At 72.4% G+C, this 113,946-nt stretch carries 96 protein-coding genes, 14 pseudogenes and 1 riboswitch (2 of these 111 running past the window's edge); of the genes and pseudogenes, 46 read left to right on the top strand and 64 right to left on the bottom strand.

Going from position 1 to position 113,946, the window contains the following annotated elements; translation table 11 throughout:
- A pseudogene (locus tag H0S67_RS10885) lies at positions 1–172 on the top strand (AbrB family transcriptional regulator); it begins 879 nt to the left of the window's first position.
- Here the strand turns inward: H0S67_RS10885 and H0S67_RS10880 are convergent.
- The 4 genes from H0S67_RS10880 to H0S67_RS28130 form a co-directional block, all read right to left on the bottom strand.
- Positions 129–1,412 (bottom strand): MFS transporter, encoded by a 1,284-nt coding sequence (locus H0S67_RS10880; protein ID WP_180936577.1) that lies wholly within the window; start codon positions 1,410–1,412, stop codon positions 129–131. The pseudogene H0S67_RS10885 and the gene H0S67_RS10880 sit on opposite strands and share 44 nt — an antisense overlap.
- Positions 1,409–3,535, bottom strand: a complete 2,127-nt coding sequence (gene uvrB / locus H0S67_RS10875) for an excinuclease ABC subunit UvrB (RefSeq protein ID WP_180936576.1) — start codon at positions 3,533–3,535, stop codon at positions 1,409–1,411. Before uvrB ends, H0S67_RS10880 begins: the two co-directional genes overlap by 4 nt.
- Positions 3,536–3,615: 80 nt before the next feature.
- Positions 3,616–3,822 carry an SRPBCC family protein gene (locus H0S67_RS23575; RefSeq protein ID WP_219635769.1) on the bottom strand — a complete coding sequence of 69 codons (207 nt, stop codon included), beginning with the start codon at positions 3,820–3,822 and terminating at the stop codon, positions 3,616–3,618.
- On the bottom strand, positions 3,759–4,067 hold the full coding sequence (locus H0S67_RS28130; protein ID WP_219635638.1) for an SRPBCC family protein: 309 nt from the start codon (positions 4,065–4,067) through the stop codon (positions 3,759–3,761). The genes H0S67_RS23575 and H0S67_RS28130 overlap by 64 nt, the downstream gene beginning before the upstream one ends.
- A gap of 196 nt (positions 4,068–4,263) precedes the next feature.
- Here H0S67_RS28130 and lepB (H0S67_RS26685) point away from each other — a divergent pair, with 196 nt between their 5' ends.
- Together lepB (H0S67_RS26685) and lepB (H0S67_RS26680) are read left to right on the top strand one after the other, a co-directional pair.
- Positions 4,264–4,665, top strand: coding sequence for a signal peptidase I (gene lepB / locus H0S67_RS26685; protein WP_281369012.1), 402 nt, complete (start codon positions 4,264–4,266; stop codon positions 4,663–4,665).
- Positions 4,662–5,048, top strand: coding sequence for a signal peptidase I (gene lepB, locus H0S67_RS26680; RefSeq protein WP_281369011.1), 387 nt, complete (start codon positions 4,662–4,664; stop codon positions 5,046–5,048). Before lepB (H0S67_RS26685) ends, lepB (H0S67_RS26680) begins: the two co-directional genes overlap by 4 nt.
- A 153-nt stretch (positions 5,049–5,201) precedes the next feature.
- On the opposite strand, the gene H0S67_RS25070 is transcribed toward lepB (H0S67_RS26680), so the two are convergent.
- Positions 5,202–5,408 (bottom strand): hypothetical protein, encoded by a 207-nt coding sequence (locus tag H0S67_RS25070; RefSeq protein WP_246355297.1) that lies wholly within the window; start codon positions 5,406–5,408, stop codon positions 5,202–5,204.
- Between the two features lie 482 nt (positions 5,409–5,890).
- On the opposite strand from H0S67_RS25070, the pseudogene H0S67_RS28125 reads away from it, so the two are divergent.
- From H0S67_RS28125 to H0S67_RS10840, 3 genes and pseudogenes are all read left to right on the top strand, one after another.
- Positions 5,891–6,703: pseudogene (locus H0S67_RS28125) on the top strand (DUF222 domain-containing protein); the annotation flags it as partial.
- Complete coding sequence (locus H0S67_RS28120; protein ID WP_425489932.1) at positions 6,670–7,158, top strand: HNH endonuclease; 489 nt, start codon at positions 6,670–6,672, stop codon at positions 7,156–7,158. The pseudogene H0S67_RS28125 and the gene H0S67_RS28120, both read left to right, overlap by 34 nt.
- Positions 7,159–7,205: 47 nt before the next feature.
- The gene (locus tag H0S67_RS10840; RefSeq protein WP_343050472.1) at positions 7,206–8,516 is read left to right on the top strand and encodes a phospholipase D-like domain-containing protein; all 1,311 of its coding nucleotides are present in this window, start codon (positions 7,206–7,208) and stop codon (positions 8,514–8,516) included.
- Here H0S67_RS10840 and H0S67_RS10835 read toward each other — a convergent pair.
- The 3 genes from H0S67_RS10835 to H0S67_RS25060 are packed head-to-tail and all read right to left on the bottom strand — an operon-like array spanning position 8,491 to position 10,436.
- On the bottom strand, positions 8,491–9,432 hold the full coding sequence (locus tag H0S67_RS10835) for an SCP2 sterol-binding domain-containing protein (RefSeq protein WP_180936572.1): 942 nt from the start codon (positions 9,430–9,432) through the stop codon (positions 8,491–8,493). The genes H0S67_RS10840 and H0S67_RS10835 overlap by 26 nt on opposite strands.
- Before the next feature lie 59 nt (positions 9,433–9,491).
- Positions 9,492–9,905: a DNA glycosylase family protein gene (locus tag H0S67_RS25065; protein ID WP_246355296.1), complete on the bottom strand. Its 414-nt coding sequence runs from the start codon at positions 9,903–9,905 to the stop codon at positions 9,492–9,494.
- Positions 9,906–9,926: 21 nt separating this feature from the next.
- Positions 9,927–10,436, bottom strand: a complete 510-nt coding sequence (locus tag H0S67_RS25060; RefSeq protein WP_246355295.1) for a hypothetical protein — start codon at positions 10,434–10,436, stop codon at positions 9,927–9,929.
- Between the two features lie 64 nt (positions 10,437–10,500).
- On the opposite strand from H0S67_RS25060, the gene H0S67_RS25055 reads away from it, so the two are divergent.
- From H0S67_RS25055 to H0S67_RS10815, 4 genes are all read left to right on the top strand, one after another.
- Entirely contained in the window at positions 10,501–11,142 is a 642-nt protein-coding gene (locus tag H0S67_RS25055) for a hypothetical protein (RefSeq protein WP_246355294.1), read from the top strand.
- Complete coding sequence (locus tag H0S67_RS25050; RefSeq protein WP_246355293.1) at positions 11,127–11,747, top strand: ATP-dependent DNA ligase; 621 nt, start codon at positions 11,127–11,129, stop codon at positions 11,745–11,747. The genes H0S67_RS25055 and H0S67_RS25050 overlap by 16 nt, the downstream gene beginning before the upstream one ends.
- Before the next feature lie 1,338 nt (positions 11,748–13,085).
- Positions 13,086–13,616: a hypothetical protein gene (locus H0S67_RS10820; protein ID WP_180936571.1), complete on the top strand. Its 531-nt coding sequence runs from the start codon at positions 13,086–13,088 to the stop codon at positions 13,614–13,616.
- Between the two features lie 63 nt (positions 13,617–13,679).
- On the top strand, positions 13,680–14,372 hold the full coding sequence (locus tag H0S67_RS10815; RefSeq protein ID WP_180936570.1) for a TetR/AcrR family transcriptional regulator: 693 nt from the start codon (positions 13,680–13,682) through the stop codon (positions 14,370–14,372).
- 4 nt (positions 14,373–14,376) lie between these two features.
- Here the strand turns inward: H0S67_RS10815 and H0S67_RS10810 are convergent, their stop codons facing one another.
- The 5 genes and pseudogenes from H0S67_RS10810 to H0S67_RS10795 form a co-directional block, all read right to left on the bottom strand.
- Positions 14,377–14,736 carry a PASTA domain-containing protein gene (locus H0S67_RS10810; protein WP_246355360.1) on the bottom strand — a complete coding sequence of 120 codons (360 nt, stop codon included), beginning with the start codon at positions 14,734–14,736 and terminating at the stop codon, positions 14,377–14,379.
- A gap of 32 nt (positions 14,737–14,768) precedes the next feature.
- Positions 14,769–15,440 carry a serine/threonine-protein kinase gene (locus H0S67_RS10805; RefSeq protein WP_180936569.1) on the bottom strand — a complete coding sequence of 224 codons (672 nt, stop codon included), beginning with the start codon at positions 15,438–15,440 and terminating at the stop codon, positions 14,769–14,771.
- A gap of 85 nt (positions 15,441–15,525) precedes the next feature.
- Positions 15,526–15,789 (bottom strand): annotated as a pseudogene (locus H0S67_RS28110) (protein kinase domain-containing protein); the annotation flags it as partial.
- A gap of 123 nt (positions 15,790–15,912) precedes the next feature.
- Positions 15,913–16,302, bottom strand: a complete 390-nt coding sequence (locus H0S67_RS25045; protein ID WP_246355292.1) for a hypothetical protein — start codon at positions 16,300–16,302, stop codon at positions 15,913–15,915.
- Positions 16,233–17,153 (bottom strand): thiolase family protein, encoded by a 921-nt coding sequence (locus H0S67_RS10795; protein WP_246355291.1) that lies wholly within the window; start codon positions 17,151–17,153, stop codon positions 16,233–16,235. Before H0S67_RS10795 ends, H0S67_RS25045 begins: the two co-directional genes overlap by 70 nt.
- Positions 17,154–17,283: 130 nt before the next feature.
- On the opposite strand from H0S67_RS10795, the gene H0S67_RS10790 reads away from it, so the two are divergent.
- The 3 genes from H0S67_RS10790 to H0S67_RS10785 are packed head-to-tail and all read left to right on the top strand — an operon-like array spanning position 17,284 to position 19,489.
- Positions 17,284–18,357, top strand: coding sequence for an SDR family oxidoreductase (locus H0S67_RS10790; RefSeq protein WP_281369009.1), 1,074 nt, complete (start codon positions 17,284–17,286; stop codon positions 18,355–18,357).
- Positions 18,258–18,617, top strand: a complete 360-nt coding sequence (locus H0S67_RS28105) for an SDR family oxidoreductase (protein WP_425489914.1) — start codon at positions 18,258–18,260, stop codon at positions 18,615–18,617. The genes H0S67_RS10790 and H0S67_RS28105 overlap by 100 nt, the downstream gene beginning before the upstream one ends.
- Complete coding sequence (locus H0S67_RS10785; RefSeq protein ID WP_180936568.1) at positions 18,617–19,489, top strand: MaoC/PaaZ C-terminal domain-containing protein; 873 nt, start codon at positions 18,617–18,619, stop codon at positions 19,487–19,489. The genes H0S67_RS28105 and H0S67_RS10785 overlap by 1 nt, the downstream gene beginning before the upstream one ends.
- 9 nt (positions 19,490–19,498) lie before the next feature.
- Here H0S67_RS10785 and H0S67_RS10780 read toward each other — a convergent pair whose 3' ends face one another.
- Together H0S67_RS10780 and H0S67_RS10775 are read right to left on the bottom strand one after the other, a co-directional pair.
- Positions 19,499–20,248 (bottom strand): acyl-CoA thioesterase, encoded by a 750-nt coding sequence (locus H0S67_RS10780; protein WP_343050470.1) that lies wholly within the window; start codon positions 20,246–20,248, stop codon positions 19,499–19,501.
- 166 nt (positions 20,249–20,414) lie between these two features.
- Positions 20,415–21,356: a proteasome assembly chaperone family protein gene (locus H0S67_RS10775; protein WP_180936567.1), complete on the bottom strand. Its 942-nt coding sequence runs from the start codon at positions 21,354–21,356 to the stop codon at positions 20,415–20,417.
- A gap of 222 nt (positions 21,357–21,578) precedes the next feature.
- Here H0S67_RS10775 and H0S67_RS10770 point away from each other — a divergent pair, with 222 nt between their 5' ends.
- The 3 genes from H0S67_RS10770 to H0S67_RS10760 all read left to right on the top strand — a co-directional run bounded on the left by H0S67_RS10770 (position 21,579) and on the right by H0S67_RS10760 (position 25,286).
- Positions 21,579–22,778, top strand: a complete 1,200-nt coding sequence (locus tag H0S67_RS10770) for a thiolase family protein (protein WP_180936566.1) — start codon at positions 21,579–21,581, stop codon at positions 22,776–22,778.
- A 1-nt stretch (position 22,779) separates the two neighbouring features.
- A complete protein-coding gene (locus H0S67_RS10765; protein ID WP_246355290.1) occupies positions 22,780–24,768 on the top strand; it encodes a 3-hydroxyacyl-CoA dehydrogenase NAD-binding domain-containing protein in 1,989 nt (662 codons plus the stop codon).
- Positions 24,769–24,962: 194 nt separating this feature from the next.
- Positions 24,963–25,286, top strand: a complete 324-nt coding sequence (locus H0S67_RS10760; protein WP_180936565.1) for a putative quinol monooxygenase — start codon at positions 24,963–24,965, stop codon at positions 25,284–25,286.
- Between the two features lie 37 nt (positions 25,287–25,323).
- Here the strand turns inward: H0S67_RS10760 and H0S67_RS10755 are convergent, their stop codons facing one another.
- Entirely contained in the window at positions 25,324–25,719 is a 396-nt protein-coding gene (locus tag H0S67_RS10755) for a hypothetical protein (protein WP_180936564.1), read from the bottom strand.
- 213 nt (positions 25,720–25,932) lie between these two features.
- Between H0S67_RS10755 and H0S67_RS10750 the strand changes: the two genes are divergently transcribed.
- Entirely contained in the window at positions 25,933–26,658 is a 726-nt protein-coding gene (locus H0S67_RS10750; protein ID WP_246355289.1) for a L,D-transpeptidase family protein, read from the top strand.
- On the opposite strand, the gene H0S67_RS26665 is transcribed toward H0S67_RS10750, so the two are convergent.
- The 7 genes from H0S67_RS26665 to H0S67_RS10720 all read right to left on the bottom strand — a co-directional run bounded on the left by H0S67_RS26665 (position 26,659) and on the right by H0S67_RS10720 (position 35,684).
- Positions 26,659–26,904 carry a homocysteine S-methyltransferase family protein gene (locus H0S67_RS26665; protein ID WP_281369040.1) on the bottom strand — a complete coding sequence of 82 codons (246 nt, stop codon included), beginning with the start codon at positions 26,902–26,904 and terminating at the stop codon, positions 26,659–26,661.
- Positions 26,832–27,581 (bottom strand): homocysteine S-methyltransferase family protein, encoded by a 750-nt coding sequence (locus H0S67_RS10745; RefSeq protein WP_219635636.1) that lies wholly within the window; start codon positions 27,579–27,581, stop codon positions 26,832–26,834. The genes H0S67_RS26665 and H0S67_RS10745 overlap by 73 nt, the downstream gene beginning before the upstream one ends.
- Before the next feature lie 82 nt (positions 27,582–27,663).
- On the bottom strand, positions 27,664–29,568 hold the full coding sequence (dxs, locus tag H0S67_RS10740) for a 1-deoxy-D-xylulose-5-phosphate synthase (protein WP_180936563.1): 1,905 nt from the start codon (positions 29,566–29,568) through the stop codon (positions 27,664–27,666).
- 55 nt (positions 29,569–29,623) lie between these two features.
- Positions 29,624–31,222 (bottom strand): ATP-binding cassette domain-containing protein, encoded by a 1,599-nt coding sequence (locus H0S67_RS25040; RefSeq protein ID WP_246355288.1) that lies wholly within the window; start codon positions 31,220–31,222, stop codon positions 29,624–29,626.
- Complete coding sequence (locus H0S67_RS10730; protein WP_219635634.1) at positions 31,219–32,073, bottom strand: ABC transporter ATP-binding protein; 855 nt, start codon at positions 32,071–32,073, stop codon at positions 31,219–31,221. Before H0S67_RS10730 ends, H0S67_RS25040 begins: the two co-directional genes overlap by 4 nt.
- Positions 32,070–35,183, bottom strand: coding sequence for an FtsX-like permease family protein (locus H0S67_RS10725; RefSeq protein ID WP_180936562.1), 3,114 nt, complete (start codon positions 35,181–35,183; stop codon positions 32,070–32,072). Before H0S67_RS10725 ends, H0S67_RS10730 begins: the two co-directional genes overlap by 4 nt.
- A gap of 72 nt (positions 35,184–35,255) precedes the next feature.
- Positions 35,256–35,684, bottom strand: coding sequence for an NUDIX domain-containing protein (locus tag H0S67_RS10720; RefSeq protein ID WP_219635633.1), 429 nt, complete (start codon positions 35,682–35,684; stop codon positions 35,256–35,258).
- A 40-nt stretch (positions 35,685–35,724) separates the two neighbouring features.
- On the opposite strand from H0S67_RS10720, the gene H0S67_RS10715 reads away from it, so the two are divergent.
- Positions 35,725–36,726: a glycosyl hydrolase family 18 protein gene (locus H0S67_RS10715; protein WP_180936560.1), complete on the top strand. Its 1,002-nt coding sequence runs from the start codon at positions 35,725–35,727 to the stop codon at positions 36,724–36,726.
- Between the two features lie 11 nt (positions 36,727–36,737).
- Here H0S67_RS10715 and H0S67_RS10710 read toward each other — a convergent pair whose 3' ends face one another.
- Together H0S67_RS10710 and H0S67_RS10705 are read right to left on the bottom strand one after the other, a co-directional pair.
- Entirely contained in the window at positions 36,738–38,909 is a 2,172-nt protein-coding gene (locus tag H0S67_RS10710; RefSeq protein WP_246355287.1) for an MMPL family transporter, read from the bottom strand.
- 157 nt (positions 38,910–39,066) lie between these two features.
- Positions 39,067–39,978 (bottom strand): hypothetical protein, encoded by a 912-nt coding sequence (locus tag H0S67_RS10705; RefSeq protein ID WP_180936558.1) that lies wholly within the window; start codon positions 39,976–39,978, stop codon positions 39,067–39,069.
- A gap of 755 nt (positions 39,979–40,733) precedes the next feature.
- Here H0S67_RS10705 and H0S67_RS10700 point away from each other — a divergent pair.
- Positions 40,734–41,366 (top strand): maleylpyruvate isomerase family mycothiol-dependent enzyme, encoded by a 633-nt coding sequence (locus H0S67_RS10700; protein WP_180936557.1) that lies wholly within the window; start codon positions 40,734–40,736, stop codon positions 41,364–41,366.
- Between the two features lie 3 nt (positions 41,367–41,369).
- On the opposite strand, the gene H0S67_RS10695 is transcribed toward H0S67_RS10700, so the two are convergent.
- Both H0S67_RS10695 and H0S67_RS10690 read right to left on the bottom strand, forming a co-directional pair.
- Positions 41,370–41,741 (bottom strand): hypothetical protein, encoded by a 372-nt coding sequence (locus H0S67_RS10695; protein WP_180936556.1) that lies wholly within the window; start codon positions 41,739–41,741, stop codon positions 41,370–41,372.
- Positions 41,742–41,795: 54 nt separating this feature from the next.
- The gene (locus H0S67_RS10690) at positions 41,796–42,872 is read right to left on the bottom strand and encodes a histone deacetylase family protein (protein WP_180936555.1); all 1,077 of its coding nucleotides are present in this window, start codon (positions 42,870–42,872) and stop codon (positions 41,796–41,798) included.
- Between the two features lie 63 nt (positions 42,873–42,935).
- Between H0S67_RS10690 and H0S67_RS10685 the strand changes: the two genes are divergently transcribed.
- On the top strand, positions 42,936–44,012 hold the full coding sequence (locus tag H0S67_RS10685; protein ID WP_180936554.1) for a P1 family peptidase: 1,077 nt from the start codon (positions 42,936–42,938) through the stop codon (positions 44,010–44,012).
- Positions 44,009–45,949, top strand: coding sequence for a CocE/NonD family hydrolase (locus tag H0S67_RS10680; RefSeq protein ID WP_180936553.1), 1,941 nt, complete (start codon positions 44,009–44,011; stop codon positions 45,947–45,949). The genes H0S67_RS10685 and H0S67_RS10680 overlap by 4 nt, the downstream gene beginning before the upstream one ends.
- 5 nt (positions 45,950–45,954) lie before the next feature.
- Here the strand turns inward: H0S67_RS10680 and H0S67_RS10675 are convergent, their stop codons facing one another.
- The 10 genes from H0S67_RS10675 to H0S67_RS10630 all read right to left on the bottom strand — a co-directional run bounded on the left by H0S67_RS10675 (position 45,955) and on the right by H0S67_RS10630 (position 57,872).
- Entirely contained in the window at positions 45,955–46,611 is a 657-nt protein-coding gene (locus tag H0S67_RS10675) for an SDR family oxidoreductase (RefSeq protein WP_180936552.1), read from the bottom strand.
- Between the two features lie 61 nt (positions 46,612–46,672).
- A complete protein-coding gene (locus tag H0S67_RS10670; protein ID WP_180936551.1) occupies positions 46,673–48,301 on the bottom strand; it encodes a peroxidase family protein in 1,629 nt (542 codons plus the stop codon).
- Positions 48,302–48,379: 78 nt separating this feature from the next.
- Positions 48,380–49,573: an aromatic ring-hydroxylating oxygenase subunit alpha gene (locus H0S67_RS10665; protein WP_180936550.1), complete on the bottom strand. Its 1,194-nt coding sequence runs from the start codon at positions 49,571–49,573 to the stop codon at positions 48,380–48,382.
- Between the two features lie 23 nt (positions 49,574–49,596).
- Positions 49,597–50,868 carry an FAD-dependent oxidoreductase gene (locus H0S67_RS10660; RefSeq protein ID WP_180936549.1) on the bottom strand — a complete coding sequence of 424 codons (1,272 nt, stop codon included), beginning with the start codon at positions 50,866–50,868 and terminating at the stop codon, positions 49,597–49,599.
- Positions 50,765–51,886, bottom strand: coding sequence for an aromatic ring-hydroxylating oxygenase subunit alpha (locus tag H0S67_RS10655; RefSeq protein ID WP_219635632.1), 1,122 nt, complete (start codon positions 51,884–51,886; stop codon positions 50,765–50,767). Before H0S67_RS10655 ends, H0S67_RS10660 begins: the two co-directional genes overlap by 104 nt.
- Positions 51,883–52,911, bottom strand: coding sequence for an ABC transporter ATP-binding protein (locus H0S67_RS10650; RefSeq protein ID WP_246355286.1), 1,029 nt, complete (start codon positions 52,909–52,911; stop codon positions 51,883–51,885). Before H0S67_RS10650 ends, H0S67_RS10655 begins: the two co-directional genes overlap by 4 nt.
- On the bottom strand, positions 52,908–53,876 hold the full coding sequence (locus H0S67_RS10645; RefSeq protein ID WP_219635631.1) for an ABC transporter ATP-binding protein: 969 nt from the start codon (positions 53,874–53,876) through the stop codon (positions 52,908–52,910). The genes H0S67_RS10650 and H0S67_RS10645 overlap by 4 nt, the downstream gene beginning before the upstream one ends.
- The gene (locus tag H0S67_RS10640) at positions 53,876–54,808 is read right to left on the bottom strand and encodes an ABC transporter permease (protein ID WP_219635630.1); all 933 of its coding nucleotides are present in this window, start codon (positions 54,806–54,808) and stop codon (positions 53,876–53,878) included. The genes H0S67_RS10645 and H0S67_RS10640 overlap by 1 nt, the downstream gene beginning before the upstream one ends.
- Positions 54,805–55,851, bottom strand: coding sequence for an ABC transporter permease (locus H0S67_RS10635; protein WP_180936548.1), 1,047 nt, complete (start codon positions 55,849–55,851; stop codon positions 54,805–54,807). The genes H0S67_RS10640 and H0S67_RS10635 overlap by 4 nt, the downstream gene beginning before the upstream one ends.
- Complete coding sequence (locus H0S67_RS10630; protein ID WP_246355285.1) at positions 55,848–57,872, bottom strand: ABC transporter substrate-binding protein; 2,025 nt, start codon at positions 57,870–57,872, stop codon at positions 55,848–55,850. Before H0S67_RS10630 ends, H0S67_RS10635 begins: the two co-directional genes overlap by 4 nt.
- Between H0S67_RS10630 and H0S67_RS10625 the strand changes: the two genes are divergently transcribed.
- The 4 genes from H0S67_RS10625 to H0S67_RS10610 all read left to right on the top strand — a co-directional run bounded on the left by H0S67_RS10625 (position 57,771) and on the right by H0S67_RS10610 (position 66,894).
- Positions 57,771–59,858 (top strand): prolyl oligopeptidase family serine peptidase, encoded by a 2,088-nt coding sequence (locus tag H0S67_RS10625; protein WP_246355284.1) that lies wholly within the window; start codon positions 57,771–57,773, stop codon positions 59,856–59,858. The two genes, H0S67_RS10630 and H0S67_RS10625, sit on opposite strands and share 102 nt — an antisense overlap.
- Entirely contained in the window at positions 59,855–61,186 is a 1,332-nt protein-coding gene (locus tag H0S67_RS10620) for a M20/M25/M40 family metallo-hydrolase (protein ID WP_180936545.1), read from the top strand. The genes H0S67_RS10625 and H0S67_RS10620 overlap by 4 nt, the downstream gene beginning before the upstream one ends.
- A gap of 310 nt (positions 61,187–61,496) precedes the next feature.
- Positions 61,497–66,107, top strand: coding sequence for an ATP-dependent helicase (locus tag H0S67_RS10615; RefSeq protein ID WP_180936544.1), 4,611 nt, complete (start codon positions 61,497–61,499; stop codon positions 66,105–66,107).
- Complete coding sequence (locus H0S67_RS10610; RefSeq protein ID WP_180936543.1) at positions 66,100–66,894, top strand: Fpg/Nei family DNA glycosylase; 795 nt, start codon at positions 66,100–66,102, stop codon at positions 66,892–66,894. Before H0S67_RS10615 ends, H0S67_RS10610 begins: the two co-directional genes overlap by 8 nt.
- A gap of 36 nt (positions 66,895–66,930) precedes the next feature.
- Here the strand turns inward: H0S67_RS10610 and H0S67_RS10605 are convergent, their stop codons facing one another.
- Both H0S67_RS10605 and H0S67_RS10600 read right to left on the bottom strand, forming a co-directional pair.
- Positions 66,931–67,239: a helix-turn-helix domain-containing protein gene (locus H0S67_RS10605; RefSeq protein ID WP_180936542.1), complete on the bottom strand. Its 309-nt coding sequence runs from the start codon at positions 67,237–67,239 to the stop codon at positions 66,931–66,933.
- A 46-nt stretch (positions 67,240–67,285) separates the two neighbouring features.
- A complete protein-coding gene (locus tag H0S67_RS10600; RefSeq protein WP_180936541.1) occupies positions 67,286–67,774 on the bottom strand; it encodes a CinA family protein in 489 nt (162 codons plus the stop codon).
- A 64-nt stretch (positions 67,775–67,838) separates the two neighbouring features.
- Here H0S67_RS10600 and H0S67_RS10595 point away from each other — a divergent pair, with 64 nt between their 5' ends.
- The 3 genes from H0S67_RS10595 to H0S67_RS10585 are packed head-to-tail and all read left to right on the top strand — an operon-like array spanning position 67,839 to position 71,703.
- The gene (locus H0S67_RS10595; RefSeq protein ID WP_180936540.1) at positions 67,839–68,516 is read left to right on the top strand and encodes a response regulator transcription factor; all 678 of its coding nucleotides are present in this window, start codon (positions 67,839–67,841) and stop codon (positions 68,514–68,516) included.
- Position 68,517: 1 nt separating this feature from the next.
- A complete protein-coding gene (locus H0S67_RS10590; RefSeq protein ID WP_180936539.1) occupies positions 68,518–69,876 on the top strand; it encodes a sensor histidine kinase in 1,359 nt (452 codons plus the stop codon).
- 9 nt (positions 69,877–69,885) lie between these two features.
- Positions 69,886–71,703 (top strand): glycoside hydrolase family 15 protein, encoded by a 1,818-nt coding sequence (locus H0S67_RS10585; RefSeq protein WP_180936538.1) that lies wholly within the window; start codon positions 69,886–69,888, stop codon positions 71,701–71,703.
- Positions 71,704–71,768: 65 nt separating this feature from the next.
- Here the strand turns inward: H0S67_RS10585 and H0S67_RS10580 are convergent, their stop codons facing one another.
- The 5 genes and pseudogenes from H0S67_RS10580 to H0S67_RS27310 all read right to left on the bottom strand — a co-directional run bounded on the left by H0S67_RS10580 (position 71,769) and on the right by H0S67_RS27310 (position 81,818).
- Positions 71,769–74,849, bottom strand: a complete 3,081-nt coding sequence (locus H0S67_RS10580) for an ExeM/NucH family extracellular endonuclease (protein ID WP_180936537.1) — start codon at positions 74,847–74,849, stop codon at positions 71,769–71,771.
- Between the two features lie 218 nt (positions 74,850–75,067).
- Entirely contained in the window at positions 75,068–75,673 is a 606-nt protein-coding gene (pgsA, locus tag H0S67_RS10575; RefSeq protein ID WP_180936536.1) for a CDP-diacylglycerol--glycerol-3-phosphate 3-phosphatidyltransferase, read from the bottom strand.
- Positions 75,670–77,130, bottom strand: coding sequence for a 30S ribosomal protein S12 methylthiotransferase RimO (gene rimO, locus H0S67_RS10570; RefSeq protein ID WP_219635701.1), 1,461 nt, complete (start codon positions 77,128–77,130; stop codon positions 75,670–75,672). Before rimO ends, pgsA begins: the two co-directional genes overlap by 4 nt.
- Before the next feature lie 129 nt (positions 77,131–77,259).
- A complete protein-coding gene (locus H0S67_RS23555; RefSeq protein WP_219635629.1) occupies positions 77,260–79,185 on the bottom strand; it encodes a helix-turn-helix domain-containing protein in 1,926 nt (641 codons plus the stop codon).
- Positions 79,185–81,818 (bottom strand): annotated as a pseudogene (locus H0S67_RS27310) (FtsK/SpoIIIE family DNA translocase). Before H0S67_RS27310 ends, H0S67_RS23555 begins: the two are co-directional and overlap by 1 nt.
- Before the next feature lie 106 nt (positions 81,819–81,924).
- Between H0S67_RS27310 and H0S67_RS10555 the strand changes: the two are divergent.
- Positions 81,925–82,569: a lysoplasmalogenase gene (locus H0S67_RS10555; protein ID WP_180936534.1), complete on the top strand. Its 645-nt coding sequence runs from the start codon at positions 81,925–81,927 to the stop codon at positions 82,567–82,569.
- Between the two features lie 12 nt (positions 82,570–82,581).
- On the opposite strand, the gene H0S67_RS25015 is transcribed toward H0S67_RS10555, so the two are convergent.
- From H0S67_RS25015 to dapA, 4 genes are all read right to left on the bottom strand, one after another.
- A complete protein-coding gene (locus H0S67_RS25015; protein WP_425489931.1) occupies positions 82,582–83,682 on the bottom strand; it encodes a hypothetical protein in 1,101 nt (366 codons plus the stop codon).
- Positions 83,574–83,906 (bottom strand): hypothetical protein, encoded by a 333-nt coding sequence (locus tag H0S67_RS26655; RefSeq protein ID WP_281369007.1) that lies wholly within the window; start codon positions 83,904–83,906, stop codon positions 83,574–83,576. The genes H0S67_RS25015 and H0S67_RS26655 overlap by 109 nt, the downstream gene beginning before the upstream one ends.
- 68 nt (positions 83,907–83,974) lie before the next feature.
- On the bottom strand, positions 83,975–85,660 hold the full coding sequence (locus tag H0S67_RS10540; protein WP_180936533.1) for a ribonuclease J: 1,686 nt from the start codon (positions 85,658–85,660) through the stop codon (positions 83,975–83,977).
- Positions 85,661–86,563 (bottom strand): 4-hydroxy-tetrahydrodipicolinate synthase, encoded by a 903-nt coding sequence (gene dapA, locus H0S67_RS10535; protein WP_180936532.1) that lies wholly within the window; start codon positions 86,561–86,563, stop codon positions 85,661–85,663. It abuts the gene before it with no gap.
- 128 nt (positions 86,564–86,691) lie between these two features.
- On the opposite strand from dapA, the gene H0S67_RS10530 reads away from it, so the two are divergent.
- Complete coding sequence (locus tag H0S67_RS10530) at positions 86,692–87,240, top strand: flavodoxin domain-containing protein (protein ID WP_180936531.1); 549 nt, start codon at positions 86,692–86,694, stop codon at positions 87,238–87,240.
- Positions 87,237–88,097, top strand: coding sequence for a slipin family protein (locus H0S67_RS10525; RefSeq protein ID WP_180936530.1), 861 nt, complete (start codon positions 87,237–87,239; stop codon positions 88,095–88,097). The genes H0S67_RS10530 and H0S67_RS10525 overlap by 4 nt, the downstream gene beginning before the upstream one ends.
- Positions 88,098–88,261: 164 nt before the next feature.
- Here the strand turns inward: H0S67_RS10525 and H0S67_RS25010 are convergent.
- The 8 genes and pseudogenes from H0S67_RS25010 to gcvT all read right to left on the bottom strand — a co-directional run.
- A pseudogene (locus tag H0S67_RS25010) lies at positions 88,262–88,468 on the bottom strand (dihydrofolate reductase); the annotation flags it as partial.
- Positions 88,468–88,611 (bottom strand): hypothetical protein, encoded by a 144-nt coding sequence (locus H0S67_RS25005; protein WP_246355283.1) that lies wholly within the window; start codon positions 88,609–88,611, stop codon positions 88,468–88,470. The gene H0S67_RS25005 and the pseudogene H0S67_RS25010, both read right to left, overlap by 1 nt.
- Positions 88,608–89,417: a thymidylate synthase gene (locus H0S67_RS10515; protein ID WP_180936529.1), complete on the bottom strand. Its 810-nt coding sequence runs from the start codon at positions 89,415–89,417 to the stop codon at positions 88,608–88,610. Before H0S67_RS10515 ends, H0S67_RS25005 begins: the two co-directional genes overlap by 4 nt.
- A 40-nt stretch (positions 89,418–89,457) precedes the next feature.
- Complete coding sequence (locus tag H0S67_RS10510) at positions 89,458–90,225, bottom strand: PhzF family phenazine biosynthesis protein (RefSeq protein WP_246355282.1); 768 nt, start codon at positions 90,223–90,225, stop codon at positions 89,458–89,460.
- Positions 90,226–90,310: 85 nt separating this feature from the next.
- Positions 90,311–91,459, bottom strand: coding sequence for a hypothetical protein (locus tag H0S67_RS10505; protein WP_180936528.1), 1,149 nt, complete (start codon positions 91,457–91,459; stop codon positions 90,311–90,313).
- Entirely contained in the window at positions 91,456–91,641 is a 186-nt protein-coding gene (locus tag H0S67_RS10500; protein ID WP_281369038.1) for a sigma factor-like helix-turn-helix DNA-binding protein, read from the bottom strand. The genes H0S67_RS10505 and H0S67_RS10500 overlap by 4 nt, the downstream gene beginning before the upstream one ends.
- 384 nt (positions 91,642–92,025) lie before the next feature.
- On the bottom strand, positions 92,026–92,283 hold the full coding sequence (locus H0S67_RS10495) for a hypothetical protein (RefSeq protein ID WP_180936527.1): 258 nt from the start codon (positions 92,281–92,283) through the stop codon (positions 92,026–92,028).
- Positions 92,284–92,290: 7 nt separating this feature from the next.
- Positions 92,291–93,415, bottom strand: a complete 1,125-nt coding sequence (gene gcvT, locus H0S67_RS10490; RefSeq protein ID WP_180936526.1) for a glycine cleavage system aminomethyltransferase GcvT — start codon at positions 93,413–93,415, stop codon at positions 92,291–92,293.
- On the opposite strand from gcvT, the pseudogene H0S67_RS10485 reads away from it, so the two are divergent.
- From H0S67_RS10485 to H0S67_RS10470, 5 genes and pseudogenes are all read left to right on the top strand, one after another.
- Positions 93,356–94,974 (top strand): annotated as a pseudogene (locus H0S67_RS10485) (leucyl aminopeptidase). The gene gcvT and the pseudogene H0S67_RS10485 sit on opposite strands and share 60 nt — an antisense overlap.
- Positions 94,975–95,414: 440 nt before the next feature.
- A complete protein-coding gene (locus tag H0S67_RS10480; protein WP_180936525.1) occupies positions 95,415–96,263 on the top strand; it encodes a hypothetical protein in 849 nt (282 codons plus the stop codon).
- Between the two features lie 757 nt (positions 96,264–97,020).
- Positions 97,021–97,266 (top strand): annotated as a pseudogene (locus H0S67_RS28100) (class I SAM-dependent methyltransferase); the annotation flags it as partial.
- Positions 97,267–97,378: 112 nt separating this feature from the next.
- A complete protein-coding gene (locus tag H0S67_RS25000) occupies positions 97,379–97,621 on the top strand; it encodes a hypothetical protein (protein ID WP_246355280.1) in 243 nt (80 codons plus the stop codon).
- Between the two features lie 146 nt (positions 97,622–97,767).
- Entirely contained in the window at positions 97,768–98,040 is a 273-nt protein-coding gene (locus tag H0S67_RS10470; RefSeq protein WP_180936523.1) for a PLDc N-terminal domain-containing protein, read from the top strand.
- 6 nt (positions 98,041–98,046) lie between these two features.
- Here the strand turns inward: H0S67_RS10470 and H0S67_RS10465 are convergent, their stop codons facing one another.
- Complete coding sequence (locus tag H0S67_RS10465; RefSeq protein WP_180936522.1) at positions 98,047–98,373, bottom strand: hypothetical protein; 327 nt, start codon at positions 98,371–98,373, stop codon at positions 98,047–98,049.
- Between the two features lie 158 nt (positions 98,374–98,531).
- On the opposite strand from H0S67_RS10465, the gene lpdA reads away from it, so the two are divergent.
- From lpdA to sucB, 4 genes and pseudogenes are all read left to right on the top strand, one after another.
- Complete coding sequence (gene lpdA / locus H0S67_RS10460; protein ID WP_246355279.1) at positions 98,532–99,920, top strand: dihydrolipoyl dehydrogenase; 1,389 nt, start codon at positions 98,532–98,534, stop codon at positions 99,918–99,920.
- A 49-nt stretch (positions 99,921–99,969) separates the two neighbouring features.
- Positions 99,970–100,137 (top strand): annotated as a pseudogene (locus H0S67_RS24995) (biotin/lipoyl-containing protein); the annotation flags it as partial.
- A gap of 268 nt (positions 100,138–100,405) precedes the next feature.
- Positions 100,406–100,561: pseudogene (locus tag H0S67_RS24990) on the top strand (biotin/lipoyl-containing protein); the annotation flags it as partial.
- Between the two features lie 310 nt (positions 100,562–100,871).
- Positions 100,872–101,779: pseudogene (gene sucB / locus H0S67_RS24985) on the top strand (2-oxoglutarate dehydrogenase, E2 component, dihydrolipoamide succinyltransferase).
- Between the two features lie 183 nt (positions 101,780–101,962).
- Here sucB and H0S67_RS26645 read toward each other — a convergent pair.
- The 5 genes and pseudogenes from H0S67_RS26645 to H0S67_RS28080 all read right to left on the bottom strand — a co-directional run bounded on the left by H0S67_RS26645 (position 101,963) and on the right by H0S67_RS28080 (position 105,320).
- Positions 101,963–102,421, bottom strand: coding sequence for a ribonucleotide-diphosphate reductase subunit beta (locus H0S67_RS26645; protein ID WP_281369005.1), 459 nt, complete (start codon positions 102,419–102,421; stop codon positions 101,963–101,965).
- A pseudogene (locus tag H0S67_RS28095) lies at positions 102,375–102,659 on the bottom strand (ribonucleotide-diphosphate reductase subunit beta); the annotation flags it as partial. The gene H0S67_RS26645 and the pseudogene H0S67_RS28095, both read right to left, overlap by 47 nt.
- A gap of 61 nt (positions 102,660–102,720) precedes the next feature.
- Positions 102,721–102,846 (bottom strand): annotated as a pseudogene (locus H0S67_RS28090) (ribonucleotide-diphosphate reductase subunit beta); the annotation flags it as partial.
- Between the two features lie 296 nt (positions 102,847–103,142).
- Positions 103,143–103,601, bottom strand: a pseudogene (locus tag H0S67_RS28085) (ribonucleoside-diphosphate reductase subunit alpha); the annotation flags it as partial.
- Between the two features lie 11 nt (positions 103,602–103,612).
- A pseudogene (locus H0S67_RS28080) lies at positions 103,613–105,320 on the bottom strand (ribonucleoside-diphosphate reductase subunit alpha).
- 196 nt (positions 105,321–105,516) lie between these two features.
- A riboswitch (cobalamin riboswitch) is annotated at positions 105,517–105,730 on the bottom strand.
- 91 nt (positions 105,731–105,821) lie between these two features.
- Here H0S67_RS28080 and H0S67_RS10440 point away from each other — a divergent pair.
- From H0S67_RS10440 to H0S67_RS10435, 3 genes are all read left to right on the top strand, one after another.
- Positions 105,822–106,715: a TIGR01777 family oxidoreductase gene (locus tag H0S67_RS10440; protein WP_180936520.1), complete on the top strand. Its 894-nt coding sequence runs from the start codon at positions 105,822–105,824 to the stop codon at positions 106,713–106,715.
- 68 nt (positions 106,716–106,783) lie between these two features.
- Positions 106,784–107,155, top strand: a complete 372-nt coding sequence (locus H0S67_RS24970) for a hypothetical protein (protein ID WP_246355278.1) — start codon at positions 106,784–106,786, stop codon at positions 107,153–107,155.
- On the top strand, positions 107,067–110,294 hold the full coding sequence (locus H0S67_RS10435; protein ID WP_246355277.1) for an ATP-binding cassette domain-containing protein: 3,228 nt from the start codon (positions 107,067–107,069) through the stop codon (positions 110,292–110,294). Before H0S67_RS24970 ends, H0S67_RS10435 begins: the two co-directional genes overlap by 89 nt.
- Here H0S67_RS10435 and H0S67_RS10430 read toward each other — a convergent pair.
- Positions 110,279–110,806 (bottom strand): hypothetical protein, encoded by a 528-nt coding sequence (locus H0S67_RS10430; RefSeq protein WP_180936519.1) that lies wholly within the window; start codon positions 110,804–110,806, stop codon positions 110,279–110,281. The genes H0S67_RS10435 and H0S67_RS10430 overlap by 16 nt on opposite strands.
- 303 nt (positions 110,807–111,109) lie before the next feature.
- Positions 111,110–111,304 carry a hypothetical protein gene (locus H0S67_RS10425; RefSeq protein WP_180936518.1) on the bottom strand — a complete coding sequence of 65 codons (195 nt, stop codon included), beginning with the start codon at positions 111,302–111,304 and terminating at the stop codon, positions 111,110–111,112.
- Between the two features lie 152 nt (positions 111,305–111,456).
- Here H0S67_RS10425 and H0S67_RS10420 point away from each other — a divergent pair, with 152 nt between their 5' ends.
- The 3 genes from H0S67_RS10420 to H0S67_RS10405 all read left to right on the top strand — a co-directional run.
- Positions 111,457–111,792 carry an alpha/beta hydrolase gene (locus H0S67_RS10420; protein ID WP_180936517.1) on the top strand — a complete coding sequence of 112 codons (336 nt, stop codon included), beginning with the start codon at positions 111,457–111,459 and terminating at the stop codon, positions 111,790–111,792.
- Between the two features lie 24 nt (positions 111,793–111,816).
- On the top strand, positions 111,817–113,598 hold the full coding sequence (gene lipB, locus H0S67_RS28075) for a lipoyl(octanoyl) transferase LipB (protein ID WP_425489911.1): 1,782 nt from the start codon (positions 111,817–111,819) through the stop codon (positions 113,596–113,598).
- Positions 113,599–113,832: 234 nt separating this feature from the next.
- A protein-coding gene (locus H0S67_RS10405) for an ABC transporter permease subunit (protein ID WP_180936516.1) crosses the window boundary here: on the top strand, positions 113,833–113,946 show its beginning. It continues 630 nt past the right edge of the window; the window shows 114 of its 744 coding nt (coding positions 1–114); the start codon lies at positions 113,833–113,835; its stop codon lies beyond the right edge, outside the window.

The raw sequence follows: 113,946 nt of genomic DNA, 5'->3' as shown, positions 1-113,946 counted from the left end.
CCTCACGGCCTATCTTGCGACGACGCCCGGCGGCCTCTTCGCCGTCCTGGCGACGGCCGCCGACAGCGGCTCGGACGTGACCTACGTGATGGCGGTCCAGCTCTTCCGGCTGCTGGTGATCCTGATGTTCACACCGTTGCTGGCAGCACGCCTTCGAGCTCGTCACGGCTGACCACCGCCCGGGTCCGACGGCGGTAGCGCCACACCTGCAGCAGCCCGAGCGCCCACAGGGCGTACTGGGCGCTCATCGCCCATCGGAACGCCGAGGGCGTGTATGCGGTGCTGTCACCCGGGGTGCGCCAGTCCAGGATGAGGCCGATCACCACGACCAGCACGAGGCTGGCGATGAAGCCACCCTGGTTGATGATGCCGCTGGCGCTGGCGAACCGCTCCGAGGGGTTGGAGGTGCGGCCGACGTCGAAGCCGATCATCGAGGCCGGGCCGCCGACGCCGACGACCAGGACAAGGACGACCAGCAGCCAGAGCGGCGCGTGACCCGGCCAGGCGAGCACCACGGTCCACGCCGCCACGATGGTGGAGACGATCGTGAGCACCATGGTGGAGCGGTGCCACGGGTGGGCGCCGATCAGCCAGCCCAGGACCGGGCCGCTGAACATGATCGCCACGACGATGGTGGTCAGCAGTGCGCCGGCCGCCGACGGGCTGAGCCCCTCACCGCGGACGAAGAAGGGGTAGCCCCACAGCAGGGCCAGCGTGGTGGCGCTGAACTGCGTGGAGAAGTGCATCCAGAACCCGAGCCGGGTGCCGGGGTGGGACCACGAGGCGGCCAGGCTGTCGCGCACGGCGCCGAGTGACAGGCTGGGCCCCCGGACGTGGCGGGCGCCCGGGGCGTCCTGCAGGAGGAGCAGCACCGCGACGGCCAGCACCACGCCGATCGAGGCGGCGATCAGGTAGGCCCGGGTCCAGCCGAGGTGACCCAGCGCCCAGGTCATCGGGACGGCGGCCGCCACCGCCCCGAGCTGCCCCAGGGTGCCGGTCAACTGGGTGACGAGCGGGATCCGTCGCGTCGGGAACCACGTGCTCACGAGCCGCAGCACGCAGATGAAGGTCATCGCGTCGCCCATCCCCACGAAGACGCGAGCCAGGAGGGCGAGCGGGTAGGTCTCGGCCAGGGCGAAGCCGGACTGGGCGACCGTGAGCAGCACGGTGCCGCCGAGCAGCACGCTGCGCGAGCCGAACCGGTCGACCATCAGCCCGACCGGGATCTGCATGCCGGCGTAGACCAGCAGCTGCAGCATCGTGAACGTGGCGAGCTGGGAGGCCGAGATGTCGAACCGGTCGGTGGCGGCGAGCCCCGCGACGGCGAGCGAGGAGCGGTGGAAGACGGCGAGCAGGTAGACCAGCAGGCCGACCGCCCAGACGACGTAGGCGCGCCGGGGGGTTGCCGTCACTTGGTGGCTTCCATCATCTGGCGGAGCTCCTTCTTGAGCTCCGAGATCTCGTCGCGCAGCCGCGCCGCGACCTCGAACTGCAGCTCGGCGGCGGCGTTCTTCATCTGGTCGGTGAGGTCCTGGATCAGCTGGGCGAGGTCGGCGCTCGGCATCCCGGCGAGCTCGGCGGCGTGCTTGCCGGCGTCCTTGGACGACAGCGCGGGAACGGGCTGCCTCGCCTTCACGCCACCGGCCCGGCCCTTGGCCTCGGTCCCGGCCCAGGTCTGGAGCAGCGCCTGGGTGCTCTCGTCCTCGCGGGCGAGCATCTCGGTGATGTCGGCGATCTTCTTGCGCAGCGGCTGCGGGTCGACGCCGTGGGCCTTGTTGTAGGCGACCTGCTTGGCGCGGCGACGGTTGGTCTCGTCGATCGCCGACTCCATGGACGGGGTGATCCGGTCGGCGTACATGTGCACCTGGCCGGACACGTTGCGGGCCGCGCGGCCGATCGTCTGGATCAGCGACTTGTCCGAGCGGAGGAAGCCCTCCTTGTCGGCGTCGAGGATCGCCACCAGCGACACCTCGGGGAGGTCGAGGCCCTCGCGCAGCAGGTTGATGCCGACGAGGACGTCGTACTCCCCCAGGCGCAGGTCGCGGAGCAGCTCGATCCGCTTGAGGGTGTCGACCTCGGAGTGGAGGTAGCGGGTCCGGATGCCGGCGTCGAGGAGGTAGTCGGTGAGGTCCTCGGACATCTTCTTGGTCAGCGTGGTGACCAGGACGCGCTCGCTCTTCTCGGTGCGGGTGCGGATCTCGTGGATCAGGTCGTCGATCTGGCCCTTGGTCGGCTTCACCACGACCTCGGGGTCGACCAGGCCGGTCGGCCGGATGATCTGCTCCACGGCGTCCCCGCCGACCTTGTCCAGCTCGTAGTCGCCCGGGGTCGCCGAGAGGTAGATGGTCTGGCCGATCCGGTCGAGGAACTCCTCCCAGCGCAGCGGCCGGTTGTCCATCGCGCTCGGCAGGCGGAAGCCGTGGTCGACCAGGTTGCGCTTGCGGGACATGTCGCCCTCGTACATGCCGCCGATCTGCGGCACGGCGACGTGCGACTCGTCGACGACGAGCAGGAAGTCCTCGGGGAAGTAGTCGAGCAGGCAGTTCGGCGCGGAGCCCCGGCTGCGGCCGTCGATGTGCATCGAGTAGTTCTCGATGCCCGAGCAGGAGCCGACCTGGCGCATCATCTCGACGTCGTACGTCGTGCGCATCCGCAGGCGCTGGGCCTCCAGGAGCTTGCCCTCGCGTTCGAACTTCGCCAGCTGCTCCTCGAGCTCCGCCTCGATGCCGCGGATCGCCCGCTCCATCCGCTCGGGACCGGCGACGTAGTGAGTCGCCGGGAAGACGTAGAGCTCCTGGTCCTCGGTCAGCACCTCGCCGGTGACCGCGTGGAGGGTCATCAGCCGCTCGATCTCGTCGCCGAAGAACTCGATGCGGACGGCGTGCTCCTCGTAGACCGGGAAGATCTCGAGGGTGTCGCCGCGCACGCGGAACGTGCCGCGGGTGAAGCTCATGTCGTTGCGGGTGTACTGGATCTCGACGAGCCGGCGCAGGATCGAGTCGCGGTCGTGCTCCTCCCCCACCCGCAGCCGCAGCATCCGGTCGACGTACTCCTGCGGCGTGCCCAGGCCGTAGATGCACGACACGGTGCTGACCACGATCACGTCGCGGCGGGTCAGCAGCGAGTTGGTCGCCGAGTGGCGCAGCCGCTCGACCTCCTCGTTGATCGAGGAGTCCTTCTCGATGTAGGTGTCGGTCTGCGGGACGTACGCCTCGGGCTGGTAGTAGTCGTAGTACGAGACGAAGTACTCGATCGCGTTGTCCGGGAAGAGCTGGCGCAGCTCGTTGGCGAACTGGGCGGCCAGCGTCTTGTTGGGCTGGAGCACCAGCAGCGGGCGCTGGAGCTGCTCGGCCACCCAGGCGACCGTGGCCGTCTTGCCCGTGCCGGTGGCGCCGAGGAGGACGACGTCCTGGGTGCCACCCTTGATCCGCTTGGCGATCTCCGCGATCGCGGTCGGCTGGTCACCCGACGGCTCGTAGTCGGAGACGACCTGGAGGGGCGCCACCCGGCGCTCGAGATCGGTCACTGGTCGCATACGACGAGAGTAAACGTCGCCGCCGACAGTGTTATTCCGAGCGGGTCACCACGGACACGCGATGCACACCGGGCGGGCCGTCACTCCCCGGTGCGGACCGGCACGCTCTCCAGGCGACGCTTGAGCCCGAGCCAGATCCGGTGCTCCTGGCGCCGGCCGAGGTAGCCGATCACCGGACCGGCGTACCGGAGCCTCCCGGTGCTCCGCACGTCCCAGTCCCACGTCATCCGGGTGCCGCCCGGGTGGGGTGCGAAGTCCAGCGTCCCGTCGATGATGGTGCCGTCCACCGAGGTGAGGACCCGAGGTGGTGCGGTCTGCCGTACTCGACCAGCTCGATGGTCATCGGGACCTCGCGGCCTGCGCTCCGGGCGACCGCGCGGAACCTGCTCCCCTCGCCCAGCGGCGCCGGCGTCACCATCTCGGAGCTCACCATGCCCGGGTTGTACGTCGGCTCGTTGGTCTGGTCCGCCACGACGTCGAAGACGGTCTCCACGGATGCTGCGATGTCGATGTGACCCCTCACGTGCGTCATTGCCCTGCTCCCTCCACTCTCTTGCAGTCAACGCCTCGCGACGGCGGTGTAGACAGGTCCTTAGGTCCTTGCACGCTGCATACCGAGCGTCGGTGAAACCAGCCGGTGTATGACGACTGGTCCGGCCGCCGCGGCCATACTCCGGTCAGGCTGCTGGTGCCGAGGGACGGCGCGCAGTATCTGACAGGGGCAGCGCGTGGACGAGACCACCAGCGTCGGCGAGGGCGTGCTGACGGACTCTCCGGGCGAGCCGGATCGCGCCAGCGGGCGGCCGCGTCGCCGTCCTCGCCGTCCGCTCTGGCAGCAGACGGTCGTGCTGTTCGCCGTCGCGGTCGTCCTGGCGATCGTGATCAAGGCGCTCTTCCTGCAGGCCTTCTACATCCCGTCGAGCTCGATGGAGCCCGGCCTGGTCAAGAACGACCGGATCCTGGTCGAGAAGCCGTCGTACTGGTTCGGCGGGTCACCGCAGCGCGGGGACGTCGTCGTGTTCAAGGACCCGGGTGACTGGTTGGGCGGTGCGGAGGACGCGGGTCCTCACGGCGCCCTCGCTTCGCTGATGGCCAAGGCCGGTCTCACCCCTCGGGCGGGCACCTCGTGAAGCGGGTCATCGGCGTCGCCGGTGACGTCATCACGTGCTGCGATTCGCGCGGCAGGATCATGGTGAACGGGACCCCGCTCAACGAGAGCGACTACATCTCTCCCCAGCAGACCTGCAACGGTCCGATGACCACCACCTGCGCCTGGACAGCCGGTCCGGTCCCCGACGGCCACATCTTCGTGATGGGCGACAACCGGGACAACTCGGCGGACTCCACGGTGCACATGTGCAGCGGCTCCGATCCCGCCTGCGTGCCCGGTGACGAGTACGTCGACACCGACCTGGTCGTCGGGCGCGTCTTCGCGCTCGTCTGGCCCCGGGACAGGGTCACGATCCTGCACCGCCCGGCGACCTTCTCCAGGGTGAAGGACCCCGGCGAGTAGCGCCGCGTCGCCCCGAACGGGGCGTGGTCTGCCGAGTTCGGTGCAGGCCGTCGTCCGTCATGCTTGCTCGCCGAGCCATCGGCTCAGGCTGGTTGCCAGGGCCGTCGGCTGGTCGAGCTCGAGCAGAGCGCACACCTTCACGAACGCTGGTCGTCAGGCGATCGCGGCCTTGACCAGCTCCACGACCTTCTTCTCGACCACGGGGCTCCAGTCCCGGAGCGCGTACGACACCGGCCACAGGTCCCCGTCGTCGAGGTTCGCGGAGTCCTGGAAGCCCAGGGTCGAGTAGCGGTACTTGAACTTGCCCGCATCCTGGAAGAAGACGACGACCTTGCCGTCGCCGTTGGCGTACGCCGGCATCCCGTACCAGGTCTTCGGTGCCAGTCCGGCGCGGTCGTGGTCACCGCCACGTGCACGCGCTCGGCGAGCGCGCGGTCCTCCGGCGCCATCTTCGCGATCGCCTCGAGCACCGCCTGCAGCCCGTCGGCCTTCTTGGCGCCCTTCTTGCCCTCTGCGCGCAGCTCGGCGGCGCGCTCCTTCATTGCAGCACGCTCCTCGGCGGTGAAGCCGTTGGACTCGGTCGCGGAACTGTTCGTGGGCATCGTCGTCGCCGCCTTTCGCTCTCGAGGTCCGGCGTGGTGCCGGCCTTCTGTGAAGAGGCTAGGTCCGGGGACGTCGGGGTGCTTCTCGAATCCTGATCGGTGTTGGAAGGCGGCGCTGCCGGAGGAGCAGTGGAGAAGACCTTGTGGCAGTCACTGTTCGAACGTATTGTCGAACACGTGACCGAGTCAGTGGTGGACGTCGCCGCGGTCCAGCAGCGCGCCCTGGACGGGCTCGTCGAGATGCTCGCCGACCTCGACGTGCCCGCCGACGACGCCACCTGCATCGACCACCTCGAGGCGCTGGAACGGATCAAGTCCGCCGCCGCGGCCGCCCAGGCCGCGATCACCGACCAGCTCGACCACCGCCGCCCCCACACCCCCGCCCGGGTGGCGGGGCGTCGGGACGCCGCCTTGGGCGCCGAGATCGGCCTGGCCCGCCGCGAGTCACCCCACCGGGGCCGCGCCCACCTCACCCTGGCCCGCGCCCTGCTCCACGACCTGCCCCACACCTACACCGCGCTCCGCCGCGGCGACCTGTCCGAACGCCGCGCCCAGATCATCGCCACCGAGACCAGCCACCTCACCCGCGAGCACCGCCTGACCATCGACGCCCAGATCGCCGGGGAGCCCGGTGCGCTGGACGGGCTCGGCGAGACCCGGCTCACCCAGGCCGTGCGCCGCCTCGCGCTCTCCCTCGACGAAGTCACCGCCCTGGCCCGCCGACACCGCGCCCACGCCTCCCGTCGGGTCACCGGCCGACTCCTGGGCGACGGCATGGCCCAGCTCTCCATCACCCTGGCCGACTGGCAGTACGCCGCGGTGATGACCTCCCTGACCGAGGCCACCGACCGCGACCGCGCCACCGGCGACCCCCGCACCCGCGGCCAGCACCAGACCGACACCGCCGTGGCCCGCCTCACCGGCCAGCCCACCGCCACCCGCACCCCGGTCGCCCTGAAGGTCCTCGTCTCCGCCGAGACCCTCCTCGGCCACGACCACACCCCCGCCTGGCTGCCCTGGTGCGGCCACATCCCCGCCACCATCGCCCGCGACCTGGCCGCGACCAGCCCCCAGATCCGCTCCACCATCCAGCGGTTCTTCCACTACCCCACCACCGGCGCCCTGGTCGCCCTCGAGACCGAGGCCGCGCACTTCACCGGACACCTGCGCGACCACCTCACCCTGCGCGACCAGACCTGCCGCACCCCCTGGTGCAACGCCCCATCCGGCACGCCGACCACGCCCAGCCGCGGCACCGCGGCGGCCCCACCAGCGCCCACAACGGCCAAGGCCTCTGCGAGAGCTGCAACCACGCCAAAGAGGCGCCCGGCTGGCGCCACCGACCCGTCCCCGGCGACCTCGACCAACCCCACACCATCGGCATCACCACCCCCACCGGCCACCACCACCGCAGCACCGCACCCCCACCACCCACCCCCGCAGCCCGACCACCCGGACCCCGCGTGGACATCCAGCGCCCGCGACTGGCCCTCACGCTCGCCGCCTGACACCCGCCTGCCCGGCAAAGCGTGGAGTCCGCGACTAGATTGAACCCGTGACCACATCTGCCCCATCCGTCGCCGAACGGCTGTTGCGGCTGCTGCGCCGTACCGCCCTCGCGATGGTCGGGGTGCAGTTGGCGCTGGCGATCGGGATGTCGCTGGTCGACTCCTACCGTCGGCGGGGCAAGAAGCCCAAGCCGTTCCCGGTCACCAAACCGCGCACGGTCCCGATCGGCGACGGCACCGTCACGACGTACACGTTCGGCAAGGACCTCTTCGACGACATGCTCGCGGCGATCGAGGGGGCGACCCGTCAGATCCTCTTCGAGACCTACATCTGGAAGGGCGACGAGATCGGCGAGCGCTTCAAGGAGGCGCTGGCCGCGGCCGCCGCCCGTGGCGTCGAGGTCTACTGCATCTACGACGGCTTCGCCAACATGGTGGTCTCGCCCCGGTTCAAGCGGTTCCCGCCGAGCATGAAGGTGCTCCGCTACCCCGTGTACGCCGCCGGGTGGCGGGTCTTCGACCTGCGCCGGTACGGGCGCGACCACCGCAAGATCCTCGTGGTCGACGACAGCGTCGGGTTCGTGGGCGGTTACAACATCGGCTCGGCCTACGAGACCGAGTGGCGCGACACCCACATGCGGCTGACCGGGCCCGGGGTCTGGGACCTGAAGCGAGCCTTCGCGGACTTCTGGAACCTGAACCGGCGCCGGCGGATCGGCACCAGCGAGCGTCCGCTCCTGCTGGAGACCGCCTCGACCTGGGAGCCGCGGATCCGGTTCCACCGCAACGTGCCGCGGCTCTGGATGTTCCCGATCCGCGGCATGTACCTCGAGGCCATCAACCGGGCCAGCCGCAACGTGTGGATGACCCACGCCTACTTCATCCCCGACCAGGACTTCGTCGACGCCATGAAGGCGGCGGCGCGGCGCGGCGTGGACGTGCGACTGCTGATCCCGTTGAAGTCCAACCACATCGTGGCCGACTGGATCTCCCGCGGCTACTTCAGCCAGCTCCTCGATGCAGGTGTGCGGATCCTGCGCTACAAGGACGCCATGGTGCACGCGAAGACCTCGACGATCGACGGGACCTGGACCACGGTCGGCACCGCCAACATCGACCGGCTCAGCCTGAGCGGCAACTACGAGATCAACGTCGAGCTGATCGACGAGTCGCTCGCCGCGGCGATGGAGGAGATCTTCGAGGCCGACGAGTCGAACTCGCTCGAGCTCACCATCGGTGAGTGGGAGGCGCGCGACCTGCACCGCAAGTTTCACGGAGTTCGTCCTGGCGCCGCTGCGCCCGCTGCTCTGATCGGCCCCCGGTCGAGCAGGCTCAGCGCGGCTGGGGGATGTCGATGACCGAGCTCAGCCTGAGCGCCTTGGCCTTGTCGCCGCGGACCTTGAGCTGGCCCTTGAGCACGGCCGTGACCGGGTTGAGGTGGCCGGTCGCCAGCCGCAGGTAGTCGTGGGCCTCGCAGGTGACCGTCGCATCGCGGTCCTCCCCCTGGTCGCCCACCTCGACCGTGGCCACTCCCCCGGCCACGCGGACGACGTACCGCTCGATCTCGCCCTCGGGGTTGCCGAGCAGGCGGAAGCCGATCGTCAGGTCGACGCGGGCCGCCTTGCCCGGGTTGAGGTAGTCGGGCAGGCGGCGGAAGATCTCGCCGAGCACCACCGGGCGGAAGCCCGACGTCATCACCTTCTTCAGGTGGTCGTGGCTCACCTCGCCCAGGGCGGTGGCGACCTCGACCGGGTCGAGGGCCCTCGGGTCCACCGCGACCGCGCCCGTGCCGGGCACCCGGAAGATACCGCCGACACCCAGCGCCAGCATGGCGTCGCCGTCGATGTCGAGCTTGCCGCGCAGGTACTCGAGCCCGGCGTTGCGCTCGCCGCTGACGATCCGCACGAACCGCAGCAGGCTGGTCCTCAGCGCCACGTCGGTGCGCTCGGTGCCCGACAGGTCCCGCAGCAAGGTCATGCTGCCGCCGTCGAACGCCAGTCCGTGCCGCTCGAGGAGCGTCCCGCGCCGCTCGAGGTCGAACCTCACGATTCCCTTCAGCTCGGCGAGACGCTCCGCGACGGCGTACTCGTGGAGCCGGGCGAGGATGCCTTCCACGGCTGCGGGCCGGACCTCGTCGCGGGCCATCAGGGCGAGGAGCTCCTCGTCGCTGGTCGCGCGGACCGCGGTCACCAGCGTCTCCGGATCGACCTCGGCGAAGAAGGCCGACGCCTCGTCCCGGGAGGCCGTGCGCAGCTGCTGCAGATCGGTGCTCATCCCGGTCACCGTACCGGCGGTAGGTCGATCACGGGTGGCACCCCGCCCGCGTGTGGCGGTCAGGTCCGACGGGTGACGGTGGCCGGGAAGTGGGTGCGCGGGGCCATCCGGGCGCCCCGGCGGGGACGGTGCAGCCCGGCCAGGCCGACCAGCGCCTGGACGCGACCGCGGTGCGGGCGCCACGGCTCGAGGAACTCCTCGAGCTCCGCGTCGTCGAAGGGGGTGCCGGTGAGCGCCCAGCCGATGTCCTTGGCCACGTGGTAGTCGCCGAACGACACCGCATCCGGGTCGCCGTGGGCGCGCTGGCGCACCTCGGCGCTGGTCCACACCCCGATGCCGGGGAGGCTGCGCAGCCGGCGGTCCGCCTCCTCGTGGGCAGTACGGCGGTGCGCTCCAGCGCGTCGGCGACCGCGGCAGCCCGGACCAGGGTGCGGGAGCGGGCCGGGTCGACGTGCATCCGCAGCCACTCCCACGACGGGATCGTGCGCAGCCGCTCAGGAGTGGGCTGCACCCAGAGCCTTCGACCACCGGGCCCGGGCACCGGTGCGTGCTCGCCGTACCTGTGCACGAGCATCCGGAACCCCGCGAACGCCTCCTGGCCGGTCACCTTCTGCTCCAGGATCGCCGGGACGAGGGACTCCATGACCAGGCCGCTGCGCCCGATGCGGACGGGGCCGTGCCGCCGCATGGCCTCCTCGACCCGGGTGGCGGGGCTCGAACCCGCTCGGGTCGTCGTCGGCCCCCAGCAGGCCGGGCACCGAGTCCAGCGCCCAGGTCGCACCAGGGCCCCACGCCTCGGCCAGCACCTCACCGTCGTCGGGACGCGCCCCCACGACCAGCGTCGCCGGCCCCTCGGGGGTCCGGATGCCGCGCCAGTGCCGGCCCGCCTCGTCGAGGTGGTACGTCGGGTCGCCGGCGCCGCGACGGCGATACAGCAGCATCCGGCCCACCGAGCAGGGCCAGTCGGGCCTCCACACGCGGGTCCGGCCGGCCTCGTTGCTCACGTCGCCGACGCTAACCCACTCCGACCACGGCGGCGGTGTCGGTGGCTGCGGTCAGAATGTTCCCGTGCTGCTCTCCGACCTCGTCGCCACCTCCGACGCCGTGTCGGCCACCCGGTCCCGCAAGGCCAAGGTGGCCGCGATCGCCATCCTGCTCGCCGCGGCCTCGCCCGAGGAGCTCGAGACGGTCACGGCCTACCTCGGCGGGACGCTCCGGCAGCGTCGCACCGGGCTGGGCTGGCGCGGTCTGACGGACCTGCCCGACCCGGCGGACGCGCCCACGCTGACCGTGCTGGAGGTGCACGAGGCATTCGACACCATCGCGGCGCTGGCCGGGCCCGGCTCGCAGGCCGCCCGGTCGGCGGCGGTGACCACGCTGTTCGGGCGGGCCACCGCAGCCGAGCAGGCCTGGCTGCGAGGCGTCGTCACGGGCGCTGTCCGCCAGGGCGCGCTCGACGCGCTGGTGCAGGAGGCGGTGGCCCAGGCCGCGGGCGTGCCGCTGCCCGCGGTGCGACGCGCCGCCATGCTCGCGGGATCGACGACCGCGGTGACCGTGGCGGCGATGACCGGCGGGCAGGACGCGTTGTCCGCCTTCGGGCTGGAGGTCGGCCGCCCCGTGCTGCCGATGCTCGCTTCCAGCGCGCCCGACGTCGCGGCCGCCCTCGCCAAGGCGGCCGACGCCCCGGGTGCTCCGTGTCGGTCGACGTGAAGCTCGACGGCATCCGCATCCAGGTGCACCGCGACGGCGACGACGTCCTCGTCGCGACCCGCACCCTGGAGGACATCACGGCCCGCCTGCCTGAGGTGGTCGCGGTGGCCCGCGCATTGCCGTCCTCGAAGTTCGTGCTCGACGGCGAGGCGATCGCGCTCGACGAGGCCGGTCGTCCGCGACCCTTCCAGGAGACCGCGTCACGGACCGCCCAGCAGGCCGGCGTCGCCGTCACGCCGTACTTCTTCGACGTGCTCCACCACGACGGCGCGGACCTCCTCGACGCTCCCGGCGCCGAGCGGCTCGCGCTCCTCGATCGGCTCGTCCCGGCCGAGCACCGGGTCCCGGGCTGGTCACCGGCGATCCCGCCGAGGCGCAGGTGTTTCCTCCAGGACGCCCTCGACTCGGGCCACGAGGGCGTGGTGGTCAAGAGCCTCGCCGCGTCGTACGACGCCGGCCGCCGCGGGGCCGCGTGGGTGAAGGTGAAGCCGGTGCACACCCTCGACCTCGTCGTGCTGGCGGTCGAGTGGGCAGCGGCCGGCGCGAGGGCTGGCTCTCCAACATCCACCTCGGTGCCCGCGACCCCGAGACAGGCTCCTTCGTGATGCTCGGCAAGACCTTCAAGGGGATGACCGACGAGATGCTGGCCTGGCAGACGGAGCGTTCAGCGACCTGGCAGTCGACCCCGGCTCGATCAAGGACACTACGTCGTCCCGCTGCGGCCCGAGCAGGTGGTCGAGGTCGCGTTCGACGGTGTACAGCGTCCTCCCGCTACCCCGGCGGGATGGCGCTGCGATTCGCCCGCGTGGTGCGCTACCGCGACGACAAGACAGCCGCCGAGGCGGACACGGTCGCGACCGTGAGGACCTTCCTCGGCTGACCGGACGTCACCGGGCCAGTCGGCCGCATCGCTCCACATGGCGGTGCCCACCTCGGTCCTCTGGTCTCCAGCGGGGGGCCCGTCGGCACGCGCCGTCGAACCCGTTTGCCGGACGGACGTGGCGCCCGCGCCTTACAGTCCTCCCGTCGTCGCAACCGATGAGGGGACCACATGCGAAGCACGGGTCGTACTGGTCGGCTGCTCGGCTCCGGAATCGTGTGGTCCGTGCTGGTGGGCGCCGTCTGGACGTTCGCCGGTCAGGCGCAGGCGGTGGATCCGTCACCGCCGGTCGCCGCGGACGACCACCTCGTCATCACCCCGTTGACCTACGAGGCCGAGGTCGACGTCCTCGACAACGACTCCGATCCCGCGGGCGACGCCCTCCAGGTCTGCCGCGTCGACGCACCCGACGACGCCGGCCTCGGGGTGCACATCTGGTCGCACGACGGCTGGCCGGGCATGAACGTGATCGGCCCCGCCTCCACCTACCTCACCGTCGAGCCGCGTACGACGCTGCACACCGGCAGCTACCCGGTGACCTACTACGCGTGCAACACTCACCTGCTCACCCCGGCCACGCTGACCGTGGAGGTCCGCCGGATCACCGCCCGCGCGGTGGACGGCGAGCCCGGCGTCGTGCGCTTCACCAACCCGCTCGACGAGCCCATCGACGTGCTCTACGGGCCGTGGCGCGGCCGCGAGGCCACCGGTGCATTCACCCTCGCGGCCCACGCCTCCAAGGACCGGACCGTGCGCCACGAGTCGATCGCGTGGGCGGCGTTCCGGACCGCCGACGAGGGTGGCGACGACCCCTACCCCGTCGGCTACGGCGTCATGCGCCACACGGGGGCCGCCCCCGAGCGTGGGGGCGTGGGGGCACGCGATGCCAGCGGCCGGCTCGCACCCCGCTTCGAGGGACTCGCGGAACGGTTTCCTGTCCCGGCCGCCCCGGCCCCAGGGTGCCCAGGGTGCCCAGCCCGGCCTCGTCCCCTCGGCCAGCGCGGACACACGCAGCGCCACGACCGCACTCGACAACCAGGCTCCCGTCACCGCTCCCGACCACGTGACGCTCGACTACTACGACGTCGAGCACGTGCACGTCCTGGCGAACGACACCGACGACAGCGCCGGGGACCTCGGCATCTGCTGGATCGACATCCCTGCCGACACCGACCTCAGCGCCGTCCTCGAGCCCTGGTGGGCGGACTCCGACCGCGCCCGATCCGATGATCCGGACCGCTACGTCGATCTGGGCGCGGAGTCCGCCGCGGCAGGCACCTACGAGCTCACCTACTACGCCTGCGACCGGCAGTACCTCACGCCCGGCACCCTCACCGTCACGGTTCGCGCGTTCCCGCCGCCGACCGTGCGCCGGGTGGACGGGCATCCGGGCGCGCTGCGTGTCAGCAACCATGGCTATCGCACCGTCAAGCTCACGTACTTCCGCAGCGGCCACTACAGCGAGAGGACCCGCCTCTTCGTTCCCGCACACAGCGGGCGGACCCTGCGCGTCGACTACAACTCCCTGAGCTACTTCGCCGACACCGCCATCGGCCCTCTGAGCGACGGCACGGTGCGACACGTGCTGCGATGACTCGGTCCGACATTCGCGTCACAGTCGTGCAACACCGGGTTGCACACGCTTTACGATGACCGCATGTCGTCCCCAGGAGCAGCCCCGACCGACGGCCGGCGTTCCGCGGCCGCGGCCCGGCGCCGGGCCCGCGAGAAGGAGATCCTCGGCGCCACCCGGGCCCTCTTCGACGCGCGTGGCGTCCGCGACGCGCAGATCGAGGACATCGCGCGGGCGGTCGGGATCAACCGGGCCATCGTCTACCGGCACTTCACCGGCAAGGAGGAGCTCTTCGCCCTCACCCTGGTGACCTACCTCGACGAGCTGCGGACCGCGCTGGCCGACGCGGCCGCGTCCGAGGACGAGGCGCGGGACCGGCTCGCGGCGATCGTCGGGGCCTTCGTGGACTACGGGCTGTCGCACCCCGCCTTCACCGACTGCGCGCAGGCACTGATGCGCCGCAGCGGGCCGGAGCTGCTGGAGGAGATCTCCGAGGGCGCGCTCTTCCGGCTCGGTCGCGGCATCTCCTCGTGCCTGGCCACCCTCAGCGGCGTCCTCGAGGACGGTGTGGCGTCGGGAGACTTCACGGTCGCCGACCCCACGCTGCTGGCCAACACGCTCTACGCCAGCGGGCTGGGTGCGCTGCAGCTCGCCCGGGTCGGCATCCTGGTCAAGGAGGCCGCCCCCGGCATCCCCACCGTCGGGGCGATCTCGCCCGACCAGGTCAAGGATTACCTCGTCGCGTCGGCCCTGGCGCTCGCCACCCGCCCCACCTGACCTCTCAGCGCCGCACCGTCCGCATCGGCGCCGTCGGGGCCAGGGGCGGGACAGCCACGGTCAGCGTCACCGAACTGCCGACCGGCAGCCGCCCGGTGGGCCCCACCGCCACCACGGTGCCGGCGTCCTGCGCCTGGGTCCGCGATGCTCGCACCGGCACCAGCCCGAGTGCCACCAGGTCGCGGGCTGCCTGGGTGTACCGCTCCCCCATCACCCGTTCCGCTCGGAGGCCGATCCGCCCGGACGCGACCGTCAGGGTCACCGTGGCGTTGGCGTCGGTGCGCGTGCCGGGCGCCGGGTCCTGGCCGAGGATGACACCGCGGTGGCCGCCCGGGTCGTCGACGAAGGTCTTCTCCACGACCAGCCCGCGGTCGTCCAGCTCCTGAGTCGCTGCCGTCAGGTGCTCGCCGCGCAGGTCGGGACGCCGATGCCCGGCTCCCGAGCGGCGACGAACGTCGAGCCGGCGACGGCCGCGACCAGGACCGCCGCCGCGACGTACGCCCGGCGCGACCGCAGGGCCGGCCGGCGGAGCAACGACAAGGGCGCGGACCGACGCTCGGGCACCGGCGACGGCGCCGGCACCACCTCGACCGTCGGCGACGCCAGTCCAGCGGCGCGGGCAGCGACCTCGGCCGCGGAGGCGGGCCGCGCCCCGGGATCCTTCGCGATCAGCTGCTCGACCAGGGCCCGGACCCCCTCGGGACCTCGGGCCCGCGGCGGCGCCTCCTCCCGGAGGTGTGCCAACGCGGTGGCGACGTCGTTCTCGCGGCGGAAGGGCTTGAGCCCGGTCAGGCACTCGTAGGCGACCATGCCGAGGGAGTAGAGGTCCGAGCGGCTGGTCGCCGAGCTCCCGTCGCACTGCTCGGGGCTGATGTAGTCGGCGGTGCCGACGATGGCGCCGGTGAGGGTCAGGGGGTCGGCGTCGACGGTCCGCGCGATGCCGAAGTCGACCAGCACGACACGCCCCTCGGGCGTGACCAGCATGTTTGCGGGCTTGAGGTCCCGGTGCACGATCCCTGCCCCGTGGGCCTCCTGGAGCGCCGCCGCGACCTGCGCGACGATGTCCATCACCTCGGTGGCCGGCAGCGTCCGCCGCTCCCCGCAGCACCTGCCACAGCGAGGTGCCCTCGACGTACTGCATCACGATGTACGGCGCCGGCTCGTCGCCGGACGTGTCCTCGCCGTAGTCGTAGACCTGGGCGATCCCCGGATGGTGCAGCACGCCGGCCAGCTGCGCCTCCGCTCGTATCCGGGCCCTGACCGTCTCGTCGGCGCCGCTACTGCGCAGCATCTTCACCGCGACGGGTCTGTCGAGCAGCGTGTCGTGCGCCAGCCGGACGGACCCGACGCCGCCGGACCCGACCAGCTGATGGAGCTCGTAGCGGCCGTTGCCCAGGGCGTCCGCGGCATCCACCATGCGTGACTCGTACCCCGCCCGACTCGACTGATGCCCGGACCGCCCCGGCGGCTCCGGAGAGGGTGGGAGGTCAGCTCTCCAGGATCGCGACGACGCCCTGACCGCCGGCCGCGCAGATCGAGATCAGGCCGCGGCCACCGGGACCGTCGGTGGCGGCCTTCTCGGCGAGCAGCTTGGCCAGCACGTTGACGATCCGGCCGCCGGTCCCGCGGCGAACGGGTGGCCCGCCGCCAACGAGGAGCCCTTGACGTTCAGCTTCGACCGATCGATCGAGCCCAGCGGCGTCGAGGCCGAGCCTCTCCTTGCAGAAGATCGGGTCTCCCACGCCTTGAGCGTCGAGAGCACCTGCGAGGCGAAGGCCTCGTGGATCTCGTAGTAGTCGAAGTCCTGCAGCGACAGTCCCTCGCGCTCGAGCATCCGCGCCACGGCGTACGCCGGGGCCATCAGCAGCCCCTCGCCGCCGTGCACGTAGTCGACCGCGGCCGTCTCGTAGGCGGTGAGGTAGGCCAGCACCGGCAGGCCCCGCTCCTTGGCCCACTCCTCGGAGGCCAGCAGCACCACCGAGGCCCCGTCGTCAGCGGCGTGGAGTTTCCGGCGGTCATGGTGGCGGCATCGCCCTTGCCGAAGACCGGCTTGAGCTTGCCGAGCTTCTCGACGCTGGAGTCCGGGCGGAGGTTCTGGTCGCGCTCCAGGCCACGGAACGGCGTGACCTGGTCGTCGAGGAAGCCCTCGTCGTACGCCCGGCGAGGTGCTGGTGGGAGGCGGCGGCGAGCTCGTCCTGCTCCTCGCGCCCGAACCTGCCACTCCAGCGCGGTCAGTGCGGCGTGGTCGCCCATCGAGAGGCCGGTGCGCGGCTCGCCGTTCTGAGGGATCGCGGGCACGATGTCGCCCGGGCGGACCTTGGCCAGCGCGGCCAGGCGCCCCTTGAGGTCCTTGGCGCGGTTGAGCTCGAGCAGGATCTTCCGGAGGTTCTCCCCCACCGCGATCGGCGCGTCCGACGTGGTGTCGGTGCCTCCCGCGATCCCCACCTCGATCTGGCCGAGGGCGATCTTGTTGGCGACCTGGATGGTCGCCTGCAGGCCGGTGCCGCAGGCCTGCTGGATGTCGGTGGCCGGGGTCTCCGGCGAGAGCCTGGAGCCGAGCACCGACTCGCGCGTCAGGTTGAAGTCGCGGGAGTGCTTGAGCACCGCCCCGGCGACGACCTCGCCGAGCCGCTCGCCCTCGAGCCCGAACCGGGCGACCAGCCCGTCGATGGCGGCGGTCAGCATGTCCTGGTTGGACGCGGTGGCGTAGACCGTGTTGGACCGGGCGAACGGGATGCGGTTGCCGCCGATGACGGCGACGCGGCGGGTCTCGGGGTTCATGCCCGACATCCTTGCCTTCCGATCCCGGGGAGTGAAGGTTATGAGGGCCACGTCACGAAATATGGACGCAGAGTTACACGTCCAGTTACATGGACCCGACCCGCCCCGTCATCCGGAGGATCAGACTCACATGAGCGACAAGTACCAGGGCTTCGTGCAGACGCCGATCGGCAAGCTGCTGGTGAAGAACCTCGGCCTGCCCAACCCCACCCCCCTGGAGCGGTACGCCGCCGGGGCGCCGCTCGTGGACGGCACCGTGCTGGTGGGCGGTCGTGGTCGGCTCGCGGAGTCGCTCCCCGGCGTGCTCGACCTGCTGGGCATCGCCTCGACCCAGGCGCCGGACGCGGACGCGTCGTACAAGGGCCTGGTCTTCGACGCCACCGGGATCACCACGTCCGCCGACCTGAACGCGCTGCGGGACTTCTTCACCCCGGTGCTGCGCCGCCTGGACACCTGCCCGCGCGTGGTCGTCCTCGGCACCCCGCCGGAGAGCGTCGAGGGCGGCGAGCGCGTCGCCCAGCGTGCCCTCGAGGGCTTCACCCGCAGCCTCGGCAAGGAGGTCGGCCGCGGCGGCACCGTGCAGCTCGTCTACGTCGCCGAGGGGGCGGAGGCGGCGACCGCCTCGACGCTGGCCTTCCTGCTCTCCCCCAAGTCCGCCTACGTCTCGGGCCAGGTGGTCCGGATCGGCGCCACCGGCACCACGAAGGCGGCCGAGGTCGCCGACTGGCAGCGCCCGCTGGAGGGCAAGGTCGCGCTGGTGACCGGCGCCAGCCGCGGCATCGGCGAGCAGATCGCCCGGGTGCTGCACCGCGACGGCGCCACGGTCGTCGGCGTCGACGTGCCGCAGGCCGCCAGCGAGCTCCAGGCCCTGATGACCGAGCTCGACGGCGACCACCTCACCCTCGACATCACCGGCAAGGACGCGCCCCAGCGGATCGCGCACCACCTGAAGGAGAAGCACGGCGGGGTGGACTTGGTGGTCCACAACGCCGGCATCACCCGCGACAAGAAGCTGGCCAACATGGCCGAGGACCGCTGGGACTCGGTGCTGGCGGTCAACCTGATCGCCCGGAGCGGATCACCCGCGAGCTGCTCGACCAGGGCGTGGTCAACGACAACGGGCGGATCGTGGGCGTCGCCTCGATCGCGGGCATCGCCGGCAACGTGGGCCAGACCAACTACGCCGCCTCCAAGGCCGGTGTGATCGGGCTCGTGGACTCGCTGGCCGAGGGGCTCGAGGACGGCATCACGATCAACGCCGTCGCCCCCGGCTTCATCGTCACCCAGATGACCGCCGCGGTGCCCTTCGCGACCCGCGAGGTCGGCCAGCGCCTGAACGCCATGTCCCAGGGCGGTCTCCCGGTCGACGTCGCCGAGACCATCGCCTGGTACGCCAGCCCCGGCTCCACCGCCGTCAACGGCAACGTGGTGCGGGTCTGCGGCCAGATGATGCTGGGGGCCTGATGGAGCCCCGGGTCGTCGAGGGCACCCCGCACGCGCTCCCGCTGCTGCTCAAGGCTGCGCTGCCGTCGGTGCCGGGAGTGGGCGCGCTGCCGGGCATCCGCAAGCACGGCTCCGGGCTGCCCGACCTCGTGCTCACCCGCCACGACGTACCGATCGACGTCGACCACGTGGCGGCGTACGACGAGGTGTGCGGCTTCCCCCGCAAGGACACCGTGCCCCTGACCTACCCGCACCTGCTGGCGTTCGGCCTGCACATGACGATCATGACGGACTCGGCCTTCCCGTTCCCCGCCATCGGCACCGTGCACCTGGAGAACTCCATCACCCAGCACCGACCGGTCGCCGTGACCGAGCGCCTCCAGGTGACGGCCCGGGCGACGAACCTGCGGCCGCACGCCAAGGGTCAGGTCTTCGACATGCTGACCACCGTCCACTCGGCCGGTGAGCTGGTGTGGGAGGAGACCTCGACGTTCCTGCGCCGCGGCCGCGGCGACGAGGCCGCCCCGGCGGGCGCCACCTTCCCCGAGGCACCCGCGACCGGCACCGTGTGGCGGCTGCCCGGCGACCTCGGCCGGAGGTACGCCGCGGTGTCGGGCGACCACAACCCGATCCACCTCTACCCGCTGACCGCCAAGGCGCTGGGCTTCCCGCGCCAGATCGCGCACGGGATGTGGAGCAAGGCCCGCTGCGTCGCGGCACTCGAGAACCGCCTGCCCGACGCTGTCGAGGTGTCGGTGGCGTTCAAGAAGCCGATCCTGCTCCCGGGCTCGGTGGCCTTCGGGTCCCGGCCGCTCGACGGCGGCTTCGCCTTTTCGTTGACCAGCCCCAGGAACGGCGCCCCGCACCTCGCAGGACGGACGCGCGACCTCTGAGCGTCCGTTCTAGGGCCGGTCGTCGACCGGCCGGATCAGGCCCTCCTGGGCGACGGTGGCCACGAGCCGGCCGTCGGGGGTGAACACCCGGCCGATCGCGAGGCCGCGCGCGCCCTGGGCCGAGGGCGAGAGCTGGTCGTAGAGCCACCACTCGTCGGCGCGGAAGGGGCGGTGGAACCAGATGGTGTGGTCGAGCGAGGCCATCTGGATCTCCGGCGGCCCGGCCCGGTGCGGCACCAGCGTGGCACCGAGCAGGCTCATGTCGCTGGCGTAGGTGAACGCGGCCAGGTGCCGGACCGGATCCTTGCCGAGGTCCTCGGTGACCCGGACCCACATCCGCGCCTGCGCCGGGTGCGCGGGGTCGGCCTCGAGCCCGCGCAGCGAGTTGCCGAGGTAGCGGGCGTCGAGCGAGGCGAACTCCTTGACCAGCGACTCGGCCTCGTCGACGTCGCCCCGCTTGCGCCACAGATCCGCCAGGCTGAGTCCCTGCTCGGGGCCGGGAACCTCCGGCATCACGTCCTGGTGCTCCAGGCCCTCCTCCGAGCGCTGGAAGCTCGCGGTGAGGTAGTAGATCGGCCGCCCGTGCTGGCGCGCCACGACCCGGCGGGTGGCGAAGGAGCGGCCGTCCCGGATCCGCTCGACGTCGTAGACGATCGGGACCCTGGTGTCCCCCGGCCGCAGGAAGTAGGAGTGCAGCGAGTGGATCGCCCGGTCGTCCTCCACCGTGCGGACCCCGGCGATCAGCGCCTGGGCGGCCACCTGGCCACCGAAGACCCTGCCGCTCGGTGTCGGACTGGCGGCCGCGGAACAGGTTGACGTCGATCTCCTCCAGGTCGAGCAGGTCGACGAGGTCGGAGGCGGGAACGGACAAGGGGATTCCTCGCTTCGGTTCAGGTCGGTCGGACGGGCCCGGGTCGTCCCGGGGTCAGGACTGCTCGTCGGGCCCGTCGAGCCCGGCGAGGAACTGCTCGAACTGCTGGCCGATCTCCTCGCCCGTGGGCAGCGGCTGGTCCTCGGCCAGCAGGCTGCTGCCACTCTCCTCGGCGCGCTCGAAGGCGTCGTACTGCTGCTCGAGGGCGACCACGACCTCGTTGACCTCGTCGTTGGCGGCGAGGTACCGCGCGATCTCGACCTCACGCTCCTCGGCCTCCACCAGCAGGTCGGAGAGGTCGACGGTCAGCCGCCCGGCCTTCTCGACCTGCTCCAGCAGCGCCGCGGACGCCTTGGGGTAGTCGAGCTGCGCGAGGTAGTGCGGGATGTGCGCCACGAAGCCCATGGCCGCGTGCCCCCACTCCCCCAGCCGCACCTCGAGCAGGGCCTGGGCGCTGCTGGGGATCCGCAGCTCCCCGCGCCACGCGCTCTCGCCGATGAGCAGGTCGGGGTCGTTGGCGTGGTGGGTGACGGCGATGGGGCGGGTGTGCGGGACGGCCATCGGCACCGATCCCATGCTCACGACCCGGGTCACCCCGAAGCGCTCGACGACCTCGCGGACCGCCCGGGCGAACGCCTCCCAGCGGTTGTCGGGCTCCGGCCCCTGCAGGAGGAGGTATGGCGTGCCGCCCGTGTCGTGCAGCAGCCGGACCACCAGCCGCGGGGCGTCGTAGGCCTCGTAGTGGTCGCGGACGAACGACATCGCGGGTCGGCGGGCGCGGTAGTCGTGGAACTGGTCCACGTCGAACGTCGCCACGACGGGACCCTCGCCGAGGTCGACGAGGTGCTGGGCGGCCCGGGCGGCGGCGTTGCCGGCGTCGAGGAAGCCGTCGAGTACGAGCACCATCGTCAGGTTGCGTCCCTGACCCGGCTCGGTGGCGGCTTCGAGCCCGGGCACGTCGTCGACGATGTGCACGAGACGGGGTTCCTGCGACACGGGGGTGTCCTTCCGGGGGTTGGAGCTGCGGGGCGCGGCATGCGGAGCGTCCCTGCCGACCACGATATTCCCCCGCCGCCACCCGCGTGCGGATGACGAGGCGGGGCAGCGCGGCGGGGTGACGACACCCACACCGGAGTGGGACTGCGCCCGTTGTTACCGCAGGGTAACGTTGGGCCGGCACCATCCCCTGCTTTCCCCTTCCGTGAGAGGACCCCGAGAGTGTCCCGACAGCTGCGAGAAGTCGTCTTCGTCGACGGCGTACGCACCCCGTTCGGCAAGGCCAAGGGCCAGTACGCCGAGACGCGGGCCGACGACCTGGTCATCAAGTGCATCCGCGAGCTCATGCGCCGCAACCCCTCGCTCCCGCCCGAGCGCGTGGACGAGGTGGCCGTGGCCGCCACCACTCAGATCGGTGACCAGGGCCTGACCATCGGTCGCACCGCCGCGCTGCTCTCCGGCCTGCCGCAGAGCGTCCCCGGCTTCGCCATCGACCGGATGTGCGCGGGCGCGATGACCGCTGTCACCACCACCGCCTCCGGCATCGCGTTCGGCTCCTACGACGTGGCCATCGCCGGCGGCGTCGAGCACATGGGCCGCCACCCGATGGGCGAGGGCGTGGAACCGAACCCGCGGATCCTCTCCGAGCGGATCGTGAACCCCGACGCGCTGGTGATGGGCAAGACCGCCGAGAACCTGCACGACCGCTACCCGACGATCACCAAGGAGCGCGTCGACGCCTACGCGGTCCGCTCGCAGGACAAGACCGCCGCGGCCTACGAGGCCGGCCGGATCCAGCCCGACCTGGTGCCGGTCGCGACCCGCTCCGAGGAGCTGGGCTGGGGGCTGGCCTCCACCGACGAGCCGATGCGCCCGGGCACCACGATGGAGTCGCTGGCCGCGCTGAAGACGCCGTTCCGCGCGCACGGCAAGGTGACCGCGGGCAACGCCGCGGGCATCAACGACGGCGCGACCGCCGCGCTGCTCGCCGACGAGGAGACCGCCCGCGAGCTGGGCCTTCCGGTCAAGATGCGGCTGGTCTCCTACTCGTTCGTGGGTGTCGAGCCCGAGGTGATGGGCGCCGGCCCGATCCCGGCCACCGAGAAGGCCCTGAAGCAGGCCGGCCTCACCATCGACGACATCGGGGCCTTCGAGGTCAACGAGGCGTTCGCCGTCCAGGTGCTGGCCTTCCTCGAGCACTTCGGGATCGCCGACGACGACCCGCGCGTGAACCCGTACGGCGGCGCCATCGCCATGGGTCACCCCCTCGCCTCGTCCGGGGTGCGCCTGATGACCCAGCTGGCCGCTGCGTTCGAGGAGCGACCCGAGGTCCGCTACGGGCTGACCACCATGTGCATCGGCATCGGCATGGGCGGCACCGTGATCTGGGAGAACCCGCACTACACCGGAGAGGCGGCCTGACATGACCGAGATCGCGAATCTGCTGACCCGCGCCCAGGAGATCTCCTCCGACGCCGAGCGGGTCACCGAGGCCAAGCTCCGCAAGGTCACCCTGCCCAAGGGTGCCGGGGTGATGGGCCTGATCACGCTCGACAACGGCGAGGACCACACCAAGCCCAACACGTTCGGGCCCCGCGGCCTGATCTCGCTGAACACCGCGATCGACGCTGCTCTCGCCGACGACGAGATCACCTCGCTCGGCGTCACCGGCAAGCCGTTCATCCTGGCGGCCGGTGCCGACCTCACCTCGATCGCCGGCGGCGGCCCGGACGGCGTACGCGTGATCGCCCAGCTCGGCCACGCGGTGATGCGCAAGCTGCAGGACGGCGGCAAGCCGTCGTTCGGCTTCGTCAACGGCCTCGCCCTGGGCGGCGGCCTCGAGGTCGCGCTGCACTGCACCTACCGGACCGTGATGGACAGCGCTCCCGCGCTCGGGCTGCCCGAGGTCATGCTCGGCCTGATCCCGGGCTGGGGCGGCGCCTTCCTGGTGCCCAACCTGGTCGGCCCCGAGAAGGCGGTCACGCTGATCCTCGAGAACCCGCTCAACAACGGGAAGACGCTGGGTGGCAAGGCTGCCTACGAGCTCGGCCTCGCGGACGCGTGCTTCTCCGGGGCGGACTACCTCGAGCAGTCGCTGCTGTGGGCGGCCGACGTCCTCACCGGTGCGGTGACCGTCGAGCGGGCCACGATCGACCGCGGCGAGCCGTGGGACGCGGCCGTCGCCAAGGGAGCACACGTCGCCGAGTCGAAGACCGGCGGCGCCAGCCCGGCCGCCAAGAAGGCCGTCGAGCTCATCGACGCCGCCCGGGACGGCGACCGGGACGCCGGCTTCGCCCGTGAGGACGACGCCCTCGAGGCGATGTCGCGGACGCCCGAGCTGATCGCGTCGCTCTACGCCTTCGACCTCGTGCAGAAGCGGGCCAAGCGTCCCGCGGGTGCGCCCGACAAGTCGCTGGCCCGGCCGGTCACCAAGGTCGGCATCGTGGGAGCGGGCCTGATGGCCAGCCAGCTCGCGCTGCTGTTCGTACGCCGCCTCGAGGTGCCGGTGGTCCTCACCGACCTCGACCAGGAGCGCGTCGACAAGGGCGTGGCCTACGTGCACGACGAGATCGAGAAGCTGCTTGCCAAGGGCCGGATCGGCCGCGACAAGGCCAACCGCCACAAGGCGCTCGTCTCGGGCGCGGTCGACAAGGGCGAGGTCTTCGCCGACGCCGACTTCGTGATCGAGGCGGTCTTCGAGGAGATGTCGGTCAAGAAGTCGGTCTTCGCGGACGTCGAGAAGGCGGTCTCGCCGGAGTGCATCCTGGCGACCAACACCTCGTCGCTGTCGATCACCGAGATGGCGGCCGACCTCGAGCACCCCGAGCGGGTCGTCGGCTTCCACTTCTTCAACCCGGTCGCGGTGATGCCGCTGCTGGAGATCGTCAAGGGCGAGCGGACCGACGACGCCACCCTCGCCACGGCGTTCGCCACCGGCAAGGCGCTGAAGAAGACCACGATCCTCGTCAAGGACAGCCCGTCCTTCATCGTGAACCGGCTGCTCGGCCGCTTCATGGGCGAGGTCGGCCGGATCGTCGACGAGGGCACCCCGGTGCCGGTCGCGGACCGCGCCTTCGCAGGCGTGGCCCCGATGCCGCCGTTCATGCTCCTCTCGCTCGTCGGTCCGGCGATCGCGCTGCACAACAACGAGACGCTGCACCGGGCCTTCCCGGACCGGTTCTACGTCTCCCCCGCCCTCGAGCGCGTGGTCGCGGCGAGGAAGTCGTCGTACTACGGTCCGGACGGCGGCATCGACCCCGAGGTCGAGGCACTGCAGGAGAAGCCGGAGCAGCCGGTCGTCCTGGAGCCCGCCGAGATCCGCACCCGCGTCCTCTCCGGGCTCGCTGAGGAGGCGCGGCTGATGCTCGACGAGGGCGTCGTCGCCGCCCCGAGGACCTCGACCTGGCGATGATCACCGGCGCGGGCTTCTCGTTCTGGAACGGCGGGCTCACCATGCTGCTGGACCGCGAGGGCCTCGGCGAGAAGGTCAGCGGAAAGAAGTTCCACTGATCCTCGCCGCGCGCGCGTGACGACCGGCCGGCCCGTAGCATCGGGCCGGCCGGTTGTTTCGTCCACCGTCAGTGCCAGTCGTCAGGAGGAGCCCCGATGATCTTCATCACCGCCAAGTTCCAGGTCCTTCCCGAGCACGCCGACGCGTGGCCCGAGATCTCGCGCGAGTTCACCGAGGCCTGCCGCGCCGAGGACGGCTGCCTGTGGTTCGACTGGTCGCGCAGTGTCGACGACTCCTGCGAGTACGTCCTGGTCGAGGCCTTCCGTGACGGCGACGCCGGGGCCGCGCACGTGAACAGTGACCACTTCAAGGCGGCCCAGCAGAAGCTGCCCGGCTACCTGGCCGCGACTCCGAAGATCGTGAGCCAGACGGTCGATCAGGACGGCTGGTCGGAGCTGGGCGAGATGAAGGTCGACTGACCCTCCTCCCGTCCGTGGGGTGCCCGCACTCGACGGTTCAGTGCCCGACGTGGTGGGGGCGCCCGGCACCCAGCATGAGCGCCCGCGCCGTTGCGGACACCCACAGGGCCACGATGCTCAGCGTCAGGAGCCCCACCCAGGTCGTGCTCGACATGGCGACGGCGACCACCGCGCTCACGACGGCGAACGCGAGCAGCAGTCCCATCCAGATGATGTAGGCCATCGGCCCACGGTCGTGTCCCTCCGCGCCGAGGTCGACCACCAGCCGCTCGGCGCCCAGTGCGCCGCCGACCACGCCGAGGACCAGTACGCCGATCGCTGCCGCGCGTGCGGTCCACGAGGTGAGGGCGGTGTCGGTCACCCAGAGCAGGTAACCGACCGTGGCGATCGCAATCGCCAGCGTCGCGAGACCATCCCTCCAGCTGATCCGCATGATGATGCACCTTCTCTCGCAGGTGCCCGGGATGTCTGGGCCAGCCACCTGCCGGGCTCCACGCCGACAATTGTGCTCCGCGACGGGGCGGGACCGTAGGGCTGATCGGCCTGTCCGGGGCGCCCCCTTCCGCCCGCGGCGAACGGCCGGTTGGATGGTCCGTCAGACGACGTACGCCGGGCCGCCGGCATCCCGACGAAACCGGAGGATCCGATGACCCGCCTGCTGTCCGTCGCCGTTGCACCGGTGGCCGCGCTGACGGTCGCCCTGACGATGGTGCTGACGATGGTGCTGGCCGTCTCGCCGGCCGATGCGACCGGCCAGGCGTGGGTGGAGAAGGCCCAGCGCCGCCTCAACCACCTCGGCTGCCAGGCAGGGCCGGCGAACGGCAAGCTCGGCCCGTGGACCCGGTCGGCGGTGGTCCGCTTCCAGTCGCGCACCGGCCGCGCCCAGACCGGCAAGCTCGACCAGGCGACCCGCACCCGGCTGTACGCCGAGGAGGCGCCGCACTGCGACCAGCGCCCGGTCCCACCGGGCTCCGGGACGGGCAGGCGGATCGTGGTCAGCCAGCGACAGAACTGGATCTGGCTGGTCGGCCCGAAGGGCGGGATCATCGCCCAGGGCGGCATGGTCGACAACCCGTCGGTGCTGCACCCCGGCGCCCACCGGACCGGCTCCTACTGCGGTCGCGCGGCCAGGATCAAACGCAACTCGACCGCCAGCGGTGACGTCTGGCTGTGGAACTTCGTGCGTTTCGCGCCCTGCGGCATCGGCTTCCACCGGATCCCGACCTACAAGTCCAGCGGCAGGCAGATCCACCCCGACTGGTACCTCGGCACCAACATGTCCCAGTCTCACGGGTGCATCCGCCTGAGCGAGGCGCTGTCGCTGAAGGTCTGGAACTTCACCACCCACCACACCCCGGTGCGGGTCGTGTAGCTACCTGCCCGGGGCCACACCCCACATCGCGGCCACGTGCCGTGCATCGGTGCCGCAGCAGCCACCCAGGACGGTCAGGTTGGGAAGGGCGTCGCGGAGCCGGTCGGTCGACGCGGCCAGCTCCGTGGGGTCACCGTCGTCGAGCTCCTCGGCGGCGTCGAGCTCGGCGTGGGTCATCGTCGAGGCGTTGGGCAGCACCCCGAGGACCCGCTCGCGCCAGGCGCCCTCGACGAGACCGGGCTCGATGTGGCTGGGGTGCGCGCAGTTGACCAGGAAGTAGTCCGGTCCCCGTCGGCGTCGACCTGGTCGACGGCAGCGGCCAGGGTCGTCCCGTCGGGCAGGCGACCATCGGTCTCCACGGTGAACGAGACGGCGACGGGGATTCCCGCGGCGCGTGCTGCCCGCACGACTCCGACGGCCTCCTCCGGGCCGGTCAGCGTGTACGCCGACACCAGGTCGGCACCCGCCGCGGCGAACGCCTCCACCTGCGGGGCGTGGTAGTCCGCGGCCTCGGCGGGGTCGGCCCGCTCCCCCGCCACGTAGCCGTCGCCCCGGGGACCCACCACGCCGCCGACGAGCACGTCGGGCAGGTCGCCATAGCCGGAGCGCAGATCGGCGAGCAGGGCGACGGAGTCCCGGTTGACCCGGTCGAGCGACTCCCGCCCGTAGCCGACCCGCTCGCCCCAGTCGGGGTTGGCTCGCCACGTCGGCGTCTCCAGCATCAGGGCCACGCCGGCGGCCCGGGCGATGGCGGCGTACTCGTCGTAGTAGGCGCTCAGAAGCGGGCGGCCGCGCGGGTCGTCGACCAGTGGGAACGCCGCGAACTCGGGCAGGTCGGCGCCCCGGTTGAAGATCAGGTCGGTCTCGAGGCCGCCGTCGGTGACGAACGGCCGGCCGCCGGGACGTGGGATGTCGGTTGCCATGGTGACCCTCCGGACCACACTGGCAAAGCGACCACCCGGGCGTCGTCCCCCATCCGGGCCAAAGGGTCCCGGGTTCGGACGCCTAGAGCGGCCGGTCGGAGTCGACGAGCGTCTCGCCCGAGGCGAGCGCGGAGATGTCCTCCACGATCGAGAGCGCCAGCGCCTGCGGGGTGAGCCCGATCCGCTCGAGGATGACGGCGCGCTTGGCGTGGCCCAGGAACTGCTGCGGGATCCCGTGCAGGCGGTACGGCGTGGTGACCCCGGCCTCGTTGAGCGTCTGCAGCAGCACGGCGCCGCAGCCACCGATCTTGCCGTTGTCCTCGACGCTGACCACGAGGCGGTGCTCGCGGGCCAGCTCCACGATCGCCGGGTCGACCGGCATCACCCAGCGCGGGTCGACGACGGTGACCCCGATGCCCTGCGCGACGAGCCGGTCGGCGACGTCCACGGCGGTGGTGGCCATCGAGCCGACGGCGACGATGAGGACGTCCTTGGTGCCGGTGCGGACCAGCACGTCGGCGCCTCCGGCCTTGCCCACGGGCTCCACGTCCTCGGGCGGCGGGCCCTTGGGGAAGCGCACCACGGTCGGGGCGTCGTCGACGTCGACGGCCTCGTTGAGCAGCTCGCGCAGCCGGCTGGCGTCGCGAGGAGCGGCGAGCCGCAGGCCCGGCACGACCTGGAGGATCGACATGTCCCACATGCCGTTGTGGGAGGCGCCGTCGTCGCCGGTGACACCGGCGCGGTCGAGCACGAAGGTGACGCCGCACTTGTGCAGCGCCACGTCCATCAGGACCTGGTCGAAGGCCCGGTTGAGGAAGGTCGCGTAGACCGCGACGACCGGGTGCAGCCCGCCGATCGCGAGGCCGGCCGCCGAGGTGGCGGCGTGCTGCTCGGCGATGCCGACGTCGAAGGTGCGCTCGGGGAAGCGGGCCTGGAAGTGGTGGAGCCCGACCGGGTGCATCATCGCGGCGGTGATGCCGACGACGTCCTTGCGACGCTGGCCGATGTGGACGATCTCGTCGGCGAACACGTCGGTCCAGATCCGCCCCTTGGGGACCTCCTCGCCGCTGTCGACGTCGAACGGTCCGGGCGAGTGGAACTGGTCCGCCTCGTGGCGCTCGGCGGCGTCGTACCCGAAGCCCTTGCGGGTCAGCGCGTGCACGATGACGGGGCCCTGGAAGCGCTTCGCCTGGGCCAGCGTGTGCTCCATCGCGGCACGGTCGTGGCCGTCGACCGGGCCGACGTACTTCAGGCCGAGGTCCTCGAAGAGGCCCTGCGGCGCGAGGGCGTCCTTGAGCCCCTTCTTCATCGCGTGGAGGGCGTCGTACGCCGCGGGGCCGACGCCGGGGACCGCGTTGAGGCGCTTCTTGACCATGTCGAGGACGTGCTCGTAGCGCGGGTTGGTACGCAGCCCGGTGAGGGCGGTCGCGAGGCCGCCGACGGTCGGCGTGTACGAGCGACCGTTGTCGTTGACGACGATGACCAGTTTGCTGGAGTTCGCGACCGCGATGTTGTTCAGCGCCTCCCAGGCCATGCCGCCGGTCAGCGCACCGTCGCCGATGACCGCGACCACGTGGCGGTCCTCGCCGCGGATCGCGTAGGCCTTGGCGAGCCCGTCGGCGTAGCTGAGCGCGGTGGAGGCGTGGGAGTTCTCGACGATGTCGTGGTCGGACTCGGCCTGGCTCGGGTAGCCGCTGAGGCCGCCCTCCTGGCGCAGCTTGTCGAACTCGGTGTGGCGCCCGGTGAGGAGCTTGTGCACGTAGGCCTGGTGGCCGGTGTCGAACACCACGCGGTCGCGCGGCGAGTCGAAGACGCGGTGGATCGCCATGGTCAGCTCGACCACGCCCAGGTTGGGGCCGAGGTGGCCGCCGGTGCGCGAGCAGGTGGAGACCAGCACGTCGCGGATCTCCGTGGCGAGGGTGTCGAGCTGGTCCTCGGAGAGGCCGTTCAGGTCACCCGGGGTCGAGATCGACTCCAGCACGCCCATGAATCCTCCGGTTCTCGTCGTGAATGCTGCCGACCGTTCACTGTATCCGGGAGCGTCAGAGATTCAGAACCGCGACGGCCGGCTCCTCCAGGCTGCCCATCCAGACCCGGCCCTCGTGCTCGCGCACGCCGGTGACCATGTGGTAGCCGGCGTCACGCACGTCGCAGTCGTGCACCAGCCAGCCTTGGTCGTCGTACGCCTGCACGCGCACGGTGCGCTTCGGCTTCGGCTGGAGCCGCTCGGGGATCCGGGTGACCTGGCGGCGCAGCCACGGCGGCCCGTGCTGGATGCGCTCCAGGAGCGGGTCGCGCGGTGAGGCGATCGTCACCCAGATCAGGCCGTCGCTGCCGCGTGCGATGTTGTCGGGGTAGCCCGGCAGGTCGGGGACCAGGTAGTCCCGCTGCCCGGCCCGCTCCCCCGCCAGCCAGAGGCGTACGACGGTGCGCGCGGCCGTCTCGGCGACCGCGACGAAGGCCTCGTCGCGGCTCAGCGCGACACCGTTGGCGAAGGCCAGACCGTCAAGCACCACCTCCACCTCGCCGTCGGGGCCGAGCCGGAGCAGCCGGCCGGTGCGGGTGTCCTGGACGAAGTCGTCCTTCCACTGCTCGATGCCGAAGCGGGTGGAGGAGTCGGAGAACCACACGTCGCCGCTGGAGGCGATCGCGGCGTTGTTGCAGAAGACCATCGGGCGCCCCTGCACCCGGTGCAGGACCGGCTCCACGCCCCCGGTGGCCGGGTCGATCCGCAGGATGCCGCGGTGGGCGTCGCAGACCAGCAGCCGGCCGTCGGGGTCGATCTCGATGCCGAGCGGGCGACCACCGGTGTGGGCCACCCGGTCGATGCGGCGGGCGTCGTGGCCGATCCGGAAGATGCTCCCGTCGGCGGTGCCGGTGAAGACGGCGCCCTCGTCACGTCCGTGGGTGCCGACGACGACGTCCTCGGCACCGGGTCCGGGGACGGGGATCACGGACAGGCTGCTCGCGGCGCTCACCGGACCATCACACCAGTCGGCGCCGCCAGGTGGCCACCCCTCGTCGAGGTGCAGCTCGCCGTCGGCCTCCGCGGCAGCCTCCGGGTCGTGGGTGGCCATCACCACGATCGCGCCGCGAGCCGCCTCGGTGCGCAGCGCGGCCATGGTCCGCTCCCGGTTGGCGGCGTCGAGGTCGCTGGTGGGCTCGTCGGCGAGCAGCACGTCCGCCCGCGCGGCGAAGGCGCGGGCGAGAGCCACCCGCTGCTGCTGGCCGCCGGAGAGCTCCTCGATCAGGTGCGTCCCGGACTCCTCCAGGCCGACCAGCGCGAGCGCCGCGGCGGCACGCCGGTGCGCGTCGGCGGCCGCGACTCCCGTGGACAGCAGCGGCACCACGACGTTCTCGGACGCGGTCAGTGACGAGGCCAGCCCGTTGCCCTGCGGGACGATCACGACGCCGAGCCCGGCGGCCTGCTCACGGCTGGCCAGCACCGTCTCGGCGTACCGCACCCTCCCCTCGGTGGGCGCCAGCGCCCCGGCCAGCGCCCACAGCAGCGTGGACTTCCCGGCCCCGGACGGACCGGTGACGGCGACCAGGCTGCCCGGGCCCAGGTCGAGCTCGAGGCTGCGCAGCGCGACCAGGTCGCCGTACCGGACGCTGAGGCTCTCGGCCTGCAACCCGCTCATGCGTCGGCCTCCTCGGTGGGCTCGGGAATCAGGACGTAGCTGCCGTCGACGAGGTGGAAGCGCACCAGCGTGCCGGGCGCGAGGTCCTCGCGGACGTGGACCGGCAGCGGCAGGAAGCCGTCGGGGGTGACCACGGCGTACTCCTCCCCGGACCGGCCCTCGCCGCCCACGCGGCCGTCGCGGATGGTGATCGTCCGCGGCAGGAACGTGGCGACCTCGGGGTCATGGGTGACGAGCACGATCGTGGTGCCGAGGTCCCGGTTGATGTCGGCCATGCAGCCGAGCACCCGGTCGCGCGCCGGGTGGTCGAGCTGGCTGGTGGGCTCGTCGGCGAGCAGCAGCCCCGGGCTCGGCGCGATCGCGACCGCGAGCGCCGCCAGCTGCAGGTGGCCCGGCGTCAACGTCGCGAGCGGCCGGTGCGCGTCGGCGGAGAGCCCGACCCGGGCCAGCACGTCCTCGGGGTCCGGCAGGTCCTTCCCTGCCCGGCGGGCGGCACCCTGGGCGAACCGGACGTTCTCCTGCGGGGTGAAGTAGGGCAGCAGGTTGCGGACGGCGCCCTGGAGCATCAGCGACACGTCGTTCGCGCGCATCTCGTCCAGCTCCCGGGGCGAGGCCGAGGAGAGCTCGAGGTCGCCCACGTGCACCTTGCCGGCGCTGGCGCGGAACACTCCCGCCAACAGGCTGAGCAGCGTGGACTTCCCGGCGCCGGAGGGGCCGAGGAGCCCGACCATCTCGCCGGGTGCGACCTCGAGGTCGACGCCGGAGAGCGCCGCGACCTCGTGCCCCTCCGAGCGGTAGATGTGCACCAGCCGGTGCGTGCTGACCCGGGTGCCCTTCGCCTGCCTGATCACACCGTCTCCCGCAGTCGTCGTACGTCGGAGCGCCGGGCCAGGGCCCGGCCGATGAGGACCGCCCCCAGGCCGAGCACCACTGCCGCGCCGACCGCGGCACCGGCCACGCCGCCCCAGGCGGTGGCGAGGTCGAGGGTGGAGACCTCGGGCGCGGTGGCGAACAGGGGCACGATCGGCAGCGCGAGCTGGGCGCCCACGAGCCCCGCGGCGGTGCCGGCGACGACCCCGAGCAGGACGGCCGGCAGCTGTGCCGCGACCGCCATCGTGCCGATGGCGCCGCCGGGGATCCCGCTCATGCGCAGGGCCGCGAGGTCACGGACCCGGAACCGCCAGGTGCTGACCGCGCTCACCACCAGCACCAGCAGCGCGATCAGGAGCGCGGCGATCCCGATGACGACGGCGAGCCCGAGGCTCCAGGCCGCGGTGGACTCGTCGTAGGTGCGCCGCGTGCCGGCGAGCGTCGAGGTGCTCGCCACGAAGACGTCGTGGTCGGCCAGCGCCTTCGTCGTGCGGGCCAGGAACGCGGGATCGTCGTGGGCGAACCAGAGCTGCATCCTCGCCCCCGCCGAGACGGTGCGCCCGCGCGTGACGGCGTCGAGGTTGACGACCACGGTGCCGGGTCTCGCGCCGGGCACCCGGGGCAGCGCGCCGACCCGGACCGCCGGCTGGTCCTCGGCGTCCAGGCCGACACCGGTGAACCGGCCGGTCACCAGGTCGGGCGGCAGCGGGCGCGACACGAGAGCGGGCGCCTGCGGCTGGAGCCAGGTCTGGGCCATCGAGACCAGGGACGGTCCGTTGCTGTGGACGACGAGGGTGAGCCGGTCCGGAGCGGTGGACCGGGGCCGGAAGCTGCCGTTGGCGGCGTCGACGTACGACCGCCAGCGGTCCGCCGGCCCGATCGTGGCCTCCTGTCCGCCCGGAGTGCCGACCAGGTGTCGCAGCGTCGCCTCGCCGTCGATGGTGGCACCGGGCAGGGTGCTGACCCAGACGGAAGTGACGTAGCACCCGTCGCCGCAGGACACGTCGGTGCCGAAGCGCCGGTGGTGGGTCGGTCCGCCGAGGTCGCCGAAGGTCGTGTGCAGCGTCTCGCCGCTGCGGGTCACGAGGTCGAGACCGAGCGTGACGGGGCTCGGCTTCCCGTCCTCACGTCGCGACACGAGCGTGGAGTCGTCCACGTCGAGCGAGAGGTGCGTGCCGGTCGCCTGGATCGGCTTCGTGTCCGGCACGGCGAGGCGGTCCCACACCGAGGCGGAGCCCGCCGACCCGGGGAGGATCGCGATCCGCCGGAAGGCGTCGGGCACGACCGCCAGCGTGCCCCCGCTGTCGGACCCCGGCGGCAGCATCCGGACGACAGGGGTGACCCGGCGACCGTCGGGGTCGACCTCGTGGAGCGCGGCGCGCACGGCGGCGAGGTCGTTGCCCCGGATCTCCGCGACCATCGGGGCGCCCGCCTGCTGCTCGGCCGCCGCGGCGCGGTTGCGGTCCCCGACCGCCAGGGCGTCCGCGGAGAAGACGGCCAGGGCCGCGGCCACCGTCACCATCGCGACCACACGTCGGGTCGCCGGGCTCCGGGCCGCGTCGAGGATGCTGACGCCGAACCGCACCCGCCCGCGCGCGACCAGGCGACGTCCGACCACCGCCGCCGACGGCGAGGTGAGGTGGGCGAGCACGAGGCCGACCACGATGGCCACCAGGCCGGGGGCGGCCAGGGCGACCGGGCCATCGAGCCCACCCGTCGCGAAGAGCACGACCACCGCCCCTGCGCCGGCGACCACGAGGGCGTCACCGACCCCCAGGGACCAGCCGGTACGCCGGGGCGGCACCCGGCGCAGCAGGGTCGCCACGGGCTCGCGCGCCACCCGCGAGACGGCGAGCAGCGTGACGGCTGTCAGCACCACCACCGCGAGCGCGACCGCGGCCACGAAGCGCAGCCCGAGCTCGAAGGGCGCGTGGCCCGGCAGCACCTGCGTGCGCGCCACCCAGGCCCCGAGCACCGCGACTGCCGCTCCCGGCACCACGCCCGCCAGCGCCACCGGCAACAGCTCGGCGAGCAGCAGGCCCCGCGCTCCGCGGCGGCCCCGCCCGCGCAGGCGGGCCAGGGCCACCTCGGGTCGCCGCTGCTCGGTGACCGCCAGCAGGACCAGCCACAGCACGATCACCGCGAGCAGCCCCAGCTGAGCCATCAGGAGCGGCACCGTCACCCGCGACTGCCCCGTCTGGTCGCGGATGTCCTGGACGATGGACGGCAGCCCCGAGTGCACGTCGACGAAGACGCCGGTGTCGTGGCGGGCCTCCCCGGCGAGCCTCTGGATGCCGCCTGCGAGACCGAGCACGTCGTCGACGCCCACGGCGTCGCGGTCCAGCGGCAGGTCGACCGTGGACGCCTGCCCGTTGAGCGGCGGGACCGACGAGTCGGTGAAGGTCGCGCGGTCGGTGAGCCACAGGTCGTGCTGCAGCAGGTCCGTTTCCGGATCGACGATGCCGGACAGCCCGGTGAGGCTCAGCCCGAACCAGTAGTCGCCCGGCTGCTGCCGGTAGACGCCGCTCACGTGGAGCCTGGCGCTCGGCACGGTCGCCGACGCCTGGTTGAGCGGGATGCCGGGCACCTTGAACGACTCACCGACACGCAGGCCGAAGGTCCGGGCGTCGGCCTCGCTGATCGCAACGTCGCCGGCGCTCGTCGGGCACCCGCCTTCGGTGAAGTCGACGTGGTCGCACGCGCCGTCGCGCCAGATCACGTGGCCGGTCGAGGCTGTCGGCCCCCCGGCGTCGGTGGGCGGGAGCTCGCCCTTGGGGACGCTCGCCTCGGCGGAGTAGCCGAGCACCGGTGCGAGGTAGGAGGCGCGCATGTCCTCCGGCACCTTCGCCAGCACGGCCTCCGGCTCCGGCGGGCGGGTGCGGACGTGCGAACCGAAGGTGATCCGCGGGTCCGACGCGATCGCGCGCAGCTGCAGCCCGACGACCGCGGGGGCGGTGCGCTCGATCTTGATGTCGGTGAGCGCCTGCCGCATGGCGCGGTCGTAGAGCGGCGCGAACGCGGCACAGGCCGTGACGAGTGCCGCCAGCGTGGCGATCGCAATGGCCTGGAACGGCCGGTACCTCAGTCTCATCCCCGCGCTCTCCCCCCTTGGCAGCCGCGCAACTCTGTCACCCCCGGGGCCGCTCGACAACAGATTTGTCGATCAGGGGCGCAGCCGGCGGTAGAGGGCGGAGTCGAGGAAGGCCGGGACCACGCGGATGGCCGCGGCGCTGAGGTCGAGAGTGACGGCGTGGGCTGGGTCGACGAAGACGATCTGGCGGCCCTCCCCCAGCACGATGTCCGCGTCGGTGAGGTCGGTGGCGCCGGCGAAGACCTGCATGGTGTCGTGGGAGCCGTAGGCCTCGTGGAACAGCTCGAGCTCGTCGAACAGCTCGAGGTGGTCGAGCGTCATCCGGATCCCGGTCTCCTCCTCGAGCTCGCGCAGGGCGCCGGCGTGGTAGTCCTCGCCCGGCTCGAGGTGGCCGCCGCACAGGCTCCACTTCTCGGGGTCGATCACGGGATGCTCGTCGCGCTCCTGGAGCAGCAGCCAGCCTCGGCGGTCGACCAGGATCACGGTGGCGAAGCGGTGCACGGCGGCCACGCTAGCGGCTGCCGCGTGCCACGCTGTCGCCATGACCTCCCGCGTGCTCGGACGTGCGGCCCTCGCCCTCCTCCCGCTGCTGCTGGCCCCGCTCCCTCCGGCGTCGGCGGCCCCCGCCCCGGACGGCCCCGCGGTCACCGGCTACGTGCTCGAGGCCGCCTCGCCCCGGCTCGTCACCCGTGACGCCGACGCCCTCACCACGGTGGGCGTGGCCGCGCTCCTTCTGCACGCCGACGGCCGCGACGTCACACGGCTGACCGCCGATGCGTTGCGCATGCTCGACACCGCCCACGAGCAGGGCCTCCGCGCGGAGCCGCTGCTGAGCAACTGGAGCAACCGGCTCGACGACTTCGACCCCGCGGCCGCGCGGAGGCTGTTACGCCACGAGGGGCGGGTACGCCGGGTGGCGGCCCGGCTCGCGTCGTACGCCATCGAGCAGGGCTGGGACGGGATCACCGTCGACCTCGAGCGGCTGCGCCCGGCGGACGGGCCGGGGCTGGTCCTGCTGGTGCGGGAGCTCCAGGACCGGATGCCCGCGGACCGGACGGTCTCGGTCGACGTGAGCGCCTCCACCTCGGTGCGGATCTACCACGCCAGGGGCTACCGGATCCGGGAGCTCGGCAGGGCCGCCGACGTCGTCGCGCTGATGACGTACGACCAGCACGGCCCGGGGTGGTCCGGGCCGGGTCCGATCGGGGCGCTGCCGTGGCAGCGGCGCACCCTCGCGGCCCTGACGACTGCGGTGCCGGTCTCGAAGGTCGACCTGGGCGTCGCGGGCTACGGCTACACCTGGCCCCGGCACGGCACCGGACACACGGTCACCGACCGGGGCGCCCGGCGGCTGGTCCGCGAGGACGGCACCCGCGCCGAGTGGAGGGCAGGCAAGGGCGAGTGGCGGGCGCAGCTGTCCGACGGCACCGTCCTGTGGTGGTCGGACCGCCGCTCGTACGATGTCCGCCGCTCGCTCGCCGTGCAGCAGGGTGTCCACGGGCTCGCCGTCTGGCGGCTGGGCTCCGCGGACACCCTGCGGTGACGTGTGGCAGGTCAGACGGGCTCGGTCGTCCGCTCCGGGGCGGGTGGCCCGGGCAGCGCGTCCAGCTCGTCCCAGAGGTCGGCGGAGGTCTCGGCCTCGATCCTGGGCAGCAGGCGGTCCAGCCAGCCCGGCAGCCACCAGTTCCAGCGGCCCAGCATCGCCATGGTCGCCGGGACCAGGACCAGGCGGACCACGGTGGCGTCGAGCAGGATCGCGACGGCCATCCCGAAGCCGAGCATCTTGACCACGACGTCAGCCTCGGTGGCGAAGCCGAGGAACACCGCGACCATGATCGCGGCGGCCGAGGAGATGACCCGGCCGGTGGCGGACAGTCCGCGCTCCACGCTGCGGCGAGCGTCGCCGGTGGCCAGCCACTCCTCGCGGACTCGCGAGAGCAGGAAGACCTCGTAGTCCATCGAGAGCCCGAAGAGGATCGCGAACATCAGGATCGGGATCCAGCTCGACACCGGCACCGGGTGGTCGATCCCGAGCAGCCCGCCGGCCCAGCCCCACTGGAACGCCGCCGTCAGCACGCCGTACGCCGCCCCGATGGACAGCAGGTTCATGACCGCGGCCTTGAGCGGGACGATCACCGAGCGGAACATCATCGTCAGCAGCAAGACCGAAAGCCCGACCACGAAGCCGACCACCAGCCACATCCGTCCGGTCAGCATGACGGAGATGTCGGCGAAGAGCGGCGTGGTCCCGGTGACCTCGACGCCGTCAGGGAGCACGTCGTCGCGCAGCGTCTCGATCAGAGTGGTGGTGCGCTCGTCGGTCGGGCCGTAGGCCGGCTCGGCCTCGAGCACGCTCAGCGCACCGTCGGGCGTGGTCTGCGGCGTGGTCACCCCGACGATGCCGGGCCGATCGGCAAGGCGGGCGGCGATCGCCCGCGTCTCACCGTCGCTCACGACGCTCCGGTCGACCACGACGGTCAGCGGGCCGTTCGCGCCGGCACCGTACTCCTCGGTGATCAGGTCGTAGGCGCGCCGGATAGTGGTGTCGGTGCTGTTGGTGCTGCCGTCCTGCGGCCAGGTGCGCATCGCGAGCGTGGGCGCAGCCAGGCTGAGCAGGACGACGAGGGCAGCCAGCGCGGCCGGCAGCGGGCGACGTGCCACCCGCGCGGCCCAGCGAGCCGTGAGCGGACGCTTCGTCGCGGTCTGAAGGCCGTGGCCGGCCTTGCGGGCCCGGCGGACCCTCCGCGGAAGCAGGCGGTTGCCCGCGAGACCGCACAGGGCGGGGACCAGCGTGATCGCCGTCGCCATCACCGCGAGCACGGTGATCGCGGTCGCGAAGCCGAAGCTCGAGTAGACCGGCAGTCCGGCCAGGCGCAGGCCCATCAGCGAGACGAGCACGGTGGCGGAGGCAAAGACGACCGAGCGGCCCGCCGTCGCAACCGCCCGACCGGCGGCGACGCGCTTCTCGTGTCCCTCGCTGAGGAACTCCACGTGCCGGGTGACGAGCAAGAGCGCGTAGTCGATGCCGACGCCGAGCCCCACCATGGTGGCGACGGTGGGCGCCGAGGTGCTGACATCCATCGTGCCGGCCAGCACGGTCACGCCGGCGGAGCCGACGCCCAGGCCGGTCAACGCGATGGCCAGCGGCAGGCCGGCAGCGACCACGGACCCGAAGGCCAGCACGAGCAGCACCAGCGCCACCACGATTCCGGCCATCTCGCCGGTGCCCTTCATCTCCTGGCCGCCGGTCGAGGGCAGCTCTCCCCCGAGCTCCGCCTGCAGTCCGGCGGCCCGCTCTGGCGCGAGCGCGCTCTCGAGCTGGTCGACGCCGACCGTCCCCATGATGTCGGGGTCGGTGGTCGGCACGTCGTACGCGACGGTCACCAGCGCGGTGTCGCCGTCCGCGGAGAGTCGCGGCTCGCTGACGTACGCCGTGTGCGGCAGCGCGTCGAGCCGCCGGGTGAGCGCGTCGAGGTCACCGGCGGCGAGCCGGTGGCCGTCCCGGTCGTGGACGACCACCTGCGCACTGGACCCGCCCCGACCGGGAACGTGGGCGCGCAGCTCGTCGATCCCCTTCTGGGCGCGGGCGCCGGGGACGTCCCAGTTGTCCTGCGGGGTGCCGCCGAACGCGGACGCGGCCGCGACCGCTATTCCGATGAGCAGCAACCAGGCTCCGATCGTGCGCCAGGGGTGCGCCGCAGCGCCGTTGCCGAGGCGATAGAGCATGCGTGACACGGTTCTTCTCCCGTCAGAGGTGTGATTGATGACGGAAGGCTCGCCGCGAGTGCTTGAGGTCCACTTGAAGCCCGCTTGGAGCCGACGCCCCGGCGCCCGGGCGCGCCGGTGGCCCGACAGTCCTGGTGGGTCTGCCGGGTCCGGCCGGTCAAGGGTGGAGCTCAGTTGCTGGTGAGCTGGATGGTGCCGTGGGGTGTGACCAGGTAGCGCGGCCGTGGGGTCCGTGCCACTCATAGGTGCTGTCGGGTCGGCGTCGGTAGCGCCATCGTCGGCTGGTCTTGGCGCGGTGATGTCGCCGGCACAACGGGGCGAGATTGCCCGGATGGGTTGGCCGGGTGGTCCGCCCTCGTCGATGGGACGTAGGGGTCGATGTGGTCGAGGTCGGCTGATCGGGCGTCGTGGTGGCACCAGGGGAAGACGCAGTGGCCGTCGCGGAGGATGACCAGCTCGCGCATCCACGCGGGTGGTTCGTGCCCGTCGACCGCATCTGCGGCCAGGTCGAGGACCGGCTGGACGGTGACCTGGGAGTGGCCGACCCACTCCTTGATCCGGGTGATGGTGGCGGCGCCGAGCCGCTCGACCGTCCCGCGGCCATCTCGGAGGCCCCGCCGCAGTGCCGTGGGTGGCGAGGTCGGCGAGGTTCAGGTGGAGGTAGAACCGGGTCTTCGGCTTCCGCGGGGTCGCGCTTGGGGCTGTCGCCGTCTGCGGAGCCGAGGAGCGTGGTGAGGTCGAGCTGGGCCTGCTGGGAGGCGATGACGCCCAGCGCCTTGGCCTTGCGGACCTCCAGCTCGTCGGTGTCCCGAGCGCCTTCAACGGCGGCCTGGTCGCAGACGAGGTCGTGGAACGCGGTCAGGTCGAGGGTGTCGCCGGTGATGTCGAGCCAGGAGGTGCCGGCGTACTCGCTGGGGCGGGTGGCGCAGCGTGACGTGCCAGGACTGCTTCCCGTGCTTCTCCGTTGTTCGAGGAGCTCGGGGTGGTGCTTGGCGATGGCGTGGGCGACGGCGGTCTCGATCGCCTTCCAGCTGCACGAGGCGAGCCTGGGCGAGCTGCTCGTCCACATCCGCGCGGCGCCTCGCAGAGGTGGGTGGCCTGGGCGACGTGCGGGCCTTGTACGGCTCCACCGCGAGCGATTCGACCAGTCGCCAGATGCGGGGAGCCGGTGCTGCAGGTCCAGGGCGTCGGCGATCAGCTTCATCCCCGTGATGGTGGCCACCCCCAGCACGGCGGAGCGGTTCGGGGCGAACGCGGACCGCCGGGGTGCCCTCGCCGCCGAGCGACTCGTCCCCGTCCAGGTCGCCGCCCAACATCGACGCGCCACCCCAGGTCGCGGTGCCGGTGTCGGTGGTGGCGGGGTGCAGCACGCACCACTGGCGGCGGCCCGGAGCTTGTCGCGTTCGGCGATCCGGGCGTCGAGCTTGCGCTGGTCGAGGAACGTGAGCAGGCCGGCGCGTCGAGGTCGGCGACCTCGACGGGCTCTCCTGCTGCATCGGTTTCGAACATGTGTCCATGATCGCATCGACCACCGACAGTCAGGGCCCGGAATCGTCCCGGTCCGGGGGTTCTGGGGACAAGCGAAGGTAAAGCTTTCGCGTGGGCTGATCTTCGGGTCGTCGCCCTGCCTGGGCTGCGGGGTTTCGAGGCTCGCTGACGCTCGCACCTCAACCACCGGTGCACCTCAACCAGCGGCGGCGGTGAGCCGGTAAGCGGCCGTAACCCCAGCGGACCGCTCCCCATAGCTGCCATCACCGCGACCACCCACCTGCGACCGCCTTCACGAGCGCAGGACCCCACTGCCAGACTCGGCGAATGGACGAGATGTCCGAAACCATCCGATCCGAACGACTGGCGCTCATCGACCTGCTGGAGACGCTGACCCCGGAGGAGTGGTCGACCCCGTCACTGTGCACGGGCTGGACGGTGCAGGACGTCGCGGCGCACATCGCCTGGGCTCCGGCCGCCGGGATCGGCGAGACGGCGCTGGGGTTCGTGCGCAGCGGGCTGCGCATCAACAAGTTCGTCGCCGACAGCGCGCGGCGCTGGTCGCGGCGGGGACCGGAGGCCATCGTCGGTCAGCTGCGGGCCAACGCGGCGACCGGCGCCAAGCCGATCGGCCTGCCGCAGGTCGCGGCACTCACCGACGCCATCGTCCACGGCCTCGACATCCGTCGCCCCCTGCACCGCGAGCGCCCGATCTCGCTGCGGGCCTTCACCCCGGTGGCGGACTACCTCGTGGGGACCCGCTGGCCCGGGAGCACCGTCGTGGGCGGCAGCGCCAGGCGGCGCATCGAGGGCGTCAGCCTCGTGGCCGACGACATCGGCTGGACCCACGGTGGCGGGCCGGAGGTCCACGCCACCGCGGAGGCGCTGATGCTCGTCCTGGCCGGCCGGCCGGTGGGAGAAGCGGAGCTCAGCGGCCCCGGCGCCGACCTGCTGAGCGCCCGACTCTGACCCTCACAGACGCGCGACGAACCTCCGTCCCCGCAGCGCCTCCTCGACCAGACCGACAGCCCGGCGCACGCCCGAGAGCCGGGCCTCCTCGGCGAGCCAGGTCTGCACCGCCGCCTCCACGACGTCGAGCTGCGCGACGTCGCGCAGCGCAGAACGGGACTCGCTCAGCCCACGGCGTGCAGCCGCCTGGCTGGCCTCGACGTGCAGCACCGCGAAGCGCGCCAGCACCACCGGGTGTCGGCGCAGCGCGGGATAGGAGCGGTACTCCGGCGGGCAGATGTCCAGCAGCCAGTTCTGTGCGGTCCGCTCCCAGTCCGGGGCGTCCGGCGGGCGGACGGGGGCCGGCCAGCCGGGCGGGGCGACGTACGTGGGCATGCCCCCATCGTACGCCGTCGTCGAACACCTGTTCGACCAAACCGGTCGGAAGGATCAGGCGCCGGCGTGCCCCTCGAGGTACGACGCGACCAGGCCACCGAGGCTCGGCAGGTGGTAGCCACCCTCCTGCACCACCACCGAGGGCAGCCCGAGCCCGCCCAGCACACGCCCGGCCCGGCGGTAGCCGTCCTCCGTCACCAGCAACGGGCTCTCGGGGTCGTCGGCCGCGGCGTCCACACCGAGCGAGACGACGAGCGCCGAGCAGCCCGCCGCCCGCACCCAGTCGGCCAGCGCCTCGACCGCCTCGACCCAGCGGTCGTCGCCGGTCCCCTCGGGCAGCGGCTCGTTGCGCGTCGCGCCGGCCCCGGGCCCGGCGCCGGTCTCCCCCGCGTGCCCGAACAGGTGCGGGAACCAGCCCGCACCGGGGTCGACGTGCACCGAGCCGTAGACCACGTCGGCGCGCTCCCAGAAGATCGCCTGGGTGCCGTTGCCGTGGTGCGCGTCGACGTCGACGACCGCCACCCGCTCGTGACCACGGGAGCGCAGCCCCTCAGCGGCGACGGCGGCGTTGTTGAGGTAGCACGACCCGCCGTACCCCGCCCGCGTCGCGTGGTGCCCCGGCGGCCGGCACAGCGCGTAGGCCGTCCGCTCCCCCGCGGCGACGAGGTCCACGGCGGTGAGGGCGACGTCGACGGCCGACCGGGCGGCCGTCCAGGTGCCGGGGCCGACCAGGGTCATCGTGTCGTAGCACCACAGCCCGGTCCGGGCGTGCAGCGCCACCGGCGGCGTCGGCGTCATCCCCTGGGTCAGCGCCTGGGTCGGGAAGAAGTACGGCACCACACGGTCCTGGCCGACCAGCTCGGCGTACGGGCCGGCGGCCCAGGCCTCGGCGGCGCCGGCGAGGAACTCGAGGAGCCCGGCATCGTGCACCGCGGCCAGCAGGGTGTCGTCGTGGCGGGTCGCGTCGTGGAGCGGCAGGCCCTCGAGCGCCGCGAGGATGGCGTCGACCCGCGCCGGGACCTCGACGGCCGGGGTCGCGGCCCCCACCCAGATCTCGTGCTTCGGCTCGTGCAGCCGGGTGTCCGCGGACCAGACCACCGGGACCGTGCTCGACGTCGACAGGCGGGTCATCGCGTCAGCATCGCATCCGCGCGGCCCGGGCTGCACCGGACCGCGCTGGGGCAGGATGTCCCCATGCCGCGCGCACGTGACCTGGGCATCCGCATCGGGACCCTGCCCACCGGGCCGACCAACTCCGTGCTCGACGTGCGCGGCGTCGGCGTCGGGCACGCGACGGTCCACCGCGACGAGCCGCCGCCGCCCGCCGGCCGCGGGGCAGCCCGGACCGGCGTCACCGCCATGGTGCTCGCCGAGGACGCCTACCACCGTCCGGTGCCCGCCGGTGGAGCCGTGCTCAACGGCGCCGGCGAGTGCACGGGGTTCCTCACCGCCGCCGAGTGGGGCTCGGCCGAGACGCCGGTCTACCTGACCTCCACGATGCAGCTGGGGCGGGTCTACGACGCGGCCTGCGAGATCGAGCTCGAGCAGCACGCCGAGGTCGCCGACGACGTGGTCATCCCGATCGTCGGCGAGTGCGACGACTCCCACCTCAACGACTGCCGCCGGATGCAGGTGACCGCCGACGACGTGCGCGCCGCACGGCTCGCCGCCCTCGCCAGCCGAGGATCGACCACCGCTCCCGACGAGGGCGCCGTGGGTGCCGGCACGGGCATGTCCTGCCTGGGCTTCAAGGGCGGCATCGGTACGTCGTCCCGGGTCACCGCCGAGGGCCACACCGTCGCCGTGCTCCTGCTCACCAACTTCGGCACCCGCGACCAGCTCGTCGTGGCCGGCGAGCCCGTCGGGCGGCGGCTGGTCCCACCGCCATCGGGCCCGGAGGCGCCGGCGGGCTCCTGCCTGGGCATCGTGGTCACCGACGCCGCGGTGGACAGCGCCGCGTGCGCCCGCCTGGCCCGTCGGATCGGGCTCGGCCTCGCCCGCACCGGGTCGGTCGCCCACCACGGCAGCGGCGAGATCTTCCTCGGCTTCGGCACCGGGCTGCGGGTCGACCGCGACGGCCGCCCGAACGGCACCGTCGCCGTCGCCGGCCGCGCCCTCGACCCGCTCTTCGCCGCGGTCGTCGAGGCCGCCGAGGAGGCCGTCCTCAACTCGATGTTCACCGCCCCCACCACCGTCGGCCGCGACGGGCGCAGCAGCGACTCCCTACACTCCCCCGAGGTCCTCGCCCTGCTGGACGGCGTCCGCGCATGACCGGGAAGCAGGTCGAGGTGCGGATCCCGGTCGGCGACGGCGTCGAGCTCGCCGCCACCCTCTTCCTCCCCGACCCGGCCACCGGTCCGCAGCCGTGCCTGCTGGAAGCGCTGCCCTACCGCAAGGATGACCTCACCTCGTCCTACGCACCCGGCTACGAGGTGCTCCGCGACTCCTACGGGTACGCCGTGTGCCGGGTCGACGTGCGCGGCACCGGGTCGTCGTCCGGCGACGCGATCGACGAGTACCCGCCCGAGGAGCAGCGCGACCTGGCCGAGGTGATCGCCTGGCTGGCGGCGCAGGAGTGGTGCGACGGGGGCGTCGGCATGTTCGGCACGTCGTACTCCGGCTTCAACTCCCTGCAGCTCGCCTGCGAGCGGCCCCCCGCGCTGAAGGCGGTGTGCGCGATCTACTCCAGCGACGACCGCTGGACCGACGACGTGCACTGGCGCGGGGGTGCCCTGAGGCTGGTCGACCTCGTCGACTACTGCCACTACATGACGCCGATGTGCGTGCTGCCGCCCGTGCCGGCGGTCTGGCGCGACGCGAACGGCAGCACGTGGGAGGAGGAGTGGCGGCGTCGGCTGGTGACCAACGAGCCGTGGGTGCTGACCTGGCTCCGGGAGAGCATGCACGGCGACTACTGGCGCGGCGGGTCGGTACGGCTGGGCGCCGACGGGAGCGGCTACGAGCGCATCGAGATACCGGTGATGCTCATCGCCGGGTGGGCCGACGGCTACCGCAACAACTCCTTCCGCACGATGGCCGCGCTCGGCGCCAACGGCGTCCCGCACCGGCTGCTCGCCGGACCCTGGGCGCACGCCGACCCGACCCACGCCATGCCGGGCCCGCGCCTCGACCTCGACGTCGAGATGGCAGCGTGGTTCGACCGCTGGCTGCGCCCCACCTCCGACGAGCCCTTCGACTCCCACTGCGACGTCTTCGTCCGCTCCTCCACGAGGCCGGAGCCCGACCTCGACCTGCACGCGGGGACGTGGCTGCGACTGCCCACGGTCCCGCCGACCGAGGCCGTCGGCGTCGAGCTCGCCGGACCGCGGTCGCTGCCCGTGGTGCCCGACGTCGGCACGGCCGCCTGGATCGACTGTGCCGGGCACCTGCCCTGGGGCCTGTCCGGCGACCAGCGCCTGGACGACGCCCGGTCGCTGACGTGGGACGTCGACGCCCCCGACGGAGCCGTCGTGGGCCAGCCCCGGACCCGGCTGCGGGTCAGCGCCGACGCCCCGGCGGCGTCGCTGTCGGTCAAGCTCTGCGACGTCTTCCCGGACGGCACCTCCGCCCTCGTGGCCCGCGGCACCCTCGACCTCGCGTACCGCGACGGCGTCCACGGCACGCCCACCCCGCTGGTCCCCGGCGAGGAGTACGACGTGGTGCTCGACCTCGACGCCTGCGCCTACACCTGGGCCCCCGGCAACCGCCTGCGCGTCAGCGTCGCCGGCTCCGACTGGCCCAACACCGTCGCGCCCCCGGCACCCGTCAAGCTCACGGTCCACGGCGGCACGCTCGACCTGCCGGTGCTCGTCGGCGACTACCCGACCCCGGTCTTCGCCCCCGGCGCCGAGCACTCCGCGGAGAGCGTCGACGGGGTCACCTGGGAGATCCGCGACGACGTGCTGCGCCGCACCACCCACGCCCGCACCCACGTGGTCGCCGAGTACTCCACGCCGTACGACGGCCACGCCCGCGAGGACTACTTCGGCGAGGTCGGCGTCGACCGCCGCAGCCACACCCAGACGGCCCACGCCCAGACCACCTTCGAGCTCGAGTGGCCCGGGGTCGCCGTGCACGTCCGCTCGGTGATGGACGTGACCGTCACCGCGACCGGGCTCGACGTCGCCATCGAGACCTGGGCGAGGCTGGGCGACGACCAGGTCTCGCACCGCGCCTGGCACGAGCGGATCCCCGCACGGACCACGTAGCGACCTCAGCCGGCGTACGGCACCTCGGTGCGCCAGTCGTCCTCGTCCTGGAAGGCCGCCGCGTGGATGGCCTCCGCGACCCGGTCGGGCGTGAACGCGCCCTCCCGCGAGAGCGTCCCGCGCACGGTGACCGACACCGCCCGGATGCCGTCGGGGGCGAGGGTCGTGTCGAGGCTGCGCACCAGGTTGCGCACGCCCGCCTTCTGCACCCCCAGCGACGCCGCCTGGTTCCACGGCTTGTCGGCGGCCATGCTGCCGGTCACCGTGACGCGGCCACCGCCGTCCATGAACGGGCGCGCGGCCTGCACGGCGGTCAGCAGCGCCCCGACACCCAGGGCGACGTCCTCGAGCAGCTCGTGCACGCTGAGCTGCAGCGGGTCCTTCTGGCGGAAGGCACTAGGGTTGAAGTGCAGCACGTCGACGTGCCCGAAGTGCTCGCCGACGCCGGTGATGGCCGCGGTGCAGGCCTCGACGTCGGTGATGTCCACGACGGCCGACTGCACGTCGGCGCCACCCTCGCGCAGCTCGCGGCCCAGCTCGCCCAGCTCCGTCTGGTCGATGCCCAGCAGTCCGACGTCGTAGCCGTCGCGCGCGAACCGCCGCGCCACCGAGCCGCTGACTCCGGGACCTGCACCGACCACGACGACCACGGGGTTGCTCATGTCGCCACCCTAGGACGGGGCCCATTCACGGGCCGGGTCTCGGGCCGGGTCACGGGCCGGGTCACGGGCCGCCGAGCGGGTTCAGCCCCGTCTTCTTGCCGGCGAACGCGAAGAACAGCAGGTCGGTCATCTCGAACGTCGCCGCGTCCCGGCCGTGCGTGGGGTGGAACTCCGGGTGGCGCAGGATCGAGAACCGGCTGCCCTCGATCGCCCGGTGGAAGGTCTCCGCGACGATCCTGGCCCCGACGCCGTCGAGCCGCCCGCCGTTCAGCTCGGCCTCGCGCAGCACGTAGAACCACAGCGGCGTCCGCTCGGCCACGGCGTCCTTCTCCGACGCGCTGAGGCCGCTGAGGTCGGCCCCGCCGTTGCCGTTCAGGACCTGCGACCGGGTCAGCGGGGTGACCGCCACACCGGCCGCCGCGAGCTTGTCGACCATCTGCTGACCGCTGGCGAGCTTCAGCATCGCGCCGCGGGTCAGGTTGCGGAAGGCGAGGTTGCGGCGGTGGTCGTCGACGGGGATGTTGGCCGGCCCCCCGAACGTGCTCGGCGGCAGGTTCTTGAGCGGGTCGGTCAGCCGGGTGTCGATCCGCATCGCGAGGTTCACGTCGTCGCCCGGGGCCGCGAGCGCCGGCCTCCCACCGGCGGGGAAGTCGTACATCCGGCGCCAGTCCGCGAGCCAGTTGCTCAGCAGCCGGACCTCGCCGCCCAGGTCACCGCCGAGCCCGGAGAACTGGAACATGTAGTCGAGGAACCCGTTGGGGCCGGGGAAGCGACGGTTCCAGTTGTAGGCGTCGCGCACCATGCTGTGCCCCAGCCGGAACGCCGCCACCGAGAACTCGACCGGCATCGTCGGGATGGAGGTGACGGCGGCCCCGGGCGCCACCAGCCGGCGGCCGTTGGTGAAGACGTCGTCGAGCACGCTCGGCTCGACGATGCGCGGCAGGTAGTCGTGCCGGACCAGCCACTGGTAGTGCAGCGTCACACTCTTGCGGGCCTTGCGGAAGAGCTGCGCCGGCGGCACCGACATCGCCTGCTTGTCGACGACCCGGTTGTGGAAGTGGATCATCGCCAGGTGCGTCTGGGCGACGATGAGGTTCTCGTCGTTGCGAGGGTCGGGGATGAGCGCCTTGCGCTTGGCTGCCTTGCCGGCGCCGGTCCCCACCCGGGGCAGGTCGTGCCCGACCTTCGCCTTGTCCGGGCCGATCGCGATCGTGTCACCGGTCCGCAGGTGCAGCCCGTCGGCCTCGTAGAAGGCCGCCGACTCGCTGTCGTCCGGCCCCGCGCCGTAGAGCGAGTCGAGGTCCAGCGCGGGCGAGCGGGCCTGCAGCAGGTCCACCACCGAGACGTCCTCACCCAGCGCCACGTCCGTGCGGTCCATCGTCAGGTCGTGGTCGACGAACTGGCCGAAGTAGGTGTAGCCCGCCGGCACGTGCCCGTGCCCGCCGCCCCCGACCACCATCGCCTCGGCCAGCTTGGCGATCAGCAGCGGTCGCAGCGGCTTGCCCTTCGGCCCGACCCGGCTGAAGCGGAACGGCGGCACGGCATCGGCCGCCAGTGTGGGGGCCGACGGCGGCGCCGCCCCGGGATCAGTGATGGGATCGGGCTGGTCTCCGTGCCGCCCGCCGACCTGGGTGTTCACCAGGCCCTCGCCCTCGATGAAGAAGCTCTCCGAGCCGTGCCTCGTCGTCATCACCCCACGTTAGGTGGGTCAACGCCGTACGAGGACGGCCCGGACGGGCCATTTGGCACCACCCGTCTGGGGTACGCGTCAGGCCGTGCGCAGGTCGACGTGCAGCGGCAGCCCGACGTACGCCCGCGACACCAGGGCCACGAAACGCTCCACCGCGTCCTCGCTCGGCGACAGCGGGCCCGGCGCGAAGTGCGGGCTCTGCAGGCCGCGCTGGACGGACTCGCAGGCGGCCCAGTCCTGGCGGTTGGTGAGGTCCCAGAACTCCACCGCGTACGTCGGGTCCGGCAGCGTGCCGTCGGCGCCGGGCAGGAGGTACCAGGAGCACTCGATCCAGGTGCGGTCGGGCGCCAGCGGCACCAGCCGGTGGGTCATCACGTAGTCGGGATGGGCGGAGACGAGGAGGTTCGGCAGCAGGTGGACGTACTCCACCGCGGTCGGCGAGACCCCCGGGATCGGGTGGCCGTCCGACTCCCCCGTCAGCGACATCGTGGCCATGCCGTCCCGCAGCACCATCGAGCCGCCGACCCAGGCGCCGGGCAGGTCGTAGTTGTCGCCGGAGGTCGGCGGGGTGACCTGGCACAGCTCGGGGTGGATCAGCGGGCAGTGGTAGCACTCGTGGTAGTTCTCCGCGACGATCTTCCAGTTCGCGGCGATCTCGTAGGTGTGCCGGGCGGCGAGCGGCAGCCCGGCCGGCCGGTACGGCGCCAGGACGACCTCGAGCTCGCCCACGTGGTCGGCGAACGGCACCACGTCGGGGTGGCCGAGCGGGTGCAGGGCATGGCCGAAGACCCAGCCCTGCCAGGTCTCGACGGGCAGCTCCACCAGCGAGTACGCCGCGGAGTCGAAGCCGGGCTCGTCGCGGTAGCCGGGCGCGGCCACCAGGTCGCCGGCCAGGTCGTAGGACCACGCGTGGTAGGGGCAGATCACCGAGTGCCGCGCGGACGCGTCGTCCTCGGGCAGCAGCTCGTGGGCCCGGTGCCGGCAGGTGTTGGCGAACATCCGCAGCCGCTCCCCGGCACCGTCACGGTCCCGGGTCAGCAGCGCCGAGACGTCACCGACCATCACCGCGCGCTGCGTCGCCGGCCTGCCCTCGAGGTCGTCGGGAAGCAGCTCTTCGAGCCGGCCGAGGCAGGTCCAGGTGCCGGCGTAGAGGTGCCGGCGCTCCCAGGCCAGCACCTCGTCGGAGGTGTACGCCGCAGCGGGCAGCATGGCGGGGACCGTGCCGTTGCGGGCGCGGACCTCCTCCTGCAGGCGGTCCAGGTCTCCGGTCATGCCATCCCTCCTCACGTCGGCCCTCAGACCAACCAGTGTGGCGCGTAGGCGGGGTCGGTGAGCGCCGGCCGGTCCAGCCGGAAGGCCGGCAGCTCGTGGGCCCGGTCCCCCGTCGCGAGGTCCGCGAGCAGCCGTCCGAAGGTGGGCGCGAACTTGAAGCCGTGGGCCGCGCCCAGCCCGACGACCACCGACTCGTGACCGGGGACCCGGTCGAGCACGAAGTCGCGGTCGGGCGTGAGGGTGTAGTGGCAGCGCAGCGACCGCACCGGACGGCCGGAGCCGGGCAGCGTCGTGGCCAGGTGGTCGGCCAGCAGCGCGAGCCGGGCCCGGTCCACCTCGTCGGTGCGGTGGTCGGGGTCGGCCTCGGGGCCGCCGCAGTCCTGCGCCGCCTTGATCGTGGGCTCGCCGTAGCAGGGGAAGCCGTAGAACGACGGCTCGTCCATCCAGATCCACAGCGGCAGCCGGCGCGGCTCGAAGCGCGACGGGTCCTCGGGTGCGAAGTAGGTCGCCTGCTCCAGCGTCACGGTCAGCGGGACGGTCTGGCCGAGCCCGGCCAGCACGTCGTTGGTCCAGGCGTCGGCACACAGCACGACGCCCCGGCACCGGTACGTCGCGCCACCGGCCTCGACCTCGACCCCGGCCGCGCCCAGGTCACGCAGCCCGCTCACCGGGGACCGGTCGCGCAGGACGGCACCGTGGCGAGTGGCCAGCTGCTGCATCACGCGGGTGCCCCGGCCCGCAGGCACGATCGCACCACGGTCCTGGAAGAGCCCGACGGTCCCGGGCGGCAGGCGGAACTGCGGCCACCGGTCCGCGATCGCGTCCACCGTGAGCAGCTCGAACGGGATGCCGACCTCGTCGAGGCTGGTGACGTAGTCGTCCATCGGGATCGCCGGGTCCGGCGGGAAGAGGTCCAGCCCGCCGACGACGGTCACCAGCGACTCCCCGCTGGCCGCCTCGAGCCGCGCCCAGTCGTGGTACGCCTCCTGCGTGAGCCGGACGTAGTCGGGGTGTGGTAGCTGTGCCGGAGGATCCGGCTGGTGTCGTGGCTGGCGCCGCGGTGGTGGCCGAGCTCGAAGCGCTCGAGCCCGACGACGGAGTGCCCTCGGCGCGCCAGCTCGTGGGCCGCGGCGCTGCCCAGCGCACCCAGCCCGATCACCACGTAGTCGCAGCGCTCGACCATGACGGGGGTCAGCCGTCGTCCCGATCCGGGGCCGCCAGGCGCGGCAGCAGCCACCGCCGGATGTCCGCGCTGTCGTCCTCCATCGGCGCGAACCAGCCGTGGGTGTAGGCACGCGAGGACATGCCGCGCTGCACGGACTCGCAGATCGCCCAGTCCTGCTTGTTGACGAGGTCCCACAGGTCGGCGGCGTCGGAGGGGTCGAAGGCCGGGTCGGCGACGGCGTCGGCCGCGAAGAGCAGGTGGCAGTCGATGCGGGTGCGGTCGACGTCCTGCGGCAGCAGCACGAACGCCGCGACGTGGTCGGCCGAGCAGGACAGCATCAGGTTGGGGTGGACCAGCTCGCCCTTGTGCCGGGTCCGCTCGGCCTCGCTGAGCCCGGGCAGCGGCGCGCGCGTGGTGGTGCCGGTCGTGGTGAAGGTCCAGGCGCCCTCGCGGTGCGGGATGCCGTCCTCCCAGGCCAGGCCCGACCCGCCGCTCCCGAAGGCCGGGACCAGCCGGGTGAGCTCGGGGTGGACCGGGCCGCAGTGGTAGCACTCGTTGTAGTTCTCGGCGACGACCTTGTAGTTGGCGGCCACCTCGTAGGTGAGGGTGCGCCCGGTGACCAGGTCGCCCATGGCGTAGTTGGCGAGGTTGGCAGCGGCCCGCGCCAGCACGTCGGCCACCGGGGCCGCCGAGGCGGGCGTCAGGTGCACCAGCACGAAGCCGGCCCACTCGGCGACGCCCACGGGATGCAGGGAGAAGTCCGCCGGGTCGATGTCTTCCTCGAGGTCGGTGTGCGGGGCACGGAGCAGCTCTCCGGCCAGCGAGTAGGTCCACGAGTGGTACGGGCAGCGCAGGGCCCCCGCCGCCGTACAGCTCGGCGGTGCCCCGGGCGGTGTCGGGACGAGCTGGGAGCCCCGGTGCCGGCAGACGTTGTACGCCGCGTGCAGGGCGCCGTCCCCGTCGCGGGTCACCAGCACCGACTCGCCCGCCACGTCGACCACGGCGAGCCGGCCACCGTCCACCAGCCCGAGGTCGCGGGTGCGGCCCACGCAGAACCACTCGCCGTACAGCACCCGGTCGCGCTCGCGCAGCCACGCCTCGCGGTCGACGTACATCTCCCGCGGCAGGGCGGCCTGCAGCGGGCTCACACGATGCTCCCCGTCCTCGGGCCGGTCGAGGACCGCAGCGCGGCGAGGTGGCAGGCCGTGTGGTGGCCCTGCGGGTCGGCCGGGAGGACCTCGAGCGGTTGTGTGCGGCAGGACCGCTCGACACCGTCCGCGGCCGCCGAACCGTCGGCGACCGCAGGGCAGCGCGGGTGGAAGCGGCACCCGCCGGGGATCCGGGTCGGGTCGGGGATCTCGCCGGTCAGCACGACCGGCCGCAGCTCCTCGATCTCCGGCACCACCGAGAGCAGGGCCTGCGTGTAGGGGTGCTGCGGCGCCTGGAGCACCTCCTCGGTCGGACCGGCCTCGACGACGCGGCCGAGGTACATCACCGCGATCCGGTCCGCGATGTTCCAGGCCAGGCCGAGGTCGTGGGTCACGACGAGGACCCCGAGCCCGAGCTCGTCGCGCAGCTTGAGGAGCAGCGCCAGGATCTCGCCACGGATCGACGCATCCAGGCTGGACACCGGCTCGTCGGCGATCAGCAGCTCCGGGCCCAGGGCGAGGGCGCCGGCGATCAGGACCCGTTGGCGCTGGCCACCGGACAGCTCGTGGGGGTAGCGCAGGAAGAGCCGCTCCGGGGGCCGCAGCCCGGCCGAGGCCATCGCGGCGGCGACCATCTCGGTCTCCGTGCGTCCTGCCGGGTCCTTGGCCGCCAGGCCGTGCAGGCGCATCCCCTCGGCCACCGACTCGTAGACGGTCTGGCGCGGGTTGAGGGCCCCGGCCGGGTCCTGGAGCACCATCTGCACGCGGCGCCGCAGCTCACGCAGCCGCCGACCCGAGTAGCCCAGTGGCTCGCCGTCGAAGGCCACCTCCCCCGCGACCGGCCGCTCGAGGCCGAGCATGGTGCGGGCCACCGTGGTCTTGCCGGAGCCGGACTCCCCCACCAGCGCGACGACCTCGCCTGCACCGACCTGCAGGTTGACGCCGTCCAGCGCGCGGGCGACGTGACCGCTGCGGGTGACGAACTCGACGCTGACGTTCCGCGCCTCGAGCAGCCGGCCCGTCACGGCTGCCCCACCCGGATGCAGGAGGCCTGCCGGTCGCCCCCGAAGGACCGCAGCTCGGGCACGGCGCGGGTGCAGTCGTCGATCACCCGCGGGCAGCGCGGCGCGAAGGAGCAGCCGGGGGGCAGCGCGGCCGGGTCCGGCGGATCGCCGGGCAGCCCCGACGGGGCGTAGCGCGCAGCCGGGTCCCCCACCCGCGGGAACGCCGCGGACAGCGCCTCGGCATAGGGGTGCAGGGCCTCCCCGAAGACCAGCTTGGACGGGCCCTGCTCGACCACGCGACCGCCGTACATCACCACGATCCGGTCGCAGAGGTCGGCGAGCACCGACAGGTCGTGGCTGATCATCAGCATCCCCACGCCCAGCTCGTGCACCAGGCCGGAGAGCACGTGCAGGACCTGCGCCTGCACCATCACGTCGAGCGCGGTGGTGGGCTCGTCGGCCACGATCAGCCGGGGCCGGCACGCGAGCGCCATCGCGATCATGATCCGCTGCTTCTGGCCCCCGGAGAGCTGGTGCGGGTAGGCGCGCGCCCGCGCGGCTGGCAGCCCGACCTGCTCGAGGAGCTCGCCGACGCGGAGGTGCGCCTGCTTGTCCGAGGTCTCCGGGTCGTGGAGGTGGATCGGCTCGGCGATCTGGTCCCCCACCCGCTGGACCGGGTTGAGCGAGTGCAGCGCCCCCTGGAAGACCATCGACGCCCCCGCCCAGCGCAGCGCCCGCAGGTGGCCCCAACTCATGGTGAGCACGTCCTGGCCCTCGAAGAGAACCTCGCCGGTCACCCGGGCGGTCGGGGGCTGGAGGCGCAGGATGGTGCTGGCGAGCGTGGACTTGCCGCACCCCGACTCCCCCGCGATCCCGACGATCTCGCCGCGGTCGAGGTCGAGGTCGACGTTGCGCACCGCGGGTACGTCGCCGCCCTCGGACCGGTAGGTGAGCGACACGTCGCGCATCCTGAGCAGGTCGGACATCAACGTCCCTTCAGCCGCGGGTTGAGGACCTCCTCGAGCGCCTGCCCGATGAGGGTGAACGCGAGCACCACCAGGACCACGCACACGCCGGGCGGGACGATGAACCACCACGCTCCGGTGGTGATCGCGCCGACCTGGAAGGCGTCGTCGAGCATCGAGCCCCACGAGACCCGGGTCGGGTCGCCGAGGCCGAGGAAGCTCAGCGTCGTCTCGGCGAGGATCGCGATCGCGACGGTCAACGTGGTGTTGGCGAAGACCATGGGCATCACGTTGGGCAGCACGTGCCGGCTCATCTGGTGCCAGCGTCCCGCGCCCAGCACCCGAGCCCGCTCGATGTAGGCGCGCTCCTTGATGGACAGCGTCTGGCTGCGGATCAGCAGGGCCGTCCCGGGCCACGACGTGACCCCGATGACCAGGACGATGTTGAACAGGGAGCGGCCCAGCACCGTCGCCAGCACGATCGCCAGCGGCAGGAACGGGATGACCAGGAACCACTCCGTCAGCCGGAAGAGGACTGCCCCGGCCCAGCCGCCCGAGAAGCCCGAGATCAACCCGATCAGGGTGCCGATAACCATGGAGATCACGGTGGCGGCCAGCCCGACGAAGAGCGAGATCCGGGCTCCCCAGATCAGCAGCGTCAGCACCGAGCGTCCCTGGTCGTCGGTGCCGAGCCAGTACTGCGACGACGGCGGCTCCAGCACGCCGCCGGTGGCCTGGGTGACCTCGAGCCCCTGCGACGAGGCCAGCAGCGGCGCGGCCAGCGCGATGAACGCGAAGACGGCCAGGATGACGAGTCCGAGCATCCCCGAGCGGTTGCGGCGGAAGATCCGCCAGCTCCGCAGGAACGACTCGCGGCGGCGCCGACGAGCCAGCTGGCGCGCCGAGAGGGTGGCGGGGACGCCGGTGCTGCCGTCGCCCTCGACGGCACTCACGTGCGCACCCGCGGGTCGAGGAGGCCGTAGAGCAGGTTGGCCACCAGGTTGGCCGCGATGACGCCGGCCGAGGCGACCATGAAGGTCCCCTGCAGCACCCAGAAGTCGGGGGTCTCCAGCGCGTCGACCCCCAGCAGTCCTAGGCCGGGGATCGAGAACACCGTCTCGATGGTGATCGCCCCGGACACCACGAAGCCGATGCTCAGGGCGATCACCGTCGTGGTCGGCAGCAGCGCGTTCGGCACGGCGTGCCGGTTGCGCACCACGATGTCACGCAGCCCCTTGGCCCTGGCGGTCGTCAGGTAGTCCTCTCCGAGCTCGTCGAGCAGCGAGCTGCGCATGATCAGCGAGTAGTCGGCGAGGTAGGCAAGCGTCAGCGTGATGACCGGCAGCGTCAGGTGCCAGGCGGTGTCGAGGACCCCGGACAGGGTGCCCGGTTGCGCGTCGACCGAGTGCAACCCGCCGGTCGGGAAGATCCCGGGGATCGGGCCCCAGCCGACAGCGAAGACCGCGATCAGCAGCAGCCCCAGCCACCACTCCGGCATCGAGTAGAGCGTCAGAGACGTGCCGGTGGAGGCCTTGTCGAACGCCCCTCCCCGCTTCCACGCGCCCCGGATGCCGAGCCAGACCCCGATGATCGCCGCCAGGATCGTGGAGGTGCCGACCAGCAGCAGCGTCGGCCACAGCCGGTCCAGGATGAGCTGCGAGACCGGGACGCGGTACTTGATCGAGATGCCCAGGTCGCCGTGAAGAGTGTTGTTGAGGTAGGTCAGGAACTGCTGGGGCACCGACTGGTCGAGCCCGTAGGTCTTGTTGAACGCCGCCAACTGCCCCTTGCTGACGAACCGCCCCCGCGACAGGTTGCGTGCCGGGTCACCCGGCAGCACCCGGAACAGGAAGAAGTTCACCACGAGGACGAACGCCAGGCTGGCCAGGGAACCGAGCACCTTGCCGAGGACGTACCGGCCGTAGCTGCGGTGCCGCCGACTGGTCTCGACCTCCTCGGCGGCCTCGGCGACGGACGGGTTGGTGGCCAGGGTCATTCGCGCTCGCCGACCGTGGAGCGGCGGCGGATCAGGACGAAACCTCCGGCTGCGATGAGCACGACGACGGCGATGCCTGCCCCGATCCAGAAGCCGCTGCTCGCTCCGCCGCTGTCCGCCGCCTTGGTGGCTCCGATGGCGCTGGCGACACCGTCGCAGTTGCCGGCCTGGTCGGCCGGGCGGGCATTGATGTAGTTGTGCGCGCCGTACTGGACGAGCCAGACGCCCCCGGGGTCCGGCTGGGGCTGGAAGCAGGCGAACTTGTCGCTGCGCACGGCCTCACCGGTGGTGGGATACACGGTGACCAGGTACGGCGAGTCCGTGTAGAGGATCTGCTGCATCTGCTTGACCTCGGCCTCGCGCTTCGCGAGGTCCTGCTCGCTGTGCTGCTTGGCGTAGAGGGCGTCGTACTTCTTGTTGCAGTACCACGAGTCCGACGAGCCCCCGCGCTGCCCGCAGGTCATGATGTTCAGCATGCCGTCCGGGTCCGGCTCGACGTACCAGTCCCACTGGAAGGCGTCGAAGTTGCCGTCGAGGATCACCTCGGTGAGCCGGCCCGAGGTGTAGGTCACCACCTCGGCCTTGATGCCGAGGTCGGCGAGCCACTCCTTGAAGTAGTCCATGGTGTTGACCGAGGTGTCCGCGGAGGAGTCGCTGCGCGCAGCGAGCCGGATGGTGCCGATCGGGGAGCCGTCCGGCATCGTCCGCAGCCCGTCCGACCCCTTCTTGTAGCCCGCCGCGTCGAGCAGCTGCCCCGCCTTCTCCAGATCGAAGCTGAACGCCTGGTCCGGGGGCGGGTTCCACTTCCAGTTGGGATAGGAGGGCGGGATGATCGTGTCCCCCGGGAGTCCCGCACCCTGGTAGACCTTCCGGACGAGCTGGTCGTGGTCGATCGCGTACCCGAGGGCCTGGCGGAACTTCGGGTCCAGCACCGCGGGGTTGGGGTCCCCGATCGGCTTGCCGGTCTTGGTGTCGACGGAGCCGGTGTTGAACGCGATCTCGTCGAACAGGACCCCGTTGCCGTTGTGGGCCGTGATGCCCGGCTGGCCCTGCAGCGACTTGACCTGGAGGGGCGAGATGTCCTCGGCGAAGTCGATCTCGCCCTTGATCAGCGCCTGCACCATCGGGTCCGCGCTCTTGTAGATCCGGAAGACGACCTCGTCGATGTGGGGGGTGCCGCCCCAGTAGTCGGGGTTCTTCTCGAAGCGGTACGTCGAGCCGCCCGCGGTCCCCTCGACGAAGCGGAACGGGCCCGAGCCCACCACCGGCTGGCCGTTCTTGGGCTCGGCGGAGTAGGACTTGGCCTCTGAGTCGCTGACGTTCTTCCAGATGTGCTCGGGCACGATCGGGATCGGGAGCAGCGGGAGGACGCTGTTGGGCTTGTTCAGCTTCAGCACCACGTGCGTGGCGTCCGGCGCGGTCACGGACGTCACGCCCTTGAGGTAGGACGCCCAGTTGGTGGACCAGGGCGGGCCGCTGAGGACGCGGTTGTAGGTGAAGGCGATGTCGCGCGCGGTCAGGGGCTGTCCGTCGGACCACTTCACCCCGCTGCGGATGTCGAAGGTCCAGGTCAGCCCGTTGTCCGAGGTGGACCACTTCGTCGCCAGGCCCGGCTCGGGGGACATGTCCTTCATCGAGTAGTTGATCATCAGGTCGTAGGTGAGCGCCCAGGCCTCGTAGGACTCCGACTGGAAGCCGAGGAACGGGTTGAACGAGTCGACCTCGCTCACGAAGCCCACCGTGAAGGTCGTCTTGTCGGCCGCGGCCGCGGGCGTCGACGACCCGGTCAGGGCGATCCCGGGCGTCAGGAACGCGATGACCAGCGCCGCCGCGGCCAGGGCCCGCGCGGGGGTACGTTGACTGCCGTGACCCGTCCTCCTGAGGCGCGACGTGAGGCGTTCGAGCATCGCGAGCACGGCGTGCCGCGCCCCGATCCCTACGCCTGGATGGGTCACGCGTCGCCAGAGCTGACGGAGCACCTGGCTGCCGAGCGGGGGTACTACGACTCTGCCTGTGCGCATCTGCACTCCCTCGTCTCCACCCTGCGGGCCGAGATGGTGTCCCGAGTACCACCCACCGACGTGTCGCCAACGTGGCGGCGTTCGAGGTGTTCCTACTACAACCGGCACCTCGCGGGAAGTGACTACGGTCAGTTGGTCAGGGAAATCAACGGTAACGAGACCGTTTCGAGACCGATTCCGACGTCATCTGGGGCGCCGGGCCACGAAATCCGTAACCCTGCGGTAGAAGTGGAGGTTGTTCTCGACATCGGCTCGCTGGCCGACGACAGCGGGTACCTGGACCTCGGCGTGACCCTGGTCAGCCCCGACGAGGACGTGCTCGCCTACTCCGTCGACACCACCGGCGACGAGGTCTTCGAGTTGCGCTTCCGCGACCTGCGCACGGGCGCCGACCTCGACGACGTGGTGCCCCGCAGCTACTACGGCGGGGGGTGGAGCGCCGACTCGCGGTGGTTCTTCTACACCGTCCACGACGAGGCCTACCGGCCGCACGAGATCTGGCGCCACCGGCTCGGGACCCCGGCGTCGCAGGACGTGCGGGTGCTGGCCGAGCCGGACGAGCGGTTCGAGCTCACGCTGCGGTCCGCCCGCAGCGGCGACGTGCTGCTGATCCTCGCCGAGAGCCGCGACACCGGCGAGACCTGGGTCGTCGACGCCCACGCCCCCGAGTCCCCGCCCCGCTCGGCCGGGGGCCGCCGCCCCGGCGTCGTCTACCGCGCCGAGCACCAGCGGGAAGCGGACGGCCCGGGACGGCTGCTGCTCGTGACGAACGACGACGCCGTCGAGTTCCGCCTCGTCGCCTGCCCGGTGCCCCTGGAGCACGAGCAGGACCACGGCAGCTGGCACGAGGTCCGGGCCGAGGACCCCGCGGAGCGGCTGGAGCGCGTCGATGCGCTCGAGGGCCACGTGGTGATGTCCCACCGCGCCGACTTCGAGCACCGGCTCCGTGTCGTGCCGGCCGACGACCTCGCCGGCCCGGGGCCGGTGGTGCGCAGCCGCTTCCCCGGTGGGGCCGTCCACCTGGCCCGCAACACGGCGTACGACGCCACGACGGTGCGGGTCGTCGACCGCGCGCACGTCGAGCCACCTGTCTGGGCCGACGTCGACCTGGCCACCGGTGACGTGGCCGACGTGCTCCGCCAGGAGGCACCCGGGCACGACCCGTCGCGCTACGTGACCCAGCGGCACGCCCTCCCGGCACCCGACGGGGTGACGGTGCCGGCCACCGTCGTGCGCCACCGGGACACGCCGCTGGACGGTACGGCGCCGGCGCTGCTGTACGGCTACGGCGCCTATGAGTACACCTTCGAGCCCGAGTGGGACCCGGCGCTGCCGAGCCTGCTGGACCGCGGCGTCGTCTTCGTGCACGCGCACGTCCGGGGTGGCGGCGAGGGCGGACGGCGGTGGTGGCTCGACGGGCGGCTCGAGCACAAGCAGCACACGTTCGGCGACCACGCCGCGGTGGCCGACGGGCTCGCGGGCCTCGTCGACGGAGATCGGCTGGCCACGCGCGGGCTCAGTGCCGGCGGGCTCCTCCAGGGCGCCGTGCTCAGCCAGCGCCCCGACCGGTGGCGCGCGGTGGTGGCCGAGGTGCCGTTCGTGGACGTGGTGACGACGATGCTCGACGCCTCGATCCCGCTGACCGTCAACGAGTGGGACGAGTGGGGGGACCCTCGCCGGCGCGCGGACTTCGACTGGATGCTGGCCTACTCCCCCTACGACAACCTGCCGCCCGCGGGTGGGCGCCCGGACCTGCTGGTCACCGGCGCGGTCCACGATCCCCGGGTGATGGTTCACGAGCCGGCCAAGTGGGTGGCGGCGCTGCGGGCCACCGACCCGGAGTGGTCCCCGCGGTGTGTCTTCCGCTGCGAGCTCGGAGCCGGCGCGCACGTCGGCCCCTCGGGGCGCTTCGGGCACCTGGCCTACGAGGCCGAGGTGCTGGCGTGGGTGCTCGACCGGCTCGGTGTGGGAGGGTCCGCCTCGTGAACCCGCTCCACGAGGAGGTCGTCGAGGTCACCCGAGCACTGGTCCGCTTCGACACCAGCAACGCACCCGAGGCCGCGCTCGGGCGCAAGCCGGGCAACGAGACCGGCCCCGCGTCGTACCTGCGCGACTACCTGGCCGGTGCGGGCATCGACTGCGAGCTGGTGGCCCGCGACCCCGACCGCGCCAACCTGGTGGCGCGCATCCCCGGCACGGGTGGGGCGCCGTCGCTGGCGTTCGTCGGGCACACCGACGTGGTCCCGGCGGACCCGCGCGACTGGACCCACCCGCCGTTCGACGCGGTCGTCGACGAGGGGGGCTTCCTCTGGGGTCGCGGTGCGATCGACATGAAGAACGAGGTGGCCGCACGCGCCGTGGCCATGGTGGAGCTGGCCCGCTCCGGCTTCCGGCCCCGCGGCGACCTGTGGCTGATCGCCGTCGCCGACGAGGAGGACGGCATGGCCGACGTCGGGATGCGCTGGCTCCTCGAGGCACGCCCCGACATCCGCCCCGACCTCGCGATCAACGAGGGCGGCGGCGAGCGGCTGCCGCTGCCCGACGGACGCGTCGTGCAGACGATCAGCATCGGCGAGAAGGGCACCTACCCGGTGCGGGTCGTCGCCGTCGGCGAGGCCGGCCACGCCTCCACGCCCAGCGTCGGCGACAACGCCGTACCCCTGCTCGGCGAGCTGCTGCGCCGGGTGGGCAGCGGCATGCCGGCGCCGGTCCGGTCGGCGCTCGTGGACCACACGCTCGAGGTGCTCCTGGGCGAGCCGGTCACCGACCTCGACACCGCCGTCACCCGGGCGGCAGCGCTGCACCCGATGCTCGCGCACTCGCTGCCCGCGCTGGTGGGCACGACCATGGCCCCGACGCTGCTCGTGGGCTCGCCCAAGCGCAACGTGATGCCCGCGCGGGCATCGATGGAGCTGGACTGCCGGATCCTCCCGGGCACCACCGAGGCCGACGTGGAGGCCGCGGTCCGGACCCGCCTCGGCTCCGACCTGGCCTACGACCTGGAGTGGCCCGAGCAGCTGATCGCCGGCAGCGCCTCGCCGCCGGAGTCCGACCTGATGACCGCGATCTCCTCCGTGCTCGCCGCGAGAGGTGACGACGCGGCGCTGCTGCCGATGCTGAGCACCGGCTTCACCGACTCGGTCTACCTCCGCGCGGCCGGCACCCCCACGGCGTACGGCTTCAGCCCGTTCCGCTCCACCTCCGCCGAGGTGCTCACCGCCGGCTTCCACAACGCCGACGAGCGGGTCCACATCGACGACCTCCTGCTCTCGGTCGAGTTCCACGTCGATCTCGCGAGGCACCTGCTGGGCTGACCCGGGGGCTGCGGATTGGTCACCAACCGCAGATTTCCGGGCCCGAACCGTGCAGTTCCTGACCAATCGGCGCAGCTGCAGTCGGGGCAGCCGCAGTCGGGGCCGACCACGTCCACTCGTCGGCGGCAGTTGGTTGCGGATTGGTCACCAACCGCAGATCTCCGGGCCCGGCGCGTGCAGTTGGTGACCAATCGGGGCATCCCCAGCGCCACAGCAGTGTCCTCCCACCGCGAGGCGACGCCGCCCGCCCCCACCGGGATCCGCCACCACACCGAGCCCCGAGGATCGCTCGGGACGGACTGTCGGTGCCATGAGCAAGGATGTTCGCGTGAGCGACGTCCTCGACAGGTTCAGTGAGCCGACGCGCACCTGGTTCGGTGCCGCGTTCGCCGCGCCCACCCCCGCCCAGGCCGGCGCGTGGGAGGCGATCGGCGCCGGGCGTCACGCGCTCGTGGTCGCGCCGACAGGGTCCGGCAAGACACTCTCGGCGTTCCTGTGGTCCCTCGACCGGCTGATGACCACGCCGCCACCGGAAGACCGGTCACACCGCTGCCGGGTCCTCTACGTCTCGCCGCTCAAGGCCCTCGCGGTCGACGTGGAGCGCAACCTCCGGGCGCCGCTGGCCGGCATCCGCCACACCGCCGAGCGGCTCGGCACCAGCGTCCCCGGTGTCACCGTCGGCCTGCGCTCGGGCGACACCCCGGCCGCGGAGCGCCGCAAGCTCACCACGGCGCCGCCCGACATCCTCATCACGACGCCGGAGTCCCTCTTCCTCATGCTCACCTCCCAGGCGCGCGAGTCGCTGCGCGGCGTGGAGACGGTGATCGTCGACGAGGTGCACGCGGTCGCCGGCACCAAGCGTGGCGCCCACCTCGGGGTCTCCCTCGAACGGCTCGACTCGCTGCTGCCCCGGCCCGCGCAGCGCATCGGCCTCAGCGCGACGGTGCGTCCGCTCGAGGAGGTCGCCCGCTTCCTCGGCGGCACCGCCCCGGTCGAGATCGTCGCCCCGCCGTCGGAGAAGGAGTGGGACCTCCGCGTCGTCGTCCCGGTCGAGGACATGACGGCGCCCGACGACTACGACGAGGACTCCGAGGACCCCCAGCGCGCGCAGTCGATCTGGCCGCACGTGGAGGAGCGGGTCGTCGACCTCGTCGAGGCCCACCGCTCGACCATCGTCTTCGCCAACTCCCGCCGCCTCGCCGAGCGACTCACGGCCCGCCTCAACGAGATCGCCACCGAGCGCGCCGGTGTGGCCCTCGAGACGGCCGATGGGCCGCCCGCCCAGGTGATGGCCCAGTCGGGCGCCAGCAGCGGCGCGGAGACGGTCATCGCCAAGGCCCATCACGGCTCGGTGTCGAAGGAGCAGCGGGCACTGATCGAGGACGACCTCAAGCGCGGCCGGCTCCCGTGCGTGGTGGCCACCAGCAGCCTCGAGCTCGGCATCGACATGGGTGCCGTCGACCTGGTCGTCCAGATCGAGTCACCGCCGAGCGTGGCCAGCGCCCTGCAGCGCGTCGGCCGCGCCGGCCACCAGGTCGGCGAGGTGTCCCGCGGCGTGCTGTTCCCCAAGCACCGGGGCGACCTCGCCCAGACCGCCGTCGCGGTCGAGCGGATGCGCAGCGGCGACATCGAGTCCCTGCGGGTGCCCGCCAACCCCCTCGACGTCCTCGCCCAGCAGGTGGTGGCCGCCACCGCGCTCGACGCCTGGCAGGCCGACGACCTCTTCGAGCTCGTGAAGCGCAGCGCGCCGTTCACCCAGCTGCCGCGATCGGCGTACGACGCCACCCTCGACCTGCTCAGCGGCCGCTACCCCTCCGACGAGTTTGCCGAGCTGCGGCCCCGGATCGTGTGGGACCGGGTCACCGGCACCCTCACCGGCCGGCCGGGCGCCCAACGACTGGCCGTGACCAGCGGCGGCACCATCCCCGACCGCGGCCTCTTCGGTGTCTTCCTCGTGGGGGGCGAGGGGCCCGGACGGCGCGTCGGCGAGCTCGACGAGGAGATGGTCTACGAGTCCCGGGTGGGCGACATCTTCGCGCTCGGTGCGACAAGCTGGCGCATCGAGGACATCACCCACGACCGGGTGCTGGTGACGCCGGCGCCGGGCATCCCGGGGCGGCTGCCCTTCTGGAAGGGTGACGCGCTCGGCCGACCCGCCGAGCTGGGTGCGGCCATCGGCGCGTTCACCCGCGAGCTCGGCTCGCTGCCCCGCGACCGTGCGATCGAGCGCGCGCAGGAGGGTGGGCTCGACGAGTGGGCCGCCGCCAACCTGGTGACCTACCTGGGCGAGCAGGTCGAGGCGACCAACGCGCTGCCCAGCGACCGCACGCTGCTGGTCGAACGGTTCCGCGACGAGCTCGGCGACTGGCGGCTGGTGCTGCACTCCCCGTTCGGCACGCCCGTCCATGCGCCGTGGGCGCTGGCGATCAACGCGCGTCTGCGCGAGCGGTACGGCGTCGACGGGCAGGCGGTGGCGTCCGACGACGGCATCGTCATCCGGATCCCCGACACCGACGCCGAACCCCCCGGCGGTGACGTGGTGGTGTTCGCCGCCGAGGAGATCGAGGACCTCGTGACGCAGGAGGTCGGCGGCTCGGCCCTCTTCGCCGCCCGCTTCCGCGAGTGCGCTGCACGCGCCCTGCTCCTCCCCCGGCGCGACCCCGGACGCCGCTCGCCCCTGTGGCAGCAGCGGCAGCGGTCGGCGGCCCTGCTCGAGGTCGCGGTCAAGTACCCGTCCTTCCCGATCGTCCTCGAGGCCGTGCGCGAGTGCCTGCAGGACGTCTACGACCTGCCCTCGCTGGTGGCGCTGATGCAGCGCGTGGACCGGCGCGAGCTCCAGGTCGTCGACGTGTCCACCACGTCGCCGTCGCCGTTCGCCCGCAGCCTCCTGTTCGGCTACGTCGCCCAGTTCATGTACGAGGGCGACTCCCCCATCGCCGAGCGCCGCGCGGCAGCCCTCTCGCTCGACCAGGGCCTGCTGGCCGAGCTCCTCGGGCGTGCCGAGCTGCGCGAGCTGCTCGACCCCGAGGTGCTGGCCGAGGTCGAGGCCGAGCTCCAGCGACTTGCCCCCGAGCGCCGGGCCCGCGACGCCGAGGGCGTCGCCGACCTGCTGCGGATGCTGGGGCCGCTGACCACCGACGAGATCTCGGCGCGCTCCGTGGACGGTGCCGACACCGTCGGCTGGCTCTCCGCGCTGCGCGACTCCCGGCGGATCACCGTGGTCCGGATGGGGGGCGAGGAGCGCTGGTGCGGCATCGAGGACGTCGGCCGGCTGCGCGACGGCCTCGGCGTACCCGTCCCGCCCGGCACGCCCGACGCGTTCATCGAGCCCGTCGAGGACCCGTTGGCCGACCTGGTCTCCCGGTTCGCCCGCACCCATGGGCCGTTCACGACCGAGCAGGTGGCGGCCCGGCTCGGGCTGGGCGGCGCGGTCGTCCGGCACACCCTGCAGCGGCTGGCCGCCCACGGGCGGGTGCTGGACGGCGAGTTCCGGCCGTCCGGATCCGGGTCTGAGTGGTGCGACGCCGAGGTGCTGCGCAAGCTGCGACGCCGCTCGCTGGCCCGGCTGCGCAAGGAGGTCGAGCCGGTCGAGCCGGCGGCGCTGAGCCGCTTCCTGTCGGCCTGGCAGCACATCACCCCGGCCTCCGGCGGGCGCGGCGGGCTGCGCGGGATCGACGGGGTGCTGACCGCGATCGACCAGCTTGCGGGTTGCCCGGTTCCTGCCTCCGCGCTCGAGCCGCTGGTCCTGGCCGCACGCGTGCGCGACTACGAGCCGTCGTACCTCGACGAGCTCACCGCCTCCGGCGAGGTGGTCTGGGCCGGCCACGCCGCGCTCCCCGGCGCCGACGGCTGGGTGTCCCTGCACCTCGCCGACCAGGCCCCGCTGACGCTGCCGGAGCCGCAACCCTTCGAGCACTCCACGCTGCAGCAGGCGGTGCTCGACGCCCTGGCCCCCGGCGGCGCCTGGTTCTTCCGCCAGCTGGCCACCAGCGTGGGTTCCACGGACGACACCGCACTGTCGGCGGCGCTGTGGGAGCTGGTCTGGGCCGGGCGGATCAGCAACGACACGCTCACCCCCCTCCGCGCCCTCACCCGGTCGGGCACGCCGAGCCACCGCAGTCGGCGCCCGCCGCCCCGGATCCGGATGTCCGCCACGACTGGGGGTCGCGCCCGGATGCCCGCCCGCAGCGGCCCCCCGGAGACGGCCGGCCGCTGGGCGCTGCTGCCGGAGATCGACGCCGACCCGACCCGGCGTGCCCACGCCGCCGCCGAGCGGCTGCTCGACCGGCACGGCGTGGTCATCCGGGGCGCGGTCGTGAGCGAGCGGGTGCCCGGGGGGTTCGCGGCGGTCTACAAGGTCCTCTCGGCCTTCGAGGACTCCGGTCGGTGCCGGCGCGGCTACTTCGTCAGCGGGCTGGGCGCCGCCCAGTTCGGGACCGCCGGCGCGATCGACCGGCTCCGCACCTTCTCCGAGGTCTCGACAGGGTCCGGCGGCGAGGGGGCCAAGCCCACCGCGGTCGCCCTGGCCGCGACCGATCCGGCCAACCCGTTCGGCGCGGCCCTGCCCTGGCCGGTCTCGACGGCCTCGACCAGCAAGGCCGGCGCCGAGGGCTCCGGCCACCGGCCCGGCCGCAAGGCCGGTGCGCTCGTGGTGCTCGTGGACGGCGAGCTGACGCTCTACGTCGAGCGGGGTGGGCGCACCCTGCTGACCTGGTCCGACGACCCCGACCTGCTCACTCCTGCCACCGCTTCCCTCGCCGAGGCCGCACGGCGCGGCTCCCTGGGGCGGATGACGGTGGAGAAGGCGGACGGCGAGCAGCTCCTCGGCTCCGGTGCGACGCCCCTGCGCGAGGCGCTCCAGTCGGCAGGGTTCGTCTCGACCCCGCGGGGCCTGCGGCTGAGGACGTCGAGCGGTGCCTGAGGGCGACACCGTCTACCGGGCGGCCCGGCTGCTGGACCGCAGGCTGTCCGGGCAGGTGCTGGTCCGCAGCGACTTCCGGGTGCCCCAGCACGCGACGGCGGACCTGTCCGGTGCCACGGTGACCGGCACCGTGTCCCGCGGCAAGCACCTGCTGACCCGCATCGACGACGAGGACCAGCAGTGGACCCTGCACACGCACCTCAAGATGGAGGGCGCCTGGCGGGTCTACGAGCCGGGAGGTCGGTGGCGTCGGCCGGCGCACCAGGCACGCGTGGTGCTGTTGACCGAGCGGGCCGAGGCGGTGGGCTTCTCGCTGGGCATCGTGGAGCTGCTCCCGCGTGACCGCGAGGTCGACGCGGTCGGACACCTGGGTCCGGACCTCCTGGGCCCGGACTGGGACGAGGCGGAGGCGCTGCACCGGCTGGCCGAGGACCCGGACCGCCCGCTGCGCGAGGCCCTGCTGGACCAGACCCGGCTGGCCGGCATCGGCAACATGTACGCCGCCGAGCTGTGCTTCACCAGTGGCGTGCACCCGCAGACCCCCGTCGGGGACGTGCCCGACCTGACCCGGCTGGTGTGCCGCGCCCGGCAGATGCTGGACGTCAACAAGGAGCGAGCGGTCCAGTCCACCACCGGAGACCTGCGCGAGCGCGAGCGGATGTGGGTCTACCGGCGCGACCGGAGCCCGTGCCGACGCTGCGGCACACCGATCGAGGTGGAGACGATGGGACCCACCGGTCGCGAGCGCGCGACGTACTGGTGCCCGTCCTGCCAGCCGAGGGGCTGAAGGGCGCCCGGTGGAGGGCGCAGGTACAGCCGAGGATCAGGCGGCGGAGGCGACGACCTCGCCGGCGCGCTGACGCGTGCCGACCGTGATCGGAGTGGCAGCCACCGCGGCCTCCTCGAGGGCGACGGCGTCGGACACCTCGCGGAGCACGTCGGAGAGCGGCGCGTCCAAGGCCAGGCACAGCGAGGCGAGCAGCTCGGAGGATGCCTCCTTCTGCCCCCGCTCGATCTCGGAGATGTAACCCAGGCTCACCCGGGCCTCGGCGGAGACCTCGCGCAACGTCATGCCGCGCTGCATCCGCCGATCACGGAGGACGTCGCCGAGAAGCCGACGAAACAGCACCATGCGCGTCTCCTTTCGGGTGGCCGTGACCGGAACTGCTGGTGCAACGCTACCCGAGAGGCGTTTCTTCCGAGACGAGGATCGCGGCAAGGGCCTCGAGCGCGTGCACGCAGGTCTGCTCCTGGATGTCGCGACGCTCCCCCGCCAGGTCCAGCTCGAGGGCCCGGAGCAGGCCCGGACCCGAGATCCCGACGAAGACCGTGCCGGGGGCCTTGCCCTCCTGCTCGGCCGGCCCCGCGACCCCGGTCGTGCTCACGGCGTACGACGCACCGGTCAGCGCCCGAGCCCCGGTCGCCATCGCCTGCGCGCACTCGGCCGAGACCACCCCGTGCTCGTCGATGAGCTCCGCAGGCACCTGGAGGACCGACGACTTGACCTCGGTCGCGTAGGCCACGATCCCGCCCCGGTAGGTCTCGGAGGCCCCGGGCACGTCGGTGAGGTGCACCGCGAGACGACCACCGGTCAGCGACTCCGCCGTGGCGACGGTGTGCCCGCCGGCACGCAGCAGCAGGTGCACGCGGGTGTCCAGATCGGTCATGTCCGGGATGCTAGACCGCTCAAAGTTCAGCGGGCGCTCAGCGGACCCGTGCCACCCTGTGGACATGCGGCTCCTGGTCGTCGAGGACGACACGCACCTAGCGTCCGCGCTCAAGCGCGGCCTGGAGGATGAGGGGTACGCCGTCGACGTCGCCCTGGACGGCACCGAGGGCGAGTGGCTGGCGCAGGAGAACGAGTACGACGCGATGGTGCTCGACGTGATGCTGCCGGGGATCTCGGGCGACGAGCTGTGCACCCGGCGCCGCCAGGCCGGCGACTGGACGCCGATCCTGATGCTCACCGCCCGGTCCGGGCCACGGCAGGAGTCGCACGCGCTGGACTCGGGCGCCGACGACTTCCTCGCCAAGCCGTTCTCGTTCATGGTCCTGGTCGCCCGGCTGCGGGCGCTGACCAGACGCGGCGGACGCGAGCGCCCCACCGTCCTGGCGGCCGGTGACCTCCGGCTGGACCCGGCGGGCCACCGGGTGTGGCGCGGCGAGACCCCGGTGGAGCTGACCCCGCGGCAGTTCTCGATGCTGGAGTTCCTGCTGAGGCGCCCCGGCGAGGTCGTCTCGAAGGCGACGATCCTGTCCCACGTCTGGGACTTCTCCTTCGACGGCGACCCCAACATCGTCGAGGTCTACGTCCGCCAGCTCAGGCAGCGCATCGACGAGCCGTTCGGGCGTGCGTGCCTGCAGACGGTCCGCCTCGTCGGCTACCGGCTCGACCCTGACGGCGGCTGAGATGCCCGCGCTCACCCTCCGCACCCGGGCGACCCTGCTGGCCACGGCCATCACCGGCCTGACCCTGCTGCTGGGCTCGGTGGCGCTGATGCTGACCCTGGACGCACGGCTGCGCACGGGCGCCGACGAGCTCGCCGGGAGCCGGATCGACGACCTGCTGCGACTCGCGCAGCACGGCGACCTCCCCGCGACGCTGACCAACCTCGACGACAACGGGGTCGGGCAGGTCGTGACGGCCGACGGCCGGGTCCTGGCCGCCTCCCCCAACATCCGCGGCCGCCCGCCCATCGCCCGCTTCGACCCCGGCAGTGGTCTGGCCGTGCGGACGGTGGCCGCACCCGACGACGCCGAGACGGAGACCTACCGCCTGTGGGCCGCCACCGGGCCGAGCCCGCAGGGACGGGTCACGGTCTATCTCGGCACCAGCCTCGAGTCCGTCCACGAGGCCACCGCTGCCCTGCGGCGGGCGCTGCTGGTGGGCGTGCCGGTGGTCGTGGTGCTGCTGGGCCTCGGCACCTGGCTGGTGCTGGGTGGAGCACTGCGCCGGGTCGACCGGATCCGGCTGGAGGTCGACTCGATCACCGAGGACCGGCTGGACCGCCGGGTGCCGGACACCGGCGTCGACGACGAGGTGGGCCGGCTCGCGGTCACCATGAACGGGATGCTGGCCCGGCTCGAGGCGTCGGCCCGCCGCCAGCGGGGGCTGGTGGCGGACGTCTCGCACGACCTGCAGAGCCCGTTGGCCTCCCAGCGAGCGCAGATCGAGGTCGCGCTCGCCCGCCCGGCGTCCACGGACGTGGAGGCGCTCGGCACCGACCTCCTGGCCACGACGGCGGAGATGGAGCGGCTGGTCGGGGACCTGCTGGTCCTCGCCTCGGTCGACGCCGGAGCGCCGGCCGCCGAGCCCACCGCGATGGACCTGGAGGACGTCGTGCTCGAGGAGGCCGCCCGCGCGCGGGTCGGGCGCGACCTGGTCCTCGACACCACGCGCGTGTCCGCCGCCCCGGTGCGCGCCAACCGCGGCGAGGTGCAACGCATCGTGCGCAACCTGATCGACAACGCCGTCGCCCACGCCGATGCCCGGGTGGAGCTCCGCGTCGACATCGACGACGGCCTCGGCAGGCTCGACGTGCGCGACGACGGGCCGGGCGTCGCGGAGCAGGAGCGCGAACTGATCTTCGAGCGGTTCCACCGCGGTGACCGGTCCCGCTCCCGGCACACGGGCGGCAGCGGCCTCGGACTGGCGATCGCCCGCAGCCTCGCCGAGCGCGCCGGCGGCCGCCTGGAGCTGGCCGAGCAGGACGGTCAGCCGGAGCCCGGCGCGCACTTCGTCCTGCTGCTCCCTGGGTCGGGTGGCTAACCTCCCCCCATGGCCCTGCCCATCGAGGACTACGCGCTCATCGGCGACCTGCGGACCGCCGCCCTGGTGGGCCGCAACGGCTCCATCGACTGGCTCTGCCTGCCCCGGTTCGACTCGTCGGCCTGCCTGGCCGGCCTCCTGGGCACCGACGAGCACGGGCACTGGCAGCTGTGCCCCGAGGGCGACTACGAGTCGAGCCGTCGCTACCTCGGCAACTCCGGGGTGCTGGAGACGACGTTCACGACGCCCACCGGGGTGGTGGAGCTGGTCGACCTGATGCCTCGCGGGGACAACCGCGCCGACGTCGTCCGGCGGGTGCGCGGCCTCCAGGGGACGGTCACGATGAGCCACGAGTGGCTGATCCGCCTCGACTACGGCGAGATCCGGCCCTGGGTGCGCCGCGAGACGATCTGCGGGGAGAAGGTCATCACCGCGATCGGCGGGCCCGACAAGCTCATCCTGCGCGGCCCCCGGCTGCCGGTCGCGACCGACCACCGCCACAACGACGTCTTCGACGTGCACGAGGGCGACGAGCTGCTGTTCTCCACGACCTGGGTGCCGTCCCACATCGACCTCGAGGACCTCGGCGACCTCACCGACCGGATCCGCAGCACCATCAAGGCCGACGAGGCCTGGGCCGAGCGGTGCCCGGCCGACGTGCCGCACCCGCACGTCGTACGCCGCTCCCTGCAGACGCTGCGGCTGCTCACCCACGAGGCGACCGGGGGCATCGTCGCCGCGCCCACGACGTCCCTGCCCGAGGACTTCGGTGGCGAGCGGAACTGGGACTACCGCTACTGCTGGCTGCGCGACGCGGCCCTCACCCTGTCGTCGCTGGTCCGGGCCGGCTACACGGAGGAGGCCCGGTTGTGGCGGACCTGGCTGCTCCGCACCGTGGCGGGCGACCCCGAGGACCTCCAGATCATGTACGCCGTCGACGGTGCCCGGCGGCTGCCCGAGCGCACCCTCGACCACCTGCCGGGGTACGCCGGCTCGGCGCCGGTCCGGATCGGCAACGGCGCGGTCGACCAGCGCCAGTCCGACGTGCTCGGCGAGGTGATGATGGCGCTCGAGCACACTCGCCACGCCTTCGGTGCCTTCGACGAGAACTCGTGGGCCCTGCAGCGCACCCTGGTCGAGAACCTCGCCAGGGACTGGCAGCGCGCCGACCACGGGCTCTGGGAGATCCGCGGCGAGCCCCGCCACTTCACCCACTCCCGGGCGATGGTCTGGGCGGCCTTCGACCGCGCGGTGCGCGCCGTGGAGGAGTACGACCTCCCCGGCGACGTCGAGGAGTGGCGCCGCCTGCGGGACACGGTCCGCGCGGAGGTGCTGGACAAGGGCTACGACGCCGGCCGCAACACCTTCACCCAGCACTACGACACGACGGAGGTCGACGCCTCGCTGCTGGTGCTGCCGTTGAGCGGCTTCATCGACGGCGACGACCCCCGGATGCTCGGGACGATCGAGGCGATCGAGCAGGACCTGCTGCGCGACGGCCTGGTGCTGCGCTACCGCACCGAGTCCGGCGTCGACGGCCTCCAGGGCACCGAGCACCCCTTCGTCGCCTGCTCCTTCTGGCTCGTCTCGGCCTACGCCGCCGCCGGCCGCACCGACGACGCCAGGGCGCTCCTCGACCGGCTCGTGGGCCTGGTCAACGACGTCGGCCTGCTCTCGGAGGAGTACGACGCCCGCCACGGCCGCATGGTCGGGAACTTCCCCCAGGCCTTCAGCCACCTCGCGCTGGTCCAGGCGGCCTTCGACGTCGCCGGGAAGCCTTCGCCGGAAGGCCCCCGCCCCGAGAAGAACCGACCCGGACAGCACTGACCCGCCCGGAGGGCCGGCGAGCTGGTGAGCTCGCGGCCTCCCGGGCGGGTCGAGGTGCTGGTGCGTCAGCGCTTGGTGACCGTCACCGTGATGGTGCGGGTGACGGCCTTCGCCAGGCTGCTGCCGGAGTAGACCACGGTCACCGGGTAGTCCCCGGCCTGCTTGAAGGTGCCGAGGGCGACCGTCGCAGAACCGTTCTTCAGGGCCACCAGCTGGTCGCCGCCCGACCAGTGGACCCCGCCGCCCGACCAGTGGACCCAGACCAGCCCGGACACGGTCTGGTTCGGGGCCGTCAGGTCGACGGTCAGGGTCGCGGCGGTCTTGGTGGTGACACTGGTCGGCGACACGGTGAGCGCCATCGCGGGCGTCGCCTTGGCGACCTGGAGCTGCACCGAGCCGGACGACGGGTGGTTGGACCCGTCACCGGAGTAGGACACCGTTAGGTCGTGGGTGCCCGGCTGGAACGCCGTGCCCGGGACCGTGATGGTGGCGGTGCCGTCCTTCGCGACCGGGGCCGAGGCGACCTCGGTCGTGCCGTCGAGGAGCGTGACCGTGCCGGTGGTCGGCTCGGTCGAGGTCACCTGCACTGCGACGGAGCCGTCGGTGCCGTATGTCATCGGCGCCGCCGTGGCCGCCGTGGTGGTGTCGACCGCCGGGAAGCCCGGGACGTCGATGCCGATGACCTCCGGGTCGTGGTCCGAGGCCCGGAACTGGTTGGGCTGGTAGAAGTCCGTCGCGTTGTAGTTGCGACGGCTGTACTCGAAGGCCACCGACTCGTCGGCGTTGATGTTCCAGATGTCGACGCCCGTGACGTCACCCAGCGCGGCGGCGTTGGCGAAGACGTGGTCGAGCGAGCCGTCCATGCCACCGAAGTTGTAGGTGTACTCGTCAGGGGTGTCGGACTCGAGGTTGGTGTAGCCCTTCTCCTCGAGCTTCTGGATCGGGTCCTCCATGGAGTAGGCGTTGTAGTCGCCGGTCATGAAGAGCTTGCTGATGCCGCGCTCGGCCTTGAAGTCGTCGGCGAATGCCGCGACCGCCTCGGCCTGTGCCACTCGGTCCGGGTTGGCGTTGCCCTGCCCGGTGCCGTCGTCGACGCCGGAACCCTTGGACTTGAAGTGGTTGACGATCACGCCGAACGTCGTGGCGTCGGGAGCGCCCTTGGGCTTGAAGGTCTGCGCCAGCGGCTCGCGCGCGTTCGAGAACGCCGCCGAGCCGACGAGCACCTTCGAGGGGCCGACCAGCTGGACCGTGTCGGGGTTGTAGATGAACGCGGTGCGGATGACGTCCTGCTGCGGGACCGGCGGGAGGTCAGCCGCGTCGGGCGACGGGGCGTACGCCCAGCGGGTGCTGCCGGCGTCGGCGTTGAGCGCGTCGACGAGGTAGGCCAGCGCGTCGTCCCGGTTGGTGTTGCCGAGGGCCACCGAGTTCTCGATCTCCTCCAGGGACACGATGTCGGCGTCCATGGTGTTGATCGCGCGGACGATCTTGTCGCGCTGGGCCTTGAGGTCGTCGTCCTCCGCCGCACCGCGGGGCCCGGTCGCGCCGCAGTCGTTGTCGGTGACGTGGTTGCCGTCGCGGTCGTCGTAGAAGGTGCACGAGCCGCCGCCCGCGACGTAGTCGACGCCCGTGGTGTTGAAGAAGTTCAGCACGTTGAACGTCGCCAGCTTCAGGTCGCCGCCGACGTCCTGCGGGGCGGCGTTCTCCCCGCGGGTGTCGCTGAACGTCGCCACGTCGGAGCCGGTGTCGGTCACCTGGTGGGTGGGCTGCAGCTTCCAGGCGCTGTTGCGGTAGTCGAGGATCACCGGAGCGACGATGTGCGCCCGCGAGGAGACCCGCACCGTGTTGTCGGTGCTCAGCCACGGCAGCGGGATGTCCTGGTTGGCGCCGCCGCCGAAGGGCAGGAAGTTGGTGCTGGCACCGTCGTCGAGGGTCACGGCGCGCGCGGCGTTCGCGGCGGTCGCCGAGGCGATGGCGGCGGTGTCCTGGGCGTCGTACTGCTCGGTCGGCGCGACCAACGGGGTGTCGCCCGTGGCCAGGCCGATCTCGGCGTACTGGTTGGTCGAGTAGTTGTTGGTGACCGTGAAGTGCTGGCCGGAGAGGTCGAGCAGCTCGCTCTCGTGGGCCTCGCGGTCGGCCGTGGTGGTCGGCAGGTCGGTGGCCAGCGGGGTGACCGGTGCGTGGTCGTCCGCCAGCTTGGTGAAGGAGCTGTGGCTGTCGGACGGGTCGTAGGTGAGCTCGGTCAGCCCGCCGAACTCGGTCACGAGCCCGGTCACCTCGACGTAGTCGCCGACGTGGCCGGCCACGCCGCCGCTCTTCTGGAAGACGTTGAGCGCGTCCGAGGCGCCGGGGGTGGCGTCGGTGCCGCCGCCGGTGCCCGGGGTCTGGATGACGAAGGCGTAGAAGCCGCCGGTCGGGTACGCCGCGGTGACGACGCCACGGGTGCGGACGTAGGTGGACTTGTCACCCGCGAACGGGCTGGACGAGCCGGTGCCCTGGACCTCGGCGATCGTCTTGTCGACGGTGGTGGTCGGGGGCGGCGGCGTGCTGGCGGTGCCCTCGGGAGTCGGCGAGCCGGTGGTGAAGTCGGCGCTGTTGATGTCGGTGTCCTTGCCGGACGCGGCCCGGCTGGAGGAGGTCCCGTTGGCCACGCCGGCGGCCTTGGCACCCTCGAAGGTGTTGCTGTTGGCGCCGAGGAGGTCAACCACGCCGGCTGTCCCGACCGCGCTGCCGATGGGCGGGTTGAGGGCGGTGGTGCCGTTGGCGAGCCAGACCGTGAAGGCGGTGCCGCTCATGTTCACGGTGCCGGTCGCGTCCGGGGTCGGCAGGTCGCTCGTGCCGCCGGTGCCGGCCGCCTCCTGGACCAGGTAGTGACCGCCGGCCGGGACGCTCCCGGTCAGCGGCGTCACGCCGGTGGCGGCGGCGGTGCCGGTCGACGAGCGGTACTGCACCGACATCCCGTTGACGCTGATCGGGGCGGAGGTCGGGTTGTAGAGCTCGATGAAGTCGTTCTTCAGCGTGGCGCCTGAGTTGCCGCCGCCGCCGTACGCCTCGCTGATGACGAGGCCGGTGCCGGCGGGGTCGGCCTGGGCGGGAAGCGCGGTCGCGGTGAGGCCGGTGACGGCGACGCCGAGACCGAGGGCGGCCACGAGTCCCTGTCGGGATGAGGGCCTGGGTGAGGGCATGGGTGAGCCTTCCGAGAGTGCTGTCGTCGGGGGGTGAGAGCGAGGAAACCCGCTGTCGCGGGCCCTCTGGTGAGAGTGACGCGCGACACCCTAACCCCGACGACGCCGGAAGCACCTGACTTCCGCGATGAACTCGCGGTAAAACCTGCCGGCCGCTGGGCAGCCGGCCGGAAGGACGCCGATCAGGCCGCGGCGGTGTCCCTGCGCGAGCGGTGGACGTCGCGGAAGAACTCGTAGCCGGACCACATGGTCATCGCGACGGCAGCGGCGAGCAGCACCTGGGCGACGTAGAAGAGCACGTTGCCGACCGTGTCGAGCGCGCCGTCGACCTGGCGCAGCGGCAGGACGAGCAGGCCCAGCGCGAGCGCCTGCAGGGTCGTCTTGACCTTGCCGCTGTGGGCCGCGGGGATGACCACGTCCTTGAGCAGGGAGAGCCGGAGCAGGGTCACGCTCCACTCGCGCAGCAGCACGAGGATCGTCACCCACCACCAGATGTCGCCGACGATGGAGAGGCCGATGAACGCCATCCCGGTGATCGCCTTGTCGGCGATCGGGTCGGCGATCTTGCCGAAGTTCGTCACCAGGTTGCGCGCCCGGGCGATGTCACCGTCGATCTTGTCGGTGATCATCGCGATGGCGAACAGCGCGTAGGCGACGCAGCGCCACAGCACCGAGTCGCCGCCGTCGACCAGGAGCGCCCAGCCGAAGAACGGGACCATCACGATCCGCAGGGTGGTCAGCACGTTCGGCAGGTTCAGGTTGCTGACCTGGTTGTCGGTGGACGTCATCGCTCGGCTCCGATCGGTCGGGCCACCAGGTCGACGCCCTCGGAGGCGACGACGACGGCGGGCAGCAGGTCGCCGATGCGGGTCCCGGCGGGGACGGTCTCGAGGGTGGTGGTGCCGTCGACCTCGGGCCCCTGGTGGGCGGCCCGACCTTCGACGACGCCGCCCTCGACGGGCTGGTCGGCGTCGTCGAGCGACTCGACCAGGACGGTGACGTGCTCGCCGATGCGCTCCTCGGCCCGCTGGGCGTTGAGCTCCTCGACCAGCGCGGTGACGTGCTCGGTGCGGGCGCGGACCTCGTCCTCGTCCAGCTTGCCGTCGTACGACGCGGCCTCGGTGCCGTCTTCGTCGGAGTAGCCGAAGACTCCGGTGACGTCCATGCGCGCGGCGACCAGGAAGTCGCACAGCGTCTCGAGGTCGTCCTCGGTCTCCCCGGGGAAGCCGACGATCACGTTGGACCGGACACCGGCCTCCGGGGCGAGACCCCGGATCCGCTCGAGCAGGTCGAGGAAGCTCTCCGGGTCGCCGAAGCGACGCATCCGGCGCAGCACCCCGGCGCTCGCGTGCTGGAAGGACAGGTCGAAGTAGGGCACCACGCCGGGGGTCGACGCGATCGCCTCGATCAGCCCCGGACGGGTCTCGGCCGGCTGCAGGTAGGAGACGCGTACCCGCTCGACGCCTTCGACGGCGGCCAGCTCGGGGAGCAGCGTCTCGAGCAGCCGCAGGTCACCGAGGTCCTTGCCGTAGGACGTGGAGTTCTCGCTCACCAGGAAGAGCTCGCGGACACCCTGCTCCCCGAGCCAGCGCGCCTCGGCGAGCACGTCGGAGGGCCGGCGGGAGACGAAGGAGCCGCGGAAGCTCGGGATGGCGCAGAAGGAGCAGCGACGGTCGCAGCCGCTGGCCAGCTTCAACGGCGCCATCGGGCCGCCGTCGAGGCGTCGGCGCACGGCGCGCGGGCCGGTCGCCGGTGCCCCGACCCCGAGCTCGTCGAGGCCGTGGCCCGGGACGCTCAGGGCGGCGGCGGACCGCTCGACCGGTGAGATCGGCAGCAGCCGGCGACGGTCCTGCGGGGTGTGGGCCTGGTGGGGCTCCCCCGCCACGATCGCGCGGAGTCGCGCCGCGATGTCGGGGTAGTCGTCGAAGCCGAGGACGGCGTCGGCCTCGGGCAGCGACTCGGCGAGGTCCTTGCCGTAGCGCTCGGCCAGGCAGCCCACGGCCACCACGGCCTTGGTGTTGCCCTCCCCCGCTTTGGACTGAGTCTTGAGGTCCGCGGCCTCCAGCAGGGTGTCGACCGAGTCCTTCTTGGCCGCCTCGACGAAGCCGCAGGTGTTGACCACCACGGTGTCGGCGTCGGCCGGATCGGTGACGAGCCGGAACCCGTCGGCCTCCAGGCGCCCGGCCAGCTCCTCGGAGTCGACCTCGTTGCGGGCGCACCCGAGGGTCACCAGGGCGACCGACAGGAGGGTGCGGGTGTCGTCATCGGGGCCGGTGCTTGTCGTCGTCATGATCGTGTCGAGTATGCCCGCTCCCACCGGCCCGGCGCGCATCGCGAGCCGGGCCGGTGACCGGAGTCACCCCTGCCGGACCGGTCAGCCGACCGGGAAGCTGTTCTGCGCGGGCTGGCCGTCGGCCCCCAGCAGACCGCGGTCCTTGCCGTCCACGGTCACCTTCAGCGACCCGTCGGAGGACTGGATCCGCACCGGCGGGATGACCGACTTGAGCGTGTGGCTCTCCCCGAAGGTGAGGTCACCGGTGTAGGCGATGTCGCCCGCGCCGTCGCGGACGACCACGTGAGCGCCGCCCTTGGTCGCGGTGAGCACCACCGGCACCGGGTCGCCGAGCGAGAGGTTGTTGTTGTTGTTGGGTCCGGCGGAGCCGTTGAGACGCGGCGGGGGCGGCGTCAGCTCGACCGGGCTGTCCATGACCAGGCGCGCGATCGACCAGGCGAGCACCAGTGTCATCACCGCGGCGATCAGCACCGACCAGTTCGGGCCGCCGCGGGTGCCGCGGATGCTGCCGTTCGCGCCGGTGGCCAGCTCGGCCTCGAAGACCCGTCGCGGGTTGATCGGGGCGTCGGCGTACCGCTCGTCGTACGACGTGAGCAGCGGCGTCACGTCGATGCCGAGCACGCGGGCCAGGGTCCGCAGGTGCCCCCGGGCGTAGAAGTCGCCACCGCACGGCGCGAAATCGTCGACCTCGATGGACTCGATCACGTGCGGGCGGATCCGGGTGCGCTCGGCCAGCTGGTCGACCGTCAGCCCCAACCGGGTGCGGGCCGCGACGAGCTCGGGACCGACGACCGGGTCCTCGGCCGGCTCGATCGAGAAGTCGTCGATGACGAGCGGCTCCACGGCGGAGCCCTCGCGGGCGATCGGGCGGACCCGGTCGCTCCAGACCACGGTGTCCTCGACCAGGTTGACGCTCCCGGCGCGGCGCAGCTCCCGTCCACCGGCGAGGTCACGATCGGCGGCGGCGTCGGCGTCGGCGGCGGCGGAGCCATCGGCGAGCGCCGACCCACCGACGGTGAGGTCGCTGCGGAACTCCGCCCGCACCGCGGCGATCGGGTCGCGCAGGGGGCTGGGCGTGGCGCTGGCGGTCATCTGCGGCTCGGTGGGCTCCGGCACGGCGGGAGCCGGGTCGGATGCCGTCTCGCGCTCCGGGTCGGCGTCCTGCGCGTCGCCGGCGCGTCGACGCTGGAGCAGGGCCGACACGACTCCGATGCCGTGGGCCAGCGCCGGCCGCGGGTCGGGCCAGCGGCGAGCGGGGGCGTCGTCCGCGGCGAGGTCGTCCTCGTCCGGGTGGGTCTCGGCCGGCTCGGGCACGTGCGCGTCGAGCCGTGTCGGGGCGACCGGCACGTCCTCGTGCGCGGACGTGGGCGCCTCCGCCTCGGGCACCTCGACCTGGGCCGGGGCCACCTCGACGACAGCGGCAGGATCGCCGGCCAGCCGGACCAGCGCGGCGGTCAGGTCCTCCCCCGCGCCGGTGACGCGGGTGGAGAGGGCCAGGGGCACGGCGAACGGCGCGCCGTAGAGCCGCTGGGCGATGCGGGACTGGCGCCGACCGCTGCGGTCGAGCTCGTCGAGCACGCGCTCGGTGTTGCGGGGCACCAGCACCAGGCGGCCGTCGCGCAGCGGCCCGCGGCGCGGCGTGTGCTCGACGTGGGCCAGCGCGCCCCACGGCATGCCGCGCCAGGTACGGCCGAGCCGGATGCGCACGCCCTGGGTGTCGGCCACGAGCAGCGGGGTGCGCGCGTCGACGAAGGCAAGCAGGTAGGAGACCCCCAGCCCGCCCATGACCAGGAACAGCAGCCAGTCCAGCCAGGCGCCGGAACCGGTGGCCCGGGCGAGGTAGGCGATGCCGACCGCGGAGGCGATGCCGCCGACCAGGGCGGCCAGGCCACCGTTGCGGCGGATCTCCACCGGGTCCGGGGCCAGCCCGAGGGGCTCGGGTCCGCGGTCGGTGCTCTCCTCGTACGACTCGTGGTCGTCGAGCTGGTGCAGGGCTCGTGCCTCCATCACATCTCTCCTTGGAGTGTGGCGATGACGCCGTCGATCTCATCGGGCTTCACGAGCACGTCACGGGCCTTGGAGCCCTCGCTGGGCCCCACCACCCCACGGCTCTCGAGGATGTCCATCAGGCGTCCGGCCTTCGCGAACCCGACGCGCAGCTTGCGCTGGAGCATCGACGTCGACCCGAACTGGGTCGACACCACGAGCTCCACCGCCTGGATGACCAGCTCCATGTCGTCGCCGATGTCGTCGTCGAGCTCGCGCTTGGTGGCGGCCGGCGCGGTGACGTCGTCGCGGTACGACGGCTCCAGCTGGGACTTGCAGTGCTTGACGACCTGGGCGATCTCGGCCTCCGTGACCCAGGAGCCCTGGACGCGCACGGCCTTGGACGACCCCATCGGCAGGAAGAGGCCGTCACCCTGGCCCACCAGCTTCTCGGCACCGGGCTGGTCGAGGATGACCCGGCTGTCGGCCAGCGACGAGGTCGCGAACGCCAGCCGTGAGGGCACGTTGGCCTTGATCAGACCCGTGACCACGTCGACGCTCGGCCGCTGGGTCGCCAGCACCAGGTGGATGCCGGCGGCGCGGGCGAGCTGCGTGATCCGCACGACCGCGTCCTCCACGTCGCGCGGCGCGACCATCATCAGGTCGGCGAGCTCGTCGACGATGACCAGCAGGTAGGGGTACGGCGCCAGCTCGCGCTCGCTGCCCGGCGGGACCTCGACCTTGCCGCCCGGACGGCCTTGTTGAAGTCGTCGATGTGGCGGAAGCCGAAGTTCGCCAGGTCGTCGTAGCGCATGTCCATCTCGCGCACGACCCAGGCGAGGGCCTCGGCGGCCTTCTTGGGTTGGTGATGATCGGGGTGATCAGGTGCGGGACGCCCTCGTAGGCGTTCAGCTCGACCCGCTTCGGGTCGACCATGATCATCCGGACCTCGTCGGGCGTCGACCGCATCAGGATCGAGGTGATCATCGAGTTGATGAACGACGACTTTCCGGAGCCGGTGGCACCGGCCACCAGCAGGTGCGGCATCTTGGCGAGGTTGGCCACGACGAAGCCGCCCTCCACGTCCTTGCCGAGGCCGGCGACCATCGGGTGGTGGTCGGAGCGGGCCGTGTTGGACCGGAGCACGTCGCCCAGGGAGACGATCTCCTTGTCCACGTTGGGGATCTCGATGCCGATCGCCGACTTGCCGGGGATCGGGCTGAGGATCCGCACGTCGGCCGAGGCGACGGCGTACGCGATGTTCTTCGAGAGCGCGGTGACCTTCTCGACCTTGACCGCAGGGCCGAGCTCGACCTCGTAGCGGGTGACCGTGGGGCCCGGGTGTAGCCGGTGACCTGTGCGTCGATCCCGAACTCCTCCATGACCTGGGTGAGGCGGTCGACGACCGCGTCGCTGGCCTTGGAGCGGGCCTTGTGCACCGAGCCCGGCTTGAGGACCTCGTTGCCGGGCAGGCTGTAGGCGATGTCGCCGGAGAGCAGGAGCTGCTCGACGCGCGGGGGCAGCGGGGAGTGCGGCGGGGGCTCGAGGTCGGCCTTGGCCGCGGGCTCCTCGACCGGCGGCTCGAACGCCTTCATCCCGACCGGGTCGGTCTCGGCCAGCGCGACGTCGACGGCGTCCGGCTCGCGCTTGCCCCGGCGCTTCTTGACCTCGCGGTCCTCGAGGACCGGGGTGTCGTAGGCCGGGTCGCCCATCTCGGGGTCGATCTCGTCGTCGTTGCGGCGACGGCGGCTGCGTGACGGAGCGGACTCGTCGTCGGCCTCGGCGTGCTCGCGCCCGAGGAGGCGGTCGCGCGTCTCGGCGAGGCGGGCAGGCACCTGGTAGAGCGGGGTGGCGGTGATGACCAGCACGCCGAAGAACGCGAGGAGCGCCAGCAGCGGCACCACGACGTACGCCGTACGGAGCAGGTCGAGCAGCAGGCTGGCCACGACGTACCCGACCGCGCCGCCGGCGTCGCGCAGGTCCGAGGCGTCACCGAGGACGGGCTGCGGGTTGTCGTTGGCGATCTGCACGATGCCGAGCACACCGAAGGCGAGCGCGGTCCAGCCGACGACCTGGCGGCCGGCGGGCCCGTTGTGCTCGGGGTCGCGCATGTTGCGCCAGCCGACCCAGACCAGCGCCAGCGGCACGAGGAAGCCGACCTTGCCGACCGAGCCCTCCACCACGGTGCGGGAGGCGTCCATGATCGAGCCGGGCAGCTGCCACCAGACGGCGGCGGCCGAGACGACGGCCAGTCCGAAGAGGAAGAGCCCGATCCCGTCGCGACGGTGCTCGGGCTCGAGGTCGCGGGCCGTGTGCCCGATGCTGCGCGCCGTGGCACCGAGGGCGTGGGCGATGGCGAGCCAGACCGCGGCGACTCCCCTGCCGAGCGTCGTGAACAGCCGCGCGAGCGGGCCGGGGCCGGTGCGGACCGCCCGCGGAGCGGGTCGGCGCGCGGTGGAGGAGGCCTGGCTCCTGGAGGGAGAGCTCTTCGAGGAGGTCCTGCCACGAGACGTGCTCGAGCCGGACCTGCTCTTGGAGCTCTTGCCGGTACTCCGGGATCGGGCGCTCGAACCGCTACGACCGGTACTGCGAGTACCGGTCGTCGACGTGCTCTTGCTCCGCGACCCCGGCGGGGAAGACGTACGGGTCGCCATGCCAACAACCTAAGCCATCGTCCCACCCGTCACAGGGACCACACGCGAGCGTGTCGGCAAGCGGACCTCCCCGGCGCCCCTCCCCCGCCGCTGCCATGCTGCGGCCATGAACGACGAGCTCGTCTGGCTCCTGCCCGCCGTGGTGGCCCCGGTCGACTGGTGGGCGGTGGCCCGCGGGGACCGTCGTACCGAGACCTGGGCGAAGCCCGCCACCCTGGTCGCCCTGATCGTCGCGGCCACGGTCCTCGGTGCCCCCGACTCCACGCCGGGCCGCTGGCTGCTCCTCGCGCTGGGCTTCGGACTGCTCGGTGACATCGCGCTGCTCGGCGACTCCCTGACCCGCTTCCGTGCCGGGGTCGCGGCCTTCCTGGTGGGCCACCTGGCCTACCTTGCCTGCTTCGCGACGCTGGGTCTCCCCCGACCCGCCTGGTCCTGGGCCGTGCTCCTGGTGCTGCTCGGCAGCTTCGTCGCCACCCGCGAGGTCCTCCCGGCGACGCACCGCCTCGACGGCGCCGCCCTGTCGGTCCCGGTCGCCGTCTACACCGCCGCCATCGGGGCGATGCTGGTCTGCGCCTGGTTCACCGGCGAGTGGCTGGTCGCCCTCGGTGCAACGGTCTTCGTCGCCAGCGACGCCACCCTCTCGGTCGACCGGTTCGTCCGACCGATCCCGAGGGCACACCTGGTCGTGATGGTCACCTACCACCTCGGGCAGGCGCTGATCGTGGCCGGCGTGCTGGCGGCAACGGGCTGACCGCGCCCTCCGTCAGCGGAGGATGCCCGGCGCGTACGTCGCCAGCACCCTGCGCACGGCGGGGATGGACCGAGCGAAGCCTGCGTCCGGAGAGGTCGAGAGAATCCGCCCGGCGGCGGGGATGGCCTGCACGGTGCCGTTGCAGGTGCCCCGCTCGTCGTTGAGGCAGGTGTTGGTGCCCTTGCCACCCCAGGCCTCGTCCGTGCCGTCGCCACCGTCGAGGGAGTCGTCGCCGGTGTCGCCGTGCATCACGTCGTCACCACCCAGCGTGGTGGCGTCAAGGGCGCCGCCGTAGACCTCGACGAAGTCGCGTGCGCCGGTCCCGGTGTAGCTCCACGTGCCGCCGCCGGACAGCGTGAAGCCGCTGAAGTTGCTGAAGGCGGCAGTGCTGGACGTGCTCCCTGACTGGGCGACGGCGGTGCCGGCCGCCCGGTCGACAGTGGCAGCGGAGTCTTCGGGCGCCTGGAGGGACACCTGGTTGCGGCCAGGACCGCCGTCGAGGACGTCGTTGCCGGCCGGGTCGAGCGCCGCGGCCACGTAGTCGGGGCCACGGCCCCCGTGAACGGTCGCGGGCTTCCGGCCGACGCCGGCCAGCAGGTCCGGCCCGGCGGCGCCCGAGAGGGTGTCGGTGCCGTGCAGACCGATCACGAAGTCGCTGCCCGGCCCGCCGGCGAGGGTGTCATCACCGGCTGAGTCCATGAGCACGTCCGCGCCACCACGACCGGCCAGCCCGTCGTCGCCCGCGCCGCCCACCAAGAACTCCTGCAGCGAGGACCCCTTCAGCTCGTCGTCGAACCCGGAGCCCACGACCTTGAGTCGGTCGACGCGGACGATCGTGTCCTGCCCCTCGCCGCGGCCCGTGCCGGCACGCAGGTCCACGGTGACCCCAGCACGGCTCCGCCGGTAGGTCACCGTGTCGAGGCGCACGACAGCCTCATGACGGCCGTAGTCCGCCTGGGCGTCGAGCAGGTCGTCTCCAGGGCCGCCGTCGAGCACGTCCCCCGTCACCATGATCTGGCCGTGGCCGAGGTTCCGGTGCTTGTCGAGGCCACCGTGGAGGGCGTCGTCACCACGCCCGCCCACGAGCCGGTCCGCGCCGAGTCCGCCGCACAGCAGGTCGTTGCCGCGCAGCCCCCGAGGTGGTCGTTGCCGCCCAGCCCGACGATCACGTCGGCCCCGTCCGTGCCGACCAGGGTGTCGTCACCGGGCGTGCCGACGATGGTGGCGGCCACCCCGTGACAGGTCGGCACCGTGGCCGCCGACGCGGGCACGAGCCCCGCGGTCGTCAGCGCCACGGTGGGGACGGCGAGGGTGAGGGCGAGCGTGCGACGCAGCAAGACGGCTCCCGAGAGGGCGGACGGGCCAGGGCCCCGCGAGCCTAGACCATCACGACCCGGCGCGAGGCCTACGCCTCGATCACCACCGGGATGATCATCGGCCGCCGCCGGTGGGTGTTGCTGACCCACCGGCCCACGACCCGCCGTACGGTCTGCTGCAGCTGGTAGGAGTCGGTGTTGCCCTCGGCCACCGCGCGGTCGAGCGCCTCGCAGATCGGCTTCTTGATCTCGTCGAACGTCGAGTCGTCCTCGGCGAAGCCGCGGGCGTGGATCTCGGGCCCGCTGGAGACCTTGCCGGTCACCGAGTCGACCACGACGATGACGGAGATGAAGCCCTCCTCGCCGAGGATGCGACGGTCCTTGAGGTCGGACTCGGTGATGTCGCCGACCGAGGAGCCGTCGACGAAGACGTAGCCGCAGTCGACCTTGCCGACCACCGAGGCCACCCCGTCGACGAGGTCGACGACGACTCCGTCCTCGGCCAGCACGACGTTCGGGACGCCGGTGGCCCGGGCGAGGTCGGCGTTGGCCCGCATGTGCCGGATCTCGCCGTGCACCGGGAGCACGTTCTTCGGCTTCACGATGTTGTAGCAGTAGAGGAGCTCGCCGGCGCTGGCGTGGCCGCTGACGTGGACGAGGGCGTTGCCCTTGTGCACGACGTTCGCGCCCCACCGGGCCAGGCCGTTGATGACGCGGTAGACGGCGTTCTCGTTGCCCGGGATCAGGCTGGAGGCGAGCAGGACCGTGTCGCCCTCCTCGATGTGAACGAAGTTGTGGTTGCGCTGCGCGATCCGCGAGAGGGCGCTCATCGGCTCGCCCTGTGACCCGGTGGAGATGAGCACCTGGCGCTCGGGCGGCAGGTCGGCGAGGTCCTTGGTGTCGACGAGCACGCCCGGCGGCACCCTGAGGTAGCCGAGGTCGCGCGCGATCGCCATGTTGCGCACCATCGAGCGGCCGACGTAGGCGACCTGCCGCTCGTGGGCGTACGCCGCGTCGAGCACCTGCTGCACCCGGTGCACGTGGGAGGCGAAGCAGGCGACGATGATGCGTTGCTTCGACTCGTGGAAGACCCGGTCGATGACCGGGGTGATGACCTTCTCGGCGGGGGTGAACCCGGGGGTCTCGGCGTTGGTGGAGTCGGTGAGGAAGAGGTCGACGCCCTCCTCGCCGAGACGGGCGAAGGCGCGCAGGTCGGTGATTCGGCCGTCGAGCGGCAGCTGGTCCATCTTGAAGTCACCGGTGTGCAGGACCAGGCCGGCCCCGGTGCGGATGGCGACCGCCAGCGCGTCCGGGATGGAGTGGTTGACCGCCACGAACTCCAGGTCGAAGGGGCCGAAGGAGATCCGGTCACCCTCCTTGACGACGTGGTGGACGGTCTCCCTGAGCCGGTGCTCGCGCAGCTTGCTGCCGAGCAGGGCCAGGGTCAGCTCCGAGCCGACCAGCGGGATGTCACCGCGCTCGCGCAGGAGGTACGGCGTCGCGCCGATGTGGTCCTCGTGGCCGTGGGTGAGCACCAGTGCCTCGACCTTGTCCAGGCGGTCCCGGATCGCGTCGAAGTCGGGGAGGATCAGGTCGACACCCGGGTGGCTGTCCTCGGGGAACAGCACGCCGCAGTCGACGATGAGCAGCCGGTCGTCGTACTCGAAGACCGTCATGTTCCTGCCGACCTCGCCGAGCCCGCCCAGCGGGGTGATCCGCAAACCCCCCTTCGTCAGCTCGGCCGGCGCGGAGAGTTCGGGATGAGGGTGTGACATCTAGTTCCTTAGCAGGCCGGACGCGGCGAGCCCCGCTCGCAGCGCGGCCACTTCGTCGTCGTCCAGGGCCACGAGTGGTCCGCGGACGTTGCGGTTGTCGAGGACGCCGAGGAGCTGGAGTGCTGCCTTGGCGGTGGTCGCTCCGTAGTTGGGGACGCCCATCACGGCGTCGATCGCGGGGAGCATCCGCGTGAAGCTCTGAAGTGCGCCCGCGTGGTCGCCGGCGAGGAAGGCGTCGATCATGGCGCGGGTCTCGTCGCCCGCCACGTGACCGACCACGGAGACGACGCCGGCGGCGCCGTGCGCCAGCCAGCCGAGGGTGTTGGCGTCGTCGCCGGAGTAGAGGGCGTAGCCCATCTGCATGATCCTGACCCCGCGCGCGTAGTCGCCGACGGCGTCCTTGACCGCGATCACGGGCTCCCAGGCGATCGCCTGCTCGTAGACGTCGAGCGAGATCTGGATGCCCGTGCGGCCGGGGACGTCGTAGAGCATGACCGGCACGTCCGTGGCCGCGACGACCTGGCGGAAGTGGTGGAGCACGCCCGCCTGGCCGGGCTTGTTGTAGTAGGGGGTGACGAGCAGCAGCCCGTCGGCGCCCAGCTTCTGGGCCTGCTCGGCGAGCTCCACCGAGTGGGCCGTCGAGTTGGTGCCCACGCCGGCCACGACCTTCGCGCGGTCGCCCACGGCGTCCCTGACCGCGGCCAGGATCTCCCCGTCCTCGGCGACGCTGGTGGTCGGGGACTCACCGGTGGTGCCCGAGACGACGACCCCGTCGTGACCGTGGTCGACCAGGTGGGTCGCGATGCGCGCGGTGCCCTCGAGGTCGACCGATCCGTCGTCGTGGAACGCAGTGGCCATCGCGGTCAGCACGCGGCCGAAGGGAGCCTCGGGCGGGTTCGTCATGGAGCACAGGTTATCGCCCGTCACCCCCTGCTCCGACCACCGCGGTGACCAGCGATCCACCCACCCGGGTCTTTCTGCCCTGCCCTGGCCCGACCGGCGGGCGCACGGTGGGGGCGAAGGAGGTCACGATGTCCGTGCTCGTGGTCTACGGGAGCCGCTACGGCGCCACCCGGGGCATCGCCGAGCGCATCGGCGAGACCCTGCGCGCGTGCGGCCACGAGGTGGACGTCCGGGAGGCCTCCCCGGTCCTCACCGCGACGGCGTACGACGCGTTCGTGATCGGCAGCGCGGCCTACCGCGGGTCCTGGCTCGAAGGGCCGGTCGACTTCGTGATGCGGCACGTGGACGTCCTCGCGGAGCGGCCGGTGTGGCTGTTCAGCAGCGGGCCGCTCGGCACCTCGACGACCGACGACGAGGGGAACCCGCTGGTCGACGTCACGCGGCCGCGCCAGTTCGACGAGCTCGAGGAGGCGCTGCTGCCACGGGACATGCGGGTGTTCTTCGGCGCGCTCGACCCCGCCCGGCTCGACTTCCGCGACCGGATGGCCCGCAGGCTGCCCGCCGGTCGACGGCTGCTGCCGGCCGGCGACTTCCGCGACTGGGGCGCCGTGGACGCCTGGGCGCGAGACATCGGGGCCCACATCCCGGGCCCCGCGACGAAGGGAACACCGTCATGACCGGCTGGATCGTCGCCGCCGTCCTGGCCGCGCTCGTCGTCATCGGGCTGGCGATGTCGATCAAGGTCGTCAAGCAGTACGAGAAGGGCGTGCTCTTCCGGCTGGGCCGGGTGCGGGGGGTCCGCGAGCCGGGGCTGCACTTCATCATCCCGGTCGTCGACGTCCTGCAGCGGGTGTCCCTGCGGATCGTCACGATGCCGATCCAGTCCCAGGGCATCATCACCCGGGACAACGTGAGCATCGACGTCGCTGCGGTCGCCTACTACCGGGTCGTCGACGCCGTGAAGTCGGTCGTGGCGATCGAGAACGTCTCGGCCGCCATCAACCAGATCGCCCAGACCACGCTGCGCAACGTCGTCGGCCAGCACGCCCTCGACGAGATCCTGTCGGAGACCGACGCGATCAACGTGAACATCCGCGAGATCCTCGACGTCACGACGGCGGACTGGGGCGTCGTGGTGACCCTCGTCGAGCTCAAGGACATCCAGCTGCCCGACAGCATGAAGCGGGCGATGGCTCGGCAGGCCGAGGCGGAGCGGGAGAAGCGGGCCAAGATCATCGCCGCCGAGGGCGAGGCCTCCGCGGCCGCCGCGCTGGGCGAGGCCTCGGACACGATGATGGCGCACCCGCTGGCACTCCAGCTGCGCAACCTGCAGAGCCTCATCGAGATCGGCGTCGACAAGAACACCACCGTGGTCTTCCCCGCGCCGCTGATGAGCACGATCGGCGACCTCGGGGCCTTCCTGCGGCGCGAGACGCTGGCCGCGGCGGACCAGGCTCCCCCGCCGCCTCCGACGGTCGTCCCGGACGCGCGGCACGACCTGCTCGGCGAGAAGCCGCACGTGGTCGAGGCCTGAGAGGTCGGGCAGCGGGCCGGCTCAGAACTCCTGGCGCCGCTTCCACCAGACCCGGTCGTAGTCGTCGCCGGGCTCGCGGCGGGCCTCGGTCCACTCGCTGGGCTCGAACTCGGGGTAGGCACGTCCGCCCTCGGGTCGCGGTGCACCTCGGTGATGACCTGCTCGTCGGCGTACGGCATCGCGGCGGCGTAGACCTGGGCGCCGCCGGCGACCATCACGTCGCCGGACAGGTCCTCGGCCCGGGCCAGGGCCTCCTCGACGTCGTGCGCCACGAGGACGCCGTCGGCCTGCCACGAGGGGTCCCGGGTGAGGACGATGGTGGTGCGCCCCGGCAGCGGCCGGCCGATGGACTCGTACGTCGTGCGCCCCATCACCAGCGTGTGGCCGAGGGTGAGCCGCTTGAACTCGGCCTGCTCCCCGGGATCCGCCACGGGATGTCGGGGCCATTGCCGATCACGCCGTTCTCGGCCACGGCCGCGACGAGGACGACCCGCTTGCCGGAGGGGGTGCTCATACCGCGATGGGAGCCTTGATCCCCGGGTGCGGGTCGTAGCCCTCGATCGCGATGTGCTCGAGGTCGAACTCGTCGAGCGCGGTGACCGACGGGTCGAGCACGAGCCGCGGCAGCGGGCGCGGCTCGCGAGTCAGCTGGAGGCGGGCCTGGTCGAGGTGGTTGAGGTAGAGGTGCGCGTCGCCGAGGGTGTGCACGAAGTCCCCGACCTCCAGGCCGGTCACCTGGGCGACCATGTGCGTGAGCAGCGCGTAGGAGGCGATGTTGAACGGCACGCCGAGGAAGATGTCGGCGCTGCGCTGGTAGAGCTGGCAGCTCAGCCGACCGGGCCCGGTCGCCGAGGGGGCGACGTAGAACTGGAACATCGTGTGGCAGGGCGCGAGGGCCATCTGCGGGATGTCGGCGACGTTCCACGCCGAGACGATGTGGCGGCGCGAGTCGGGGTCGCGACGGATCTGGTCGACGACCTGGGCGATCTGGTCGACGTGACGGCCGTCGGGGGTGGGCCAGCTGCGCCACTGGTAGCCGTAGACCGGCCCGAGGTCGCCGTCGGCGTCGGCCCACTCGTCCCAGATCGTGACGCCGCGGTCCTGCAGCCACTTGACGTTGGTGTCGCCGCGGAGGAACCACAGCAGCTCGGCGAAGACCGACCGGGTGTGGATCTTCTTCGTCGTGACCAGCGGGAAGCCCGCGGCGAGGTCGAAGCGCAGCTGGTGACCGAAGACGCTTCGCGTCCCGGTGCCGGTCCGGTCGCCCTTCTCCACGCCGTCGTCGAGCACTCGCTGGAGGAGATCGAGGTAGGCCTGCACGACGCCGAGACTACCGCCGGGGGCGACCGCTCCGGGGAAGCTAGAGCGCGACCTCGCCGGTGACCGTGGTCAGCGCGTCGCCACCGACCCACACCTCGCCGTCCTCCACGCTGACGTGCACCCGGCCCGCGCGCTGCAGGACGGTTCCCTGGCTCGCGACGTACGCCGCGGGGAGGCGACCGCCGCCGAGCCACTGGCCGATGCCCGCGTTGAGCGACCCGGTGACCGGGTCCTCGGGCATGCCGTACCCGGGGCAGAACGCCCGCACCTCGACGGCGAGGTCACCGTGGGCGTACTCCCCCACCACGCCGACCTTGAGGCCACCGAAGGCCGCCCAGTCGGGCTCGACCGCCAGCACCGCCTCGGCGTCCTTCAGCAGGACGCCCACCCAGCCGGGGCCGTTGTCGATCCAGGCGGACTCGAGGAGGTCCGACCGGTCGAGACCGAGGGCGGTCGCGATCCGGGCCAGGTCGGCCTCGTCGACCGGCCCCGACCGCAGCAGCGGCGGCGCCGCGAACGCCGGCCGGTCGTCGGCACCTCGGCCGCGGCGGATCGTCACCAGCCCGGCGCCGCACTCCTGGACCACGACGTCGTCGCGCGACGGCACGCCTCCGGCCTCAAGCCAGGCGTGGCAGGAGCCCAGGGTCGGGTGTCCCGCGAAGGGCAGCTCGCCGCCGGGGGTCCAGATCCGGAGCCGGTAGTCCGCACCGGGCTCGGTGGGGGGTAGCAGGAACGTCGTCTCGGAGAGGTTGGTCCAGCGGGCGAACGCCGCCATCTCCTCGTCGGTGATCCCGTCGGCGTCGTGCACGACCCGACGGGGTTGCCGAGGAGCGGCTCGGCGGAGAACACGTCGACCTGGCTGAAGCGGCGCATGGGCCACAGGCTAGTGGTGCTCAGCTGGGCAGGACGGGGAGCGACCCGGTGTGGGGGAACGTCGTCACCGAGGTGCAGCTCTGCGCCTCGATCTGGCAGGTCCGCAGCTCGTAGGGCCCCGTGAGCGCCATTCGCTCGAACTCCACCGCCTGGGGCTCGTGAGCCCGGTGGGCGACCACGTAGGTGACCGCGTCTCCCGGCCCGAAGGTGGCCGCCACGGCGACGTCACCGCGGCGGAGGCCGGTCCACAGCCGCTCGCCGGAACGCGCGTCGTAGATGGCCACCGGGCCGAACGGGCCCGAGACCCGGGCGCTCGTGGTCCGGGTCAGCACCTGCAGCCCGTCGGGCGAGAGCTGGGCGTCCGTCCCGTCCCGGACGTAGGAGACGCTGAAGAACGGCTGGGTGATGCCGATGTGCCTCGCCCGCACGGCTCCCACGCGGGTCCCGGCTGCGACGTCGAGGAGGCCCTCGTCGTCGATGCGCTCGGGCTGCGCGCCGGAGGGCGTCCACACGTAGTCGCCGCCCAAGGAGGCGTAGTAGACGCGACCGCCGTCGATGGCGATGGGGTAGCTGCCGTGGTCGAGCCGGCGCTGCCCGCTGTAGGGAAGGTCCAGGACGCCCTGGACGCGACGGTCGGCCACGTCGTAGACGACGAGCCGCGGGGCGTGGTCGCGGGGGTCCACCCAGGCCACCCAGCCGGGCTTGCCGGAGGCGGCGAGCGGCGCGCCGGCGACCTTGTGCCCGATCGTGACGAGGTGGCCGTCGCCCTCGATCAGGACCACGCCGCCCCGCTCGTCTCCGACCACGGCGCCGGATCCCAGCGGCACCAGGTCCTCGACTCCGGGCAGCTCGACGGCCACGTGCTCGAGGTGCAGGACGTTGTTGGCCCACCACGCCACGTCGGCCGGGTTGTCGGCCTCGACCACCCGGGGCTGCGGCTCCTGCTCGGGCGCCGGCGCGGGCCGGGTTCCCAGCCACGTCCCGACCCCGACCAGGGCCAGCGAGGCCGCGACCGCCAGCGCCACCACGCTGCGACGGCGTCGCCGGCGCGCCCTTGCCGCGGCGACGACCCCCTCGACGGGCGCAGGGGGCACGTCGACCGCTGTGGCCGCCATCCGGAAGACCTCCTCGGCAAGCTGCGTGCCCGCAGGTTCATGGGTCGCGCTCATCGCGAGGCCCCCCACACGGCGGGCATGTCGAGCCGCTCGAGGGCGTCGGCCAGCGTCACCTCCACGACCTCGACCTGGAGCTCGAGGAGGTCGCCCACCTGCCGTTCGTCGAGGCCGGCGGCGTAGCGGAGCACGACCACGCGCCGGCGCTGGTCGTCCAGCCCGTCGAGGGCCTCGAGCAGGGCGTCTCGGACCAGCTCGGCGTTCGGTCCGGTCCGGCTCCGGGCCGTCGTCGGCCGTGTCCGTCATGTCCGCCCTGTCACGGGAGTCCCGCGCCAGCGTGTCGAGGACCGATCGGTAGACCTGCACGTCGATGTCGTCGGACTCCCGGACCCGACGCCAGTCCAGGTAGCAGCGCGACAGGCTCCGTTGCACGACCTCCTCGGCGTGCGGCTGCCCGCAGCCGAGGAGCACCAAGGTGCGCACCAGCGCCGGCCAGCGCGCCACCATGTAGGCGGCGAAGTCGCGGTCGTGGTGCATGGGTCCATCCTCCGGCGCGCGGGCCGGGTGGACCAGACCTCTCAGGACGTCCGGGCGGTTGCCCGGGCGACGACGTGCAAGTCAGGTCAGGCGTGCAGCGACATGGGTCCGTAGACCTGCCGCTCGTGCTCGAACAGCGTGACCGCGTCGACGCCCTCCGCGGCCAGGTCCGACCAGTACTCCCCCACCCACGACTCGGCGTCGGCCTGGCTGGCGAACCTCTGGTCGGCGTACTCCTCGCCGACGGTGATCTCGGCGCCGGCGGAGTTCTCGAGTCGCCACCACCAGGGCCGCTCGGCGGCGCTGGGCTGACGGAAGGTCGGGGGCTGGTCGGGCAGGTTCACCGGTGGGTCACGCCTCTCGTACCGACGGGTCGACGAAGGGGGGCTTCACGAGCTGGAAGATCTCCCGGCGGCCGCGGACGTCGACGCCCACCTCGGCCTCGGGGTTGACGAACGACGGCACCAGCGCCAGCCCGATGCCCTTGCGCAGGGTCGGGGAGAAGGTGCCGGAGGTGATCTCACCCAGCAGCACGTCCGGCGTCAGCGAGACGCTCATGCCCGGGCGCGGGATGCCACGGCCGACGGCGACCAGTCCGCGCAGCACCCGCTCGGGGCCGCGCTCCTTCTCGGCCAGCAGGACGTCGCGGCCCCAGAACTGCGGCTTGGACCAGCCGACGGCCCAGCCGAGCCGGGCCTGGTTGGGGGTCACGTCCAGGCTGATGTCCTGCCCGTGCAGCGGGTAGCCCATCTCGGTGCGCAGCGTGTCGCGGGCCCCGAGGCCACACGCGAGGATGCCGTACTGCTCGCCCGCCGCCATCAGCGCGTCCCACAGCGGGACGGCCACGTCGTTGGGGGCGATCAGCTCGTAGCCGCGCTCGCCGGTGTAGCCGGTGCGGCAGACCACAACGGTGGACCCGTGGAACTGGGTCTCCTCGAAGGACATGTAGTCGTGGCCGGTGGGCAGCCCGATCGCGTCCAGCACCTCGTCGGACTTCGTGCCCTGCACGGCCAGGACCGCGTGGTCGCGGTGCTGGTCGGTCACCGTGACGCCCTCAGGGGCCTCGGCCGCGAGGCGGCGTACGACCTCCGCGGTGTTGGCGGCGTTGGGCACCAGCAGCACCCGCTCGTCGTCATGGAGGTAGACGATGAGGTCGTCGACGATGCCGCCGGTCTCGTCGTCGCAGCACAGCGTGTACTGCGCCTTGCCCGGAGCGATCCGGCCCAGGTCGTTGGTCAGCGTCGCGTTGACGTACGCCGCGGCACCGGGGCCACTCACCAGCGCCTTGCCGAGGTGGCTCACGTCGAAGATGCCGACCGACTCGCGGACGGCCGTGTGCTCCTTGACCACGCCGGAGGGGTACTCCAGCGGCATGGACCAGCCACCGAACTCCGCGAACTTCGCCCCGAGGGCGACGTGGCGCTCGTGCAGCGGGGAGGTCAACAGGTCGGAGGGGGCGGCCGGCTGGTCGGACATGGACGCGAACCTACCGCAGCGGGGTGGGCCGCCCGGGTGGCTGGTTATCCTGCCCCGGTGACGTCGTACACCCTTCGCAGCGCCAGCCCGGCCAAGACCCGCACCGACGCCGTCGTCGTCGGCGTGGTCCAGGACAGCAAGGGCGCCTCCATCGCGCCCGGCGGGGAGGACGTCGCCAAGGCCTACGGCCGCAAGCTGAGTCCCCTGCTCGCCACCCTGGGTGTCACCGGCAAGGCCGGCGAGGTCGTCAAGGTGCCGACGGCCGGCACCATCACCTCGCCCCTGCTGGTGCTCGTCGGCCTCGGGAAGAAGGTGGACGCCACGGCGGTGCGTCGTGCCGCCGGAGTCGCGGCTCGGGCTGTCACCAACGCGGCCACCGTCGCCGTGGCGCTCCCCGCGGACACCCCGGAGCTGGTGCGTGCGGTGACGGAGGGCTACGAGCTGGGCGCCTACACCTTCACGGCGTACAAGCACGACTCGAAGAAGGAGGACACCGCCGCCGCCGACGTCGTCCTCCTCACCGCGTCGGCGCGCAAGAAGGAGACCGTCACGGCGTTCGAGGAGGCCCGCGTCGTGGTCCGCGCCGTCGCCGGCACCCGCGACTGGGTCAACACGCCGCCCGGCGACCTGACGCCCCCGAAGTTCGCCGACGCGGTTGCGGAGGCCACCAAGCAGCTGACCAAGGGCCGCGGCGCCCCGAAGGTGGGCATCCGCGTCCTCGACGAGAAGGAGCTCGCCGAGCTCGGCTGTGGCGGCATCCTCGGTGTGGGTGTCGGCTCGTCCGCTCCGCCGCGTCTCGTGGAGCTGACCTACGCGCCCAAGGACGCCAAGGCCCACCTCGCCCTGGTCGGCAAGGGCATCACCTTCGACTCCGGCGGCCTGACCATCAAGCCGGCCCAGAGCATGGGCGAGATGAAGTCCGACATGGCCGGCGCAGCGGCCGTCGTGCAGGCCACCTTCGCGATCGCCGAGCTCGGCCTCCCGATCCGGGTCACCACCTACGCGCCGATGGCGGAGAACATGGTGTCGGGCTCGTCGACGCGGCCCGGTGACGTCCTGACGATGTACGGCGGCAAGACCGTCGAGGTCCTCAACACCGACGCCGAGGGCCGTCTCGTGCTCGCCGACGCCCTGGTCCGCGCGACCGAGCAGTCGCCCGACGTCATCCTCGACGTCGCCACGCTGACCGGACACATGGTCGTCGCCCTCGGCGACCGGGTGGCCGGCGTGCTCGGCACCGACGAGATCGTCGACCAGGTCCTGGCCGCCGCGGAGTCCGCCGCGAGGCCATGTGGCCCATGCCGATCCCCGAGGCCATGCAGGACCGGATCACGAGCAGCAAGATCGCCGACCTCGCGCAGCACGACTGGGTCCGCTGGGGCGGAGGCCTGTTCGCCGCGGCGTTCCTGCGCGAGTTCACCGCCGGCATCCCCTGGGCCCACCTCGACATCGCCGGCCCGTCGTTCAACTCCGGCAGCGCCTGGGGACACACCACCGCCGGAGGCACCGGCGTCGCCGTCGCGACCCTCGTGGACTACGCGAGGACGCTCGCCGACTGAAGCCTCTCGCTCGGATTCCGCCGGTCGAGCAGCGCCGGTGGTTGAGGTGCGAGCGCCAGCGAGCCTCGAAACCCCCGCGGCGAAGGCAGGACGCCAGGATGTCGCAGGTCGAGTAGCGAGCGCCAGCGAGCGTGTCGAGACCTCGCCGCCGGCGGCTCGCGGCGCGTGGGTGGTTGCGGTGACGGCAGCTATGCGGAGCAGTACGCCGCGGGTTGCGGCCGCATCCCGGCCTACGGCTGCCGTTGGCCGAGTGGCGCCGGTGGTTGAGGTGCGAGCGCCAGCGAGCCTCGAAACCCCCGCAGCCCAGGCAGGGCGACGACCCGAAGATCGGCCCACGCGAAAGCTTTACCTTCGCTCGTCCCCAGAACCCCCGGACCGGCCCGGTTCCGGCACCTGACTGTCGGTGGTCTATGCGATCGATGGACACATGTTCGAAACCGGTGCATGCAGGAGAGTCCGTCGAGGTCGCCGACCTCGACGCGACCGCCCTGCTCGCATTCCTCGACCAGCGCAAGCTCGACGCCCGGATCGCCGAACGGGACAAGCTCCGGGCCGCCGCCCAGTGGTGCGTGCTCCACCCCGCCACCGCGGACACCGGCACCGCCACCTGGGGCGGCGCCATGCTCCTGGGCGGTGACCTGGACGGGGACGAATCGCTGGGTGGGACGGCACCCGGCGGTCTCGGCGTTCGCCCCGAGCCGCTCGCGGCCGTGCTGGGGGTGGCCACTGAGACGGGGATGAAGCTGATCGCCGACGCCCTCGACCTGCAGCACCGGCTCCCCGCATCTGGCGACTGGTGGAGCGCTGGGGTGGAGCCGTACAAGGCCCGCACGTCGCCCAGGCCACCCACCGCCTCTCCCGCGACGCCGCGGAGTACGTACGCGCAGCTCGCCGACAGTGCCCTCTGCTCTGCGCGGCGATCGAGACCGCCGTCGCCCACGCGATCGCCAAGTTCACCCCGAGCTGCTCGAACGCGAGAAGACCGGGAAGCAGTCCTGGCACGTCACCTGCGCCACCCCGCCCCGCGAGTACGCCGGCACCTCCTGGCTCGACATCACCGGCGACACCCTCGACCTCACCGCCTTCCACGACCTCGTCTGCGACCAGCCGCCCAGCTCAAGGCGCTCGGGGACACCGACGAGCTGGAGGTCCGCAAGGCCAAGGCGCTGGGCGTGATCGCCTCCCAGCAGGCCCAGCTCGACCTCACCACCTGCTCGGCTCCGACGACAAGCCCGGGCAGAGTCCCGACGCGCCGCGGACGCCGAAGACCCGGTTCTACCTCCACCTGAACCTGGCCGACCTCGCCACCCACGGCACCTCCCAGCGACCTGGCGCGCGGGCACGGTCGAGCGGCTCGGCGCCGCGACCATCACCCGGATCAAGAGTGGGTCGGCCACTCCCAGGTCACCGTCCAGCCGGTCCTCGACCTCGGCCGCGGCGACGCGGTCGACGGGCACGAACCACCCGCGTGGATGCGCGAGCTGGTCATCCTCCGCGACGGCCACTGCGTCTTCCCCTGGTGCCACCACGACGCCCGAACCGCCGACCTCGACCACATCGACCCCTACATCCCCATCGACGAGGGCGGACCACCCGGCCAAACCCACCCGAGAACCTGCCCCCTTGTGCCGGCGACATCACCGCGCCAAGACCAGCCGACGATGGCGCTACCGACGCCGACCCGACAGCACCTACGAATGGCACGGACCCCACGGCCGCCTACCTGGTCACACCCCACGGCACCCTCGAGCTCCCCACCAACTGAGCCTCACCCCGCAAACGCCAGAACCCGGCAGCCCCCCGGACTGCCGGGCCACCGGCATGCTCCGGGCGGCACATCGATTGGACCGGACCGAGCTCGAGAGTGCTGGCGTCAGGCGCGTGCGACACTGCGCCAGTGACCTCGAGGTCGTCGCTGGTGAGCACGGAACGGCCGTTCTACGACCGTCACGCTGACGCGTACGACGCCCTGATCACGGACCGGTCGAACCGTGGGTTGAGGCGGTCCACCACCGACTCCGCGGGGCGGGTCTCCAGAAGGCTCGGGTGCTGGACGCGGGCTGCGGCACCGGCCGCCACGCCCAGGGCCTCGCCACGTACGGTCACCGCGTCGCGCTGCTGGATGCGTCGACCAGGCTGCTGGAGATCGCGCGGCGCCGGTGCCCGGACGCGGACTCCTGGCAGGCGGACCTCTGTTCGCCGGCGATCGACACCACCTTCGACGCCGTCATGAGTCGTGGGGTGCTGAACGACCTGGTCCTCGACGAGGAGCGCGACGCTGCCTTCGGTGCGTTCGCGGCCCTGTGCGATCGAGGGGGCCTCCTGTTCCTGGACGTCAGGGAGGCGGCGGCCTCGGCCCTGCGGGCGGACGGCCGGACGCGACGAATCACGGCATCCCTGGGTGATGGGAAGTCACTCGTCTTCACCAGTGTGGGCGGAGGGGCGCATCCTCGTCGAAGAGGGCTACGAGCTCACCGGCCCGGACGGGCTCTCGACGTCCCACGCGTACACGTTCGAGATGCGCCCGTGGACACGAGCCGAGCTCACGGACCACCTCACCGCACATGGCTTCGACCACGTCGAAATCGGTGCAGGGGTCGGCCGGAGGACTGACGACCGGCTGTTCGTGGTCGCCGAGCGACCGTGACGCCGCTGGCGCCTCGGATGCCGCCCTGCGGCTTGCTGCGCCGGTTGCACCTGCAGCTTGCCCGTCCCACGTAGTTCTGGCGAATGCCCACGGAGGTGACCACCGCCGGTGCTACTTTCGGGCCGGCTCCTAGCGAAGGACGGACGATGTCGATCACCCAGACAGCTGTCGAGGCCACCAACTTCCTCCCCATGGGCCCCGTGCTGGCCTTCGGGCTCGTCGGCCTCGTGCTGTTCCTCGTCTGGGTCTGGGCTCTCATCGACGCGCTCCAGAAGCCTGACGGGCAGTGGGCCGCGGCCGGCCAGAGCAAGCTTCTCTGGGTCCTGTTGATCGCGCTCCTCGGCGTGCTGGGGGCGATCCTCTACTTCGCGATGGCCCGGCCTGCGTTGCGCAACGGCGTGGCCCAGGGCCCGCGCTAGGCAGCCTCAGGCGCCGCCCTGCAGCTTGCGGCGCCGGTTGTAGTCGCGCATCCGTTGCGGGATGCCCACGACGGCCGCGTCGTACGACGGCACCTGGTGGCTGTTGCAGAACTTGTGCGCCCAGTCGATGGACGGCACGCGGCGCCGGGTCCACTCGCCGTCGTGGGCGACCAGCAGCAGCGTGACGTCGCTGACCGCGGTGCGGGGCTCGACGAAGCCCTCGACGCCGTGGCGGGCGCCGACCCACTCGTGCAGGTGCTGCTCGTCGGCGCGGTCCGCGGCGCGCACCCGGGTCGAGCCCGTGCGTGCGGTGTCACGAGAGGGACGGCTCATGCGTGTGCGTGGCCCGCGTCGGAATCGGTCGAACAAACCCATGCCTCCGATTGTGCCTCGTCAGCTACTCGCCAGTCGTCAAGGCCGGTGTGGACACGATGGACAGAAGTGCAAAGATGGGCCCGACATCCACCCCGAAACTTCTCGGAAGGACCAGCGTGGCCGACGCCGAATTCGACGTACTCATCCTCGGCGCAGGCTCCGGCGGCTACGCCTGTGCCCTGCGTGCAGCCCAGCTCGGGCTGACGGTCGGCCTGGTCGAGAAGGGCAATCTCGGTGGCACCTGCCTGCACGTCGGGTGCATCCCGACCAAGGCGCTGCTGCACGCGGCGGAGGTCGCCGACTCCACCCGCGAGTCCGAGCAGTTCGGGGTCCGCGCCACCCTCGAGGGCATCGACATGGCGGGCGTCAACTCCTACAAGGACGGCGTCGTGTCGCGGCTCTTCAAGGGGCTCAGCGGGCTGATCAAGTCGCGCGGCATCACCGTGATCGAGGGCAGCGGTCGTCTGACCGGCCCCAAGCAGGTCACCGTGGGCGACGCGACGTACACCGGCAAGAACGTCGTCCTCGCGTCCGGCTCCTACTCGCGCTCGCTGCCCGGCCTCGAGGTCGACGGCGAGCGGGTCCTGACCTCCGAGCACGCGCTGCGGCTCGAGCGCGTCCCGTCGTCGGTGATCGTGCTGGGCGGCGGCGTCATCGGCTGCGAGTTCGCCAGCGTCTGGAAGAGCTTCGGCGCCGACGTCACCATCATCGAGGCGCTCCCCCGCCTCGTCGCCGCCGAGGACGAGGCCTCGTCCAAGGTGCTCGAGAGGGCCTTCCGCAAGCGCAAGATCGACTTCCGCACCGGCACGCCCTTCCAGAGCGTCAAGCACACCGACACCGGCGTCGCCGTCTTCGTCGAGGGCGCCAATGGTGAGCAGAGCGTCATCGAGGCCGAGCTGCTGCTGGTCGCGGTCGGGCGTGGCCCGGTCACCGAGGGCCTGGGGTACGACGAGCAGGGCGTCGCCATGGACCGTGGCTTCGTGCTCGCCGACGAGCGGTGCCGCACCAACCTCGACGGCGTCTACGCGGTCGGGGACATCGTGCCCGGGCTCCAGCTGGCCCACCGCGGCTTCCAGCAGGGCATCTTCGTGGCCGAGGACATCGCCGGTCTCGAACCCCAGCCGATCGACGAGGCGGGCATCCCGCGCGTCACCTACTCCCACCCGGAGATCGCCTCCGTGGGCCTGAACGAGTCCAAGGCGGCCGAGACGTACGGCGCCGACGGGATCGAGACGGTCACCTACGACCTGAGCGGCAACGGCAAGAGCCAGATCCTCAAGACCCAGGGCTTCGTCAAGCTGGTCCGCCAGAAGGAGGGGCCGGTCGTCGGCATCCACCTCGTCGGCGACCGGGTCGGCGAGCTCATCGGCGAGGCCCAGCTGATCTACAACTGGGAGGGGCACGCCGAGGACGTGGCGCCGCTGGTCCGCCCACCCCCCCAGAACGAAGCACTCGGCGAGGCCCACCTGGCCCTGGCCGGCAAGCCACTGCACGCCCACTCCTGACCGAACCCACCACAGACTCCACACGAAGCGACGCGAGCGAAGGAACTCCATGGCTACCGAAGTCAATCTGCCGGCACTCGGCGAGTCCGTCACCGAAGGCACCGTCACCCGCTGGCTGAAGGAGGTCGGCGACACGATCGCGGTCGACGAGCCGCTGCTCGAGGTCTCCACCGACAAGGTCGACACCGAGATCCCCTCGCCGATCGCGGGCACGCTGCTCGAGATCAAGGCCCAGGAGGACGACACCGTCGAGGTCGGCGCCGTGCTGGCGCTGATCGGTGACGAGGGCGAGTCCGCCGGCGACGGCGGCGGTGCCGAGTCGTCTGCGGAGGAGTCGGAAGAGCCGCCGAGGACCAGGCCACCGAGGACCAGGCCGAGGAGGCCCAGGCCGAGGAGCCGGCCGCCGCTGAGGAGCCTGCCCCGGCCGGTGAGGAGGCCGAGAAGCCGGTCGCCGAGACCAAGCCCCCGGAGGCTCCGGCACCTCGGTGACGCTGCCCGCCCTGGGCGAGTCGGTCACCGAGGGCACCGTCACCCGCTGGCTGAAGTCGGTCGGCGACGAGGTCGCGGTCGACGAGCCGCTGCTCGAGGTCTCCACCGACAAGGTCGACACCGAGATCCCCTCCCCCGTCGCCGGCACGCTGCTGGAGATCAAGGTCGAGGAGGACGAGACGGTCGAGGTCGGCGCCGAGCTGGCCGTGATCGGTTCCGGCGACGCCGCCCCGGCCAAGCAGGAGGAAAGGCCCGGAGCCGGCCGAGGAGGAGAAGCCCGCCGAGCCCGAGCCCGAGCCCGAGCCCGAGCCGGCCAAGGAGGAGAAGCCTGCCGAGCCCGAGCCGGCGAAGGAGCCCGAGCCGGAGCAGGAGAAGCCCGCGGCCCAGCAGGCCCAGGCCCCGAGCACGCCCAGCACCCAGCCGTCCGACAGCGGCGACGCGTCGTCGTACGTCACCCCGCTGGTGCGCAAGCTGGCGACCCAGCACGACGTGGACCTCGCGACCGTGACCGGCACCGGTGTCGGTGGCCGGATCCGCAAGCAGGACGTGCTCGACGCCGCCAAGGCCAAGGAGGCTCCGGCGCCCGCGCCGGCCGCCGCTCCGCAGGCTCCGGCTGCCGCTTCCTCCGCGCCGGCCGCTGCGTCGACGACCCCGTCGCCGCTGCGTGGCAAGACCGAGAAGATGTCGCGGCTGCGCAAGATCATCGCGACCCGGATGGTCGACTCGCTCCAGACCTCGGCCCAGCTGACCCAGGTCATGGAGGTCGACGTCACCAACATCGCGCGGCTGCGTGAGAGCGCGAAGGCCGACTTCCTCGCCCGTGAGGGCGTGAAGCTGACCTACCTGCCGTTCTTCGCCAAGGCGGCGATCGACGCGCTCAAGGTCCACCCGAAGCTGAACGCCGCGATCGACACCGAGGCCGGCGAGGTGACCTACTACGACCGCGAGAACGTCGCGTTCGCGGTGGACACCGAGAAGGGCCTGCTCACCCGGTGGTCAAGGAGGCGGGCGACCTCTCGATCGCCGGCCTGGCCAAGAAGATCGCCGACGTCGCCGAGCGGACCCGCAACAACAAGATCGGGCCCGACGAGCTCTCCGGCGGCACCTTCACGATCACCAACCTCGGCAGCTTCGGCGCACTGTTCGACACCCCGATCATCAACAAGCCACAGGTCGCCATTCTCGGCCCCGGCGCGGTCGTCAAGCGTCCGGTGGTCATCGACGACCCGAACCTCGGCGAGACGATCGCGGTCCGCTACATGGTCTACCTGTCGCTGTCCTACGACCACCAGCTGGTCGACGGCGCGGACGCGGGCCGGTTCCTCAAGGACGTCAAGCAGCGCCTCGAGTCCGGCCAGTTCGAGGTCTGAGCACCCAAAGGACGCCCCGACGAGCTTGCTCGTCGGGGGCGTCCCTGCGTTTGCGCCACGCGACCCCCGCCGAGTGGGCGCAGGTTGACACGTCTGGGCGTCAACGAGCGCCGACTCGGCGTACTTCTGGCGTCAACGCGCGCCGACTCGGGTGCTTCTGGCGTCAACGAGCGCCGACTCGGCTCAGAAGTCGTCGTCGAACGACACCGAGCCGCTCACGCCGACCTGGTAGGCCGAGACCCGGCGCTCGAAGAAGTTCGAGAGCTCCTGGACGTCCTGGAGCTCCATGAACAGCAGCGGGTTCTTCGAGCCGTAGATCCTGGGCAGGTCGAGGCGCTCCATCCGCTGGTCGGCGACGTACTCGAGGTAGGAGCGCATGTCGGTCGTGGACAGGCCGGCCACGCCCTGGCCGAGCAGGTCCTCGGCGAACTGCGCCTCGGCGTCGACGGCCTCCATGACCATCTCCCGCACCCGCGCCGCGAGCTCGTCGTCGAAGGGTCGGGTTCCTCCGCGCGGACCGTGTCGACCACGTCGAAGGCGAAGGCCATGTGCATCGACTCGTCGCGGAAGACCCAGTTCGTCCCGACGCGAGCCCGTTGAGCAGGCCCCGCGAGCGCAGGAAGTAGACGTAGGCGAACGCACCGTAGAAGAAGAGCCCCTCGATGCAGGCGGCGAAGCAGATCAGGTTGAGCAGGAAGCTGCGCCGGTCCTCGCGGGTCTCCAGACGGCGTACGTCGAACAGCTCGTCGATCCAGCGGAAGCAGAAGTCCGCCTTGTGCTTGATCGAAGGGATGTTGTCGACGGCCGCGAACGCCTCGTGCCGCTCCTTCTCGTCGGGCACGTAGGTGTCGAGCAGGGTCAGGTAGAACTGGACGTGCAACCGCTTCCTCGAACAGCTGCCGGGAGAGGTAGAGCCGGCCCTCGGGCGAGTTCACGTGCTGGTAGAGGTTCAGCACCAGGTTGTTGGCCACGATCGTGTCGCCGGTGGCGAAGAAGGCCACCAGCCGCGAGACAAGGTGCCGCTCGGCCGCGGACAGCTTCGCGAGGTCCTTGAGGTCGGTGTGCAGGTCGACCTCCTCGACGGTCCAGGTGTTCTGATCGCGTCGCGGTAGCGCTCGTAGAAGTGCGGGTAGCGCATCGGCCGCAGGGTGAGGTTCATCCCGGGTCGAGCAGCAGCTTCTTCACATTCGTGTCGGTGGTCGTCGTCATTCGCAGGCCTCACAGGTCTCGGGTTCTCCAGGGAGCAGGCGACCGCCCCCGAATCGGACTGGGCGTCCGACAGGGCGTCCGGCACGGCGGCGCGGGCAGCCGCCACGGTGGTCTGCTGGATGCGCGTCGCGGGCCGCGAGCGCAGGTAGTACGTCGTCTTCAGCCCGGCCTTCCAGGCGTGGAGGTACATCGAGCTGAGCTTCCCGATGGTCGGGCTCTGCAGGAACAGGTTCAGCGACTGGCTCTGGTCGATGTACGGCTGACGCGCGGCCGCCATGTCGACCAGCGCCCGCTGCGGCAGCTCCCACGCGGTCCGGAAGAGGTGCCGGACGTCCTCGGGGATCGCGGCGATCCCCTGCACCGACCCCTCCTGGCGCTTGACCTGCTCGCGCACCTCGGTGGTCCACAGGCCGCGCGAACGCAGCTCACGGACCAGCGCCGCGTTGACCTGGAGGAACTCCCCCGACAGCGTCTCCCTCTTGAAGAGGTTGGAGACCTGCGGCTCGATGCACTCGTAGCAGCCCACGATCGAGGCGATGGTGGCCGTCGGCGCGATGGCCACCAGCAGCGAGTTGCGCAGCCCGTGCTCGGCGACCTGCTCGCGCAGGCGGTCCCACCGGTCGGTCAGGGTGGTGTCACCCCCCACAGGTCGGGCTGGAGGTCCCGCGGGCCGCCCGGGTGTCGGCGTACGCCGGGTGCGCGCCCTCTGCGCGGCCAGCTCCGCGAGCGCTCGAGTGCGGAGAGGTAGATCTCCTCGGCGATCCGGGTCGACAGCTCGCGCGCCTCCTCGGAGTCGAACGGCAGCCCCAGCGCGAAGAACACGTCCTGCAGGCCCATGCAGCCCAGCCCGACCGGACGCCAGCGCGGGTTCGACGCCGCCGACTCCGGGCTCGGGTAGTAGTTGATGTCGATCACCCGGTCCAGGTAGGTCACCGCCGTCCTCACGGTCGCGCGGAGCTTGTCCCAGTCCACGCCGTCCGGAGTCACGTGCATGGCCAGGCTGACCGATCCGAGGTTGCACACGGCCGTCTCGGCGTCGCTGGAGACCTCGATGATCTCGGTGCACAGGTTGGAGAGGTGTACGACGTTGCCGGGCACCGCGGTCTGGTTGCAGGTGCGGTTGGCGGCGTCCTTGAAGGTCATCCAGCCGTTGCCGGTCTGGGCCAGGGTCCGCATCATCCGCGCGTACAGGTCGCGCGCCCGCACCCGTCGTACGACGCGACCCGCGGCCTCCGCCGCCGTGTAGGCGCGCTCGAACTCCTCGCCCCACAGGTCGGGCAGCTCGGGGACGGCGTCGGGGTCGATCAGGCTCCACTCCTCGTCGGCCTCGACCCGGCGCATGAAGAGGTCGGGCACCCAGTTGGCCAGGTTGAGGTTGTGGGTGCGCCGGCGTCCTCGCCGGTGTTGTCGCGCAGCTCGAGGAACTCCTCGACGTCGGGGTGCCACGGCTCGAGGTAGACGCAGGCCGCGCCCTTGCGCCGACCGCCTGGTTGACCGCCGACACCGAGGCGTCGAGCGTGCGCAGGAACGGCACGATCCCGTTGGAGTGCCCGTTGGTGCCGCGGATCAGCGCGCCGCGCGAGCGGACCCGCGAGAACGAGATCCCGATGCCGCCGGCGAACTTCGACAGTGCCGCCACCTGCGCGTAGCGCGCGTAGATCGACTCCAGCTCGTCGCGCGGGCTGTCGACGAGGTAGCAGGACGACATCTGGGTGTGGCGGGTGCCGGAGTTGAACAGGGTCGGCGAGCTCGGCAGGTAGGCCAAGGAGGACATCAGGCGGTAGAGCTCGATCGCCTCGGCGGGCGTGGTGGCGAGCCCGCAGGCCACCCGCATCAGCCAGTACTGCGGCGTCTCGACGACCAGCCGGGTCTCGGGGTGGCGCAGCAGGTAGCGGTCGTAGACGGTGCGCAGCCCGAAATACTCGAAGCGCCGGTCGTGGGAGCTGTCGATCGCCTGGTCGAGCTTGCGCGCGTTGGCCTCGACGAAGCCCGCGGTGGCGTCACCGATCAGCCCCTCGAGGCGGCCGAGCCGCACCGACTGGCTGAACGACGCGATCTGCTGGCCGGCGACCTCCTTCTCGACGTACGCCGCCAGCAGCCGGGCGGCCAGTCGGGAGTACTCCGGCTCGTTGGCGGTCAGCTCCGCAGCCGTCTGGATCGACAGCCGGTCGAGCTCCGCGGTCGTGGCGCCGTCGTACAGCCCGGAGATCGTGCGGGTCGCGACGGTCAGCGGCTCGACGTGCGACAGGCCGTCGGCGCAGCGCTCGACCGCCCGGACGATCTTGTTCAGGTCGACCGGCTCCGTGTCGCCGTTGCGCTTGCGCACCACCATCGGGGCGCGGGTGGTGCTCGTGTCGGCACCGCCGGGTGGGGTGTGGATCTGGGTCATGTGCTGCTCTCTCCTCGCGAGCTCGCCGGATGCCGGGACCCGTGGGAGGAGGAGACGACGACGCGGGCACCGAACCCCGCGTGAGGGCGCGCCGTGCTGTCGTGCGACCCACCCGCGAGGTCCGCGACGTACCGCGCACGGTCGTGCGCGGGCGCTGGCAGGTCTTCGGACTCGTGGGCACAGCTCGCCCCCTACTGACCGTCGCTTCCCAGCTCCCCGAAGGGCGCCAGTGCTGTTGACGGCGTTCGTTCCCACTCACCGCTGCGGGGCAGTCCCGGACTCGCACCGGGTTCCCTCTTGCCCCGGACCGCCCCCTGCAGGCGACGCTCCGGACCAGCCCGAGCACCATATCCAGTGGTCGATCCGAATCTTCGGCACCACATGTTGTGTGGCGTGTCGGTCGCCTGTCGCGGGCTTGTTGGCAGGCCCTGTCAGGCTGTCGCCATGCGGATCGTGATCGCCGGCGCGTCCGGCTTCCTCGGGAGCAACCTCACCGACGAGCTGCAGGCGGCGCGGGGCCACGAGGTGACCCGGCTGGTGCGCCGACCAGCGACCACGCCGCGCGAGTCGACCTGGGACCCGTACGCCGGCACTTACGACCGCGACGTGGTCGAGGGCGCCGACGTCGTGGTCAACCTGGCGGGCACCCCCACCGCCGGCAACCCCCACTCGGAGAAGTGGGCGCGCGAGCTCCGGGAGAGCCGGGTGACGACCACGAGGGTGCTGGCCCGGGCGATCGCCGAGTCCGGCTCCCGGCCGGCGTTCCTCGCCGGCAACGGCATCTCCTGGTACGGCGACCACGGCGACGAGGTCCTCACCGAGGCCTCCGACAGCCGCGGCCACGCCTTGCTGACCGAGGTCACCCGGGAGTGGCAGGCGGCGACCGGGCCGGCGGCCGAGGCCGGTGCCCGGGTCTGCGTGCTGCGCACCTCCCCGGTGATGGACAGGCGCAGCGAGCCGCTCAAGGAGCTGCGCCGGATCTTCCGGCTCGGGCTGGGGGCGCGCCTGGGCGACGGGCGGCAGTACATGGCGATGATCTCGCTGCGCGACTGGGTCGGCGCCGTTGCCCACCTCGCCGAGCACCCGACGGCAGACGGCCCGTTCAACCTGTGCTGTCCCCGGACCCCGACCAACGCCGAGTTCACCAAGGCCCTCGCCCGCGCCGTGCACCGACCGGCCGCGGTGTTCGTGCCCAAGGCCGCCCTGCGGCTCGGCGCGGGGAAGATGGCGCCCGAGCTGCTGGGCTCGCTCAACGTCCGGCCCGCCGCGCTGACCGGGTCGGGCTACGAGTTCCGCGACCACGACGTCACCGCTGTCCTGGCGGCCGGCCTGGCCTGATCACGGCGGCCGCGGCCACGGGAAAATCGGGCGACGACCGTCGGCGCCTCCACGTAGCGTCGACCCCGATGACTCTCACGCAGGTCGACCCGGGCCGACTCGGCCAGACCAGGCCCTCACCGCCCGAGCCCGACCGCACCGTCGACTGGCGGCGGCTGCGCACACCCGTGGCCGTCTGGGCCCTCGCGTGCTCCGCCGTCGCCGCCGTCGGCACCTCGTTGGGCTCGCTGGTGGCGGGCCGGCTCGCGGAGCACGCGACGAGCACCCTGGTCTGGCTCCTGGCGGCCTGCGTCGTCGGGGCGGCCCTGCTCGACACCGTGGCCCGCACCATGTGGGCGGGCGTCGTCGACCGTGCCGAGGGCCGGCTGCGCGCCGACCTGCTCGACGCGGCGCTGCACCAGCCGCTCGCCGCCCTCTCCGCGCAGGCCGTCGCGAGGTGATGGACCGCGTCGACGACGACACCACGAGGTCGGCACCCTGCTGCGGCAGAGCGCCTGGCAGGCGATCCGGACCCTGCTGGCCTCCGGGCCGCTGTGGATCATCGCGAGCATCACGTGGTGGCCGGCGATCGTGCTGTTCCCGCTGGCCGGCCTGGCCGCCGTGGCCGTCGTACGCCCGCTGCTGCCCGAGATCTCGGCCCGCAAGGTCGAGGAGGAGGCGGCGTGGACCGACCACGCGGCCGCCATGGAGGAGGGCGTGGCGGGACGCGACGACCTGCGCGCCAGCCTGGGTCAGGGCCACATGGTCCGGCGTTGCACCCGCCTCGCGGCCGTCGTGCACGCCAGGTTCGCGACCGTGCTCGGCTTCGAGAGCAGGGTCGGCCGCCGGACCGGCACGCTGCTGCACGCCGTGCTGGCCGCCACGGCGCTGGTCGGGGTGGCGCTGGTCGTCGAGGGTCGACTCGACACCGCCTCCCTGGTGACGCTCTTCCTCGTCACCACGATGTTCGTCGGCCAGGTCGACATGCTGGCCCGGCACCTGCCCGACCTCCAGGCGGGCTTCGGCGCCGTGCTCCGCCTGCGCAGCATGCTCGGCGCCGAGCGCGAGGCGGCCGGCGGCGACGACCTGCCGGCCGGCTCGCTCGACGTCCGGTTCCGCGACCTGCACTTCGCCTACGAGGAGGGCCGCTTCGCGCTCCAGCACGTGGACCTCCACGTGCCCGCGGGCCACACCTGCGCCCTGGTCGGACGCACCGGGTCCGGCAAGTCGACCCTGGCCTCGTTGCTCTCCCGGGCCGTCGAGCCCGAGCGGGGGTCGGTGCTGCTGGGCGGAGTCGACGTCCTCGACGTCGACCTGCAGCGGTTGCGGTCGGCCGTCGGGGTGGTCACGCAGCGCACCGAGATCCTCGCCGGGACCCTCGCGCAGAACATCGCGCTCTTCCGCCCGGTCCCCCGCGCCGACGTCGAGAAGGCCGTCGCCGAGCTCGGCCTCGAGGCCTGGGTGGCCGGCCTGCCCGACGGGCTGGACACCCTGCTGGGCCCCGGCGGCACCAGCCTCTCCTCCGGTGAGGAGCAGCTGGTCGCCTTCGCCCGGCTGCTCGTCCGCGACGTGCGCGTGGTCGTGCTCGACGAGGCCACGGCCCGCATGGATCCGGTCACCGAGGCCCAGGTGGTGCGCGCCGCGGAGCGCCTGCTCGCCGGTCGCACCGGCCTGCTGGTGGCCCACCGGCTCTCCACGACCGAGCGCGCCGAGCAGGTCGCGGTGCTCGACGGCGGCCGCGTCGTCCAGCACGGGCCTCGCACCCGCCTGGCCGGTGAGCCCGGCCCGTTCCGCAGCCTGCTGGACGCAGCCGCCGAGGACGAGTCGGCGCCGCCGGAGGACGCCCCGGCCACGACCGCTGCGGTCGGCACCGCCCGGCGCACCGGCCAGGCCCCCGAGCCCCCGCGGCTGCGCGAGGTCCCCGGGCTGCCCAGGGCCACCCTGTCCGCGCTGCTGGTCGAGCCGCGATGGGGGCTGGCCGGCATGGCCCTGTTCCTGGTCGCCGCACTCTCCGGTGCCTTCGGCGCGCTCACCGGCTGGATCTGGGGACACCTCGTCGTCGCACTCCAGGACGGCCGCACCCCGATCGCGCTCACGGCCGCACTCGTGACGTCGCTGCTGGTCTCGCCGCTGGTGCTCGCCGAGGCGTTCCGCCGCTATCCCCGCTGGTGGATCTCGGTGATGCTGCGGGTCCGCACCTCCGTCCTCTTCGGACAGACGGCCCAGCACCGGCTGGAGCGGACCCCGCCGGGCGAGGTCGTCGCGCGCGCCATGGACGCCGACCGCCTGGTGCGGTACGCCGACCGCTGGGTGGACTTCATCAACGGGCTCCTGATCGTCGCGGTCACCGCGATCGCCGCCCAGAGCCTGCTCGCCGGCGGCGTCCTCCTCGCGGTCATGCTGGCGTCGTCGCTGGCCTCCTCGCTGGGCCGCCGGGTTGCCGGCCGGTCCGCGGCGGCGTCCGCAGCGGCGCGGGCCGCGTTCGGCCGCTCGCTGGTCTCGGCGCTGGACTCGGTGCGGACCGTCAAGCTGGCCGCCTCGACGCCCAGCGTGCACGCCCACCTGCGCGAGGTCGACGGTGGCCGGGTGGATGCAGCGGTCCGGGAGCACCGGGTCCAGGCCATGCTCGACGGCGTCCCGATCGTGATGGTCCAGTGCGGCGTGGTGACCGCCTGGGCGGTGCTGGTCGCCGGTGGCTGGGGCCTCGCCACCGCCCTGCTGGTGGCAGCCGCGGTCAACGGGTTCGACTGGTTCGGTCGGGTCGCCGGCTCCGTCATCACCGAGGCGCCCGGCACCCGCGCGTGGATGCAGACCACCAGCCGGCTCGCCGGTGGCGGTGACCTGATGCACCTGCCGCCGGGGGTCGACCTGGTGCAGGGCTCGGCGCCGGCCCCGGTGCCCGGCCCCCGGGAACCGCTGCGCAGCCTGGAGCTCGTCGGGGTCGCGGCCGTCCACGACGACGGGACGGTCGGGATCAGCGACGTCGACCTGACCATCGAGTCCGACGAGCTCGTGCTCCTGCTCGGCCAGGTGGGGTCCGGCAAGTCCAGCCTCCTCTCGGCGATGGCCGGTCTGGTGGCCAGCACCGGCGAGATCCGCTGGAACGGCGAGCCCGTCGCCGACGCCCAGGCGTTCCTGCGCCCCGGGCGGGTCGCCCACGTCGCCCAGGTGCCGCGGGTGCTCTCGGGCACCTTCGTCGACAACGTCCTGCTCGAGCACGCCGACCGGACGCTGGGCCCTGCCCTGGAGACCGCTCGGCTGTCCCCCGACGTCGAGGCAGCCGGCGGCGCCGAGGCCCTCGTCGGGCACCGGGGTGTCCGGCTCTCCGGGGGCCAGGTGCAGCGGCTCGCGCTGGCCCGCGGACTCGCCTGCGACGCCGAGCTGCTGCTGGCCGACGACGTCTCCTCGGCCCTGGACGCCGCGACCGAGGTCGAGCTCTGGTCCGCGCTGCGTCGGCGCGGGGCCACCGTCGTGGGCGCCACGTCGAAGCGCGCAGCACTCGCCCAGGCCGACCGGGTCGTGGTGCTCGTCGAGGGGCGCGTCGCCGCTGTGGGGCCGTGGACCGACCTCTCCGGCACCTGGGGTCACCTGGCCGGCTGACCCCGCTCCCGGACGGCGGACACGCGCCACCGCCCCATCCCGTCCGGACGTCGCAGGACGACGGTCCGCGTCGAGGCTGCGTCCCGAGGCAGGGGAACCCGGGTCCCCGGACCGACCGCGACCGCGTCGGCAAGCCGGTCGGTCACGACCACCACCAGGCGTCGTGACGACCGGGCGCGCACGTCGGCGGCGAGCACCTGCATCCGCATTCCGTGCACACGCAGTCCGCGACGGTCCCAGGCGGCCAGCATCGCCAGGTCGCGGCGGCCCGCTCGCGAGCCGGGCACGTAGAGCCGCCGCAGGGCCGCCAGGTCCCCGCGCGCCCACGCCCGGGCACGGCGGCGGTCCCACGCGTGCAGGGCGGCGAGCGGGTCACGCTCGTCGGACGCCGCCGCCGGTCGGGGCGCGGCCTCGGGCCCGGCTGCCAGACCGACCAGCACGACCGCAGCGGTGCCGACCACGGACACGACGAGCAGGGCGAGCAGCGCACGGGGCAGGATGAGCCGGTCCATGGGGTCATTCCATCCTCGTTCGGCGCGTCCGCCGCCGGTTGTCCACAGGTGCCCTGCAGACTGACCGCCGTGACCGAACGACGCCTGGGACGCCGCGCCCTGATCGTCGGCGCCGGGGCTGTCACCGCGGCCGCGGCGGCCGGCGCCGTCGGTGTCGAGCAGGGGGTGCTGCCCGGCCGTCCCTGGGTCCAGGCGCACCTGGGGCTGAACGGCCCGGCCGGGGTGGTCCCCGACGTCGCGCCCGGTCCGGTCGTCAGCGGCTCGTTCGTGTCCGAGCACCGGCTTGGAGCCGAGACCGGGTGGTCACTGCTCCGGCCGCCCGGCCGGGCCGGGCGGGGCGCCCTGCCGCTCGTCGTCGCCCTCCACGGGCTCGGCGAGGACCACGCCACGCTGGTGGGGCCGCGGTTCGGGCTGGACCGCTTCCTGGCTGCGGCGGTGCGTCGCGGCGTACCTCCGTTCGCGATCGCCACCGTCGACGGCGGCACCTCCTACTGGCACCGGCGGCCCGACGGGGAGGACGCCTCCGCGATGGTGGTCGACGAGCTGCTGCCGGTGCTGGCCGACCAGGGCGTGCGGACGGGGACTTTCGGGCTGATCGGCTGGTCCATGGGGGGTACGGCGCCCTGCACCTCGCCGGCAGCACCTCCCGGGTGCCGGTGGTGGTGGCCTCCAGCCCGGCGCTGTGGACCGACCCGGCGGAAGCGTCCCGCAGCGGCTTCTCGGACGAGCGGGAGTACGACGCATACACCGTGGTGGGCCACCAGGCCGACCTGGACGGGGTGGCGGTCCGCATCGACTGCGGCACCGGCGACCCCTTCTACCGCGACGTTCAGGACTACGTCGGCGGGTTCCCGGACGGGGCCGGGGTGACGAGCACCTTCGAGCCGGGCGCCCACGACGCGGCGTACTGGCGCCGGATGCTGCCCGCCCAGCTCGCCTTCCTCGGCCAGCGGCTCCCCGGCGCACCTGAGGAGCCCGGCGTCTGAGGAGCCCGGAGTAGGGTCGGGGCCGTGAACGACCTGACCTTCCGGGCCGTCGGGCTCGGCGACGCAGCGGTGGACTACCTCGCCGCGTGGGACCTCCAGCGCGACCTGCACGCCGCGGTCGTGGCGGGAGAGCAGCCCGACACCGTCCTCCTCCTCGAGCACCCCCCGGTCTTCACCGCCGGCAAGCGCACCGACCCCCACGAGCGCCCGGCAGACCCTGGCGGCGCCGCGGTGATCGACGTCGACCGTGGCGGCAAGATCACCTTCCACGGCCCGGGTCAGCTGGTCGGCTACCCCATCGTCACGCTGCCCGACCACGTCAAGGTGGTCGACTACGTGCGGCGGGTCGAGGAGGCGCTGATCGCGGTCTGCACCGACTTCGGGGTGACCACCGCACGCGTGCCCGGGCGCAGCGGCGTGTGGCTCCAGGCGGACGCGAACGGCCCGGAGCGCAAGATCGCCGCCCTCGGCATCCGGGTCAGCCGCGGCGTGACGATGCACGGCTTCGCCCTCAACTGCGACGTCGATCTGGGGTGGTACGACCGCTTCGTGCCGTGCGGCATCTCCGACGCCGGGGTCACGTCACTGAGCCGCGAGCTCGGCCGGGACGTCACGGTCGAGGACGTGCTGCCCAGCGTCGAGCGTCACCTCGCGGACTACCTCGCGTGGGCGGACTACACCCCGACGCCGGACTACGAGCCGCGGCCCGAGCCGGCCCGAGTCCCCCGCATCGAGCTCCTCTCCCCGGGGCCTGACGGCGCGTCCTGCCACGACCTGGCGACTTTGCTTGTCAGGATCTCCCACCGTGCCCGCCCGGTCCCGGGCGGCACGAGGGGGGAGACGGACATGAGTGAGCTCGTCATCGAGACCACGGGGCTGCGCAAGGAGTACCGCACCCGGCGCGGGGCTCTGCGCGTGGCGGTGCAGGACCTCGACCTGGCGGTGCCCCGTGGCGGGGTCCACGGGTTCCTGGGCCCGAACGGCTCCGGCAAGACGACCACGATCCGGATGCTGCTCGGGCTCGCCCGTGCCACCCGCGGGTCGATGCGGCTCTTCGGGGAGCCGGTGCCCCGGGCGCTGCCCCAGGTGATCGGGCGGGTCGGCGCCGTGGTGGAGTCGCCGAAGTTCGCACCCAAGTTCACCGGGCGGCAGAACCTCCAGCTCCTCGCCCGATCGATCGACGCACCGAACAGCAGGGTGGACGCGGCGATCGAGACGGTCGGTCTGACCGGCCGGGACCGGGACCGCTACAAGTCCTACTCGCTGGGCATGAAGCAGCGCCTCGCCATCGCGGCGACGCTGCTCAAGGAGCCGCAGCTGCTGATCCTCGACGAGCCCACCAACGGGCTCGACCCCGCCGGCATCCGCGAGATCCGCGACACCATCCGCGACCTCGGCGACGACGGGGTGACCGTCCTGCTGAGCTCGCACATCCTCGGCGAGGTCCAGCAGGTGTGCACCTCGGCGACCATCATCGGCAACGGCAGGATGCTGGCCAGCGGGCGCGTGGACGACCTGCTCGGCTCGGGTACGGCGTACCGCGTCAACGTGCCGGACGCCGCCGCGGCCGCGGGCGTCCTGGAGCGCGCCGGCTTCGAGGTCTCGACGAACGTCGGCGCCCGCCGGGCTACCGAGCTGGCGGTCGACTCGGGCAGACCACCGGAGGAGATCACCCGCGTTCTGGCCGAGGCCGGTATCTGGCTCTCCGAGCTCAGCCCGGTCCGCGCCGACCTCGAGACGGTCTTCCTGGAGCTGACCGCGGCCGACACCCTCGGTCGCGCGACCGCCGAGGCAAGTGCGCGATGAAGGCGCTGATGAGGGTCGAGCTCACCCGGCTGCGCTGGCGTCGCGCCGTGGTCCTGCTGGTCGCCGCGTGCGTGCTGGTGCCCGGCCTGGTCTGGGGCCGCGGTCGCGTGGAACACCAGGCCCGTCTCCGCGGCCGAGCTCCACCACGCCCAGCAGCTGGTCGACCAGCAGCGGCAGGACCCCAGCTACGAGCGGGAGCTCCGCAAGTGCGAGGCCAAGCCCGGGCGCTACGGCGTGGGTGGCAGCGGCGACGTGCGCAGCGCCTGCGAGGACATGATGCTGCCGCAGGTCGGCTGGTTCGTCAGCCGCGAGGCTCTCGACCTCGACACGGAGCGGCACGGCTCGGGC

It is taken from the genome of Nocardioides ungokensis (assembly GCF_013466985.1).
In the GTDB taxonomy this organism is placed as follows: domain Bacteria; phylum Actinomycetota; class Actinomycetes; order Propionibacteriales; family Nocardioidaceae; genus Nocardioides; species Nocardioides ungokensis.
The sequence above is the reverse complement of the archived record's forward strand: the minus strand, read 5'-3'. Positions and strand labels throughout refer to the sequence as shown.

Bases quoted from the DNA above. Each gene is read 5' to 3' on its own strand.
- H0S67_RS10675 (WP_180936552.1), bottom strand. From the start codon at position 46,611: ATGAGCAACCCCGTGGTCGTCGTGGTCGGTGCAGGTCCCGGAGTCAGC.
- H0S67_RS10555 (WP_180936534.1), top strand. From the start codon at position 81,925: ATGAACGACGAGCTCGTCTGGCTCCTGCCCGCCGTGGTGGCCCCGGTC.
- H0S67_RS10430 (WP_180936519.1), bottom strand. From the start codon at position 110,806: ATGGACCGGCTCATCCTGCCCCGTGCGCTGCTCGCCCTGCTCGTCGTG.
- H0S67_RS24970 (WP_246355278.1), top strand. From the start codon at position 106,784: ATGACTCTCACGCAGGTCGACCCGGGCCGACTCGGCCAGACCAGGCCC.
- H0S67_RS10440 (WP_180936520.1), top strand. From the start codon at position 105,822: ATGCGGATCGTGATCGCCGGCGCGTCCGGCTTCCTCGGGAGCAACCTC.
- H0S67_RS10760 (WP_180936565.1), top strand. From the start codon at position 24,963: ATGATCTTCATCACCGCCAAGTTCCAGGTCCTTCCCGAGCACGCCGAC.
- H0S67_RS10685 (WP_180936554.1), top strand. From the start codon at position 42,936: ATGCCGCGCGCACGTGACCTGGGCATCCGCATCGGGACCCTGCCCACC.
- H0S67_RS10670 (WP_180936551.1), bottom strand. From the start codon at position 48,301: ATGACGACGAGGCACGGCTCGGAGAGCTTCTTCATCGAGGGCGAGGGC.
- H0S67_RS10540 (WP_180936533.1), bottom strand. From the start codon at position 85,660: ATGTCACACCCTCATCCCGAACTCTCCGCGCCGGCCGAGCTGACGAAG.
- H0S67_RS10470 (WP_180936523.1), top strand. From the start codon at position 97,768: ATGTCGATCACCCAGACAGCTGTCGAGGCCACCAACTTCCTCCCCATG.
- H0S67_RS10680 (WP_180936553.1), top strand. From the start codon at position 44,009: ATGACCGGGAAGCAGGTCGAGGTGCGGATCCCGGTCGGCGACGGCGTC.
- H0S67_RS10465 (WP_180936522.1), bottom strand. From the start codon at position 98,373: ATGAGCCGTCCCTCTCGTGACACCGCACGCACGGGCTCGACCCGGGTG.
- dxs (WP_180936563.1), bottom strand. From the start codon at position 29,568: ATGGGCGTGCTGGAGTCGATCTCGACCCCGGGTGACCTGAACGGCCTC.
- H0S67_RS10705 (WP_180936558.1), bottom strand. From the start codon at position 39,978: ATGTGGACGAGCAGCTCGCCCAGGCTCGCCTCGTGCAGCTGGAAGGCG.
- H0S67_RS10835 (WP_180936572.1), bottom strand. From the start codon at position 9,432: ATGAGCACCGATCTGCAGCAGCTGCGCACGGCCTCCCGGGACGAGGCG.
- H0S67_RS10710 (WP_246355287.1), bottom strand. From the start codon at position 38,909: ATGCTCTATCGCCTCGGCAACGGCGCTGCGGCGCACCCCTGGCGCACG.
- H0S67_RS25040 (WP_246355288.1), bottom strand. From the start codon at position 31,222: ATGAGCGGGTTGCAGGCCGAGAGCCTCAGCGTCCGGTACGGCGACCTG.
- H0S67_RS10790 (WP_281369009.1), top strand. From the start codon at position 17,284: ATGAGCGACAAGTACCAGGGCTTCGTGCAGACGCCGATCGGCAAGCTG.
- H0S67_RS10750 (WP_246355289.1), top strand. From the start codon at position 25,933: ATGACCCGCCTGCTGTCCGTCGCCGTTGCACCGGTGGCCGCGCTGACG.
- H0S67_RS25070 (WP_246355297.1), bottom strand. From the start codon at position 5,408: ATGCCGGCGTACGCCAACGGCGACGGCAAGGTCGTCGTCTTCTTCCAG.
- H0S67_RS10725 (WP_180936562.1), bottom strand. From the start codon at position 35,183: ATGAGACTGAGGTACCGGCCGTTCCAGGCCATTGCGATCGCCACGCTG.
- H0S67_RS10745 (WP_219635636.1), bottom strand. From the start codon at position 27,581: ATGGCAACCGACATCCCACGTCCCGGCGGCCGGCCGTTCGTCACCGAC.
- H0S67_RS10505 (WP_180936528.1), bottom strand. From the start codon at position 91,459: ATGAGCGCGACCCATGAACCTGCGGGCACGCAGCTTGCCGAGGAGGTC.
- H0S67_RS10615 (WP_180936544.1), top strand. From the start codon at position 61,497: ATGAGCAAGGATGTTCGCGTGAGCGACGTCCTCGACAGGTTCAGTGAG.
- H0S67_RS10525 (WP_180936530.1), top strand. From the start codon at position 87,237: ATGACCGGCTGGATCGTCGCCGCCGTCCTGGCCGCGCTCGTCGTCATC.
- H0S67_RS10785 (WP_180936568.1), top strand. From the start codon at position 18,617: ATGGAGCCCCGGGTCGTCGAGGGCACCCCGCACGCGCTCCCGCTGCTG.
- H0S67_RS10635 (WP_180936548.1), bottom strand. From the start codon at position 55,851: ATGACCCTGGCCACCAACCCGTCCGTCGCCGAGGCCGCCGAGGAGGTC.
- H0S67_RS10665 (WP_180936550.1), bottom strand. From the start codon at position 49,573: ATGACCGGAGACCTGGACCGCCTGCAGGAGGAGGTCCGCGCCCGCAAC.
- H0S67_RS10695 (WP_180936556.1), bottom strand. From the start codon at position 41,741: ATGCCCACGTACGTCGCCCCGCCCGGCTGGCCGGCCCCCGTCCGCCCG.
- H0S67_RS25000 (WP_246355280.1), top strand. From the start codon at position 97,379: ATGGGAAGTCACTCGTCTTCACCAGTGTGGGCGGAGGGGCGCATCCTC.
- H0S67_RS10755 (WP_180936564.1), bottom strand. From the start codon at position 25,719: ATGCGGATCAGCTGGAGGGATGGTCTCGCGACGCTGGCGATTGCGATC.
- H0S67_RS10600 (WP_180936541.1), bottom strand. From the start codon at position 67,774: ATGACCGATCTGGACACCCGCGTGCACCTGCTGCTGCGTGCCGGCGGG.
- H0S67_RS10630 (WP_246355285.1), bottom strand. From the start codon at position 57,872: ATGCGCACAGGCAGAGTCGTAGTACCCCCGCTCGGCAGCCAGGTGCTC.
- H0S67_RS10690 (WP_180936555.1), bottom strand. From the start codon at position 42,872: ATGACCCGCCTGTCGACGTCGAGCACGGTCCCGGTGGTCTGGTCCGCG.
- H0S67_RS28130 (WP_219635638.1), bottom strand. From the start codon at position 4,067: ATGACGCACGTGAGGGGTCACATCGACATCGCAGCATCCGTGGAGACC.
- H0S67_RS10585 (WP_180936538.1), top strand. From the start codon at position 69,886: ATGGCCCTGCCCATCGAGGACTACGCGCTCATCGGCGACCTGCGGACC.
- H0S67_RS10605 (WP_180936542.1), bottom strand. From the start codon at position 67,239: ATGGTGCTGTTTCGTCGGCTTCTCGGCGACGTCCTCCGTGATCGGCGG.
- H0S67_RS10700 (WP_180936557.1), top strand. From the start codon at position 40,734: ATGTCCGAAACCATCCGATCCGAACGACTGGCGCTCATCGACCTGCTG.
- H0S67_RS25005 (WP_246355283.1), bottom strand. From the start codon at position 88,611: ATGAGCACCCCCTCCGGCAAGCGGGTCGTCCTCGTCGCGGCCGTGGCC.
- H0S67_RS10715 (WP_180936560.1), top strand. From the start codon at position 35,725: ATGACCTCCCGCGTGCTCGGACGTGCGGCCCTCGCCCTCCTCCCGCTG.
- H0S67_RS10590 (WP_180936539.1), top strand. From the start codon at position 68,518: ATGCCCGCGCTCACCCTCCGCACCCGGGCGACCCTGCTGGCCACGGCC.
- H0S67_RS10805 (WP_180936569.1), bottom strand. From the start codon at position 15,440: ATGGACATCGTCGCGCAGGTCGCGGCGGCGCTCCAGGAGGCCCACGGG.
- uvrB (WP_180936576.1), bottom strand. From the start codon at position 3,535: ATGCGACCAGTGACCGATCTCGAGCGCCGGGTGGCGCCCCTCCAGGTC.
- dapA (WP_180936532.1), bottom strand. From the start codon at position 86,563: ATGACGAACCCGCCCGAGGCTCCCTTCGGCCGCGTGCTGACCGCGATG.
- H0S67_RS10815 (WP_180936570.1), top strand. From the start codon at position 13,680: ATGTCGTCCCCAGGAGCAGCCCCGACCGACGGCCGGCGTTCCGCGGCC.
- H0S67_RS10795 (WP_246355291.1), bottom strand. From the start codon at position 17,153: ATGAACCCCGAGACCCGCCGCGTCGCCGTCATCGGCGGCAACCGCATC.
- H0S67_RS10530 (WP_180936531.1), top strand. From the start codon at position 86,692: ATGTCCGTGCTCGTGGTCTACGGGAGCCGCTACGGCGCCACCCGGGGC.
- H0S67_RS10645 (WP_219635631.1), bottom strand. From the start codon at position 53,876: ATGTCCGACCTGCTCAGGATGCGCGACGTGTCGCTCACCTACCGGTCC.
- pgsA (WP_180936536.1), bottom strand. From the start codon at position 75,673: ATGACGTCCACCGACAACCAGGTCAGCAACCTGAACCTGCCGAACGTG.
- gcvT (WP_180936526.1), bottom strand. From the start codon at position 93,415: ATGTCCGACCAGCCGGCCGCCCCCTCCGACCTGTTGACCTCCCCGCTG.
- H0S67_RS10595 (WP_180936540.1), top strand. From the start codon at position 67,839: ATGCGGCTCCTGGTCGTCGAGGACGACACGCACCTAGCGTCCGCGCTC.
- H0S67_RS10765 (WP_246355290.1), top strand. From the start codon at position 22,780: ATGACCGAGATCGCGAATCTGCTGACCCGCGCCCAGGAGATCTCCTCC.
- H0S67_RS23555 (WP_219635629.1), bottom strand. From the start codon at position 79,185: ATGGAGGCACGAGCCCTGCACCAGCTCGACGACCACGAGTCGTACGAG.